This window comes from Phytohabitans maris, assembly GCF_031085175.1.
GTDB classification, from domain to species: Bacteria; Actinomycetota; Actinomycetes; order Mycobacteriales; family Micromonosporaceae; genus Phytohabitans; species Phytohabitans maris.
Genome location: NZ_JAVHUY010000008.1, coordinates 1 through 115,343, shown reverse-complemented (window position 1 = coordinate 115,343; position 115,343 = coordinate 1). Strand labels below are relative to the sequence as shown.

Annotated in this window: 93 protein-coding genes (1 of these 93 running past the window's edge); 47 read left to right on the top strand and 46 right to left on the bottom strand. The window is 73.2% G+C overall.

Annotated features, from left to right (window positions below; all coding sequences use genetic code 11):
• From RB614_RS10485 to RB614_RS10475, 3 genes are all read left to right on the top strand, one after another.
• A protein-coding gene (locus RB614_RS10485) for a LysR family transcriptional regulator (RefSeq protein ID WP_308712214.1) crosses the window boundary here: on the top strand, nt 1-846 show its 3' portion. 84 nt of this gene lie to the left of the window's left edge; only the last 846 of its 930 coding nucleotides appear in the window; the start codon falls outside the window, past its left edge; the stop codon is at nt 844-846.
• Nucleotides 847-900: 54 nt separating this feature from the next.
• Nucleotides 901-1,764 (top strand): alpha/beta fold hydrolase, encoded by an 864-nt coding sequence (locus tag RB614_RS10480; protein ID WP_308712213.1) that lies wholly within the window; start codon nt 901-903, stop codon nt 1,762-1,764.
• Nucleotides 1,765-1,917: 153 nt separating this feature from the next.
• Complete coding sequence (locus tag RB614_RS10475; RefSeq protein ID WP_308712212.1) at nt 1,918-2,760, top strand: siderophore-interacting protein; 843 nt, start codon at nt 1,918-1,920, stop codon at nt 2,758-2,760.
• On the opposite strand, the gene RB614_RS10470 is transcribed toward RB614_RS10475, so the two are convergent.
• Nucleotides 2,726-3,448 carry a DUF4386 domain-containing protein gene (locus tag RB614_RS10470; protein ID WP_308712211.1) on the bottom strand — a complete coding sequence of 241 codons (723 nt, stop codon included), beginning with the start codon at nt 3,446-3,448 and terminating at the stop codon, nt 2,726-2,728. The genes RB614_RS10475 and RB614_RS10470 overlap by 35 nt on opposite strands.
• 133 nt (nt 3,449-3,581) lie before the next feature.
• Between RB614_RS10470 and RB614_RS10465 the strand changes: the two genes are divergently transcribed.
• The 3 genes from RB614_RS10465 to mgrA all read left to right on the top strand — a co-directional run bounded on the left by RB614_RS10465 (nt 3,582) and on the right by mgrA (nt 8,040).
• Nucleotides 3,582-5,765: a TRAP transporter permease gene (locus tag RB614_RS10465; protein WP_308712210.1), complete on the top strand. Its 2,184-nt coding sequence runs from the start codon at nt 3,582-3,584 to the stop codon at nt 5,763-5,765.
• Complete coding sequence (locus RB614_RS10460; RefSeq protein WP_308712209.1) at nt 5,762-6,772, top strand: TAXI family TRAP transporter solute-binding subunit; 1,011 nt, start codon at nt 5,762-5,764, stop codon at nt 6,770-6,772. The genes RB614_RS10465 and RB614_RS10460 overlap by 4 nt, the downstream gene beginning before the upstream one ends.
• Nucleotides 6,773-6,993: 221 nt before the next feature.
• Nucleotides 6,994-8,040: an L-glyceraldehyde 3-phosphate reductase gene (gene mgrA, locus RB614_RS10455; protein WP_308712208.1), complete on the top strand. Its 1,047-nt coding sequence runs from the start codon at nt 6,994-6,996 to the stop codon at nt 8,038-8,040.
• A gap of 93 nt (nt 8,041-8,133) precedes the next feature.
• Here mgrA and RB614_RS10450 read toward each other — a convergent pair whose 3' ends face one another.
• The 4 genes from RB614_RS10450 to RB614_RS10435 all read right to left on the bottom strand — a co-directional run bounded on the left by RB614_RS10450 (nt 8,134) and on the right by RB614_RS10435 (nt 14,505).
• Nucleotides 8,134-10,905: a ThuA domain-containing protein gene (locus RB614_RS10450; protein ID WP_308712207.1), complete on the bottom strand. Its 2,772-nt coding sequence runs from the start codon at nt 10,903-10,905 to the stop codon at nt 8,134-8,136.
• A gap of 215 nt (nt 10,906-11,120) precedes the next feature.
• Entirely contained in the window at nt 11,121-11,975 is an 855-nt protein-coding gene (locus RB614_RS10445) for an aldo/keto reductase (protein WP_308712206.1), read from the bottom strand.
• A 15-nt stretch (nt 11,976-11,990) separates the two neighbouring features.
• Nucleotides 11,991-13,739 (bottom strand): pyruvate dehydrogenase, encoded by a 1,749-nt coding sequence (locus tag RB614_RS10440; protein WP_308712205.1) that lies wholly within the window; start codon nt 13,737-13,739, stop codon nt 11,991-11,993.
• Nucleotides 13,740-13,815: 76 nt separating this feature from the next.
• Nucleotides 13,816-14,505 carry a helix-turn-helix transcriptional regulator gene (locus tag RB614_RS10435; protein ID WP_308712359.1) on the bottom strand — a complete coding sequence of 230 codons (690 nt, stop codon included), beginning with the start codon at nt 14,503-14,505 and terminating at the stop codon, nt 13,816-13,818.
• Nucleotides 14,506-14,653: 148 nt separating this feature from the next.
• On the opposite strand from RB614_RS10435, the gene RB614_RS10430 reads away from it, so the two are divergent.
• Entirely contained in the window at nt 14,654-15,184 is a 531-nt protein-coding gene (locus tag RB614_RS10430; RefSeq protein WP_308712204.1) for a hypothetical protein, read from the top strand.
• A gap of 22 nt (nt 15,185-15,206) precedes the next feature.
• On the opposite strand, the gene RB614_RS10425 is transcribed toward RB614_RS10430, so the two are convergent.
• A complete protein-coding gene (locus RB614_RS10425; protein ID WP_308712203.1) occupies nt 15,207-16,250 on the bottom strand; it encodes a hypothetical protein in 1,044 nt (347 codons plus the stop codon).
• A gap of 186 nt (nt 16,251-16,436) precedes the next feature.
• Here RB614_RS10425 and RB614_RS10420 point away from each other — a divergent pair, with 186 nt between their 5' ends.
• From RB614_RS10420 to RB614_RS10410, 3 genes are read left to right on the top strand one after another with little or no spacing between them, the layout of a single operon-like run.
• The gene (locus RB614_RS10420; RefSeq protein WP_308712202.1) at nt 16,437-17,231 is read left to right on the top strand and encodes an inositol monophosphatase family protein; all 795 of its coding nucleotides are present in this window, start codon (nt 16,437-16,439) and stop codon (nt 17,229-17,231) included.
• Between the two features lies 1 nt (nt 17,232).
• A complete protein-coding gene (locus tag RB614_RS10415; protein ID WP_428982968.1) occupies nt 17,233-17,940 on the top strand; it encodes a ThuA domain-containing protein in 708 nt (235 codons plus the stop codon).
• On the top strand, nt 17,910-18,989 hold the full coding sequence (locus RB614_RS10410) for a Gfo/Idh/MocA family protein (RefSeq protein ID WP_308712201.1): 1,080 nt from the start codon (nt 17,910-17,912) through the stop codon (nt 18,987-18,989). Before RB614_RS10415 ends, RB614_RS10410 begins: the two co-directional genes overlap by 31 nt.
• A 60-nt stretch (nt 18,990-19,049) precedes the next feature.
• Here the strand turns inward: RB614_RS10410 and RB614_RS10405 are convergent, their stop codons facing one another.
• Genes RB614_RS10405 through RB614_RS10395 form a run of 3 tightly spaced genes read right to left on the bottom strand, consistent with a single transcriptional unit; the run spans nt 19,050 to nt 25,452 of the window.
• Nucleotides 19,050-23,981 carry a carbohydrate-binding protein gene (locus RB614_RS10405; RefSeq protein WP_308712200.1) on the bottom strand — a complete coding sequence of 1,644 codons (4,932 nt, stop codon included), beginning with the start codon at nt 23,979-23,981 and terminating at the stop codon, nt 19,050-19,052.
• Between the two features lie 11 nt (nt 23,982-23,992).
• A complete protein-coding gene (locus RB614_RS10400; RefSeq protein ID WP_308712199.1) occupies nt 23,993-24,748 on the bottom strand; it encodes a HoxN/HupN/NixA family nickel/cobalt transporter in 756 nt (251 codons plus the stop codon).
• Nucleotides 24,745-25,452, bottom strand: coding sequence for a hypothetical protein (locus RB614_RS10395; RefSeq protein ID WP_308712198.1), 708 nt, complete (start codon nt 25,450-25,452; stop codon nt 24,745-24,747). Before RB614_RS10395 ends, RB614_RS10400 begins: the two co-directional genes overlap by 4 nt.
• A gap of 308 nt (nt 25,453-25,760) precedes the next feature.
• On the opposite strand from RB614_RS10395, the gene RB614_RS10390 reads away from it, so the two are divergent.
• From RB614_RS10390 to RB614_RS10370, 5 genes are all read left to right on the top strand, one after another.
• The gene (locus RB614_RS10390; RefSeq protein WP_308712197.1) at nt 25,761-27,260 is read left to right on the top strand and encodes a hypothetical protein; all 1,500 of its coding nucleotides are present in this window, start codon (nt 25,761-25,763) and stop codon (nt 27,258-27,260) included.
• Nucleotides 27,260-27,727 (top strand): hypothetical protein, encoded by a 468-nt coding sequence (locus tag RB614_RS10385; protein WP_308712196.1) that lies wholly within the window; start codon nt 27,260-27,262, stop codon nt 27,725-27,727. The genes RB614_RS10390 and RB614_RS10385 overlap by 1 nt, the downstream gene beginning before the upstream one ends.
• A gap of 10 nt (nt 27,728-27,737) precedes the next feature.
• On the top strand, nt 27,738-28,589 hold the full coding sequence (locus RB614_RS10380) for a DUF72 domain-containing protein (protein WP_487379827.1): 852 nt from the start codon (nt 27,738-27,740) through the stop codon (nt 28,587-28,589).
• Nucleotides 28,590-28,775: 186 nt separating this feature from the next.
• Nucleotides 28,776-29,549, top strand: a complete 774-nt coding sequence (locus RB614_RS10375; RefSeq protein ID WP_308712194.1) for a dienelactone hydrolase family protein — start codon at nt 28,776-28,778, stop codon at nt 29,547-29,549.
• Nucleotide 29,550: 1 nt separating this feature from the next.
• Complete coding sequence (locus tag RB614_RS10370) at nt 29,551-29,817, top strand: DUF6295 family protein (protein ID WP_308712193.1); 267 nt, start codon at nt 29,551-29,553, stop codon at nt 29,815-29,817.
• Nucleotides 29,818-30,007: 190 nt separating this feature from the next.
• On the opposite strand, the gene lexA is transcribed toward RB614_RS10370, so the two are convergent.
• Nucleotides 30,008-30,649, bottom strand: a complete 642-nt coding sequence (gene lexA / locus RB614_RS10365; protein WP_308712192.1) for a transcriptional repressor LexA — start codon at nt 30,647-30,649, stop codon at nt 30,008-30,010.
• A 136-nt stretch (nt 30,650-30,785) separates the two neighbouring features.
• Here lexA and RB614_RS10360 point away from each other — a divergent pair, with 136 nt between their 5' ends.
• A complete protein-coding gene (locus tag RB614_RS10360) occupies nt 30,786-31,484 on the top strand; it encodes a glycosyltransferase family 2 protein (protein WP_308712191.1) in 699 nt (232 codons plus the stop codon).
• Between the two features lie 49 nt (nt 31,485-31,533).
• Nucleotides 31,534-33,186: a hypothetical protein gene (locus tag RB614_RS10355; RefSeq protein ID WP_308712190.1), complete on the top strand. Its 1,653-nt coding sequence runs from the start codon at nt 31,534-31,536 to the stop codon at nt 33,184-33,186.
• A 53-nt stretch (nt 33,187-33,239) separates the two neighbouring features.
• Here the strand turns inward: RB614_RS10355 and RB614_RS10350 are convergent, their stop codons facing one another.
• Both RB614_RS10350 and RB614_RS10345 read right to left on the bottom strand, forming a co-directional pair.
• Entirely contained in the window at nt 33,240-35,312 is a 2,073-nt protein-coding gene (locus tag RB614_RS10350; RefSeq protein WP_308712189.1) for a PQQ-dependent sugar dehydrogenase, read from the bottom strand.
• Between the two features lie 7 nt (nt 35,313-35,319).
• Nucleotides 35,320-36,300, bottom strand: a complete 981-nt coding sequence (locus RB614_RS10345; protein ID WP_308712188.1) for a sugar phosphate isomerase/epimerase family protein — start codon at nt 36,298-36,300, stop codon at nt 35,320-35,322.
• A 447-nt stretch (nt 36,301-36,747) separates the two neighbouring features.
• Here RB614_RS10345 and RB614_RS10340 point away from each other — a divergent pair, with 447 nt between their 5' ends.
• Nucleotides 36,748-41,145, top strand: a complete 4,398-nt coding sequence (locus RB614_RS10340; RefSeq protein WP_308712187.1) for a S8 family serine peptidase — start codon at nt 36,748-36,750, stop codon at nt 41,143-41,145.
• 102 nt (nt 41,146-41,247) lie between these two features.
• On the opposite strand, the gene RB614_RS10335 is transcribed toward RB614_RS10340, so the two are convergent.
• A complete protein-coding gene (locus RB614_RS10335) occupies nt 41,248-41,754 on the bottom strand; it encodes a winged helix-turn-helix domain-containing protein (RefSeq protein ID WP_308712186.1) in 507 nt (168 codons plus the stop codon).
• A gap of 302 nt (nt 41,755-42,056) precedes the next feature.
• Nucleotides 42,057-44,210 carry a CATRA conflict system CASPASE/TPR repeat-associated protein gene (locus RB614_RS10330; protein ID WP_308712185.1) on the bottom strand — a complete coding sequence of 718 codons (2,154 nt, stop codon included), beginning with the start codon at nt 44,208-44,210 and terminating at the stop codon, nt 42,057-42,059.
• A gap of 508 nt (nt 44,211-44,718) precedes the next feature.
• On the opposite strand from RB614_RS10330, the gene fxsT (RB614_RS10325) reads away from it, so the two are divergent.
• The 5 genes from fxsT (RB614_RS10325) (at nt 44,719) to RB614_RS10305 (ending at nt 50,799) form a co-directional block, all read left to right on the top strand.
• Nucleotides 44,719-47,559 (top strand): FxSxx-COOH system tetratricopeptide repeat protein, encoded by a 2,841-nt coding sequence (gene fxsT / locus RB614_RS10325; RefSeq protein WP_308712184.1) that lies wholly within the window; start codon nt 44,719-44,721, stop codon nt 47,557-47,559.
• A 77-nt stretch (nt 47,560-47,636) separates the two neighbouring features.
• Nucleotides 47,637-48,881 carry an FxsB family cyclophane-forming radical SAM/SPASM peptide maturase gene (locus RB614_RS10320; RefSeq protein WP_308712183.1) on the top strand — a complete coding sequence of 415 codons (1,245 nt, stop codon included), beginning with the start codon at nt 47,637-47,639 and terminating at the stop codon, nt 48,879-48,881.
• A gap of 68 nt (nt 48,882-48,949) precedes the next feature.
• Nucleotides 48,950-50,176: an HEXXH motif domain-containing protein gene (locus RB614_RS10315; RefSeq protein WP_308712182.1), complete on the top strand. Its 1,227-nt coding sequence runs from the start codon at nt 48,950-48,952 to the stop codon at nt 50,174-50,176.
• Between the two features lie 77 nt (nt 50,177-50,253).
• A complete protein-coding gene (locus RB614_RS10310) occupies nt 50,254-50,562 on the top strand; it encodes a hypothetical protein (RefSeq protein WP_308712181.1) in 309 nt (102 codons plus the stop codon).
• 42 nt (nt 50,563-50,604) lie between these two features.
• Entirely contained in the window at nt 50,605-50,799 is a 195-nt protein-coding gene (locus RB614_RS10305; RefSeq protein ID WP_308712180.1) for a hypothetical protein, read from the top strand.
• Nucleotides 50,800-50,817: 18 nt separating this feature from the next.
• Here the strand turns inward: RB614_RS10305 and fxsT (RB614_RS10300) are convergent, their stop codons facing one another.
• The 12 genes from fxsT (RB614_RS10300) to RB614_RS10245 form a co-directional block, all read right to left on the bottom strand.
• Nucleotides 50,818-53,763, bottom strand: a complete 2,946-nt coding sequence (gene fxsT / locus RB614_RS10300) for an FxSxx-COOH system tetratricopeptide repeat protein (RefSeq protein WP_308712357.1) — start codon at nt 53,761-53,763, stop codon at nt 50,818-50,820.
• Nucleotides 53,764-53,887: 124 nt separating this feature from the next.
• Nucleotides 53,888-54,916: an amidohydrolase family protein gene (locus RB614_RS10295; RefSeq protein WP_308712179.1), complete on the bottom strand. Its 1,029-nt coding sequence runs from the start codon at nt 54,914-54,916 to the stop codon at nt 53,888-53,890.
• Nucleotides 54,886-55,428, bottom strand: a complete 543-nt coding sequence (locus RB614_RS10290) for a 3-hydroxyanthranilate 3,4-dioxygenase (protein ID WP_308712178.1) — start codon at nt 55,426-55,428, stop codon at nt 54,886-54,888. Before RB614_RS10290 ends, RB614_RS10295 begins: the two co-directional genes overlap by 31 nt.
• Before the next feature lie 9 nt (nt 55,429-55,437).
• Entirely contained in the window at nt 55,438-55,821 is a 384-nt protein-coding gene (locus RB614_RS10285) for a RidA family protein (protein ID WP_308712356.1), read from the bottom strand.
• An 11-nt stretch (nt 55,822-55,832) separates the two neighbouring features.
• Nucleotides 55,833-56,546 carry a 2-keto-4-pentenoate hydratase gene (locus tag RB614_RS10280; RefSeq protein WP_308712177.1) on the bottom strand — a complete coding sequence of 238 codons (714 nt, stop codon included), beginning with the start codon at nt 56,544-56,546 and terminating at the stop codon, nt 55,833-55,835.
• Nucleotides 56,543-57,553, bottom strand: a complete 1,011-nt coding sequence (dmpG, locus tag RB614_RS10275) for a 4-hydroxy-2-oxovalerate aldolase (protein ID WP_308712176.1) — start codon at nt 57,551-57,553, stop codon at nt 56,543-56,545. The genes RB614_RS10280 and dmpG overlap by 4 nt, the downstream gene beginning before the upstream one ends.
• Nucleotides 57,550-58,449, bottom strand: a complete 900-nt coding sequence (locus RB614_RS10270) for an acetaldehyde dehydrogenase (acetylating) (protein ID WP_308712175.1) — start codon at nt 58,447-58,449, stop codon at nt 57,550-57,552. The genes dmpG and RB614_RS10270 overlap by 4 nt, the downstream gene beginning before the upstream one ends.
• Nucleotides 58,449-59,228, bottom strand: coding sequence for a 2-keto-4-pentenoate hydratase (locus RB614_RS10265; RefSeq protein WP_308712174.1), 780 nt, complete (start codon nt 59,226-59,228; stop codon nt 58,449-58,451). Before RB614_RS10265 ends, RB614_RS10270 begins: the two co-directional genes overlap by 1 nt.
• Nucleotides 59,225-60,733, bottom strand: a complete 1,509-nt coding sequence (locus RB614_RS10260) for a 2-hydroxymuconic semialdehyde dehydrogenase (RefSeq protein ID WP_308712173.1) — start codon at nt 60,731-60,733, stop codon at nt 59,225-59,227. Before RB614_RS10260 ends, RB614_RS10265 begins: the two co-directional genes overlap by 4 nt.
• A complete protein-coding gene (locus tag RB614_RS10255) occupies nt 60,730-62,046 on the bottom strand; it encodes an FAD-dependent oxidoreductase (protein WP_308712355.1) in 1,317 nt (438 codons plus the stop codon). The genes RB614_RS10260 and RB614_RS10255 overlap by 4 nt, the downstream gene beginning before the upstream one ends.
• A gap of 16 nt (nt 62,047-62,062) precedes the next feature.
• Entirely contained in the window at nt 62,063-63,292 is a 1,230-nt protein-coding gene (gene kynU, locus RB614_RS10250) for a kynureninase (RefSeq protein ID WP_308712172.1), read from the bottom strand.
• A gap of 13 nt (nt 63,293-63,305) precedes the next feature.
• The gene (locus RB614_RS10245) at nt 63,306-64,139 is read right to left on the bottom strand and encodes a tryptophan 2,3-dioxygenase (RefSeq protein WP_308712171.1); all 834 of its coding nucleotides are present in this window, start codon (nt 64,137-64,139) and stop codon (nt 63,306-63,308) included.
• Nucleotides 64,140-64,386: 247 nt separating this feature from the next.
• Between RB614_RS10245 and RB614_RS10240 the strand changes: the two genes are divergently transcribed.
• Nucleotides 64,387-65,004 carry a helix-turn-helix domain-containing protein gene (locus tag RB614_RS10240; RefSeq protein WP_308712170.1) on the top strand — a complete coding sequence of 206 codons (618 nt, stop codon included), beginning with the start codon at nt 64,387-64,389 and terminating at the stop codon, nt 65,002-65,004.
• 39 nt (nt 65,005-65,043) lie between these two features.
• Here the strand turns inward: RB614_RS10240 and RB614_RS10235 are convergent, their stop codons facing one another.
• The 14 genes from RB614_RS10235 to RB614_RS10170 form a co-directional block, all read right to left on the bottom strand.
• A complete protein-coding gene (locus tag RB614_RS10235) occupies nt 65,044-66,129 on the bottom strand; it encodes an alpha/beta hydrolase family protein (RefSeq protein WP_308712169.1) in 1,086 nt (361 codons plus the stop codon).
• A complete protein-coding gene (locus RB614_RS10230) occupies nt 66,126-67,208 on the bottom strand; it encodes an LLM class flavin-dependent oxidoreductase (protein ID WP_308712168.1) in 1,083 nt (360 codons plus the stop codon). The genes RB614_RS10235 and RB614_RS10230 overlap by 4 nt, the downstream gene beginning before the upstream one ends.
• Nucleotides 67,205-67,510 (bottom strand): TIGR04076 family protein, encoded by a 306-nt coding sequence (locus tag RB614_RS10225; protein WP_308712354.1) that lies wholly within the window; start codon nt 67,508-67,510, stop codon nt 67,205-67,207. The genes RB614_RS10230 and RB614_RS10225 overlap by 4 nt, the downstream gene beginning before the upstream one ends.
• Nucleotides 67,511-67,515: 5 nt before the next feature.
• Nucleotides 67,516-68,511, bottom strand: a complete 996-nt coding sequence (locus RB614_RS10220) for a zinc-binding dehydrogenase (protein WP_308712167.1) — start codon at nt 68,509-68,511, stop codon at nt 67,516-67,518.
• Nucleotides 68,508-69,044 carry a YybH family protein gene (locus tag RB614_RS10215; RefSeq protein WP_308712166.1) on the bottom strand — a complete coding sequence of 179 codons (537 nt, stop codon included), beginning with the start codon at nt 69,042-69,044 and terminating at the stop codon, nt 68,508-68,510. Before RB614_RS10215 ends, RB614_RS10220 begins: the two co-directional genes overlap by 4 nt.
• Nucleotides 69,041-70,303 carry an amidohydrolase family protein gene (locus RB614_RS10210; protein ID WP_308712165.1) on the bottom strand — a complete coding sequence of 421 codons (1,263 nt, stop codon included), beginning with the start codon at nt 70,301-70,303 and terminating at the stop codon, nt 69,041-69,043. The genes RB614_RS10215 and RB614_RS10210 overlap by 4 nt, the downstream gene beginning before the upstream one ends.
• Nucleotides 70,300-71,958 carry a hydantoinase B/oxoprolinase family protein gene (locus RB614_RS10205; protein ID WP_308712164.1) on the bottom strand — a complete coding sequence of 553 codons (1,659 nt, stop codon included), beginning with the start codon at nt 71,956-71,958 and terminating at the stop codon, nt 70,300-70,302. The genes RB614_RS10210 and RB614_RS10205 overlap by 4 nt, the downstream gene beginning before the upstream one ends.
• Before the next feature lie 71 nt (nt 71,959-72,029).
• Complete coding sequence (locus tag RB614_RS10200) at nt 72,030-73,760, bottom strand: hydantoinase B/oxoprolinase family protein (protein WP_308712163.1); 1,731 nt, start codon at nt 73,758-73,760, stop codon at nt 72,030-72,032.
• Complete coding sequence (locus RB614_RS10195; protein ID WP_308712162.1) at nt 73,757-75,805, bottom strand: hydantoinase/oxoprolinase family protein; 2,049 nt, start codon at nt 75,803-75,805, stop codon at nt 73,757-73,759. The genes RB614_RS10200 and RB614_RS10195 overlap by 4 nt, the downstream gene beginning before the upstream one ends.
• A complete protein-coding gene (locus tag RB614_RS10190) occupies nt 75,798-77,918 on the bottom strand; it encodes an ABC transporter ATP-binding protein (RefSeq protein ID WP_308712161.1) in 2,121 nt (706 codons plus the stop codon). Before RB614_RS10190 ends, RB614_RS10195 begins: the two co-directional genes overlap by 8 nt.
• Nucleotides 77,915-78,760 carry an ABC transporter permease gene (locus RB614_RS10185; protein WP_308712160.1) on the bottom strand — a complete coding sequence of 282 codons (846 nt, stop codon included), beginning with the start codon at nt 78,758-78,760 and terminating at the stop codon, nt 77,915-77,917. Before RB614_RS10185 ends, RB614_RS10190 begins: the two co-directional genes overlap by 4 nt.
• On the bottom strand, nt 78,760-79,770 hold the full coding sequence (locus tag RB614_RS10180; protein WP_308712159.1) for an ABC transporter permease: 1,011 nt from the start codon (nt 79,768-79,770) through the stop codon (nt 78,760-78,762). Before RB614_RS10180 ends, RB614_RS10185 begins: the two co-directional genes overlap by 1 nt.
• A gap of 7 nt (nt 79,771-79,777) precedes the next feature.
• Entirely contained in the window at nt 79,778-81,400 is a 1,623-nt protein-coding gene (locus RB614_RS10175) for an ABC transporter substrate-binding protein (RefSeq protein WP_308712158.1), read from the bottom strand.
• A gap of 301 nt (nt 81,401-81,701) precedes the next feature.
• The gene (locus tag RB614_RS10170; protein ID WP_308712157.1) at nt 81,702-83,594 is read right to left on the bottom strand and encodes a CocE/NonD family hydrolase; all 1,893 of its coding nucleotides are present in this window, start codon (nt 83,592-83,594) and stop codon (nt 81,702-81,704) included.
• A 214-nt stretch (nt 83,595-83,808) separates the two neighbouring features.
• Between RB614_RS10170 and RB614_RS10165 the strand changes: the two genes are divergently transcribed.
• Genes RB614_RS10165 through RB614_RS10150 form a run of 4 tightly spaced genes read left to right on the top strand, consistent with a single transcriptional unit; the run spans nt 83,809 to nt 89,424 of the window.
• Complete coding sequence (locus tag RB614_RS10165; RefSeq protein ID WP_308712156.1) at nt 83,809-85,866, top strand: M6 family metalloprotease domain-containing protein; 2,058 nt, start codon at nt 83,809-83,811, stop codon at nt 85,864-85,866.
• Nucleotides 85,845-86,270, top strand: a complete 426-nt coding sequence (locus RB614_RS10160) for a hypothetical protein (protein WP_308712155.1) — start codon at nt 85,845-85,847, stop codon at nt 86,268-86,270. The genes RB614_RS10165 and RB614_RS10160 overlap by 22 nt, the downstream gene beginning before the upstream one ends.
• Entirely contained in the window at nt 86,267-86,836 is a 570-nt protein-coding gene (locus tag RB614_RS10155) for a TlpA family protein disulfide reductase (protein WP_308712154.1), read from the top strand. The genes RB614_RS10160 and RB614_RS10155 overlap by 4 nt, the downstream gene beginning before the upstream one ends.
• On the top strand, nt 86,833-89,424 hold the full coding sequence (locus RB614_RS10150; protein WP_308712153.1) for a M64 family metallopeptidase: 2,592 nt from the start codon (nt 86,833-86,835) through the stop codon (nt 89,422-89,424). The genes RB614_RS10155 and RB614_RS10150 overlap by 4 nt, the downstream gene beginning before the upstream one ends.
• A 456-nt stretch (nt 89,425-89,880) precedes the next feature.
• On the opposite strand, the gene RB614_RS10145 is transcribed toward RB614_RS10150, so the two are convergent.
• A complete protein-coding gene (locus RB614_RS10145) occupies nt 89,881-91,107 on the bottom strand; it encodes a PucR family transcriptional regulator (protein ID WP_308712152.1) in 1,227 nt (408 codons plus the stop codon).
• 313 nt (nt 91,108-91,420) lie between these two features.
• On the opposite strand from RB614_RS10145, the gene RB614_RS10140 reads away from it, so the two are divergent.
• Nucleotides 91,421-92,053, top strand: coding sequence for an HNH endonuclease family protein (locus tag RB614_RS10140; protein ID WP_308712151.1), 633 nt, complete (start codon nt 91,421-91,423; stop codon nt 92,051-92,053).
• Between the two features lie 199 nt (nt 92,054-92,252).
• Here the strand turns inward: RB614_RS10140 and RB614_RS10135 are convergent, their stop codons facing one another.
• From RB614_RS10135 to RB614_RS10125, 3 genes are all read right to left on the bottom strand, one after another.
• Nucleotides 92,253-93,335: an aldo/keto reductase gene (locus tag RB614_RS10135; protein ID WP_308712150.1), complete on the bottom strand. Its 1,083-nt coding sequence runs from the start codon at nt 93,333-93,335 to the stop codon at nt 92,253-92,255.
• 177 nt (nt 93,336-93,512) lie between these two features.
• A complete protein-coding gene (locus RB614_RS10130; RefSeq protein WP_308712353.1) occupies nt 93,513-95,486 on the bottom strand; it encodes a TPM domain-containing protein in 1,974 nt (657 codons plus the stop codon).
• A 102-nt stretch (nt 95,487-95,588) separates the two neighbouring features.
• The gene (locus RB614_RS10125) at nt 95,589-95,711 is read right to left on the bottom strand and encodes a hypothetical protein (protein WP_308712149.1); all 123 of its coding nucleotides are present in this window, start codon (nt 95,709-95,711) and stop codon (nt 95,589-95,591) included.
• Between the two features lie 79 nt (nt 95,712-95,790).
• On the opposite strand from RB614_RS10125, the gene RB614_RS10120 reads away from it, so the two are divergent.
• From RB614_RS10120 to RB614_RS10110, 3 genes are read left to right on the top strand one after another with little or no spacing between them, the layout of a single operon-like run.
• On the top strand, nt 95,791-96,705 hold the full coding sequence (locus RB614_RS10120) for a methyltransferase domain-containing protein (protein WP_308712148.1): 915 nt from the start codon (nt 95,791-95,793) through the stop codon (nt 96,703-96,705).
• Entirely contained in the window at nt 96,702-97,289 is a 588-nt protein-coding gene (locus RB614_RS10115; RefSeq protein ID WP_308712147.1) for an oxidoreductase, read from the top strand. Before RB614_RS10120 ends, RB614_RS10115 begins: the two co-directional genes overlap by 4 nt.
• The gene (locus RB614_RS10110; protein ID WP_308712146.1) at nt 97,238-98,227 is read left to right on the top strand and encodes a glycerophosphodiester phosphodiesterase family protein; all 990 of its coding nucleotides are present in this window, start codon (nt 97,238-97,240) and stop codon (nt 98,225-98,227) included. Before RB614_RS10115 ends, RB614_RS10110 begins: the two co-directional genes overlap by 52 nt.
• Nucleotides 98,228-99,403: 1,176 nt before the next feature.
• On the opposite strand, the gene RB614_RS10105 is transcribed toward RB614_RS10110, so the two are convergent.
• Nucleotides 99,404-100,048, bottom strand: a complete 645-nt coding sequence (locus RB614_RS10105) for a class I SAM-dependent methyltransferase (protein ID WP_308712145.1) — start codon at nt 100,046-100,048, stop codon at nt 99,404-99,406.
• Nucleotides 100,045-100,746, bottom strand: coding sequence for a GntR family transcriptional regulator (locus RB614_RS10100; RefSeq protein ID WP_308712144.1), 702 nt, complete (start codon nt 100,744-100,746; stop codon nt 100,045-100,047). The genes RB614_RS10105 and RB614_RS10100 overlap by 4 nt, the downstream gene beginning before the upstream one ends.
• Before the next feature lie 99 nt (nt 100,747-100,845).
• Here RB614_RS10100 and RB614_RS10095 point away from each other — a divergent pair, with 99 nt between their 5' ends.
• The 15 genes from RB614_RS10095 to RB614_RS10025 all read left to right on the top strand — a co-directional run bounded on the left by RB614_RS10095 (nt 100,846) and on the right by RB614_RS10025 (nt 114,978).
• The gene (locus RB614_RS10095) at nt 100,846-101,646 is read left to right on the top strand and encodes an FAD binding domain-containing protein (protein ID WP_308712143.1); all 801 of its coding nucleotides are present in this window, start codon (nt 100,846-100,848) and stop codon (nt 101,644-101,646) included.
• 23 nt (nt 101,647-101,669) lie between these two features.
• Nucleotides 101,670-102,248, top strand: coding sequence for a (2Fe-2S)-binding protein (locus tag RB614_RS10090; protein ID WP_308712142.1), 579 nt, complete (start codon nt 101,670-101,672; stop codon nt 102,246-102,248).
• A complete protein-coding gene (locus RB614_RS10085; protein WP_308712141.1) occupies nt 102,245-103,630 on the top strand; it encodes a xanthine dehydrogenase family protein molybdopterin-binding subunit in 1,386 nt (461 codons plus the stop codon). Before RB614_RS10090 ends, RB614_RS10085 begins: the two co-directional genes overlap by 4 nt.
• Entirely contained in the window at nt 103,630-104,640 is a 1,011-nt protein-coding gene (locus RB614_RS10080) for a xanthine dehydrogenase family protein molybdopterin-binding subunit (RefSeq protein WP_308712140.1), read from the top strand. Before RB614_RS10085 ends, RB614_RS10080 begins: the two co-directional genes overlap by 1 nt.
• Nucleotides 104,641-104,654: 14 nt before the next feature.
• On the top strand, nt 104,655-104,957 hold the full coding sequence (locus RB614_RS10075) for an EthD family reductase (protein ID WP_308712139.1): 303 nt from the start codon (nt 104,655-104,657) through the stop codon (nt 104,955-104,957).
• The gene (locus RB614_RS10070; protein WP_308712138.1) at nt 104,957-105,817 is read left to right on the top strand and encodes an AAA family ATPase; all 861 of its coding nucleotides are present in this window, start codon (nt 104,957-104,959) and stop codon (nt 105,815-105,817) included. The genes RB614_RS10075 and RB614_RS10070 overlap by 1 nt, the downstream gene beginning before the upstream one ends.
• 13 nt (nt 105,818-105,830) lie before the next feature.
• Complete coding sequence (locus RB614_RS10065; protein ID WP_308712137.1) at nt 105,831-106,982, top strand: vWA domain-containing protein; 1,152 nt, start codon at nt 105,831-105,833, stop codon at nt 106,980-106,982.
• Nucleotides 106,979-107,875: an amidohydrolase family protein gene (locus tag RB614_RS10060; protein ID WP_308712136.1), complete on the top strand. Its 897-nt coding sequence runs from the start codon at nt 106,979-106,981 to the stop codon at nt 107,873-107,875. The genes RB614_RS10065 and RB614_RS10060 overlap by 4 nt, the downstream gene beginning before the upstream one ends.
• Nucleotides 107,876-107,997: 122 nt before the next feature.
• Complete coding sequence (locus RB614_RS10055) at nt 107,998-108,510, top strand: methylenetetrahydrofolate reductase C-terminal domain-containing protein (protein ID WP_308712135.1); 513 nt, start codon at nt 107,998-108,000, stop codon at nt 108,508-108,510.
• On the top strand, nt 108,507-109,433 hold the full coding sequence (locus RB614_RS10050; RefSeq protein ID WP_308712134.1) for a methylenetetrahydrofolate reductase: 927 nt from the start codon (nt 108,507-108,509) through the stop codon (nt 109,431-109,433). Before RB614_RS10055 ends, RB614_RS10050 begins: the two co-directional genes overlap by 4 nt.
• Entirely contained in the window at nt 109,433-110,812 is a 1,380-nt protein-coding gene (locus tag RB614_RS10045) for a hypothetical protein (RefSeq protein WP_308712133.1), read from the top strand. The genes RB614_RS10050 and RB614_RS10045 overlap by 1 nt, the downstream gene beginning before the upstream one ends.
• Nucleotides 110,813-110,814: 2 nt before the next feature.
• Nucleotides 110,815-111,843 (top strand): uroporphyrinogen decarboxylase/cobalamine-independent methonine synthase family protein, encoded by a 1,029-nt coding sequence (locus RB614_RS10040; protein WP_308712132.1) that lies wholly within the window; start codon nt 110,815-110,817, stop codon nt 111,841-111,843.
• Entirely contained in the window at nt 111,840-113,060 is a 1,221-nt protein-coding gene (metK, locus tag RB614_RS10035) for a methionine adenosyltransferase (protein WP_308712131.1), read from the top strand. Before RB614_RS10040 ends, metK begins: the two co-directional genes overlap by 4 nt.
• Nucleotides 113,061-113,065: 5 nt before the next feature.
• Nucleotides 113,066-113,977, top strand: a complete 912-nt coding sequence (gene purU, locus RB614_RS10030) for a formyltetrahydrofolate deformylase (RefSeq protein WP_308712130.1) — start codon at nt 113,066-113,068, stop codon at nt 113,975-113,977.
• Nucleotides 113,977-114,978 carry a carbohydrate kinase family protein gene (locus RB614_RS10025; protein ID WP_308712129.1) on the top strand — a complete coding sequence of 334 codons (1,002 nt, stop codon included), beginning with the start codon at nt 113,977-113,979 and terminating at the stop codon, nt 114,976-114,978. Before purU ends, RB614_RS10025 begins: the two co-directional genes overlap by 1 nt.
• The last annotated feature ends 365 nt before the right edge of the window (nt 114,979-115,343 follow it).

The following is a 115,343-nucleotide window of genomic DNA, read 5'->3' as shown; positions in this document are numbered from 1 at the left end:
CAGTCGGCGGTCTCCCGGCAGGTCGCCGCGCTGGAGGCGGAGGTGGGCGCCCGGCTCCTCGACCGGCTGCCGCGCGGCGTGGCGCTCACCGAGGAGGGGCGGGCGCTGCTCCCCCACGCGGAGGCGGTGCTCGACCGGCTCACCGCCGCCCGCCGCGACCTCGACGCCCTGCGCGGGCTGGGCGGCGGCCGGCTGCGGGTCGGCGCGTTCCCGACCGCCGTCGCGGCGCTCGTCCCCCGGGCGCTGGCCGCGTTCCGCGACGCCCACCCGGATGTCGCGCTGTCGCTCGTCGAGGGCACCACGCCCGTACTCCTGGAGAGGCTTACCGCCGGTGACGCGGACGTCGCGGTCGTGAGCGCGCCCCCGGCGGGCCTGGGCGATCCTGGTCGTTTCGACCTGCACCACCTCCTCGACGAGCGGCTGCTGGTGGCGGTCGCCCGCGACCACCGGCTGGCCCGGCGCCGCACGGTGCGCCTCGCCGACCTGGCCGACGACCCGTTCGTGGTCGGCTCCGCGACGGCCGAGGAGACGCTGCTGCGGGCCAGCCTGCCCAGCGGCTTCCAGCCGCGGATCGACCTGGTCGCCGCCGAGTGGACCGGCAAGCTCGGCCTGGTCGCCGCCGGCCTCGGCGTCGCGCTCGTGCCGGCCCTCGCGGTGCGCGGCACGCCCGCCGACATCGCGCTGCTGCGCCTGCGCGCCGAGGACGAGTCGGTCCGCCGGGTCTTCGCGGCCACCGCCGCCGGCCGGACCGCGCCACCCACCGCCGCCCGGTTCCTGACCCACCTGCGCGCGGCCGCCCGCGCCTTCCGCACCACCCGCGCGCCGTCGGCGGCCGGCCGCCGATGAGTTCCGGCGGGCCGGGCCGTCTTACCCGGGCAGGCACACACCGGAGGAGAGATCATGACCAACCCCCAGACGCGGACCGTCGACGCGCCCGGCGCCACCGTCACCTACGACGTGTACGCCGCGCAGAGCGCCGAGCCGGCCCTCCTGCTGATCGGGTCACCGATGGACGCCAGCGGGTTCGCCGCGCTGGCCGCGCAGTTCCCGGACCGGACCGTGGTCACCTACGACCCGCGCGGCACCGGGCGGAGCCCCCGCTCGGCGGCCGGTGAGGCCACGCCCGAGCAGCACGCCGACGACCTGCACCGGGTCGTCTCCGCGCTCGGCGGCGGGCCGGTGGACGTCTTCGGCAGCAGCGGCGGCGCCGTCAACGGGCTGGCGCTGGTCGCCCGCCACCCCGAGCGGGTGCGCACGCTGGTCGCGCACGAGCCGCCGGCCGCCGCGCTGCTGCCGGACCGCACGGCGGCGTTCGCCGCGATCCGGGACATCCGGGACACGTACCAGCGGGACGGTTTCGGGCCGGCGATGGCGAAGTTCATCGCGCTCACCATGCTCAAGGGACCGGTTCCGGCGGACCAGGCCGAGCGGCCCGGGCCGGGCGCGGCCGACTTCGGGCTCCCCGCCGAGGACGACGGCCGGCGCGACGACCCGCTGCTCGCGCAGAACATCGTCACCTGCACGCACTACGAGCCGGACTTCGCGGCGCTCGCCGCGGCGGCGACCCGGATCGTGGTCGCGGTCGGCGCGGAGTCGGAGGGCGAGCTGGCGTACCGGGGCGGCGTGGCGGTCGCGGAGCGGCTCGGCACCGCCGCCGTGACGGTGCCCGGCAACCACGGCGCCTACCTGCCCGCCGAGTACGGCATGGGCGGCGACCCGGCCGGCTTCGCGGTCGCCCTCCGCAAGATCCTCGACGCGAGCTGACTCCCCGCCGCGTGGCGGCGCACCACACCGCGCCGCCACGCCGGGGCACCCTTGCCCGGCGGATCGCTTTCCCCGGGGCGCCGGCTTCCCCGCGGCGCCCCTTCCCGGGCGTCGCCTTCCCCGGGGCGGCGGGTTAGGTTAGCCTACGCTGAGTTGACCAGCGGAGGTGTCGCGCACATGGCCCGGACCAACCTCAACGCCGTCCGGATCAAGCCGGAGGTCTCCGAGCTGCTCACCCTGCGCGTGCTGCGCAGCGAGCGGATCTCGCCGCACTTCCAGCGGGTGACGCTCGGCGAGGGCGACCTGGAACGCTTCCGGCCGATGGGCTACGACCAGTGGTTCCGCCTCTTCATCCCGGTCTCCGGCGACTCGCTGACCCGCCTCCCGGCCAAGCTCAACACCCTCTCCTACCTGCGCTTCCTCACCATCTCCAAGAGCTCGCGGCCGGTGCTGCGCAACTACAGCGTGCGGGCGTACCGGCCGGAGCCGGCGGAGATGGACGTCGACTTCGTCATCCACGGCTCGCCCGGCGACGGCACGTCCGGGCCGGCCGCCACATGGGCACAGGACTGCGGCCCGGGCGACCCGGTCGCGATCCTGGACGAGGGCATCGGCTTCCACCCGGCCGCCGCGCCGGAGCGGGTGCGGCTGGTCGCCGACGAGTCCGCCCTGCCCGCGGCGGCGGCCGTCCTGGGCTCGCTGCCGCGCCACATCACCGGCCACGCGGTGATCGAGGTACCGCACGCGGACGACGCCCAGCCGCTCGCCGCCCCGGACGGCGTCGAGGTGAGCTGGGTCAGCCGGGACGGCTCGCACGCCACGCCGGGCGTCGCCGCGCTGGCCACGGCCCGGGCGCTGCCCGCACCGGCCGAGCCGTTCTACGGCTGGGTCGCCGGCGAGCAGGCCCTCGCCTCCGGCATGCGCCGCACCTGGGTCGAGGCCGGCGTGCCGAAGGACGACATCATGTTCTGCGGCTACTGGCGGGCTCGCGGATAGCGGTCGCCGCGGCCGGGACGCCCGCCCGCGTGCCCTTCACCAGCAGCCACGCCGTGAGCGACAACTCGCCGACCAGGCAGGGCAGCAGGATCCACGGCACCAGCCGCTCGTTGAGCGTCGCGCGGTCGGCGAGCACCAGCGCCAGGCTGTTGACCAGGTAACCGGCGCCGGCCGCGACCATCAGCGCGCCGATCGGGCGCGGCACCCGCCGGTACCGCAGGATCAGCGCCCCGACCAGCACGCAGAACGCGGCGAAGAAGACCAGCGCGAACCCGAAGCCCGCCGAGAACAGCCGTACGGCGAGGTAGGTGAGCGGCGCCCGGTCCAGGTCGGGCGTGGCGGCGCGTTCGTCGAGCAGGGCGAGCGGCACGTACAGGCCGAGCAGCGCCACGCCCTCGACGGTCACGCTCACCACGCCGAACGTGCTCGCCAGCCGCGCCGGCATCGAACCCGGGGCGGCCAGCAGGCCGGGTACGAGGACGTTGACGACCAGGGCGGGGATCAGGTACAGCAGGTGCGCCGCCAGGCCCCACCGCCACAGCGACTCGTCGGCGGCGATCCGCGACGCGGTCTCGGCGGCGTCGCCGGGCACGATCAGCGAGCCGCGCACGAAGACCTCGGCGAACAGCCCGCCCGCGATCACCAGGAGGTAGCACACGCCCGCGATCCGGGCCGGATTGAGGCTCATGACGGTGAGGGTCGCACCCGGCCCGCCGTCAGGACATCAGGGAACGTCCCGTAAGGCGCGCCGGAACGACCGCTCGGCGCGGAATCGATCTAGAGAACGCCATGCCTCGATCTATCCGTAGTATGGTCCGCCTATGTCCGAAGGGCGGGACGGGGCACTCCGCTCGGCCGAGCCGGCTGTGTCCACAGTGGATCCGGAGCGCTGGGACGACGAGGAGCGCCCCGCGCGGCGGCTCGCCGGGCCGGTCGAGCGGGGCGTCGCGGTGGTCGCCTTCGCGGTGGCGCTACTCGTGCTCTGGCAGGTCTTCCGGCCGCTCGCCCAGGGCAGCCAGTACTACCTGATCGTCTTCCTGGCCGGCGTGCTGCCGCTGGTCTTCCTGAGCTACCGCGCCGGCATCCCGCTCCCCGCCCGCCTCCGCCGCGCCACGCCCGCCGAGACCCGCACCGGACCCGCCGAGACCCACGCCGCGCCCGCCGAGAGCCGCACCACGACCGCGGACGAAGGCGGCGGGACGGCGGCGCGGCAGCGCCAGCGGGACCTCCCCACGCCCGTCGACTGGGTCCTGGCCGTACTCGCGCTCGCCGTCTGCCTGTACCCCGTCCTGCCGTTCGGGATCGGCGGCGCCGGCGGCGGCTACGACGCGTTCCTGGACCGGCAGGCGCTGCTCGCCCCCGCGGACGTCGCCATGGGCGGGGTCCTGCTCCTGCTCGTGCTGGAGGCCTGCCGCCGGACCACCGGCTGGGTGCTGCCCGCGGTCTGCCTCGCCTTCCTCGGCTACGGCTACTACGGCGGCCTGCTCCCGCAGAGCTGGTCGATCGCCCACGCCGGCCTCGACTTCAGCCAGATCGTCGACGCGCTCTACAACTCCGGCAGCGGCTTCTACGGCACCCCGCTCGACGTCGCCGCCACCTACGTCGTGCTCTTCACCATCTACGGCGCGGTGCTCGACCTCTCCGGCGCCGGCCGCTTCTTCGTCAACCTCTCGGTCGCCGCGTTCCGCCGCTCCCGGGGCGCCGCCGGGCGCACGGCGGTCGCCTCCGGCTTCCTGCTCGGCACGGTCTCCGGATCTGGTACCGCCACCGCGGTCAGCGTCGGCGCGGTGACCTGGCCGATCCTGCGCCGCGCCGGCTACCCGGCCGAGCAGGCGGGCGGCATGCTCGCGGCGGCCGGGGTGGGGGCGATCCTGTCGCCGCCCACGCTCGGCGCGGCCGCGTTCATCGTGGCGGAGTACCTGGAGGTCTCGTACCTCACCGTGCTCGGCTGGGCGATGATCCCGACCGTCCTGTACTACCTGGGCATCCTGCTCGCGGTCGAGATCGACGCCCGCCGGTTCCGGGTCCGGCCGGTGCCGCTGGAGCTGGGCTCGCCGTGGCGGATGCTGGCCCGCTTCGGGTACCACTTCTCCTCGCTCGCCGCGATCGTCGTACTGCTCGCGGTCGGGGTGAGCGCGACCAGGGCCGTGGTGTACGCGACCGCCCTGGCGTTCCTGCTCTCCTTCCTGGACAGGGGCGCCTGGCTCACCCCGGCCCGGCTCTTCGCGGCGCTCTCCGCCGGCGTACGCGGCGTGCTGCCGGTCGCGGCCGTCTGCGCGGCGGCCGGCGTCATCACCGCGGTCACCACCAAGACCGGGCTCGGCGCCCAGCTCGCCTCCCTGCTGGTCCGCACGGCCGAGTCGCTGGCCGACAACCGCACCGCCGTGCTCGCGCTGACCGTGGTGTTCGCGGCGGTGGCGCTCGCGCTGCTCGGCCTGGCCGTACCGGTGACCGCCTCGTTCATCATCGGCTGGGTCATCATCGGGCCGGCGCTGCTCACGCTCGGCGTGCCCGGCCCGGCCGCCGCGATGTTCGTCTTCTACTACTCGGTGCTGTCGGAGGTGACGCCGCCGACGGCGCTGGCCGCGGTCGGCGCCTCGGCGGTGACCGGCGGACGCCCGGTGCCGACGATGTGGCAGGCGCTGAAGTACGCGCTGCCCGCGTTCCTGGTGCCGGTCACGTTCGTGCTCACCGGACCCGGCGAGTACCTGCTCGGCCGCGGCCCGCTCTGGGGCGTGGTCTGGACGGCCGTCGCGGCCTGCCTGGCGGTGGCCGCGCTCGCGGTGGCGACCGGCGGCTGGGTGCTCGGCCTCGGCCCGGCCGGCCCGACCGAGCGGATCGCCGCCGCGGCCGCCGGCCTCCTGCTGCTCTACCTGCACCCGGTCACCATCACCGCCGGCATCGCCCTGCTGGCCGCCGCGGTGGCGGCGGTCGCGCTGCGCCGGCGCCGCGCACCCGGCGGCGCCGGGCCGGGAGTCCACACCCTCGGGAAGGAGTCCACATGAGAACACGGACGGGCGCTGCCCTCGTCGTGCTGGGCCTCGCGGCCGCGGGGCTGGGCGGCTGCGGCGGGCGGCAGGACGCGGCCGGTACCGACGCGGGCGGCGACGTCACCTGCGAGGTGGCCGGCGACGTGCGGGTCGGCATCGCGACCGGCAACGCCACCGGCGTCTACTTCGCGCTCGGCAACGCGTACGCGGAGCAGATCTCGGCGGCCACCGGCGGCAAGGTGAAGGCGACCGCGGCCGAGACCGGCGCCTCGGTGCAAAACATCCAGCAGCTCGTGGCCGGCACGTACCAGGTCGCCTTCTCGCTCGCCGACAGCGCCGCCGACGCGGTGCGGGGCGCGGGGAGCTTCGACGCGCCGCAGCCGGTGCAGGCGCTGTCGCGCATCTACACCAACTACACCCAGGTCGTCGTCCGCGCGGACGCCGGCATCACCACCGTGGAACAGATGCGCGGCAAGCGGGTCTCGACGGGCTCACCCCGCTCGGGTACCGAGGTGATCGCCAACCGGCTCCTCGAAGCGGCCGGCCTCGACCCCGCCAAGGACGTCTCCGCCCAGCGCCTCGACCTCACCAAGACCGTCGACGGCATGAAGGACGGCTCGATCGACGCGATGTTCTGGTCCGGCGGCCTGCCCACGCCGGGCATCACCGACCTCTTCACGACCGCGAAGGGGCAGGTGCGGTTCGTCGACATCACGCCGCTGCTGCCGAAGATGAAGCAGGTCAACCCGGTCTACGAGGAGAGCGTGATCCCGGCCGCCACGTACGGCATGGCGCGGGACGCGAAGACCATCGTCGTACCCAACCTGCTGCTGGTGAAGCAGGACACCGACCCGAACGTGGTCTGCGCGCTCACCAGGGCCCTCTTCGACCGCAAGCCGCAACTGGAGGCGGCCAACGCGGCCGCCAAGGAGATCAGCCTCGACAAGGCCCGGCAGACCGACCCGGTGACGCTCCACCGCGGCGCGGTCAAGGCGCTGGACGACCTGGGCGCGCCCGCCTGACCGCGAAACCCGGTCGCCCGGCGGCCGATCGGCCCCTGCCGGCTGGTCAGGTCGCGGCGGTCCAGGTCGACGGCGGGCACCACATGCTCCGCACGGTCGGCCAGACGGTCAAGCAGGTGGTCGGCATCGCCACCTGACCCCGTCGATTCAGCAGCGGCGGTGCTGGATCGGATCTCGTTCTTCTGTTGGACGGCACAGCGCCCGGTGGCGATAGTGAGATCATGAGTTACGTCGCCGCATCGGACCGCTACGGCAGCGGTATGCAGTACCGCCGGACCGGCCGCTCGGGCCTCGACCTGCCAGTGCTGTCGCTGGGCTTCTGGCACAACTTCGGCGATGACAAGCCGTTCGAGGCGCAGCGGGCGATCGCCCGGCGGGCCTTCGACCTCGGCATCACGCACTTCGACCTGGCCAACAACTACGGCCCGCCGTACGGCTCGTCGGAGCTGAACTTCGGCCGGCTTGTGCGCGAGGACCTGCGGCCGTACCGGGACGAGATCGTCGTCTCGACCAAGGCCGGCTGGGACATGTGGCCGGGGCCGTACGGGCAGGGTGGCGGCGGCCGCAAGTACCTGCTGGCCAGCCTCGACCAGTCGCTGGGCCGCATGGGCCTAGAGTACGTGGACATCTTCTACTCGCACCGCTACGACCCGGACACCCCGCTGGAGGAGACCGCCTCCGCGCTGGACGCGGCGGTGCGCGCGGGCAAGGCGCTCTACGTGGGCATCTCCTCCTACGACGCCGCGCACACCCGCCAGATGGCCGCGCTGCTGCGGGACCTCGGCACGCCGCTGCTGATCCACCAGCCGTCGTACTCGATGCTCAACCGGTGGATCGAGACCGAGGGGCTGCTGGACGCGGCGGCCGAGGTGGGCGCGGGCGTCATCGGTTTCACCGCGCTGGCGCAGGGCCTGCTCACCGACAGGTACCTGAACGGGATCCCGGAAGGCTCGCGGGCCACCCAGGGCAAGTCGCTCGACCCGCAGACCATCGACGGGACCCGGCTCGCCCAGCTCAACGCCCTCGACGACGTGGCCCGCGCCCGCGGCCAGAGCCTCGCCCAGCTCGCGCTCGCCTGGGCGCTGCGCGACCCGCGGGTGACCTCGCTGGTGATCGGCGCGAGCGGCGTGCGCCAGCTGGAGCAGAACGTGGCCGCCCTGGACAACCCGACCTTCACCGACGACGAACTGTCCACGATAGACAAGATCCTGGAGGCGGGCACCGCCTCGGTCGACCTGTGGCGCGACGCCCGCGAGGGCACCCTCTGACGATCCGGTGATCGAAGCTCCCCTCACGTCGTTCTAGCGACATGAAGGGAGCTTCGATCACGGGCGGTGGGGAGCGCGCCGCCTCGGAGAGCTCTAGTCGATGAGTGCGGTCAGGGCGTCGATGTCGCGGGCCAGCACCGCCCGTACGTCCGGGTCCGGCACCAGCGTCGCGTCGGTGGCGAGCGTGCGGAGCGCGGCGAGTTGCCGCAGCGCCCGCCGGTCGTCGCCGGCCGCCTCGGAGACGCGGGCCGCCTCCAGCTTGTTCGACAGCTTGCGGTGCGCCGTGGCGGAGAGCTGGCCGGTGGCGCGGAAGCGGTCGACCAGGTTCGCCAGGTCGCGGAAGGACGTGGTGACGTAGAACCGGACCGTCGTCGTGGTGCGGTTGCCGGCCCTGTCGGTGGCGGTCACGGTCAGCTCGTGCAGCCCCAACCCGAGGTCGTACAGGGGCTGGAGCCGGCCGCTCGGATACGCCGCGCCGTCCATCGTGCCGGCCAGCGTGGCGACGCCGGAGGTCGGGTCGACCGCCTGGTAGGCGATCCGCACGTCCTGGCTGTCGCCGTAGAGCACACCGTCCGCGACACCGGAGACGATCGTGGTCGGCCGGGTGCCGTCGACCTTCACGACCGCCGACTTGAGCGCCTCCGGGTTGCCGGCCGCGTCGGTGGAGCGGTACCGCAGCTCGTGCTCGCCGTCCCCGGTGACGTCCACCGGCCCGGTGTAGGCGCTCCACGGGCCGCCGTCGAGCGACCACTCCGTGGTGGCCACGCCGGCACCGCCGTCGGTCGCGGTGAGCGTCACCGGTACCGCGCCGGCGTGCCAGCCGTCGTCGTTGCCCGGCGCGAACGTGGCGGTCGTCAGCGGCGCCGTCGCGTCGGTGCGCAGCGCCGCCGTGCGGGTCGGCTCGACGTTGCCGGCCCGGTCGGTGGAGCGGAAGCGGACCTCGTGCGTGCCGTCACCGTCCACCTCGAACGGTGCGCTGTAGACGGTCCAGGACGTGGCGCCGTCCACCTGGTACTCGATGGACTCCAGCCCGCTGCCGCCCGGCTCGTCGGAGGCGGCCAGCGTGACCGTCGCCGGACCGGTGTACCAGCCGCCGGACTCCACGCCGGCCACCGAGGCCTCCGTCGCCGGCGCGGTGGTGTCCACGCCGCCGGTGGGGGCGCCGTAGACGTTCAGCTCCCACAGCGAGTAGCCCCACTGGGTGCCCCGCTCCGCGCAGTAGACCCGCACGTAGCGCGCCTCCCCCGCGACCTCGACGTCGTCGATGCCGCCGTCGCCGGCCGTGGTGCTGTAGACCGGCGCCCAGTCGGTGCCGTTGGTCGAGGCCTGGATCTCGTACGACCGGGCGTACGCGGCCTCCCAGTTGAGGCGCACCCGGCTCAGGTCGTACGCCGCGCCGAGGTCCACGCTGATCCACTGTGGATCGCTGTGCGCGCTCCCCCACCGGGTGGTGGCGTCGCCGTCGACCGCGTTGCCGCTCGCGTGCGAGGAGCCCGGCTCGACCGAGGAGGCGTCCGTGGGGCGGCCGTGGGCCAGGTCCTCGCCCGTGGTGCCGCCGGCCCGGATCCGGATGTCGCGGTAGTTGATGTCGAGGCCGGCGCCGTCGTTCTGCACGCCGATGTAGCCGTCGGCGATGTCCCGGTCGCTGGTGTAGTCGTTGATCTTCACGCCGTTGAGGTGGACCTCGACGTGCCGGCCGCTGACCCGGACGTCGTACGAGTTCCACTCGCCGGGCGGGTTGAGGTTGGCCTCGCGCAGGGCGGTGTCCGGCGCCTTGAAGCTGTAGACGCTGCCGGTCGTGCGGGTCGGATCGGCGTCGGTGGCGTCGATCTGGATCTCGTGGCCGGTCGAGACCGGCGCCCACGGGTCGCCGCCCGGGTTGGGGAAGCCGACGAAGACGCCGCCGTTGTCGTCGCCCGGCATCATCCAGTCGACCTTCAGCGAGTAGTCGCTGAACGTGCGGACCGGGAACCAGAGCAGACCCATGCCGCCGAACGAGCTGAGCGTGCCGTTCTCCAGCGTGAAGCCGCCCGGGCCGGCCTGCCGCCACTGGTCGAGGCTGGCCTGGGTGCCGTCGAAGAGCGGCGCGTACCCGGTCTCCGGCCGGCAGTCCCCGGCCGCGTCGCCGGCGGCGAGCCGGATCCCGCCGAGCAGCATCCGCAGGTAGTTCTCGTCCGAGTAGGACTCGGCGGTGTGCCCCATGCCGGTGTACCAGGAGCGGCCGCCGTCGTACCGCTGGCACCAGGTGATCGGATGGTCGGCGCCCATGCCGCCGCCGCTGTAGCTGGACTCGTCGAGGTTGGCGAGCACCTTCACGTTCGCCCGCGGGTTGGTGCGGTAGTCGTACCACTCGTCGGTGCGGGTCCAGGTCGGCGGGAGGTGCGCGGTGGACGGGTTGGCCCGGTCCTCGAGGCGCACGGTCGCCTGCTGGATGGCCGGGTGCGACCGGAAGTAGGCGCCGACGAGCCCGCCGTACCAGGCCCAGTCGTACTCGGTGTCGGCCGCCGCGTGGATGCCGGCGTAGCCGCCGCCGGCCCGGATGTACCCCTCGAACGCCGCCTGCTGGGCCGCGTCGAGCACGTCACCGGTGGTGGAGAGGAAGACCACGGCCTGGTACCGGGCGAGGTTTTCCGGCGTGAACGCGGCCGCGTCCTCGGTCGCGTCGACGGCGAAGCCGTGCTCGTCGCCGAGCCGTTCGATCGCGGCGATGCCGGCCGGGATCGAGTCGTGCCGGAACCCGGCGGTCTTGGAGAAGACCAGGACCGGGCCGACCGACGCCGGCTCGGCGGACGCGGCCGCCGCCGGGACGGTGAGGGCGGTGAGGACGAGGGCGGCCGAGGCCAGTGGCGCCAGCAGTCGGCGCATCGCGCGCTCCTTCCCGCTGAGTGGTGGCTCAGCGGATCGAAGGGGACAGGGCGCGCCGCCGCACCTGGAAGAGTCGGGGTGACCGATGTGGACTGGCCGGCCGGGCCGCCGTGCCACCGCGCGGCCAAGAGGTCGGACGTGTACTGACGTGAATGTACCGGCGGTCGCCCCGACCCGTCAACGCGGGCCGGGCGGGTCAGCGGGCCGGCCGGTGCTCAGGACTGCCGGATGGCCGCCACCTCGTCCGGCGTCAGCTCGACGGCGGCGGCGGCCACGTTCTCCTCCAGGTGGGCCACCGAGCCGGTGCCCGGGATCGGCAGGATCGACGGCGAGCGGGCCAGCAGCCAGGCGAGCACGATCTGGCGCGGCGTCGCGCCGTGCCGCCGGGCCAGTTCGGCGATCAGCGGATCGGCCTCCGGGTCGTGGATCGGCGCCCACGGCAGGAACGTCAGCGCCTCCTGCTCGCAGAGGTCCACAAGGGACTCCGAGCGGCGGTCGTCCACGTTGTACCGGTTCTGGATCGAGACCACGGGTGTCAGCCGCTGGGCGGTGCGCAGCTGCCGCTCGTCCACGTTGGAGACGCCGATGTGCCGGATCTTGCCCTGCTCCTTGAGCGTGACGAGCGCGCCGATCGAGTCCTCGTACGGCACCGCCGGGTCGGGGCGGTGGTGCTGGTACAGCGGGATCCGCTCCAGCCCGAGCCGCCGCAGGCTCCCCTCGCACGCCGCGACGAGGTGCTCCGGCCGGCCGTCGGCGGGCCACGGCGCCTCGGATCCCCGCCGCACCAGGCCGCCCTTGGTCGCGATGACCAGATCCTCCGGGTACGGGTGGAGCGCCTCGCGGATGATCTCCTCGCTGACCTCCGGCCCGTACGAGTCGGCGGTGTCGATGAAGTTGACGCCGAGCTCGACCGCCCGGCGCAGCGTCGCCTTCGCCCGCTCGCGGTCGCGCGGCTCGCCGAGGATGTCCGGGCCGGTGATCCGCATGGCGCCGAAGCCGAGGCGGTTGACCGTCAGGTCGCCACCGATGTCGATCGTGCCGGCCATCGACGCGTGCACGGTGTCGGGCATGGGTCGGGACCCCCTCTAGCGGGTGAAGGACGGGCGCGGGACGTTGCGCAGGTTGGCGCGGGCGAGGTCGACCATCCGGCCCACCCCGCCGTCGAGGACGACCTTCGTGGCGGCCAGCCCGAAGCCCTTCACCTCGGCGGCCGTGACGTGCGGCGGGATGGCGAGCGCGTTGGGGTCGGTGACCAGCTCGACCAGCGCCGGGCCGGGGTGGGCGAGCCCTTCCGCCAGCCCGTGGCGCAGGTCGGCCGGGTCCTCGATCCGCACCGCGTGGATGCCGGCCGCCTTCGCGATGGCCGAGTAGTCGACCGGGCCCTGGTCGGTGCCGTAGTCGGGCAGCCCGTCGACCATCATCTCCAGCTTGACCATGCCGAGCGCCGAGTTGTTGAACGTCACGATCTTCACCGGGATCCGGTACATCGCCACGGTGAGCAGCTCACCCATCAGCATCCCGAGCCCGCCGTCGCCGGAGAGCGAGACGACCTGGCGGCCGGGAAAGGCGAGCTGGGCGCCGATCGCGTGCGGCAGCGCGTTGGCCATCGAGCCGTGCACGAACGAGCCGATCACCCGCCGCCGCCCGTTCGGGGTGAGGTAGCGGGCCGCCCAGACGTTGCACATGCCGGTGTCGACGGTGAAGACCGCGTCGGCGGCGGCGATCTCGTCCAGCAGCCGGGCCGCGTACTCGGGGTGGATCGGCATGGTGCGGTCGATGTCCCGGGTGTACGCCTCGACCACGTCGCCGAGCAGCTCGGCGTGCCGGTGCAGCATCCCGCGCAGGAACCGGTCGTCCTTCTGCCGGACCAGCGGCGTCACCGCCCGCAGCGTGGCCCCGACGTCGCCGTGCACGGCCAGGTCGAGCGGGGTGCGCCGGCCCAGCCGGGTGACGTCGTGGTCGACCTGCGCGGTCCGGGTGCCGGGCAGGAACGCCTCGTACGGGAAGTCGGTGCCGAGCAGCACCAGCAGGTCGGCCTGGTGCATCGCCTCGTAGCAGGCGCCGTAGCCGAGCAGCCCGGTCATCCCCACGTCGAACGGGTTGTCGAACTGGATCCACTCCTTGCCGCGCAGCGTGTGCCCGACCGGGCTGGCGAGCTTGGCGGCCAGGTCGACGACCTCGGCGTGCGCGTCGCGGGTGCCGGCGCCGCAGAAGAGGGTGACGGTGTCCGCCTCGTCCAGCCGCCGCGCCAGCTCGCGTACCTGCTCGTCGGCGGGCGTCACCCGGCCGGTCACCGCCGCGGGGGCGCTCGTGCCGGTGGGGTGTGCGGCCTCGCGGTGCATGAGGTCGCCGGGTACGACGAGCACCCCGACCCCGCCGCGGCCCAGCGCGTGGCCGATCGCGATCCGGGCCAGCCGCGGCATCTGCGCCGGCTGGCTGACCAGCTCGCAGTAGTGGCTGCACTCGCCGAACAGCCGCTCCGGGTGGGTCTCCTGGAAGAAGCCGGTGCCCAGCTCGGCGGCGGGGATCTGGGAGGCGATGGCCAGGACCGGCGCGCCGCTGCGGTGCGCGTCGTACAGGCCCTGGATCAGATGGGTGTTGCCCGGCCCGCAGCTGCCCGCGCAGACCGCCAGGCGGCCGGTCAGCTGCGCCTCGGCGGCGGCGGCGAACGCGCCCGCCTCCTCGTTGCGCACGTGTACCCAGTCGATGCCCTCGGTGCGCCGGATCGCGTCGACGACCGGGTTGAGGCTGTCGCCGACGACCCCGTAGACCCGCGCCACACCCGCCTGGCGCAGGATGTCGATCAGCTGCTCGGCCAGAGTCGGCTCGCTCACCGCACCGATGCTAGTGACAAAATCCCCCGTACACGGGCGAACCAGTAACCTGCCACGGGAACGCGGCGCGGCGCGGTCAGCCCCGGGGCGGGCGGGGGCCCCGGCGGCGCGGGGCGGGCAGCGGGCTCCGCGGGGCCTGCCGCTGGTCGGGCACGTACAGACCGGTCCGGTCGGCGCGCACCGCGGCGGCGGTGCGGGTGGGGGCGTCCAGCTTGTCCAGGATGTGCTCCACGTGGGCGGCGACGGTGCGCTCGGCGACGACGAGGGCGTGCGAGATCTGCCCGTTGGAGCGGCCGTCCACCACCAGCCCGAGCACCTCCAGCTCGCGCGGGGTGAGCCCGCGCAGGTCGCCCGGGGGTGAGAGCAGCACCAGGCCGCCCACCCGGGAGGGCGCGTCGGCGGGGCTGGCCAGGACCGTGACCCGTACGTGCCCGCGCGGCGCGTGGCGGCCGCCCAGCGGCCAGAGGAAGGTGCGGTACACCTGCCCCGCGGCCGCCTCCGCGCGGGCGACGGCCAGCAGCGGCGAGTCGGCGGCCAGCAGCTCGTGGCCCGGCAGGCCGGGCAGCGCCTCGACGCCACCGTCCACATTGAGCACGGTGCCGGCGTTCGCCCCGTCGACGAGGCCGGCCACCGCGGCCAGCGTACGCATCGGGCCGAGCATCGCGCGGCGCAGGACCGCCAGCAGCTCGCCGGCGCGCCTGGGCAGCGCCTCGCCGGAAGTGGCCACATCGGCCAGCTCCAGACCCGTCTGCGCATCCTCCGGCATGGCGTTCACCCAGGCCTACGCTAGGCCAGCGGACCGCCTCCGTCCAGTTTGGACCCCAAGCTCCAGTTTGGATTCCCGGCGGCTCCGGCGGGGTCGTCACGGCCGGGTGCGCCGCGCTCCGGCCCTGGCTGGGCTACCATCCGGTCGCGTGAGCGAAGCCGAGCCTCAGGTCGTCCGCCCCAACCAGGTCCTCGGCTGGAGCGCCGTGGTGGTGGCCGTCGCCGCGACCGGCGCGGCGGGAGCCTTCGCCGACCGGCTGTGGGCGCGGCTGCTGTGGGTGGGCGTCATGCTGCTGCTCCTGGAGGAGCTGTGGCGGTACGACCTGCGCCCGCGCCTGCTGTGGAACGACGGCGGCCTCGTACTGGTGGACGGCCGGGGCGTGCACCGCCATCCGTGGGCCGAGGTCACGGCGATCGGCGTACGGGACAACCGGGTCTCGGTCCGGACGCCCGAGGGGATGCTGGAGGCCCGCTTCGACCGGCCCTGGTGGCTGGCCCGGGTGCATCCGTCCACTCGCGACCTGCCGACCGCCATCGAGGCCCGGCTGCGCGCGGCACACGACGCCGGGCTGGGCGGCACCGGCGCGGAGCCACCGCCGGCCCCGCGGGTGCGCCGGCCGGCCGCGCTCTTCCTGCTGGCGGCGGCCGGCGTACTGGCGGTCATGCTCCCCGGGCTCTGACCGCGCCCGCCCGTGGGCCGGGTCAGGCCGCGTTCAGGTGGGCCACCTCGTCCAGCGTGGGGTCGTACGACGACTTCGCCTCGGCGCGCCCCTCCCGCCAGCCGGCGAGCCGTTCCTGGACGAGCGCCGCCGCGCCGGTCGAACCGTCCACATAGAAGTGCAGGACGCGGCTGCTCCGGGTGGTCTCGTGGGCGAGCAGGTCACCGTCGCCGGCGAGCGCCGCGGTCAGCTCGTCCTCGAACTCGCGCAGGGCGGTCAGCGAGCCGTCCAGCGGCAGGCCGCCCTCGTTCGCCTCGCGGAACGGCAGCGTCACCGCCACGTGCGTGTCGAAGCGGGGGAAGCGGACCGGCAGCAGCGGCTGCTGGGCGGTGGCGATGATCGGCCAGCCCTTCTCGTCCTGCGCGGAGAGCATCACCCAGGTGGGCTCCTTGTACTCGACGGCCTGCCGCTCCACCGCCGCCAGCAGCTCGGCCGGCGGGTGGGCGTCGTCCGGCGGCGCCTCGCCGAACTCGACCGCGCCGATCCAGCGTTCCACGCCCTCCTCGCCGAGCAGCCAGTCGAGCGAGAGGAAGCAGACCTGGCCGCGCACGTCCTCGGGCAGCCCGGGAAACATCGGGTGGTACACGGTGACGTCGATCAGCTGGCGGCCGGCCTCGACCGCGAACCCGTAGCGCAGCTTCTCCAGCTCGAGCTCGGCCCCGCCGATCCGCAGCCGCGCCTCGAAGGCGCGCGGGTCGGGCTGGCGCGAGCAGTGGTACTCCCAGGTCTCGTCCGCCGGGACCGCGGCGGCGAGCCAGCGCGCGGCCACGGCCCGCAGCGGCGCCGCGCCGGCCGGCGAGACGACCACCGCGTGGGCCGCCCGGACGCCGCGGGAGAACTCCCAGTGCAGGTCCGGGTGGATCGCCTCGACCAGGCTGTTGACCTGGCCGCTCAGCTCACCCCACTCGCCGGAGGCGACGGCCGCCTGGACCCGGTCGCGGGCGCCCGGCCACCACTGCCAGAACGCCTGGATCGCGGCGTCGTCGGGTACGGGCGAGGACTCGGCACGGCGGCGAGAGAAGATCACGAGCCGAGACTGTACGCGCCCGCGTCAAGCCCGGCGGCCCGCCGAGACCGCGTGGGGACCGGCCGTTTCGCCGGCCCCACGCCGCGATCCGGGCGCTCGACCACCCGTGGCCACCGCGGAGGCAGCGGACGAAACCCGGCCCCTCCTCGGCGGCGGTTACCGGTAAAAGACCGATATGATCAAGGAATGTCAGACGCGGACCTCGCCATTGCCGCGGCGGAGGCGGGTGCCGCCGTCGTGCGGGCCCGATTCGGCCAGCCGCTGGACCGGTACGCCAAGTCCGGCCGGGACTTCGCCACCGCCGCCGACATCGAGTCGGAGAAGGCGATCCTCGACGTGCTGCGGGCCGCCCGGCCGGGCGACGCGGTGCTGGCCGAGGAGTCCGGCGCTGACGGCGATCCCGGCGCCGACCGGGTGTGGCTGGTCGACCCGCTCTGCGGCACCCACAACTTCGCCGCCCGCACCCCGCTCGTCGCCGTCAACGTCGCCCTGCGCACCGGCGGCGAGGTGACCGCGGCGGCGTCGGCGGACCCGTTCGGCGGCGAGGTCTTCTGGACCGACGGTGCCGTGGCGCGGGTACGGGTCGACGGCGCCGACCGGCCGCTCACGCCGGACGCCGCGGTGCCGCTGGTCGACGTCAACCTGGAGCCGCCGTTCGCCAACGGGCCGGGCTTCCGGGCGGTACGCCTGCTCGGCGACGTGGCGTTCACCCAGCGGTTCGGGCCGCGGGTGTCGTCGTCGACGCTGGCCCTGCTGTGGGTGGCGGCCGGCCGGCGGGCCGGGTTCGTGAGCGACAGCGACCTGCGCGACAACGTGCACTTCGCCGCCCCGGTCGCGGTCTGCCGGGCGGCCGGCTGCGTGGTGACCGGCCTGCGCGGCCAGCCGGTGTACGAGGGGGCCGGCGGCCTGGTCGCCGCGGCCGACCGGGAGACGCACGACGCGCTGCTGGCGATGGTCGGCAAGCAGTTCCGAGGGAGTTGACGTGACGCTGAACGCGCTGGTGGTCCGCGGCGGGTGGGAGGGCCACCGGCCGGTGGAGGCCACGGACATGTTCATCCCGTTCCTGGAGCGGGCCGGCTACGAGGTACGCGTCGAGGGCTCCCCCGAGGTGTACGCCGACCCGGCCGCGATGGCCGCCACCGACCTCGTGCTGCAGTGCGTGACGATGTCGCAGATCACCGGCGAGCAGGTGGCCGGCCTGCGGACGGCGGTCGAGGCGGGCACCGGGCTCACCGGCTGGCACGGCGGGATCGTCGACTCGTACCGCGCCTGCTCGGACTACCTGCAACTGGTCGGCGGGCAGTTCGCCACCCACCCGGGCAAGGAGCCGTGCGAGCGGCAGGGCGGGCAGGAGGACAACTACCTGCCGTACACGGTGAACCTGACCGCCCTCGGCCGCGAGCACCCGGTCACCGCCGGCGTCGAGGACTTCGACCTGGCCACCGAGCAGTACTGGGTGCTCCACGACGACCTCGTCGACGTGCTCGCCACGACCACCCACCCGACCCGGCCGTGGCACCCGTGGCACCGGCCGATCACCTCGCCGGCGATCTGGACCCGGCGGTGGGGCGCCGGCCGGATCGTCGTGACCACGCCGGGGCACAGCCTCGACGTGCTGGAGCACCCGAGCGTCCGGACCGTCATCGAGAGGGGCATCCTGTGGGCGAGCCGCACCGCGTCGGAATCGTAGGGCTCGGCGTCATCTCCGGCGCGTACCTGAGCACGCTCGCCGACCACCCGGACCTGCGGATAACCGCGGTGGCCGACCTCGACCCGGCCCGGGCCGCCGCGGCCGCCGCGCGGATCCCGGGCGCCGAGGCGGTGACCGTCGACCGGCTGCTCGGCGGCGCCGACGTCGACACCGTGCTCAACCTGACCGTCCCCGCGGCCCACGCCGAGGTCGCGCTGGCCGCGATCGCCGCCGGCAAGCACGTGTACGCCGAGAAGCCGCTCGCCGTCACGTTCGCGGACGGGCGGTCCATCGTCGACGCGGCCGCCGCGGCCGGGCTGCGGCTGGGGTGCGCCCCGGACACGGTGCTCGGCACGGGTACCCAGACCGCGCGCGCCGCGATCGACGCCGGCCTGATCGGGCGCCCGGTCGCCGCGTCGGCGGTCATGGTCACACCCGGACACGAACGGTGGCACCCCAACCCCGACTTCTACTACCTGCCGGGCGGTGGTCCGCTGCTGGACATGGGGCCGTACTACGTGACGTCCCTGGTCCACCTGCTCGGCCCGGTACGCGCGGTGACCGGGGCGGCCAGCCGGCTGCGCCCCGAGCGGGTGATCGGTTCCGGACCGCGGGCCGGCGAGCGGATCCCGGTCGAGGTGGCCAGCCACGTGACCGGCGTGCTCGAACACAGCGGCGGCGCGCTCACCACGATCACCACGAGCTTCGACAGCGTGGCGACGACCGCCGCGCCGATCGAGGTGCACGGCGAGACCGGGACGCTCCGGGTGCCGGACCCCAACCAGTTCGACGGCGAGACCCGCCTCTTCGCGCTCGGCGGCACCGGCTGGCAGCCGCTCGACCCGTCGGCCGGCTACGTGGGCGCGGGTCGCGGCATCGGCCTGGTCGACCAGATCACCGCCGAGGGGCGGGCCAGCGGGGCGCTCGCCCTGCACGTACTGGAGATCATGACCGCCCTCCTCGACTCGGCCGCGCAGGGCCGCCGGATCGCGCTGACCACCACGGCCGTACGCCCCTCGCCGGTGCCGCTCACGGCACCAGCCCCGTGATCGAAGCTCCCCCCATGTCGTTCTAGCGACGTGGAGGGAGCTTCGATCACATGGGACGTGTCAGGCGACCAGCTTCCAGGGACCCTTCGGGTCGCCCGGGGGCTGGTTGCGGGTGTACCACTTGGCCTCGTAGACCTTGCCCTGGTACGTGACGCGGTCACCGGCGTTGTACACCGTGGTCGGCGTCCAGGCGGACGGGGTGCCGTCCGGCGGCGGCGGCGGGGCGATCTCCTCCCACGGGCCGTTCGCGTCGCCGGGCTTCTGGTTGCGGGTGTACCAGCGGGCCCGCCACCGCTTGCCGTCGTGCTCCGCGACGTCGCCGGTGTCGAAGACGCGCGACGGCGTCCAGATCGCCACACCCTCCTCGGTCATGGCCAGTTCCTGCCACGGGCCGTTCGGGTCACCCGGCTTGTTGTTCTTCGAGTACCAGGAGGCGAGGTAGACCTTGCCCTGGTACGTGACCCGGTCGCCGTTGTCGTACACCTTCGTGGCGCTCCACGCCGCCGGCAGGTCGACGGTCACCGTGACGGTGGCCGACGCCGGGTCGAGGTAGTCGCTGCCCGAGTAGGACGCGGTCAGCGTGTGGCTGCCGGCGGCGAGCCCCACCGGCAGCGTGAACGTCGCCTTGCCGCCGGAGAGCGCCGCCGAGCCGCGGACCGTCGTACCCTCGCGCAGCTCGACCGTGCCGGTGACCGGTGCCGGCGCGGCGTCCACCGTGACGGTCACCGTGGCCGCCGTGCCCCAGCTCACCGGGGCCGAGGTGGCGGTCACCGCCGGCACGCCCTTGGCCGTCCGGAACACCGCCGGTTGGGCCACCGCCTCGCCGCCGTCCGCGCTCCTGGCGGAGACGACCCAGGCGTACGAGGTGGCGGGCAGCAGGCCGCTCCAGGTGACCGAGGCGGTGCCGTTCGCGGTGACCTCGTCGGTGCCGATCTCGCCGCCCGGCACGTACGCCGCCAGCGACTCCGTCTTGAACGACGTCTGCCGCGTGGTCAGGTCGACCGGGAGGGTGAGGTTGTCCTCCGCGCCGTTGTACCGCGGCCGGGTCTGGCTGCCGTCCGCGCGGATGTCGTACTCGGTGGCGCCGAAGTTCTCCAGCAGCGGCGAGTACGTGTCGATGTGCATCTCCGCGCGGTCCACGTCGAACTGCAGCAGCCGCAGGAAGCTCGCCCCGAACTGGAGGCGGTCGGTGGACTTGTGGTCCACCGTGCCGTCCCCGTCGAGGTCGATGTTGCCGCTCGCGTCGACCAGGCCGGGCCAGAGCTCGCCCGCGGAGACCGTGTAGAACTGGTAGTCCGCCAGCAGCTCGACCACGTCGTGCGCGACGGTGACGCCGACCTTCGACTTCACGTTGGTGCCGACGCCGTGCTCGTGGCCGGCGAGGACCAGGAAGACGTTCGGGTTCTCCTCCACGACCAGCTTGTAGAGCGGCGAACCGTCCGGCGCGGAGAACGCCGCGCCGCGGCCGTCCGGGTTGGTCGAGGGGCGCAGGTAGTCGTGGGAGAGCAGGATCCCGTTGCGGTCCTTGTACCGCTTGAAGATCGAGTCGGCCCACTTGGCCTCGGTCGGGGTGACCCCGTAGGAGAGGCCGACCGCGACGAAGTCCAGCCCGCCGGCGGAGAAGAGGACGTAGTTGTTCTGGTTGTCCTTGCCGGGCGTGACCGTGCCGTCGGGGTTGGTCACCTCGTCCCAGGCGTGGTACTCGGCGCCCCGCGGCCAGGCGCCGGCCACCTGGTAGTACCGGTCCGCGCCGAAGACCTTGCTGAACCGCGAGTCCGGGCCGGTCTCGGCGCCGAGCTGGTTGTCGTGGTTGCCGGCGATGACCTGGTTGACCACGCCGGAGTCGTCGAGCACCCGCTGGTAGCCGGAGGCGCGCTCGAACTCGCGGTCGACCTGCTCGTTCAGGCCGGGCCGCTGCAGCGAGCCGTCCGGGTTCCTCGCGAGCGGGTCGTAGTAGTCGTTCTCGATGATGTCGCCGGTGTGCGCCGTGTACGCGATCTTCCGCCCGGCCGCGTTGTCGGCGATCCACTGGGTCTGCTCGCGGTACGCCGCCGCGAAGATGGCCTGCTCCTCGGCGACCTGGATGTCGGAGGGCTCCTGCCGGCCGTCGAAGTCGTCGTACGTGCCGCCGGCCGCACCCTCGCTCAGGTACTGGGTGTCGGTGAAGTGGGCGAGCGCGAAGTCGTACGTGGCCGGGTCCTCGAAGCGGTCCTTGTCGTTCTGCGCCGAGGAGTCCCGCGGGGACAGGTCGTCGGCGAACGGGTCCTCGCCGGTGACCAGCACGTGCACGGTGCCGCCGTCCCGGTACGCGTCGGTGACCGGTGCGGTGAGCACAGTGGACTGTCCGGCCTTGCCGCGGGAGCTGGTGAGCACGTCCCACTTGCCGCCGGCCGGGTCCCACACCCGCAGCGCCACGACGCGGGCCGGGTCGATCGTCCCCTCCCAGCGCAGGGTGGGCGCCGCCTGGGTCGCGCCGAGCGGCACGTCGTACCGCTGGAAGACCACGTCACGGCTGGACGGGGTGTCGACCGAGCGGCCGTCGAGCGGGCGCAGCGAGCCGACGTCGACGGTCCCCTCGTGCTGGACGTCCAATGTGGTCGGCACCGCGGCCGCCACACCCTGGTACCCGGTGGAGGGGGCGACCACGTCCGCCTTGGTGAAGGTGGCGGTGAGCGGCACCCCGTCCTCGCCCGGGATCTTCGCCGACAGCGTCGCCTTCGGCCCGTTGGTGCCGGTGACGTCGGTCTCCAGCCCGGTCGGCACGTCCGGGATGCTGGCGCTGGTGAAGCGGACCTCGCGGGTGGCCGTGTTGCCGAGCGTGTCGGTGGCGGTGACGGCGAGCGTGTGCGCGCCGGCCGGCAGGCCGTGACCGATCTGGTCGCCCTGCTTGACCGCCTGGCCGTCGAGCGTGATGGTCGGGGTGCCGGCGACGCCGGTCGCGTCCTCGACCCGGACGTCGAGCGCGACCGTCGCGGTGAGCCGCTGGCCCTCGGCGGGGACGCTGCTCTTCACCACCGGCGCGGTGTTGTCCACTGTGAACGTACGCGTGGCGGTCCTGTCGCCGCTCGTGGCGGTGACGCTGTGCGGGCCGTCGGCGAGCGCGGCGGTGTCCACGTCGGCCCGCAGCCCCTTGGCGGTGAGGCCGGGGTCGACCTCGAACAGGATCTCCTTGCGCAGCACGGAGTTGTACGTGCTGCCGCACGTCCCGTCCCCGATGAACGTGGTCACCTGCGTCCCGGCCGGGTACGTCGCGGAGCCGATCGTCACGTTCGTCTGCGCGACCTCCCGGGTCAGCTGGACGGCCTGCGGGCCGCCGGCCGGGAAGAGCTGGAAGTCGCGCAGGGTGAAGTCGTCGAAGTTGCCGGTCGGGCAGTCCGGCGCGACGGTGGTCGGGTTGATGCCGGCGACGAAGTCGAGGACGTTGACGCCGGGCACGAGCCACTCGTTCGGGAAGGAGAGCTCGGCGGTCTCCTTCTCCCAGATGCCGAGGTCGAGCGGGATGCCGTTGACGAGCACCTGGTTGCGGTAGCCGCCGTCGGTGCCGTTGCCGCCGACGAAGAGGCGCAGCCGCGCGTTCTCGCCGCTGCCCAGCGTGGCGACCGTCCGGGTGGTCTGCGCGCCGGAGATGGTGAAGACGAGCTCGACGTCCTTGTTGGTGCCGCAGGTGCCGTCGCCGAGCGCGAGCGTGGCGTCGGCCGTCGCGGTCCGGTTGCCGCCGCTGAGGTAGTACACGCCGTCGAGCGCGGCCGTGCCGGTGCTCGTCTGGAGCCCGACCGTGGAACGGGTGATCCGGAAGTCGTCGTGGTTGGCGCAGAGGCTGGCGCCGCTGCCGGAGTTGTAGTCGCCGGTGACCACCTGGACGCTGTTCTCGCCCGGGCGCAGGTACCGGTTCGGCAGCTCGACCGAGACCGGCTCCGCCCCGCCGGCGCCGTAGTCGCCGCCGAGGTCGACGCGGTTGCCGTTCACCATCAGGTAGTTGTGGTAACGCGCCTCGACCGAGTTGCCGGCGGCGACGGTGAAGGTGAGCGTCGAGGTGCCGGTCGCGAGTGTCTCGGCGTTCTGCGCGGGCGCGCCGTCGAGCGCGATCGCGTCGACCCCGGTGTCGCCGTCGCGCGGCGCGGCCGCGATGACCGGCTGGGTGCCGCGCACGAGCGCGCCCTCGGCCGGGGTGACCTTCGCCGAGCCGGCGGGCGGGTTGTTGACGCCGACGGTGACGCTGGTCGTTGCCCCGGACGCGGTGACCGCCTTGACGGTGTGCGTGCCGTTCGGCAGCGACCGGGTGTCGAGGTCGAGGCGGAGGCCCGAGGTGCCGCCCGGCTCGCCGGAGAGCACGAACGTCAGCGTCTGGCTCAGCCGCGGCGTCGAGGTGCCGCAGGTGCCGTCGCCGAAGCTGTAGCTGAACAGGTTCTGCTCGCCGTCGATGACCACGCCGAGCAGGCTGAGGCTGATGTTGCTCAGCGGGAAGTCGTCGTAGTTGGGGCAGCGCCCGCCCTCGCCGTTCGGCAGCTGCTCGTACCCGATGGCGGCCGTGTTGCTGCTGTCGACCCAGTTGGCGCCGGCCTTGACGGTGATGGTGTTGACGCCGGAGCGCAGCCACTCACCGGGGAAGTCGAGCACGCCCGCGTTGCCGCCCGGGACGTCCGGGAAGTAGACGCGCTCGTCCTCGGCCGTGTGGTCGTTGACGGTGATGTAGTTGTGGTAGCGCGCCTCGGTGCCGTTGCCGCCCATGTCGAACGCGAAGTGCGCGGTGCCCGCGGTCCGCGTCGCCTCGACCGCCTGGTCGTCGATCGCGATGTCCGTCACCGAGTCGTTCTCGGCGGTGGGCTCGGCGCTGACGGTCACGGTGCCGTCCAGCGCCTGCCCCTCGCGGAGGTTGAGCGTCGGTGCGCCGCCGACGACCGGCGGCGCCTCCTCCGCCCCGGCGGCGGCCGGGACGATCGCTGCGGCGGCGACGACGATCGCCACCGCCAGCGCACCTAGTGGGCGCTTCATGAAGGTCTCTCCTATGTGGTGAGTTGGATCGCGGCGACGGCCGTGAGGCCGGTGCCGAAGAGCGTGATGCCGGCCGCGGCCAGCACCGGGGCCACGCGGGTGGCGAGGCGGAGGGTGGCGTGCGTGCGCGCGCCGCGGACGACGGCGGTGCTGCCGCCGATCGCGAGCAGCCCGACGCCGAAGAGCACCACGGCCATCCCGACGCCGAACGTCAGGACCAGCAGCAGCGCGAAGCCGGCCCGCCCGACGAACAGCCCGGTGACGAGCACGAGGAACGCGGCCGGCGACGGGGTGAGCCCACCCGAGGCGCCGAGCAGCAGCAGCCCCGGCCGCTTGCCGTGGTGGTGGTCGTGGTGGTGGTGGTGGTCGTGCTGATGCTCGTGGGAGTGGTCGTGGTCGTGGCGGTGCCGCTGGCGCCGGAGCAGCCAGAGGCCGGTGCCCACCACGAGCACGCCGGCGGCGAGCTGGAGCCAGCGGGTGAGGTCCTCCATCCGGACCAGGTCCGAAAGGGACAGAAACGTCCACGCCAGACCGATCAGCAGCACGGAGAGCGTGTGCATGACGGCCACCGAGCCGCCCAGCCAGGCCGCGTCCCGCACCCGGCCGCGCGAGCCCACGAGGTACGCGGCGGCCAGGCTCTTGCCGTGCCCCGGCGTCACCGCGTGGCCGGCCCCCGCGACGAACGCGAGCGCGAACGCGGCCGGCGGCACGCCCGGCGACTGGATCGCGCTCTGCAGCTGGTCGGCGACCGCGCCGATGGTGCTCACGCCGCCACCCGCCCGGCCGCGCGGCGCCTCATCCGGCGGCCGATCGCCAGCGCGGCCACCGCGACCAGCAGCAGGCCGCCGACGACCGCGCCGATCTGGAGGGCGGCGCCGCGACCGGTTCCCGCGCCGCCGCCGGCCGCCGGCACCGCGTCACCCACGCTCCATTCATGCGTGTACGCGTCGGAGGTGTAGACCGCGCGGGCACCGCTGGGTCCGGTGGCGAGGGTCCGGTAGGCCGGGTCGAGGTCGGTGAGCGTCCGCACGGCGACGTCGACCACCCCGACCGCCGCCGGGCAGGTGTAGTCGATCGTCGCGCCGGTACGGGCCAGGTCGTCCGGGGGCGTGACCGTCCCGGCGCACTCCCGCCCGTCGCTGGCGACCGTGATCCGCTCCCGCAGGTACGCCGCGAACTGGGCCGACGGCCCGACCGCCGCCGCGTCGGAGTCCTGGTAGAACACGGCGCCGTCGAGCAGCACCCGGTCCCGCGGGAGCAGCCCGAGCGCGACGCCGAGCAGGGTGAGGTCGTCGAGCCCGCCGACCTTCCACCGCACCCGGACCACCTCGGGACGGGCCGGATCGGGCGCGATGGCCACGGTCTGCGGGTCGCCGAACGGGTGCGCGCCGGCCGGCGCCGGTGTCGCGAGGACGGCGGTGGCCGCGCACGCGAGGATCGCGAGGCCGCCGGCGAGGCCGCGGATGGGCAAGGGACAGCGCTCCTGGTCGAGAGGGGTTCGGGCCGCGCATGAGTCTGTGCCAGCGTTTTGAAACTCACGGGCTCGCCGCGGTGATCAGCAGGCGAGGTCGACGTGAACAGTTAGTTGATCATCCCTGGTCACGCGATTTCGATCACACCGCCGCGCGGCCTCGCTCACCGTCCCGCCGGCGGCCCGCCCCGTGGCCGGGGCGGCGCCACCCGGGCTTGACATCGATGACCATAGCTGCTTGTCTGTGACACACATCCTCATCGCGCCTCCGGGCGGCGCGCCGTTTCTCTCCGGAAGGGAAACCGCGAATGCCCGACCATCCCCTCTCCCGCCGCCGGCGGCGCCGCCCGCTCCCCGCCGGCGCCCTCCTCATCGCCGTCCACGTCGGACGGCGCGGCGGCGGCGCGTTCGCCGGCGCGCGCGCCGATCCGGCCCTGCCGGCCAGCGACGCCGCGACCGGCATGGTCTACAGTGGACTGGCTGCCGCCGCGGACGGCCCGTGCGCCGGCATGTTCCAGGTCAAGGGCGTCTCCCCGGCGATGTGCACGCACGGCCCCGACGCCGCGCCGGCCGGCCTCTCGGTCAAGCGCCGGATCCAGCCGCTCGCCGCCGCGGCCGCCGGCGCCAGCGCGCTCGCGGTCTGCGAGGGCGACGGCACCTCCGGCCGGCGGGTCGAGGTGCTCTACGTGCACGGCTCGACCAGCCGGTACCAGCAGTACCTGGAGACGTTCCGCTCGCTCGCCGAGGGCGTCGACGTCATCTTCAACGAGAGCGCCCGGGAGACCGGCGGCGAGCGGCACGTGCGGTACGTGACCGAGACCGTCAACGGCGCCTGCCGCCCGGTCGTCCGGGACGTGCAGATCGCCGACTCGGCGCTCAACGCGAACGACTGGGCGCCGCTGCTCAACGCGGTCAAGGCGGCCGGCTACACCCGCACCGACCGCAAGTACCTCCAGTTCGTCGACGCGAACGTCTACTGTGGAATCGGCGGGTTCGCCGGCGACACCCGCAAGAGCGACGCCAACCGCTCCAACTCCGGCCCCGAGTACGCCCGCGCCGACAACGGCTGCTGGAGCGCCGGCGTGGCCGCGCACGAGCTGGGCCACACGCTCGGCGCCGTCAACAACAACGCGCCCAACGCCTCCGGGGCGGCGCACTGCGTCGACGAGTGGGACGTCATGTGCTACAAGGACGGGCCGAACGTGGTCATCCAGACCAAGTGCACCGACCGGGCGCACGACCAGCGGCTGGACTGCAACCACGACGACTACTACCACACCAACCCGGCGGCCGGCTCGTACCTGGCGACCTACTTCAACGTCGCCGACAACCTCTTCCTCATCAAGGGCACCGGCGGCGGCGGGCCGGGACCGCAGCCCAGCCAGAACCGCGCGCTCTCGGCGACCGCGTCCGCGTCGTACACCTCGTCGTGGGAGAGCGTGGCGGCCGTCAACGACGGTGCCGAGCCGGCCACGTCGAACGACACGGCCAACCCGCGCTGGGGCACCTGGCCCGAGACGGGTGAGCAGTGGGCGCTGCTGACCTGGCCGTCGGCGCAGACGCTCACCTCGGCCGAGGTGTACCTCTTCGACGACGGCGGCGGCGTCCGGGTCCCGGCGTCGTGGAAGCTCCAGTCCTGGAACGGCAGCGCGTACGTCGACGTGCCCGGCGCCAGCGGCTACCCGGTCGCGGTCAACCAGTACAACCGGGTGACGTTCGGCAGCGTGAGCACGACCCGGCTGCGGGTGCTGCTGCAGAGCGGCGCCGGCTCGGTCGGGCTGCTGGAAGTCAAGGCGTACGGACCCTGATGAACCTCGCGCACGCCGGCGCCGTCCTGACCGTCCACTCGGACGGCGCCGGCTCGGTCTGGGTCACCGCACAGTGGACGGACGGCCACCCGGTGACCGGGCCGGCGAGCGCGATCCTCACCGCGACGGCGGCCGGCCAGCGGGTGGGGCCGGCCCCGTTGCGGGCGATCGGTGACGGCGCCGGCACGCTCACGTACTCCGGACAGCTGCCGCCCGGCCAGTGGACGGTCACCGCCGAGCTCGCCATGCCGGCGGTGGCCCGCTGCGACGCCCGCTTCGAGGTGGGCGCCGCGGCGGCACCGGCGGCGGTCGCCTGCACTCCCCCGGACTCCGCGGCCGCCCCGGCCGGTGCCGCCGTGCCGTGGCCCACGGTCGCCCTGGCGGGCGCCGTCGTCGCCGTACTCGTGGCGGGTCTTCTCCTGGCCCGCCGGCGACGGCGCCGCACGTCCGCGCGGACGCTGTGGTGAGATGGAGGCCATGCGCCTTCACGTGGGGTGTGCGATGTGGACTCTCAAGGCGTGGCAGGGGCGCTTCGTGCCGCACCCGCTGCCGCCGCACGAGCGGCTGCGGCACTACGCCGGCTGGTGCGACGCGGTCGAGGGCAACACCACCTTCTACGCCACGCCGGCGCGCGAGACGGTGGCGTCGTGGGCGCGGCAGACCGACCCCGGCTTCCGGTTCGTGGTGAAGCTGCCCAGGACCGTCACGCACGAACGGCGCCTGGCGGACGCCGACGAGCCGCTGCGCGCGTTCCTGGACGCGGTGGAGCCGCTCGGGCCGAGGGCGCACGCGCTCTGGGTCCAGCTGCCGGGGTCGTTCGGCCCGGACGACGTGCCGGTGCTCGCCCGCTTCCTGCGCCGGCTGCCGGCCGCCCACCGGTACGCGGTGGAGGTGCGCCACCCCGACTTCTTCGCCGACCCGCGCGCGGCGCGGCGGCTCGAAGCGGCGCTCGGCACGGTCGACGCCGAGTGGATCCCGTTCGACACGACGGCGTTCTTCGCCAGCCCGCCGGCCAGCGACGCCGAGCGGGAGGCCTGGGTCAAGAAGCCGCGCCTGCCGCCGCGCACCCGCGCGCTGACCGCCCGGCCGATCGTGCGGTACCTCGGCCGCGACGACACCGCCCGCACCGTCGAGGGGTGGCGGCGGTGGGTCGAGGTCACCGCCGGGTGGCTGCGCGAGGGGCGCAGCCCCACCGTCTTCGTCCACACCCCGGACAACGCCGACGCGCCGGCGCTGGCCCGCCGCTTCCACGAGGAGGTACGCGCCCGGGTGCCCGGCCTCGCCCCGCTGCCCGACCCGATCCCGGCCGAACCGCTGACCCTGTTCTAGGGCTTCGGAGTCGGCGTGCGCCGCCCCCCCCCCCCCCCCCCCCGCCTGTGATCGAAGCTCCCTTCAAGTCGTTAGAACGACTTGAAGGGAGCTTCGATCACAACCCATCACCCCGACTCCGAAAGCTCTCAGCTGGCCGGGTGGCTCGCTCGCGAGCGGGTCGTTCGCCGGGCTAAGTTGTTTCCCGTGTGGAACTCACTGCGCACCGACGCGCCCGCCGGCCTCGTCGCCGGCGTCACCGCGTACCAGGCCGGCGACGGCGACCTCGTCCACGCCTACGTGGCCCGCCCGGAAGGGCCCGGCCCGTTCCCCGGCGTGGTGCTCGCCCACCACATGCCGGGATGGGACGAGCTGTACCGGGAGTTCGCCCGCCGCTTCGCCGACCACGGGTACACGGCCATCTGCCCCGACCTCTACTGCCGTACCGGCCACGGCGAGCCCGACGACGTGGCCGCCTCGGTCCGCGCGGCCGGCGGCGTCCCCGACGACCAGGTGGTCGCCGACCTGGTCGCCGCCCGCGACTGGCTCCGCGCGCTGCCCACCGCGAACGGCCGGGTCGGCGTCATCGGCACCTGCTCCGGCGGCCGGCACGCGCTACTCGCGGCGAGCAAGGCCGGCGGCTTCGACGCGGTCGCCGACCTCTGGGGCGGGGGCGTGGTGGCCGCGCCGGACGAGCTCACCCCGGAGCGCCCGGTCTCCGTGCTCGACTACACCGCCGGCCTGGACGCGCCGCTGCTCGGCCTCTTCGGCGACCAGGACAAGTACCCGACGCCGGAGCTCGTCGACCGGCACGAGGAGGAGCTGCGCAAGCAGGGCAAGGAGTACGAGTTCCACCGGTACGCCGACGCCGGGCACGGCTTCTTCTACTACCACCGGGCCGCGTACCGCGCCGAGTCCGCCATGGACGGCTGGGCGAAGGTCTTCGACTTCTTCGGCCGCCACCTCTCGACCAGGAGCTGACATGTGCACGAACATCTCCGAGACCCTGCCGGCCGCCGGCGCCGCGAAGGGCGGCTCCGGCTGGTTCCCGGTGACCGCGGCGAACGTCGGCTTCGACCACGCGGTCGGCTCCCGCTTCGACCACGCCCTGCTGCTCGACTTCGTCGACCCGGCCCGCGGACCCTCCGCCCGGATCGCGGTCGAGCTCGACCTGGAGACCGGCCGGGCGCTGGTGGCCGCGCTCCAGTCGGTCATCGAGGCGGCCGAGCGCAGCGGCGCCCCGGTCTAGCCGGCCGGTGTTCGGCACCGCCGAGCCGCGGCTGGCCCCCTCTCCCCGGCCCGCGCGGCGGACCTGCGCGGCCGGGTCGACGTCACCCCGTGCGGGTGACCGGCCCGGGAAGCTGTCCGCGTGATCGAAGCTCCCCTCAAGTCGTTCTAGCGACGTGAAGGGAGCTTCGATCACGGGCAGTGGGCGCCGCCTAGACGCGGCGGAGGACGGAGACGACCTTGCCGAGGATGACGGCGTGGTCGCCGTCGATGGGGTCGTAGGCGGGGTTGCGGGGTTCGAGCAGGACGTGGCCGGCGCGGCGGCGGTACACCTTGACGGTGGCCTCGTCGTCGATCAGCGCGGCCACGATGTCGCCGTTGTACGCCTCGTGCTGCCGCCGGACCACGACGATGTCGCCGTCGCAGATGGCGGCCTCGACCATCGAGTCGCCCTGGATTCGCAGGCAGAAGAGGTCGCCGCGGCCGACCAGGTCGCGGGGGAGGGTGAGGGTCTCCTCGGCGGCCTCCTGCGCGAGGATCGGGCTTCCGGCCGCGATCGTGCCGACCAGCGGCACGCCCACGGTGGCCGGGTCGCGGCGCTCCGGCGCGGCGCCGAGGAAGAGGCGTACGTCGACCGGGCGGGTGGCGGTGCGGCCGCGGCGCAGGAACCCGAGGTCCTCCAGCGCGCGCAGGTGCCGGCTGACCGACGAGGTCGACGCCAGCCCGACCGCGTCCCCGATCTCGCGGGTGGAGGGCGGGTAGCCGTAGCGGACCACCCAGTCGCGGATGACGGTCAGGATGCCGCGCTGCCGGGAGGTCAGCGCGGCGGTGTCGAGATCCTCAGCCAGTACCACGCACCGATCCTGACCCACCGCGGGCCGGGACGGCGCCAGGCACGCCGGGGCTGGTCGGCGCAGGACCGGCCGGACCGCGCGGAAGCTGATAGGGTCTGCGCGGTCGTGGGGCCGCGAACACGATACTGGGGGTTCCATGAAGTTGTCGATCTTGATGCCGGTGTACAACGAGGCGCGGACGATCGAGGTCGCCGTCAAGCGGGTGCTCGACGTGGCGTACCAGGTCGACTTCGAGCTCGTCATCGTCGACGACGGCAGCACGGACGGCACCGCCGAGGCGCTGGCCGCGGTCGCCGACGGGCGGGTCCGGCTGATCTCCCACGAGCGCAACAAGGGCAAGGGCGCCGCCATCCGCACCGCCGCCGCGGCGGCCACCGGCGACTACATGATCATCTGTGACGCCGACCTGGAGTACTCGCCGGAGGAGATCCCCGGCCTGCTCGCGCCGGTGGTCGCCGGCGAGGCGGAGGTGGTCTACGGCACCCGCACGTTCGGCAGCCACTCGTCGTTCTCGTTCTGGTACGTCATGGGCAACAAGTTCGTGACGACCTTCGCCAACGTGCTCTTCAACTGCTACATCAGCGACCTGGAGACCTGCTTCAAGCTGATGCCGCTGGAGCTCTACCGGCGCCTCGACATCAAGTCGGCCGGGTTCGGCATGGAGGCCGAGGCGACGGGGAAGCTGCTGCGCATGGGCTACCGGCCGTACGAGATCCCGATCTCCTACCGCGCCCGCGGGCGGGAGCAGGGCAAGAAGATCACCGCGTGGGACGGCATCGAGGCGCTCTGGATCATCACGCGCACCCGGGTGGGCCGTCGACCCGCGGGCAAGTGACGCCCGCCCCGCGATGTCCTCCCCCTCCGCCACCCGGACCGTGGACCCCGTGCCACCGGCGGAAGAGCGCCCCGGATGGCCGGCCCGCGCCCGCGCCGCCCTCCTCCCGTACGGCTTCGACGCCGGCGCGGCGGTGCTCGCCGTCGCGCTGCTCTGCTCGCTGCACGACATCCGCGCGATAGTCCACCTGCACTACTGGCTGGACGAGGCGTGGGTCGCCCTCTCGGTGCGGCTGCCCCTGTCCGACCTGCCGGTCGCCACCTCCTCCACCCCGCTGGGCTGGACGGTCCTGCTCCGCCTCGTACCGGGCGTCGACCGCCTGCGGCTGCTTCCGCTCGCCTTCCTGGCGGCGGCGGTGCTGATCGCGTACGCGCTCGGGCGCTCGCTCGGCTGGCGCTCCCGGGCGGAGGGGATCCTCGCCGGGCTGGCCGCGGCGACCGGCGTGATCCTGCTCCCGGCCAGCCAGATGCGGCACGACCTCAAGCAGTACACGGCCGACGCCGCCGTGGCGCTCGCCCTGGTCACGCTCGTCTCGCTGACCGAGCGGCACTGGTCCCGCCGGCGCCTGGCCGCGATCGCGGCGCTCAGCGCGGCCGGCATGCTGATCAGCCACCCGACCGCGATCATGGCGGTCTGCGCGGCCGGCGGGCTCGCCGTCACCGCGCTGGCCCGCCGGCAGTGGCGCCGGCTGGTCGAGTCGCTCGTCACCGGTGCGGTCGCCGGGGCCGCGGTGCTGGCGGTGTACCTGGGCGTCACGACCCGCGGCCGCAACGAGTCCCTGCAGAGCTACTGGGCCGGCTACTTCCCCGACTTCGACAACCTCGGCGAGTACGTCGACGTGCGCATGTCCGAGCTGCAGCGGTTCCTCGGCATGCCGTGGGGGGTGCTGCTCGCCCTGGCCCTCGTCGGCGTGCTCGTGGTCGCCCAGGCCGGCCGGCCGGCGACCGCCGTCGCCGTCGGGCTGGTCCCGGTCGTGATGGTCGCGCTCGGCCTGGCCGAGGCGTACCCGCTGCTCGACCTGCGGACCTCCCACTTCTTCCTGGTGCTCGTCGCGGCGATGGCCGGGCTCGCCGTGGCGGGCGTCGCGCTGGCCGCCGCGCGTGGGCTCACCCGGGTCGCCGGGTCGGCGGGCGGCGGCGGTGAACGCGTCCGGCCACGCCCGTGGAGCGTGGCGCTCGCCGCCGTGGTGGTGGCCGCGACGTTCACGATCTTCGCGAACGCCAACCGCGACTTCCTGCGCCTCGACGACCCCGACAAGATCACACCGAACCCCTCGACGGCCTCGGGCGACGTCCGGCGCGGCGTCCGCTACCTCAAGGTCCACCGGCAGCCCGGCGACGTCATCGTGGTCAACGCGCTCGGCAGCTTCGGCTTCGCGCTCTACTGGCAGCCCGACCGCCCGATCCTGGTGCGCAACCCGCGGCTCGCGGTGGGCTGGACGCCCGAGTACCCCGAGGAGTCGAGGATCGTGGTCGCCCAGGCCCGCACCGACGAGGCGACCCTGGCCGCCCTCGCCGACGCGCGGCGGCTCGCCGCCGCCCCGGGCGCCACCGGCCGGATCTGGCTGGTGCGCACCCACATCGTGCCGGCCGAGAAGCAGATGTGGAGGAACGCGCTCACCCCGTGGGTGGTCGAGCCCTACCCGCAGGCCGGCGACCAGGGCCTGGTGGCGGTGATCCGGCCGAAGGCCCCTACGGAGTGATCGAAGCTCCTTTCAAGTCGCTAGAACGACGTGAAAGGAGCTTCGATCACGTTCTACGGGTAGAGGATGACCTGGGCGGTACCCGTCTGGGGTGGCGTGCCCGGGTCGCTCGGCGCGTCCGTGTACTCGGCCACGAACACCGCGAACAGGTTGTCCCCCTCGCCGTGCCCAGGGCTCGTGGTCGTGATGGTCCCCGAGCAGCCGGTCGCGGTGGTGATCGGGTGGCCGTGCTCGTCGTGCCCGAGGATGTACGTCACGGTGACCCGCGTGCAGTCGATCGGCTCGTCGTCCAGCACGGTGACCTCGTACGCGACCTGCTGCCCGAACTCGAACGGCTGCCCCTCGACCGGCGCCACGAACGTGACCACCGGCGCGATCGGCCCGACCACGAACGGCAGCTCGGCCGAGGCGGAGCGCCCGGTGCTGTCGGTGACCTTGAGGGTCGGCCGGTACGAGCCGTTGCGCTGGTACGTGTACGTCGGGTTCGCCGCGGTCGAGTCCACGGTGCCGTCCGCGTCGAAGTCCCAGGCGTACCGCAGCGGGTCGCCGTCCGGGTCGGTCGTACCCTCGCTGGAGAACGTGACCGTGAGCGGGGCGAGCCCGGCCAGCGGCGCGGCGCTGACCTTCGGGACGGGCGTGCGGTTGCCGCGGACGAAGTCGATCCGGGCGAGCTGCGCGTCCGGGTTCTCGGCGAAGTAGCCGTCGCCGTACTCCAGGACGTAGAGCGCGCCGTCCGGGCCGAACTCCATGTCCATCGGGTTGTCGAAGACGAACGACGGCAGCACCGGCTCGATGCCGCTCACCTCGCCGCGACGGTCCACTGTGAACGCCTTGACGTAGTCCCGGGTCCACTCGTAGAACAGCGGCTTCCCGGCGTAGAACTCCGGCCACTTGAGCCTGGACCGACTCTGCGCAGAGTAGTCGTACGCCGGACCGGCCATCGGCCCGATGCCCCCCTCGCCCAGCTCCGGGAACTGCGCCGACGGGCCGTACGAGTAGGCGACCTCGGGCTCGGCGACCGGGGGCAGGCGGGTGAGGCCGGTGTTGTGCGGCGACTCGTTGGCCGGCCGCCGGCAGTCGAACGGCGCCCGGGACCCACCGGTGGCGAAGTCGTGGTCCACATAGGGCTGATCCGGCGTGACGCAGTACGGCCACCCGTAGTTCGCCGGCCGGTCGACGACCATCCAGCGCCCGTGGCCGGCCGGTCCGCGCGCCGGATCGGGCTCGCCGGCGTCGGGCGAGTAGTCCGCCAGGTACACCTGGCCGGTCCTCGGGTCGACGTCGAAGCGGAACGGGTTGCGCAGCCCCATCGCGTAGATCTCCGGCCGGGTCTTCGGGGTGCCCGGGCGGAATAGGTTGCCCGGCGGGACGCTGTACCCGCCGCGCGGCCCGACCCGGACGCGGAGCAGCTTGCCGCGCAGGTCGTTGGTGTTGGCCGAGGTGCGCTGCGCGTCGAACGCCGGGTGGCGGCCAGCCCGCTCGTCGATCGGCGCGTACCCGTCGGACTCGAACGGGTTGGTGTCGTCCCCTGTGGACAGGTACAGGTTTCCCTTGCCGTCGAAGCCGATCTGGCCGCCGACGTGGCAGCAGATGCCGCGGTCCACGGGTACGTCGAGGATGCGCTGCTCGGTGCCGAGTCGCAGCGTGTTGCCGTCGAGCTTGAAGCGGGACAGCCGCAGCGCGCCCTTGAACGGCGCCCAGTCCGCCTCGGTCCCCTCGAACGGCGCGTCGCCCTCGTTGACGTCCGGCGTCGCGGGGTCGTCGACGGGGGTGTCGAGCGGCGGCGAGTAGTACAGGTAGACCCACTTGTTGCGGGCGAAGTCCGGGTCGATCGCGATGCCCTGCAGCCCCTCCTCGTCGTGCTCGTACACCGGCACGTCCGCGGCCAGCACGTTCAGGCCGGTCTTCGGGTCGTGGATCCGGACCTCGCCGGTCCGCGCGGTGTGCAGCACCCGGTTGTCGGGCAGGACGGCGAGGCTGACCGGCTCGCCGGGGAAGTCGTTCAGCGTCACCTTCTGGAAGCTGGAGTCCGGCGGCGGCGGTGGCGCGCCGCCGGCGGTGGCCGGTGTGGCGGTGGCGGCGCTGGCGACCAGCACCATGCCGCTCAGGATGGCGAGTTTTCGCATGGCGGCCTCAGAACCGCACGGAGGCGAGGTAGTCGTAGCCGACGTCGGCGGTGCTGATCGCGTCGGCCGGGGCGCGCGGCGGGGTGCCGGCGTCGTCGCGTTCGACGATGAACTCGTCGATGCCCGCCTCCTTGCCGTGCGCGAAGATCCGGGCGAAGTCGACGAGGCCCTCGCCGGGGTCCGCCATGCCGCCGTCGGGGTTCATGTCCTTGACGTGGAACTGGTGGATGCGGCCGCGGTTGCGCCGGATGACGTCGACCGGGTCGTGCGCGCCCCGGGTCACCCAGAACAGGTCGACCTCGAGGTACACCAGGTCGGGGTCGGTCTCGTCGGCGAGCACGTCGAAGCCGGTGCGCGAGCCGCCGTCCTGGCGGAAGAACTCGTTGTGGTGGTTGTGGTAGCCGAACTTCAGGCCGGCCCGCCTGGCCATCGCGCCGGCCTTGTTGAGGTCGCGGGCGAACGCCTTGTACACGGCGGAGCTGCGGATCGGCCCGTTCGCGTCGACGCCGAAGAACGGGTGCACGATGTACCGCTGGCCGATCGTGCGGGCGTCGTCGAGCGTGGCCTGCCAGGCCGCCGGGTCGAACGGCTGCGGGATGCCGGAGTGGCCGGAGGTGGCGCGCAGCCCGGCCCGGTCGAGCGCGGCCCTGAACTGGGCGGCGGTGCGGCCGACGAAACCGGCGTGCTCGACCCGGGTGTACCCGATGCGGCGCAGCGCGGCGAGCGTGCCGTCGAGGTCGAGCGCGAGCTGGTCGCGGAGCGTGTAGAGCTGGACGCTGATCCGGTCGAGCGGCACCCGGCGGTACCCGCCGTGGCTGCCGCCGGACGCCTCGGCGGGCGCCGCCGCGGCCAGGACCCCGGCCGCGCCGACCGTGGCGGCGGTGGCCGCCTTCAGCACGCCCCGGCGGCTGAGCGCCGGTACGTCGGGCGCGGGTCCCGCGCCGGACTTCGCGGGGTCCGCGCCGAACTGCTCGTGGGTGATGCACATGGAGAGGCCTCCTGACGGGATGGACACGCGTCACCCCGACCGGACAGCGCCAGAGGCCCGGATCGCCGACTCCAGAGCACGACGCGAAACGGCCGGTCACGGGTGACCGGGCGTTCGTCGAGCGGTGCCACACGCCGACGACCGATGACGCGCGAGGCTCCCGACCGCACCGGGGCAACCACCGGACCCTTGCCATCGGGCCCCTGCCCGCGGCGGCGAAGCCGTCGCGCACTACCTGGTACGAACATCAACTCATCTGAACGTTTGGATCATATGCACGCCACGTCCCCCTAGCAAGGCGAATCGGGCAGGTCGGCGCCGTGCTGATGTTTTGGTGACAGTTTGCTGACGCAGCGTCCTTGATCGATCTCTCAAGTGATCTTTAGTGTCCAACCGGGCCACCGGCGAGATCCGCGCGGCGGCCCCTCACTAGGGGAGGCAGCATCGATGTTGAGACCGACACGCCGACTACGCCTGGCCAGATCTCTGCTGAGCGCGGGCGCGGCACTGGTGGTCGTCGCGACCAGCCTGGCCGCTACCGGCTCGCCCGCACAGGCCGCGCCCGGCGGCTCGGTGTCCGACAAGATCCGCCCGGACCTGGCCAAGGTGCTCGAGGCCAAGGGCGAGTCTGACCTCTGGGTGCGCTTCGCGCCCAAGGCGGACCTGGGCAAGGCCAGCGCCATCAAGGACTGGAACGAGCGCGGCACCGCCGTCGCGACCGCGCTGCAGAAGACCGCGGAGGAGAGCCAGGCCAAGGTCCGGGCCGAGCTCGACGCGGCGGGCGTGAAGTACCAGGCGTTCTGGGCCACCAACGCCATCAAGGTCAGCGCCGCCGGGCAGAGCATGGCGCAGAACCTCGCCGCCCGTGGCGAGGTCGAGGGGCTGTACCCGCCGATGGCCTACGAGGTGCCGAAGGTCACCAAGGGCACCGACGAGAAGGCGGTGAACGCCGTCGAGTGGGGCATCGCCAACATCAACGCCGACGACGTGTGGACCCAGTACGGCGTCAAGGGCGCCGGCATCACGATCGCCAACATCGACACCGGCGTGCAGTTCGACCACCCCGCGCTGGTCAACTCGTACCGCGGCAACAACGGCGACGGGACGTTCGACCACAACTACAACTGGTTCAACGCGGCCGGCACCTGCGCCGCGGCGCCCTGTGACGCGGACGGCCACGGCACGCACACGATGGGCACGATGGCCGGCCTCGACGGCGCCAACCAGATCGGCGTCGCGCCCGAGGTGAAGTGGATCGCGGCGAACGGCTGCTGCCCGAGCGACGCCGCGCTGATCAACTCCGGCCAGTGGATGCTCCAGCCGCGCGACCTCAACGGCCAGAACCCGGACGCGAGCAAGCGCCCCAACGTCATCAACAACTCGTGGGGCTCGCGCCTGCCCTCCAACGACCCGTTCATGGAGGACGTGACGCTGGCCTGGGAGGCCTCCGGCATCTTCGGCTCCTGGTCCAACGGCAACAGCGGTTCCGCCTGCCAGACCAGCGGCTCCCCCGGTAGCCGGATCGCCAACTACTCCGTCGGCGCGTACGACGTGAACAACAACATCGCCAGCTTCTCCGGCCGCGGCGCCGGGCAGGACGGCGAGATCAAGCCGAACATCTCGGCGCCGGGCGTGAACGTGCGCTCGAGCCTGCCGGGCAACGCGTACGGCAGCGCCAACGGCACCTCGATGGCCTCGCCGCACCTCGCCGGTACCGTCGCCCTGCTCTGGTCGGCGGCGCCCAGCCTGGTCGGCCAGATCACCGCGACCCGCCAGCTGCTCAACGACACCGCCGTGGACAAGCTCGACGCCCAGTGCGGTGGCACCGAGGACGACAACAACGTGTGGGGCGAAGGGCGGCTGGACGCGCTCGCGCTCCTCAACGCCGCCCCGATCGGTGACAACGGCACGCTCGCCGGCACCGTGACGGACGCGGCCACCGGCGGCCCGCTCGCCGGCGTCGACGTCGCGCTGACCGGCGCGGCGGACCGCCAGCTCACCACGGGCAGCGACGGCAAGTTCTCCTCGCTGGTGCCGGCCGGCGACTACCAGGTCGCCGTCACGCTCTTCGGGTACCAGTCCAAGACCGTGCCGGCCACGGTGACCACCAACCAGACCACGACCCTCGCCGTCGCGCTCGACGCGCAGCCGAAGGTCTCGGTCAGCGGCTCGGTCACCGACGGCTCCGGGCACGGCTGGCCGCTGTACGCGAAGGTGTCGGTCGCCGGCCCCTCGGGCGCCGCCGACTACACCAACCCGGCCAACGGCCGCTACAGCCTCTCGCTGCCGGCGAACGCGACGTACACGCTGACGTACGTCCCGCAGTACCCGGGCTACCAGACCGTCACCAAGGAGGTCACGGTCGGCGCCCGGAACGTCGTCGACAACGTCGCGGTACCGGCGTCGGCCGAGTCCTGCTCGACCGCGCCGGGCTACGAGTACGGCTCGGACGGCGTCTACCAGACCTTCGACGGTACGACGGCGCCGGCCGGCTGGACGGTCGTCGACCACGCCGGCACGGGCCAGGTCTGGAAGTTCACCGACGACGGCAACCGGGGCAACCTGACCGGTGGCACCGGCGGCTTCGCCATGATCGACAGCGACGCCTACGGCAGCGGCAACTCGCAGGACACCTCGCTGGTCAGCCCGGTGGTGGACCTGACCGCGGTCACCGCGCCGGTGATCCGGTTCAACCAGGACTTCCGCTGGCTCGGCAGCGACCGGGCCGACGTCGACCTCAGCCTCGACGCCGGCGCCACCTGGACGAACGTGCTCCGGCAGGCGGCCAACGTACGCGGACCGCGGGTCACCGAGATCCCGATCCCGCAGGCCGCCGGCCAGGCCCAGGTGCAGGTGCGGTTCCACTACTACGACGCCTCGTTCGAGTGGTGGTGGGAGGTCGACAACGTCCTGATCGGCAGCCAGGTCACCTGCGTGCCGAGCAACGGCGGCCTGGTCGTCGGCCACGTCCGCGACGCCAACGACAACGGGTACGTCAACGGCGCCACGGTCACCAGCGACGACAAGCCGGCCGAGTCGGCGGTCAGCGCCGCGACGCCGGACGACCCGGGGCTGCCCGACGGCTTCTTCTGGCTGTTCTCGTCGCTGACCGGCACCCACGGCTTCACCGCCAAGGGTGGCAGCTACGTCAGCCAGGGCAAGGACGTCGACGTCGAGGCGGACTGGACCACCTCGACCAGCTTCCAGCTGGCGGCCGGCAAGCTCACGGTCAAGCCGGGCTCGCTGAGCGGCAACGCGCGGATCCCCTCCGGCAAGGTCACCAAGACGTTCACGGTGACCAACACCGGCGGCGCGCCGGTGGACGTCAAGTTCGGTGAGCAGGACGGTGGCTTCTCGCTCCTGCGCGCCGACGGCTCGCGGATGACCCGGGAGCAGATCCTCGGTGCGGCCGGCGCGCCCGAGCAGCGGCTCGACGTGCCGACCTCGTTCGCGGCGGCCGCCTCGATGGGCTCCACCGCGGTGGGTGCGGCGGCGACCGGCCCGCAGGCCGCGCCGTGGACCGACATCACCGACTACCCGTCGAACGTGATGGACAACCGGGTGGTCACGCTGGACGGCAAGGTTTACTCGATCGCCGGCGGCAGCGGTTCTGCCTCCACGGCGAAGAGCTACGTCTACGACCCGGTCGCGCAGACCTGGTCGGCGATCGCCGACCTGCCGGCGGCGCGCAACGCGCTGACCGTGGGCGTCGTCGGCGGGAAGATCATCGCCACCGGCGGCTGGGCCTCCGCGGGCCCGGACGGCACCACCTGGTCGTACGACCCGGCCGCGAACACCTGGACGGAGAAGGCCGACAACCCGGCGCCGCGCTCGGCGGCCGGACAGGCGGTCGTCGACGGCAAGCTGTACGCGGTCGGTGGCTGCACCACCTCCGGCTGCACGCCGATGTCCAACGACGTGGTCCGGTACGACCCGGCCACCGACACCTGGGAGACGCTGCCCGACTACCCGAAGTCGGTCGCGTTCGCCTCGTGTGGCGGCATCGGCGGTGTCCTCTACTGCACCGGCGGCAACGACGGCGTGGCGGCCCAGAAGGCCAGCTACGCCTTCGACCCCGGCGCGGGCAGCTGGACCCCGATCGCGGACGCGCCGGCCGACAGCTGGGCGAGCTCGTTCGCGGTGGCCAACGGCAAGCTGCTGGTCGTCGGCGGCGTGCAGGCCGGCGCGGTCACCAACGCCGGCTTCGCGTACGACCCCGCGACCAGCGCCTGGTCGGCCCTGCCGAACGCCAACACCGCCCGGTACCGCGGCGGCGCGGCGTGCGGCTTCTACAAGATCGGCGGTTCCTCGGGCAACTTCAACTCCACGGTGGACAGCGAGGCGCTGCCCGGCTTCGAGGAGTGCGCCGAGGGCGGCGCCGACGTCAGCTGGTTCTCGATCGACAAGACCGAGGCGGCGCTGGCGCCGGGTGAGGCGGTCACGGTCACCGTCACGATGACGGCGAACGTCGACCAGCCGGGCACGTACAAGGGCGGGATCGCCATCGGCGAGAACACCCCGTACACCGTGCCGCCGGTCGACCTGACCCTCGAGGTGCAGCCGCCGACGACCTGGGGCAAGCTCCTGGGCACCGTCACCGGCAAGGGCTGCGACGGCGCCACCGCGCCGATCGCGGGCGCGGTCGTACAGGTGGACTCGTGGGCGAGCTCGCTGACGTTCGCCACCGACGCCCAGGGCAAGTACGCCTACTGGCTCGACCGCCGCAACAACCCGCTCACGTTGATCGTCGCGAAGGACGGCTGGAAGCCGCAGACGCGCCAGACGAGGATCAACACCAGCACGCCGACGGTGGAAGACTTCACCCTCTCCCCCATCAAGTGCTGACCCGCTGACAGGTATCGGCCCCGCCCGGCTTCGGCCGGGCGGGGCCTCTGTCTTTTGTGGTCTGTCTTTTATGGTCTGTCTCTTGTGGTCCTTGTTCCTGGGTCAGGCCGCGGTCAGCCGGAAACCGACACCTCGGACCGAGTGGATGGTGGCGGCCGCCTCCAGCCCGGCGAGCTTGCGGCGCACCCGGCGCACCACCGAGTGGATGTCCGAGCCGCGGCCGAGGTGCTGGTTGCCCCAGACCTCCAGGTGCAGCCGCTCGTACGTGAAGACCTGTCCCGGCGCGTCGAGCAGGCGGTGCAGGAAGTCGTGCTCCAGCCGGGTCAGCTCGACCTCGCGGTCCAGCCACCGCAGCACCCGCCGGTCCGAGTCGACGCTCAGGTCCGGTGGGCGCGGCGCCTCCGGCTCGCGCTCGACCGGTGCGGCGCCGCTCGCCGGGGCCTGTGTGGTGGTGCGTGGCACGGCCGCGTCGAGGAACTCCCGTGCCTGCTCGACGCTCGCCACGATGAGGAACGCCTCGGTCCCGCCGAGGAGCTGCGCGAGCCGCCGGCGCGCGGCCGCCGACGGGGCGATCCCGATGATCAGTGGCACGGCAAGGTCTCCGCTCATCCCCAACCCCTTCCCCCGCATGTCGATCATTGGCTCCGCACCCTAGCGGCGGTTTATCACAACCGAGTTAAATATTTAGATCACACCCTTCCGAGCGGATTGATGTATTTAATTGTGGTTTTGTGGAGAGTTCGATCCGCCGGTGGGCTGAGGTAAGGATGCGGCTCGATGCGGTCACGGTAGGGTCACAACCAGTGTCTTGAATGCGCCATGGCGCATGTCCGACAGCTCCGCGACCTCTCGCGGGCCGTCCGGCAGGATCCTGCCCATGTCCCGGTCGCCCCTGGCCGCACGGCGGCCGGCTACGCCGCCGAGTCGACGTCGCCGGTGCGGCCGCCGTGCGGCGTGATCGGCGGGCAGCGGCACAGCAGCGCGCGGGTGTACGCGGCCGCGACCGCCGACGCGTACGGGCGCCACAGCCGGCCCAGCCGCCGGTCGCCGTAGTCGCTGATGCCGCGGACCACCAGCCAGTCCCGCCCACCCGCGAACGCCGACGACCCGATCCCCGAGCCCTCCATCTCGATCGCCCGCAGGTCGTACTCGCGGGCCAGCGCGTCGCGGCGGGCGCTGTTGCGCAGCGAGCGGTTGGCCGAGCCGATCCGTCCTTCGTGGACTCTCGGCATCCCGTCGCGGTGCCCGGACACGGCCGGGTCGGGATGCCACACCTCCCGGGCGCCCGGGCCGTCGTGCGTGTACAGCCGGTCGGTGACCGCCTCCGGCCGGGCGAAGCCGGGCAACTGGGCGAGCACCCGGGCCAGCTCCCCCTCCCACGGCCGCCGCCCCCGCAGCTCCGCCGCCATCAAGCCTTTCACCCGGTGGGCCAGCAGCGCGGAGGGCTGCGGAAAGCCCTGCCGCAGCGTGGCCCCGCCGGGCCGGTCGACGACGTGGTCGTAGTCGACGATCCCCCAGGTCGAGACGACGACGTCGCCGAGCCGTACGTGCCGGTGCGGGTCGCCGGGCGCCGGCACCCCGGCCGCGATGCCGACCATCAGCACCTGGTCGACCGACTCGAAGCTGCGCAGCATGTTGGCGACGGCGGTGGCCGCCCAGTTGGTACCGGTCTCGGTGAGCAGCGTCAGCACCACCGCGTGCGGCCGGCCGGGACGCGCGCTCGGGATGGTCCCGCAGACGTACTCCGCGGGGTCGCCGGCGACCGACCGCTCCTGCCCGCCGTCGACCAGCGAGGCCATCGCGGCGAACTCCTCGGGCAGCGCGGTGACCAGCCCGATCACCGGCCGCCGCGGCACCCGCGCGGTGACCGGGCGGCCGCGGTCGGCGACGTGCTGGGCCCGCCGGAGCGCGTTCTTCATGTACCGGACGTCGTCGGCCAGCCGCGACTCCACCCAGGCGGCGCAGGCCCGGTCGTCGGCGAAGAGCCCGCCGGTCGGCGAGCCGCCCCACGGGTCGATCGCGCGGAGCACGGCGTCCATGTTGGACCGGGCGATCTCGACGGTGAGGCGGGTGTCGGCGAGGCGGGTCAGCAGGACGGCCATCTCGGCCGCGGTGGCGTGGCCGGTGAGCGCCGCCCGCAGCGAGGCCTCGGCGGCCTCCCGGACCCGCAGCTGGTAGCGGACCTTGGCCGCGTCGAGCAGGTACCGGGGCAGCGGCGCCAGCTCCGCCACCCCGCGCCACCAGGTCAGCGTGCTCATCGCCCGCTCGCGGTCGGGCGTGGCCAGCGCGAGGATCCGCCGCTCCCGCCGGGCGTTGCCACCGAACGGCGGCAGCTCCCACAGCACGCACCCGTCGACCAGCACCCCGTCGTTCCACAGTGTCCTGCCCTCGGCGGCGAGGCCCGCCGCCAGCTCCGCGGCCACCTCGACCGGGGGCCGCGCCGGCGGTCCGCCGCGCCGGGCGGCCGGCTGGGTACCGACGTAGAGCCGCACCAGGCCGATCAGCTCGTCCGTGCCGCCGGCGGCCACGGCGGCCCACTGCTCCTCCCATTGCGCCCAGGTGGCCGGCGGGTCGTCCGGGTCGGCCCGCCATCCGATCGACAGGCTGAGCACGTCGTGCTCGCGGCGCAGGACCACCTGCACCCGCCGGTCCGCGCGCTGCTGGGCGGCGACCACCGGACCGGCGAGCAACGCGCACCCGTCCGGCAGGTCGGTGGGCGGGCCACCGCCGTCGATCGTCTCGGTCGCGCCCAACAGCTCGCGCGCCGCCGTCCACAATCGACGGACCTGCTGGTACGCCGGGTCGCGCCCCGGGCCGTCGAGCGGCACGAACGCGTGCACCACCAGCTCCTGGCGGACCGCGGCGTCGGTGGCGCGGGGCGGCGGCGGCTCGACGGTCCGCCCCGCGGCGCCCCGGCGGCGGGCGGACGGGGCGAGCGTGAGCCGGTGCACGAGCATGTTGGCCCGCAGCCTCGACCCGCCGGGCACCTCCTCGGCGGGCGGTTCACCCGGCGTGAGCCGGACCGGGTCGAGCGCCTGCAGGGCCGCCGTCGCGTCCTCGTTCACGGTGGGAAACCAGCGCGACATCCCGCGCGGGACGAACCGCCTATTCTTCCGTTCCCGGCGCGGATGCCGGAACCGCTTGGCATTGCCGGAGGCGGCCGGCCGGACCCACCGTTCCAGCCGATCACGGGATGGGAAACGGGTAACTGCAACTTGCAGATCCAATGCCGGAACCGCTCGGATATTCAGCGGATTCTCGAACCCGTTCTGTACGTGATATTCGCAGGCCGGAGCGGGCGGGACTAACGGATCCACGCGTGCCGGGGTCGCGTTATCGCTCGGTATCATCGTGGGTTCCCCTGCATCACGCGCTCCCCTCTGAGAAGGTCCTCTGATTTCGATGGTGGCCCATGTCCGCACGCCGAGATCAGTTTCTGCCGGTGGTGTTCAAAGGTTTACAAGGTGTTCCTGGCACCGCACCGGTATGGAATGCTGTCTCTGCCAGAAATTGACGTTAGTTGGCATCTGGCGACCGTCGTGAAGCGCGATATGTGGACCGGGAGCGTGGCGGGTGACGCGAGACCTCGTCGCCGAACTTCAGCTGCTGCACCGCGCCGCCGGCCGCCCGTCGTACCGCCGGATCAGCGGCGAGATCCGCCGGCTCAACCACATGCCCGACACCGTCAGCCACGAGACGGTCAGCGCGATCCTGCGCGGCGACGGGCTGGCCCGCTGGTCCAAAGTGGAGTGCGTGGTGCGCTGCCTGGCCGCCATGGCCGTCCACCGCCCGGACCAGGACGAGGAGGTGCGCCGGTTCCACGCGCTCTGGCTGGCCGCCTCCGACCAGCTGGCCCCGGACGGCACGCCACCGGCCGCCCCTCTTGCGCCGCCGCCGGCCGAGCCGCCGCACGCCGAGCCTCGGCCCGCCGAGCCGCCGGACCCCCAGCCGCCGGCCGGCATCACGCCGATGGGTCTGGCCCCGCACCGAAACATCGGCTTCACCGGCCGCGAAGGGCTGCTCCAGGCGATCCGCCGCGGGCTGCTCGGCGAGCCGTGGCAACCGCTGATCCTGTACGGCCTCGGCGGCGTCGGCAAGACCCAGCTCGCCGTCGAGTACGCCCACCGCCACGCCGACGCGTACGACCTGGTCTGGTGGATCGCCGCCGACGACCGCTCGCGGGCGACCGCGTCGCTGGCCGCGCTCGGCGAGCGGCAGGACTGGCCGACCAGCCTCGACATGGCGCAGACCGTGACCACCGTGCTGACCCGCCTGGAGCGCGGCGGCGTGCGGTGGCTGCTCGTCCTCGACAACGCCGGACCGCCGGAGGAGCTCGCCACCCTGGTCCCCGCCTCCGGCGGCCACGTCGTCGTCACCACCCGCGACGCCGCCTGGGTCGACGAGGGCCGCGCGGTCGAGGTGGACGTCCTCGCCCGCGAGGAGAGCATCGAGCTGCTCCGCGCGCGGGGCCACGACATCGACTTCGACGAGGCCGACCAGCTCGCCGAACGCCTCGGCGACCTGCCGCTCGCGCTGGAGCAGGTGGCCGCCGTGCAGTCCGCCACCAGGACACCGGTCCGGGAGTACCTGCGCCAGCTCGACGAGCGCGCGGTCGGCCTGCTCGCCGCCGTCCAGCCCGGCGACTACCAGGCCACCGTCGCCACCGCGTTCGCGGTCGCCGCCGACCGGGTACGGGTCGAGTCGCTGGCCGCCGGACAGCTGCTGGAGCTGCTCTCCTGCCTGGGCTCCGAGCCGATCACCCTCTCCCTGCTGCGCCGCGCCGGCACCCGCATCGCCCCGCCCCTGGGCCGCCTGCTCAACCAGCCCGACCTGCTCGACGAGGCGGTCCGGCTGCTGCGCCGGTACGGCCTGGTCAAGGTCCTCGACGGCGGCCAGGCCCTGCGGGTGCACCGCCTGGTGCAGGCGATCGTCCGCGACACGCTGCCCGCCTACGCCCGCGAACGCGCCTTCGACAACGCCCGCCGCCTGCTCGGCGCCGCCAACCCCGGCAACCCCTCCGACCCGCTGACCTGGGACATGCACGCCCAGATCGGCCCCCATCTACGCCCCGCCCGGGTCATCGAGACCGCCGCCCCGGACGCCCGCGAGGTGGTGGTGCACCAGGCGACGTACCTCTACGAGATCGGCGACTTCGACGGCAGCCGCCGCCTCAGCGACGAAGCGTGGACCACCTGGACGCGGCAGGGCGACGCGGAGGACGTACGGGTCTTCGCCTGCCTGCGCCGGCTCGTCGCCGCCCTGTACGCGCTCGGCCGCTACGGCGAATCCCGCCGGCTCGTCGACGAGGCGTGGAAGCGGCTGCTGGCCAACCCCGGGTACGGCCCCGACCACCCGGCCACCCTCGACATCGCCGACACCCTGGCCGTGCTGCACCGCGTCTTCGGCCGGTACGGCGAGGCGCTCCGGCTGGACCTGGACCGGGTCGAGCGGTACAGCCGGATCCGCGGCGCGGACCACCGCGAGACCATGCTGGCCCGCAACAATCTGGGCGCCAGCCTACGGGCCGCCGGCGACTTCCGGGCGGCGTACGACATCGACGCCGACCTCGCCGAGTCCCGCCGCCGCCGGCTCGGCCCGGACGACCAGCGCACGCTGCTGTCCCTGTCCAACCTGGCCCGCGACCTCTACGGCCTGGGCGAGTACGCGAACGCCCTGGAGCTGCAGCGCTCCGCCTGGCAGGCCCACCGCGAACGGCTCGGCGACCGGCACCCGCTCGTGCTCAGCGCCTGGCGCACGATCGTGCTCGGCCTGCGCAAGACCGGCCAGGTCACGGCGGCGCTGGAGGAGGGGCGCCGGCTGTACCTGGTGAGCCAGGGACACGTCGGCGCCGACCACGAGCTGAGCCTCGCCGCGATGATGACCTACGCCAACACCCTCTGCGCGGCGGACGAGGTGAGCCGCGCCTGGAACGTGGCCACCGACGCGATGGACCGCTACCGCCGCCACTTCGGCGAACGAAACCCGCTGACGCTCGCCGCCGCCGCCAACCAGGCCATCATCCTGCGCGCCATGGGCGAGCGCCGCCGAGCCAGGCAGGTCGGCGAGAGCAGCTTCTACTCACTGCGGCAGGTGCTCGGCCAGGACCACCCGTACACGATCGCGGCCGCGGTGGGTCTCGGCAACGACCTGGTCCTCGCCCACGACGAGGAGAGCGCGCGCCGCCTGCTCACCCGGACCCTCGACGACGCGCGGCGTGTCCGCGGCGAGCACCACCCCGAGACGCTAACGTGTGCGCTCAACCTCGGCCTGCTCTCGGCGGACGACCCGGGCTCGACCCTGCTCGGCTCGAGCCTCGCCGAGCTGCGGCGACTCCTCGGCCCCCATCACCCGTTGGTGGCGGCCGCCAACGAAGGCCGCCCCGGCGAGTGCGACATCGAGCCACCGCCTGTGTAAAACCCTCATCCCGCCGCGGCGACGACTACGATGTGGACTGTCCTATTCGGCCGTTCGCGAGGGAGGGGCCCCAACCCATGCCTCCTGAGCGGGTGCCGGGGCTGCCTGCGCCGAAAAACCCGGACGTGTGGCCGGGATCAGCGCTCGACGTCGCCGCACTGCGCGCCGGCGGCTGGCGGCCGACGCCGTTTCGGGATGTCGTCCTGAAGGTGCACCAGCGGTGCAACCTGTCCTGTGCCTACTGCTACGTCTACGAGATGGCCGACCAGTCCTGGCGCGACCGCCCCGTCCTCATGGCGCGGGAGACCTGGCTCGCCACGGCCAGCCGGATGGCCCAGCACGCCCGCACCCACGGGCTTTCCTCGATGCGGCTCATCCTGCACGGCGGCGAGCCGCTGCTCGCCGGCCCAGACCTTCTGGCCCAGCTCGTGGACGACTTCCGCGCCACGCTCGACGGCCTCTGCCGGCTCGACGTTCAGGTCCAGACGAACGGGCTGCTGCTCGACGCCCCGATGCTCGACCGGCTGAGCGCGCGTGGGGTCGCGATCGGAGTGAGCCTGGACGGCACGCGAGCCGACAACGACCGCCACCGCCGGCACGCCAACGGGCAGAGCAGCTTCGCGGCGGTGGAGCGGGCGCTCCGGTTGCTGGGCACTCCCCGGTACCGTCCGGCCTTCGCCGGGCTGCTCTGCACCGTCGACCCGGCGGCGGAGCCCGTCGCCTGCTACGAGGCCCTGCTCGGGTACGGGCCGCCGTCGATCGACTTCCTGCTGCCGCACGCCAACTGGTCGAACCCGCCACGTCGCGCCGCCGACGCCAGCAGCACCCCGCATGGCGACTGGCTGGTGGCCGTCTTCGACCGCTGGTACGACGCGCGCCCTCTGCAGACCAGGGTCCGGCTCTTCGAAGACGTCGTGAAACTCGCTCTGGGGGGTACCAGCCGTTCGGAGCAGGTCGGACTGAGCCCGGTGGCTGTCGTCGTGGTCGAGACGGACGGCGCGATCGAGCAGGTGGACTCGCTGAAATCGGCATACGCTGGCGCTTGCGCCACCGGCTTGACGGTTTTCGCCGACCCTTTGGACGGGGCGCTCGAACACCCCGGCGTGGTGGCCAGGCAGATAGGCGTCGACGCTCTTTCCGAAACCTGCCTGCACTGCTCGATCCGAGCGGTCTGCGGCGGCGGACACTACGCCCACCGCTATCGGGCCGGTGATGGGTTCCGCAATCCCACGGTCTACTGCGGCGACATGTACCGACTCATCCGGCACATCATGGGACGCGTCGCCGCCGACGTGCACGACCGCCTAGGGACCTACCAGTGATCTCATACCATCAACTGCCGCCCGACCGCTTCGCCGACCTGGCGTCGGGACTCGGCGGACCGGTCGCGGTGCGGCAGCTGGCGGCTGTCCAACATAGCAAGCACCTGATGCTGCTTCGGTTCCTCAAAGAGAGGTACTCCTCCGCCCCGGAGTGTGGCGAAGCCGTGGCGGTGTTGATGCGAGCGGAACGGCGTGACGAGCGTGCCGTCGCCGATTTGTTGAGCGATCCCATGGTCGGTGCTTGGGCGGTAAGTACAACCCGGCGGATCCGCGCCGACCACAACGGGCATGCGGTGCCGCTGACCGCCGAACTCGCGCAGTTCGGGGCGCTGGCGGCAGCCGCGGCGGTCCGAGCCGGCGAGGACGCCGAGGTGCGGACGCGAGCGCTCTTCGGCACCGTCACGCTCCCGACCCTCGGCGGCGCGGTGCTGGGGTCGAACGGCCCCGCCGTCGTGACGGTCTCCGGTGGGCGGGCCAGGGTGATCGATGCCGCGACCTCCGTGACAGTTGGCGCGGACAACCCGCGGTGGCGGATCCTGCGCAGGCTGGTCGCCCACCACGGCGGCCTGACCGGGTCGCTGGCGATCGAGGACGGCAACCCGTACCGGAGCGCCTATCACGTACCCGCCGCCGGCCGGCTGCGCGTGGAGGAGGTACGCCACTGGCAGGAGTGTTTCACCGAGGCGTGGCAACTGCTCGCCCAGTGGCATCCTGAGCGCGCCGCCGAGTTGACCGCGGGGCTGCGTTCCGTGGTCCCGCTGGTGAGCCCGGGGGACGGCGTCGCCCGCAGTGGGACCGCTCGCGACTCGTTCGGCATTCTGGGTCTCACCCCGCCCACGTCCGGCGCCGATCTGGCCGTCACCCTCGTTCACGAGTTCCAGCACTCCAAACTGAGCGCACTGCTCGACGTCGCACCCCTCTACCGGCCGGACGGGGAGGAACGGCATTTCGCCCCCTGGCGCGCCGACGCCCGGCCGACGGGCGGCCTCATCCAGGGGGTCTACGCCTTTCTGGGCGTCGCGGACACGTGGCGGGCTCTGCGGTCGGCTCCTGGGCTCAAGGAGTCGGCGACGCGCGAGTTCGCAATCGTGCGGGAGCAGGTCGCGGTCGGCCTCACCGCGCTGGAGGGTTCGGCAGAGCTAACGACGAAGGGCCGGCGGTTCACCGCAGGACTACGGCAGGCGGTGGACGCGTTGAGCGCGGAAAGAGTGCCGAGGTCGGCCACGGATGTCGCCCTGAGAATCCTCGACCGGCGGCGAAACGAATGGCGCCGCGACAATCCGAATGCCTCATGAACTGAACCACGAGGCTATAGGCTCACACAAGCCGGGTGGGCGCGTGACGCCACAGGACGGACACCACCTAGGATCCTATGTCGTCGCTGCGGCTGAAAGGCATGAGCATGCATGAAGAAGAGCACTCCGCCGCAGCGGACGAGGCGTCCGCGTACCTCCTCCCTGACCTCAGCAAACAGGCGCTCGGTGAACTCTTCGCCACAGACGATTCGGCCCTCGCAGCCTGCGTCCAGCGTCTGCTGCGGGACATGAGTCGACCCGCCGAAAACTACGCCGCCCATGGCAGCACCCCAGACCCTGTCGAATTTTTGTCGGACGACTCGGCCGAGTCCGGCGTGGCGAAGACGGCTTCTCCCGACCGGCCCGATATCTTGTCCATGGAGTGATCCTCCGCCCTGGGAGACAAGACCCTGGGAAGGGGAAATGAGATGCCCTACGACAGTGGCTCGTGGGACACGTCGAGAATCCTGGACCTGCGCACAATTCGTCTCGATGTCGTTCTCAACAGCACGGACTCGGCGCTGAATTCGTGTCTGGAGCAACTGCTGACCGACATGTCTCGACCTGACGAGGTTTACGCGGCCCACAACACCACCGCGAGCAACACCACGGCGCGCAAATAGCGTTCTGGCGTGGGTCACCTAGGTCGGACTCGGCTCGATGTCGGACTCGGCGCGGTGGCCCTCGCGGGCCGCGAGGGTTTCGGGATGGTCGGCGCCCAGCACGCCGGCGAGCGCCGCCACCGCGTCGTCCAGTGATGCCTGGCCCTCGCCGCGCCTGCCGATCGCGATGGTGTCGATCGCCGCGTTCACCGCACAGGCCAGCGTGTACGGATGCGGCTGCCCCCGCGCGCGCCGCGAGATCCGCAGGGTCTGCGCGGACAGCCGCCACGCCGCCTCGGTCTCGCCGGCCAGCGCGAGGTCGTTCGCGAGGCCGCTCGCGGCGCAGAGCGTGTAGCCGTGCTCGGGGCCGAGCACCTCGCGCATCCGGGCGTAGGTGCGTTCGTCCAGGTCCCGGGCCCGCGCCCGCTCACGCACCCCGCGTAGCACGATCGCGTGGTTGACCGCCGCGGCCAGGGTCAGCGGGTGGCCCTCGCCGAAGACGAGCAGGTACCGGTCCATCGCCTCGTCCGTACGGCGGTGCGCCTCGGCCAGGTCGCCGGCCACCCGGAGCGTATTGGCATGGGTCATCGCGGCGGCGAGCGCGCGCTCGTGCTGGGGCCCGTAGCGCCGCTCGCTGTCGCGGTCGTGCTCGGCGGCGACGACCAGCGCCTCGTCGTACCGGCCGACCTTCCGCAGCGCGATCGCGAGAGTGCGGTCGGCCAGCATCACGTACGGATGCCGCGTGCCCAACTGCTGGCGAAACGGCGGCAGGATGCCCCGCAGGAGCCTCAGCGCCTCGGCGTAGCGCCCCAGGCCGTACAGGTCGCGGGCGAGATTGGCCTGGACGAAGAGCAGCCGGTTGTCGTTGTCGCCCACCACCTGCTGCCAGATCCGCGCCGCCTCGCTGTCGATCGCGTGGGCGCCGGCGAAGTCGCCGAGCAGCCGCAGGTTGACCGCGAGGTTGCTCCGGGCGTTCACCGTCTCCTCGTCCTCGTCTCCGAAGACCGCCCGGTGCCGCGCCACGTTCTCCTCGTCCAACGCCAGCGCCTCGCGGAAGAGGCCGGCGACCCGCAGGTTCGGCGCGAGCACCGACGCGGCGTACAGCGTGTGCTCGTGATCCGGACCGAACTCGGAGTTCGCCCGGAACCGTTCGAGCGCGTTCTCGGTGAGGCTCCGGGCCCGCTCGTTGAAACCCAGATGGCGCAACGTGATCGAAAGGTACAGGGAGGCGCGGAGGGTCATCTCGCCGTCCGGTCCGAGCCCCCGCACCCCCTCGACCTTCGACCACGCGTCCACCACCATCTCGCCCAGGCGCCGGCAACCCTCCAGGTCGCCGATGACGTTGAGGTAGCGGACCTGGTCGAGCACGACACGGCGGGCGTCGAGCAGCTCGGAGTCGACCAGGCCGGCCGGGCCGATGTGCGGGCCGATCTCGGCGTGGACCGGCCAGGTCGCCTCGTCCAGCGGGTACCCCGGGTTGGCCGACGCGAGCAGGTGCTGCACGTTGGCCCGGCCGCGGCGGGCGACGTCCGGCTTGAGCTCGTCCCGCAGCACCCCCTGGAAGAGCCGGTGCATCTGGATCCGCTGGTCCGGGTCGACCTTGGCCAGGCCGTAGCGGCGCAGGTCGCGGATCGCCCGGTCCCAGGCGATCTGCTCGCGAAGCGCGCGACCCAGCGCCGGCGAGACACGCGCCTCCCGGCCCCGGCGTAGCAGGCCGCCCGAGATCGGCTCCGCGCCGAGGAACGCGAACAGCTCCAGCAGCTCGGCGACCGCCGGCGCGTGCACCCGCAGCCGCCGTATCGTCAGCCGCACGACCGCGACGAGCGTGGTGCGCGGCGAGCCGGCCGCCGCCAGCTCCCGCGCGTGCTCCTCCAGCTCGGCGAGGTAGTCGCCGACCGACATGCCGGTCGCCACCTGGCAGGACACCGCCTGGTCCAGCGCGAGCGGCAGATCGCCGAGCCGGGCCGCGAGCCGGTCGGCGTCGGCCGGCGAGACGTTCTCCCGCCGCCGCCGCACCAGCTCGACGCTCTCCGGCCGGCTGAAGACGCCGACCTGGACCGGGTCCCAGACCTCCGACCACGTCTGGTTGCGGGAGGTCAGGATGACGTGGCCGCCGCGCACCGGCATCAGCCGCGCGACGTCCTCCGGCTCGTTGGCGTTGTCGTAGACCAGTAGCCAGCGCAGGGGGCTGCTGGCCAGCTCCTCCAGCACCAGGCTCGCGGTCTGCTGGAGGTCCGCGGTCTGCGGTGTGCCGAGGTGGCGCCCCAGCTCGTGCAGCGACTGCACGACCATCGACTGCTGCTCGGCGGGAATCCACCAGACGATGTCGTAGCGGTCGGCGTACCGATACGCGAACTCCGCCGCGAGCTGCGTCTTTCCGACACCGCCCGTGCCGTGCAGCGCACGCGGCAGCACCGAGGCCTTGGACCGCCGCTCCAGCGCCCGGTGCAGCGCGAGCAGGAGCGTCTCGCGACCGGTGAACGTCGGGTTGCGCGCCGGCACGCCCGCCCAGATCCGCAACCGCCCGCCGCTCCCCTGGGGCACGCCGGTCGGCTCGACAAGTGTCGACGCGTTCCGGCCAGTCACCGCGGCGGCTCCCGAATCCTCGCCCGACAAGATCCGCTCAGCCCCATTGTTCGAGACGGTTTCGGGCTCCGTCAGGCTTTGCCGCAAATCGGCCAGGACGGCGGCCCGGTCGACCCCGATGCCCTCCGCGACGGCGTCGACCCAGAGATTGATCTTCACCGCCAGGTGGCCGGAAAGCTCGGCCCCGACCCGGGCCGCGAAAGTCAACAGCGGGGGAACACCGTCCGCGCTCACCGGCATCGCGGCGATGCGGTCGACGACCGCGACGGTGTCCCGCCAGGAGAAGTCCGCCGAAAACTGCCCAGACTCGAACATGTCTCCGGCCACAGCGGTAAGGTGAGTCGGCGGCGCCGCGGCGAGCAGGCGAGCGAGAGCGTCACGAGCGGGGCTCGCGATCACAGGGTGTTGCTCGCCCGTCACCCCTCGAATTATCCCGATCGATCTTGTCTGGTTCTAGGGCCCCAGCGGGGGAATCGCTACGAGCCAAAAGGTGTAGGCATCCGCCAAGAAACGTCAGTTCTTGTCAGGCGCCGAGGAACCGCTCGGCGTTTGCGCTCAGCAGCTTGCCGCGCTGCTCGTCGGTCAGGAAGTCGGCCTTTCGGACGACCTGGCCGGCGGGGCGCTCGCCCAGCGGATAGGGATAGTCGCTGCCCACCAGCACCCGATCTTCCCCCACCACCGACACCAGCAGCCGCAGGGCGGGCTCCTCGAAGACCACACTGTCCACGTAGAACCGTCCGATGTAGTCACTCGGGGGGCGCGTGGAGCGGCCGCGCACCAGGTCGCCGCGACGGTACCAGGCGTTGTCGGCGCGCCCCAGCCAGTACGGGAAGCTGCCACCGCCGTGGGCGAAGCAGATCCGCAGGCTCTCCGGCACCTGGTCGAAGACGCCGCCGAGGATCATCGCCAGCAGCGACAGGTGGGTCTCGGCGGGCATGCCGGTCAGCCAGCGAGCCATCCACCGGTCCAGCCTCGGCCCGTCGGGCATGTCCCACGGGTGCACGAAGACCGGGGCGCCCACCTCCGCGCAGTGCCGCAGGAACTCCACCACACCCGGGTCGTCGAGGTCGCGGTCGCCGACGTGGTTGCCGATCTCGACGCCGGCGTGCCCGGCGGCCAGGCAGCGGTCGAGCTCCGCGCAGGCGGCGTCCGGGTCCTGGAGCGGCACCTGGCAGAACGGCACGAGCCGGTCGCCGCCCGCGGCCGCGCATTCCAGGACCAGGTCGTTGAAGATGCGGGCGACCTTCACCGCCTGCGCGGCCGGGCGGTCGTACGAGAAGAAGACCGGCGTCGGCGACACCACCTGCACGTCGATCCCGTCGGCGTCCATGTCGGACAGTCGGGTCGGCGCGTCCCAGCAGGACGACTGGATCGGGCGCCACTCCCGCTCGCCGACCATCAGCATGGCCGCGCGCTCGGAGTCGACGCGCAGCCAGGGCCAGCCGGTGCCACCGCACTCGGCGGCGAGGTCCGGCCAGCCCTTCGGCACGACGTGCGTGTGCACGTCGTAGACCCGCGCGTTCACCCCTTGCCCGGGTGGACGGTGCCGCACTTGCCGCAGGTGCGGGCGGCCTCGTCGGCGTAGAACGCCTGGAACACCGGCGGCAGGTCGACCACGATGTCGCGCACCTGCAGCTCGACCTCGTGGACCAGGTTGCCGCACTCGGGGCAGTACCACTGGAACTTCTCCAGCGTCCCCTCCTCGCGCACCCGCTCCACGACCAGCCCGATCGAGCCCTCCTCCGGGCGCTGCGGCGAGTGCGGCGTGTTGCCCGGCAGCACCCACATGTCGCCCTCCCTGATGTGGACGACGTCCTGCTTCAGGTCGCCGGAGGGACCGTCGGGCACCATCACGTTCAGGTGCATGTTGCCCTTGATCTGGTAGAAGAACTCCTCGTACGGGTCGACGTGGAAGTCGGTGCGCTGGTTGGGGCCACCGACCACCATCACGATGAAGTCCGCCCCCGTCGGAAACATCTGCTTGTTGCCCACGGGCGGCTTGAGCAGGTGCTGGTTTTCGGCGAGCCAGCTCGGGAAGCTCACCGGGCGCGCGACCTCGGACATGGCAACTCCCTACGGTAGAAGGGCGACGGCCTGCATCTCGATCAGCAGGTGCGGGTGCGGCAGCTGGTGCACGGCGACGGTGGTACGGGCCGGCCCGTTCTCGTCGAAGAACTCGGCGTAGACCTCGTTGTAGCCGCCGAAGTCGTTCATGTTGACCAGGTACGTGGTGACCTGGACGACGTCCGCCAGGTCGGCGCCGATGGAGCGGAGGATCTCCCGCACGTTCTCGATGACGGCGCGGGTCTGCACCCGGATGTCCACTGTGGTCGTGCCCAGCTCGTCCACTGTGGCGCCGGCGATGCTGTTGTCCGGCCGGCGGCTGGACGTGCCGGAGACGAACGCGAAGCCGCCCGCGACCTTCACGTGCGGGAAGCGGCCGCGCGGGCGGGCCATGCCGTCGACGATCACGACGCCCGCACCCCCACCGCGCCGAGCCCTTCGACGACCGCCCGGACGTAGGCGCCCTTGGCCAGCGGGACGGCGGCGGTGGCCGCGCCGGCGAGGAGCACCCAGCCGGCCTCCACCCGGCCGGCGAGGCGGAGCCCCTGGGAGACAGCCCGTCGCGGGTCGCCCAGGATCGCCGCCGTCGAGCCGATCTGGACCACCCGGCCGTCGACCTCCAGCAGCACGCCGAGGTTGTCGACGCCGTCGGGCACCGGCCGCCAGGAGCCGATCGCGTACGCGGCCGCGGAGGAGTTGTCGACGATGACGTCGGCGAGCGCGAACCGGAAGTCGGCGTACCGCGAGTCGATGACCTCCAGCGCCGGCGCGACCGCCGTGGCGTTGCCCGCCGCGTCGAGCAGGAACGCCACCTCCGGCTCGATCCGGGGGTGGATGAGGCGGGAGGTGTCCACCGTGGAGCCGTCGGCGACCGTCATGCCGTCGGTGAGGCGGCCCCAGATCACCTCGTCGACGCCGACCTGCGCCATCTTCGCGCGGCTGGTGAGGCCGAGCTTGATGCCGACGAGCCGTTCGCCGCGGGCCAGCCGCCGCGCGACGAGCTGCTCCTGCACCGTGTACGCCGCGGCCGCGTCGAGCCCCGCGCGCGAGGCGATCTGCGGGATCGGGGTCGCCGTCAGCGCCGCCGTGTCGAGCCGCTCGGCGAGTTCCGCGGTCATCGCGCGCCCTCCTTCACCAGGTCGAGCGCGACGTCCACGATCATGTCCTCCTGCCCGCCGACCATGCGGCGGCGGCCGAGCTCGACCAGGATCGCGCGGACGTCGACGCCGTACCGGTCGGCGGCCGCCTCGGCGTGGCGCAGGAAGCTGGAGTACACGCCGGCGTACCCGAGCGAGAGGGTCTCCCGGTCGACCCGCACCGGCCGGTCCTGCAGCGGCCGGACGAGGTCGTCGGCGGCGTCCATCAGCGCGAAGACGTCGCAGCCGTGCGGCCAGCCCATCAGGTCGGCGGTCGCGGTGAAGACCTCCAGCGGCGCGTTGCCGGCGCCGGCGCCGTGCCCGGCCAGCGCGGCGTCCACCCGTTCCGCGCCGTGCTCGACGGCGACGACCGAGTTGGCAACGCCGAGCGAGAGGTTGTGGTGGGCGTGGATGCCGACCCGCGTGTCGGCGTCGAGCACCTGCCGGTACGCGTCCACGCGCTCGGCCACGTCGCGCATCAGCAGCCGGCCGCCGGAGTCGGTCACGTAGACGCAGTGGGCGCCGTACGACTCCATCAGCTTGGCCTGCGCGGCGAGGCCGGACGGGTCGTTCATGTGCGACATCATCAGGAACCCGGCGACGTCCATGCCGTTCTCCCGGGCCCAGCCGATGTGCTGGGCGGCGATGTCCGCCTCGGTGCAGTGGGTGGCGATGCGCACGCTGGCCACCCCGAGGTCGCGAGCGGCGCGCAGGTCGTCGATCGTGCCGATGCCGGGCAGCAGCAGGGTGGTGAGCGTGGCCCGCTGGACCACCTCGGCGGCCGCGGCGATCCACTCGGCGTCGGTGTGCGCGCCGCGCCCGTAGTTGATGCTCGACCCGGCGAGCCCGTCGCCGTGCGCCACCTCGATCGCGGCGACACCGGCGGCGTCGAGCGCGGCCGCGATCCGGCGCACCTGGTCCACGGTGAACCTGTGCCGCGACGCGTGCATGCCGTCCCGCAGCGTCACGTCCTGCACGTACAGCCTCATGCCGGCACCTCCGCGCGGAGGGCCACCATGCGCTCGGCGGTACGCAGGGCCGCCGACGTCATGATGTCCAGGTTTCCGGCGTACGCGGGCAGGTAGTGGCCGGCCCCCGACACCTCCAGGAAGACCGTCACCTGTAGACCGTCCACGGTGGAAGCGAACTGCACGTCCTGCTTGAGCCGGTAGCCGGGCACGTACTGCTGGACGCCCGCCACCATCTCCCCCACCGACGCGGCGATCCGCTCCCGGTCGGCGCCGGTGTCCGGGCAGAGGCAGTAGACGGTGTCCCGCATCAGCATCGGCGGCTCGGCCGGGTTGAGCACGATGATGGCCTTGCCGCGGCCGGCCCCGCCGACCACCTCCAGGGCCCGCGCGGTGGTGACGGTGAACTCGTCGATGTTCGCCCGGGTGCCGGGGCCGGCCGAGCGGGACGAGATGGCCGCGACGATCTCCGCGTATGCCACCGGCGTCACGGCGGCGACCGCGGCGACGATCGGCACCGTGGCCTGGCCGCCGCAGGTGACCATGTTGACGTTCGGCTCGTGGAGGTGCTGGTCGAGGTTGACCGGCGGCACCACGTACGGGCCGACGGCGGCCGGCGTGAGGTCGACGACGAGCCGACCGTGCTCGCCCAGCACCTCGGCGTGGCGGTGGTGCGCGCCGGCCGAGGTGGCGTCGAGCACGATGCCGACGTCGGCGAACTCGGGCATCGCGACCAGCCCGTCGACGCCGCCGGCCGTGGTGGCGACGCCGAGCCGCCCGGCCCGCGCGAGGCCGTCCGACGCCGGGTCGATGCCGGCCATCGCGACCATCCGCAGCGACGACGAGAGCCGCAGCACCTTGATCATCAGGTCGGTGCCGATGTTGCCCGACCCGATCACCGCCACACCCGTTGCCATCACACCGCCTCCTTGCCGAAGCACACCCGCACCGAGCCCAGTCCCGAGATCCGCGCCTCGTACGCGGCGCCGGGCGTGACCGAGACCATCGGGCCGAGCGCGCCGGAGAGCACCACGTCGCCGGCGCGCAGCGGCTGCCCGGCCGTGGCGAGGGTGGCCGCGAGCCAGGCCACCGCGTGCAGCGGATTGCCGAGGCAGGCGGCGCCGGCGCCGACCGACACCGGTTCCCCGGCGTGCTCCACGACCGCGCCGCAGAGCCGCAGGTCCACGTCGGACAGCCGGACCGGGCGGGTGCCGAGCACGAAGAGCCCGCTGGAGGCGTTGTCGGCGACGGTGTCCACGATGGAGATGTCCCAGCCGGCGACCCGGGAGTCGACCACCTCGATGGCGGGCAGCAGGTGGTCGGTCGCCCGGATCACGTCCACAGTGGTCACCTGGGGCTCGGGCAGGTCGGCGCCGAGCACGAACGCCACCTCCGCCTCCACCCGCGGCTGCAGCAGCCGGTCGAGGGCGATCTCGGCGCCGTCCGGCACGGCGGCGTCGGCCATCAGCACGCCGAAGTCGGGCTGGAAGACGCCGAACGCCTCCTGCACCGCCCGCGCGGTCAGGCCGATCTTCGCGCCGACCTGGCGGCGGCCGGCCGCGAGCCAGGCGTCGACCTGCTCGCGCTGCACGGCGTACGCGGCGTCGACGTCGCCCTCGGGGATGTGCGTCCCGCGCAGCGGCGGGCACGGCACCCCGGTCCGGTAGGCCTCGGTGAGCAGCGCCGCGGCGTTCACGACAGGTCCACGCAGACGTTGGTGAGCTCGGAGTAGAAGGCGAGCGAGTGGACGCCGCCCTCGCGCCCGACGCCGGACGCCTTCACGCCGCCGAACGGGGTGCGCAGGTCGCGCAGGAACCACGTGTTGACCCAGACGATCCCCGCGTCGAGGCCGGCGCCGGCGCGGTGCGCCCGCCCGACGTCCCGGGTCCAGACGGTGGCCGCCAGGCCGTAGTCGCTCTCGTTGGCCAGCGCGAACGCCTCCTCCTCGGTGTCGAACGGGGCCACGTGGCAGACCGGCCCGAAGATCTCCTCGCGGTTGGTGCGGTCGGCGTTGGAGAGTCCGGTGAGGACGGTCGGCTGGACGTACGCGCCGCCGTCGCGGGCGTCGCCGAGCACCGGCACCCCGCCACCGGCCACGACCGAGGCGCCCTCGGCGCGGGCCAGGTCGTAGTAGCCGAGCACCTTCTCCCGGTGCTGGCGGGAGATGAGCGGCATCGTGCCGGTGTCCTCGTCGGACGGCCAGCCGAACGGCAGGGCGGCGGCCCGCTTGCCGAGCCGCTCCACGAACTCGTCGTACACCGGCCGCTGCACGTACAGCCGCTCGGTGCACAGGCACACCTGGCCGCCGTTGGTGAAGCTGGAGCGGACCGAGCCGTCGACGGCCGCGTCGAGGTCGGCGTCGGCGAAGACGAGCCCGGCGTTCTTGCCGCCCAGCTCGAACGAGACCGCCTTCACCCCGTCGGCCGCGGCCCGCATGATGGCACTGCCGGTGGCCGACTCCCCGGTGAACGTGATCGCGTCCACCCCTGAGTGGCGGGTCAGGAACTCGCCGGCCGAGTCCGGGCCGAAGCCGTGTACCAGGTTGAAGACGCCGTCGGGGACGCCGGCCACGGCCATCACCTCGGCCAGCAGTGTCGCGGAGGCCGGGGTCTCCTCGGAGGGCTTGACCACGACCGCGTTGCCGCAGGCGAGCGCCGGCGCCACCTTCCAGGTGAGCAGCAGCAGCGGCAGGTTCCACGGGACGATGACGGCGACGACGCCGGCCGGCTTGCGCACGGCGTAGTTGAGCGCCCGGCCGCCGCCGGGCGTGACGGTGGTGAACGACTCGGTGGGCGCCGCGGAGACGATGTCGGCGAAGGCCCGGAAGTTCGCGGCGCCGCGCGGCACGTCGAGCGTGCGGGCCTGGCTCATCGGCTTGCCGGTGTCGGCGACCTCGGCGGTGACCAGGTCGTCGAAGCGCCGGTCGAGCTCGTCGGCGATCCGGCGCAGCACCGCCGCCCGCTCCCGCTCGCCGAGCCGGCCCCACGGCCCGCGCAGCGCGGCCCGGGCGGCGGTGACCGCGGCGTCCACCGTGGACCGGTCGGCCTCGGCCACCTCGAAGACCTGCTCGCCGGTGACCGGGGAGAGCTTGGCGAACCTGCGCCCGGCCGGCTCGAACCGCCCGCCCACGAAGTTGCGCAGCAGCCCCGGCTCGCCCACCGGAGCACCGGTCGTCGCCAGCCGCGGGTCCCACAGCGTCACGCGCTCCACCTCCTCAGGCCCGCGGCGACCAGACCGGCGCCGACCACCGCCACGGCCGCCGCGACGGCGCGGTGCTGCCACTGGACCCGGCGGCGCACCCGCGCGTACGGGGTGCTGGAGAACGAGACCAGCTCGTACCGGGAGACGTAGCGGCCGGGCAGCGCGCGTTCCAGGGCGTGCTCGACCCGCTTGCCGAGGCGGAACACCGGGGAGGCGACCTTGTCGCGCATCTCCACGAAGTTCGCCAGGGCCATCTCCGCGATCGCGGCGGTGTCGTCGCGCCGCCGCTCGTGGAAGAGGGGCAGCGCGGCGCCCCATTCGTCGCCGGTTTCCTCCAGGCAGCGGTCCAGCTCGACCACGTCCTCGAACGCGCAGTTGGCGCCCTGCCCGTAGAACGGGACGATCGCGTGCGCGGCGTCGCCGATCAGCCCGACCCGGCCGTGCGCGTGCCACGGGTCGCAGCGGACGGTGCCGAGCAGCCCGACCGGGTTGTGCTGGTAGTCGTCGACGAGGTCGGGCGCGAGCGGCACCAGGTCGGGGTAGTGGGTGGCGAAGTGCCGCCCGATCGCCGCCGGGCTGCTCAGCGACGCGAAGCTGCGGGTGCCGCCGTGGGGCCAGAAGAGCGTGCAGGTGAACGAGTGGTCCGGGTTGGGCAGCGCGATCATCATCGAGGTGCCGCGCGGCCAGATGTGCAGCGCACCCGGGTCGAGGGCGAAGTCGCCGCCGGCCGGCGGGACGGTCAGCTCCTTGTACCCGTAGTCGAGGAAGTCGAGCGACTCGGTGAGCAGGTCGTGGGCGAGCAGCTGGCCGCGGACCGCGGAGCCGGCCCCGTCCGCGCCGAGCACCACGTCCGCCGCCGCCCGCACCTCGCCGGAGGCGGTCTCGAACGCCATCTCGCCGGTCGCCGGATCCAGCCCGACGAGCTTGTGGCCGAAGACGATCCGTACGCCGGGTGCCTTTTCGGCGGCGTCGAGCAGCGCGTTGTTGAGGGCGCCGCGGCTGATCGAGTTGATCGCCCGCTGGCCGTCCACACTGTACGGCTGGAAGTCCAGCTCCCCCTCGACCGGGTGGATCATCCGGCCGCGCATCGGGAGCGCGTCGACCATCACCTGGTCGGCGAGGCCGATCCGGCGCAGCGCGTTGAGCCCGCGCTCGGAGAGCGCCAGGTTGATGGAGCGGCCCCGCTCGGGCTGGCTCGCGCGCGGGTCGGGGCGCCGCTCGTAGACGGTGACCTCGTATCCGCGGCGGGCCAGGAAGCACGCCAGCAGGCAGCCGCACAGGCCGGCACCGACGACCGCCACCTCGGCGTCCATGGTGGACTCGGTCACGTCACACCTCCTTGACCGTCGCGGCCAGCGCCCGCGCCGCGCGCCAGCAGTCGTGGTACGTGGAATAGAGCGGCACCGGCGCGAACCGCACGACGTCCGGCTCCCGCGCGTCCGCGATGACGCCGTGCTCGTGCCGCAGGCGGCGGGTGACGTCGCCGGCGTCGCCGGAGCCGATCCGCACCGAGAGCTGGCTGCCGTGCCGCTCCGGCTCGCGCGGCGTGACCACCTCCAGGGGGCGGCCGGGCGTCACCTCGTCGAGCAGCTCGCGCAGGTACCCGGTCAGCCGCAGGCTGCGGGCGCGCAGCGCGTCCATGCCGATCCGGTCGAACATCTCCAGCGACGTACGCACCGGGCCCATCGAGAAGATCGGCGGGTTGGAGACCTGCCAGGCGTCCACTGTGGCCGGTGGCCGGGCGACCGGGGCCATCTCGAAGCGGGTGGCCGGCTCGGTGCTCCACCAGCCCTCGAAGCGCGGCAGCGACCGGTCGGCCAGGTGCCGCTCGTGCACGAACGCGCCGGCGAGCGCGCCCGGCCCGCCGTTGAGGTACTTGTACGAGCACCAGGCGGCGAAGTCGACGCCCCAGTCGTGCAGGCGCAGCGGCACGTTCCCGGCGGCGTGCGCGAGGTCCCAGCCGACGACGGCACCGGCGGCCTGCCCGGCCCGGGTGATCGCGGGGATGTCCAGCAGCTCGCCGGTCAGGTAGTTGACGCCGCCGAGCAGCACCAGCGCCACCCGTCCGCCGTGCTCCCGCAGGTACTCGAAGACCTCCTGGCTACCCGCGAGGCGTACCACTGTCGTGTTTGGATCGAGGCCGTGGAAACGGGCCTGGCTCCGCACCGCGTAGCTGTCGGAGGGGAAGGCTGTGTCTTCGATCAGGATCTGGGTCCTACCGCCCGCCGGGCGGTAGAAGGAGACCATCAGCAGGTGGAGGTTGACGGTCAGCGAGTTCATCACGACCGCCTCGCTGGGCAGCGCGCCGACGAGCCGGGCGGCCCGCTCGGTCAGCAGCTCGTGGTACGGCAGCCACGGCCGGCCGGCCTCCAGGTGCCCCTCCACGCCCAGCCGGGCCCAGTCGTCGAGGTCCGCCAGCAGCTCGGGCACGGTCGCCCTGGGTTGCAGGCCCAGCGAGTTGCCCGCGAAGTAGGCCACCCCCGGCGGGATGTGGAACAGCTCGCGGTGCCCGGGATCGGCCTCGTCACGCCGCCGGGCGTCGTCCTCGGTGAGGGTCACGGGAAGCATCACCTCACATGTGGGTCCGGGCGGACCACAGCTCGGGGAAGACCGATCGGCCCATGCTACGGCGCAGCCAGTTGGCCCCGGAGGAGCCGGCGGTGCCGGGCTTGTCGCCGAGCGTCCGCAGCACGGCCTTGAGGTGCAGGTACCGCCAATCGCTGAACTGCTCGCCGATCTCGGTGAGCGCCTCGGCGAGCAGCCACAGGTCGTTGCCGGGGTTGGGCTCGGCGTAGACGCGGACCCAGGCGTCCTCGACCGCCGGGTGCGGCTCGTGGTCGCGGGTGCGGTCGCGGTGCAGCGCCTCGGCCGGGATGTCGTTGCCGCGCCGGGCGAGCAGCGCGATCACCTCGTCCCAGAGGCTCGGCTCGCGGATGTCGCGGGTCAGGTCCGCGTAGACCGCCTTCTGCCGGCGGAACGGGCGGATCAGCGGCTCGCTCTTGAGGCCGAGCGCGAACTCCATGTGCCGGTACATCGCGGACTGGAAGCCGGAGGCCTCGCCGAGCTGGCCGCGGAAGCGGTTGAAGTCGGCCGGGGACATCCAGCGCAGCGTCCGCCAGGAGCCGTTGAGCCCTTCGAGGTGCAGGCCGGCCCGGCGCAGCGGCTCCAGCGCACCCCACACGTCGTCGTCGCGGACCAGCCGCTGCGCCTCGCGCAGCTCGAACCGGATCAGCCCGAAGTACAGCTCCATGATCTGGCTGACGACCAGGAACGACATCTCGCCCGGATCGTCGCTGATGGTCCGCTGGAGCGTGTGCAGGGTGCTGGCGTGCACGTACTCGTCGTACGGCGCGCTCTCCGCGAACTGGATCTCACCGTCCTCCTGGACGGCGACGGGTGCCGCCACGCAAGATCACCTCCAACCAACAGGATCGTCTCTTGACGGCCCGCGGTGAAGGGCGGATCGACGGGTCCGCGGCGGCGGTACCCGCAGAGCCAGCGGTTGACCGGCACCGCGACTTAACGTTCGGAAAGTGCGCCGGTTTTGGGGTTGGACGTCCCATTCCGGCGGTGTCCTGATCACGCCAAGTTCGATAGGATCGAACAGACTCGCGCGGGTCGGACCCCTCCCGCGCAGCACCCCGGGAGGATCGTTGCGCACCTCGGCAGCCCGCGAGCGGAAGACAGAGCAGAGCCACGACCAGGTCGGCGCGCGGATGCGCCAGTTCCGCACCGAGCGCGGCCTGACGCTGCGCGGGCTGGCCGCCCGCGCCGGGCTCTCGATCGGCTTCCTGTCCCAGGTGGAGCGGGGGGTCTCGTCGATCGGGCTGACCGCGCTCAACAGCGTGGCCGCGGCCCTCGACCGGCCGGTCGCGGAGTTCTTCGCCGACGGCGACGCGACCACCTCCGACGGCGCCGCGGCCGTGCTGCCCAGCCACTTCACGCTGACCCGGGCGGAGAGCGGCGCGACGGAGTACGTGTCGGGCCAGGTGACCTACCGGATGCTCTCCGACCGCGGTCCCAACCTGGTGCTGGAGCCGATGGTGGTGCACATCGCGCCGGGCGGGCGCCGCGAGGAGGCGTACGCGCACGCCGGCGAGGAGTTCGCGTACGTGGTGACCGGCGAGCTGCTCTACGAGGTCGACGGCGTGGAGCACCGGCTGCGCCCGGGCGACAGCGTGCACCTGCGCTCCACCGTCCCGCACAACATGTACAACGACACCGACCAGGTGACCACGGTCGTCTCGGTGGTCACCCCGCGGCTGTTCTGAGGCGGCCTCATCGCCGTGGTCAAAAAGCGATGTTCACTGTCACGTAATTTTTAGCGCGGTGGCGAGCGCGTCAGCCGTCGTATGCCAGAGCGGGGCCGCCGGATCGATCACCGAGAAGTGGTCGCCGGGCTCCTCGACGTACCGCACGTCGTCGCCGGCGGCCCGGGCCGCGGCCACGTACCGGCGGTTGAAGTCGATCAGGTCGAGGTCGTCGTCGGCGCCCTGCACCACGAGCTGGGGCACGCCGATCGGCACCCGGGCCATCGGGTCGGAGGCCGCGTACACCTCGGGCACCTCGTAGCGGGGGCCGCCGAGCGCGGCGGTGACCGCGCCGGTGCCGATCCCCCGCCCGTCGCCGCCGGCGAGGTCGAGCACGCCGGCCAGGGGCACCGCGAGCGCCACCCGCCCGTGGTCCGCGGCGACCCGGAGCGCGAGCTGGCCGCCGGCCGAGTGCCCGAGCACCGCCACCCGGTCCAGGTCCACCGGAGCGTCCACGTCGGACAGTGCGGAGAGCCCCGCCGCCACGTCGCTGACCGTGGCCGCCCAGCCGGAGCGGTCCGGCCGGCGGTACTCCAGGTTCCAGGCGGCGAAGCCGCGCGCGGCCAGGTCGACGGCGAGCGCGTCCATCAGGTCGGCGGCCCAGACCGAGCGCCAGAAACCGCCGTGCAGCAGCACCGCCACCGGTACCGGCTGGTCGGCCGCGGGCGGCAGGCGCAGCTCGCCGTACTGCTCGGGTCCCGGCCCGTATCCGATGCGGGTGGCCGGGTGGCGCAGCCGCAGCACCGCGTGCCGGATCGCCCAGACCAGCCCCCAGACGCCCCGCCCGTACAGGTGGGCGGCGCCGGGCGCGACCGGTGCCGGGCCGGTGACCTCGATGTCGTACCAGACGGTGGCGGCCGCGTGCGGCCCGTCGAGCGCCATCAGCGCCCGCGTATCGGGATCGCGGCCGGGCACGACGACGGTCGGGGTGCCGGCGGCGAGCCGTTCCCGCACCGCGGCGGCACCGTCCACAATGGTCACCGTGCCGGTCACGCCGAGCCGGTCCAGCTCTCCCCGCGCCACGGTGGCGAGCAGGTCGTGGTCCGCCCGCACGCCGGTGGCGACGATCACTTGCGCGGCGCTCATCCTGCCTCCACCTCTCGTGGGCCGGTCCGGCCCGTGGTCGCGGTCTTCGCGGCGGCCGGCGGGCCTCCCGCGACGGTGGGCGGCCGCCGCAGCAGCGGCAGTACGGCGGTGCCGAGCAGGTCGACGCCGCCCTCGTCGGTCAGGCCGTGCGGGGTGCCGAACTCCACCCGCCGCACGCCCGCGTCGATCAGCGCCTGCGCCCGCTCGGCCACCCGCTCCGGGGTGCCGGCGAAGGCGAACAGGTCGAGCACGTCGTCCGGGATCAGCCGCCCGGCCGCCGCGTGCTCGCCGGCGCCGACCAGGTCGGTCACCCGGGCGACCAGGTCGGCCGGCACGCCAGCGGTGGGGTCCAGGTCGGCGACGACCGCCAGGTACATCGCGACCTCGGTGCGGGCGCGGCTCCGGGCCGCCTCCCCGTCCCGGTCCACGACGGTGACCGCGCCGAGCACGATGCCGACGTCGTCGACCCGGCGGCCGTCGCGGGCCGCGCCGGCCCGCAGCCGTTCCCGGATCACCGGGACCATCGCGGGGTTGGCGCTGCCGCCCACCTTGATCTCGGCGGCGATCCGGCCGGCCAGCGCCGCGCCGCGCGCGCCCCAGGCGCCGAGCAGCAGCGGCGGGTCGGGGCGCCACACCCGGTAGCGGAGCGCGGTGCCGGGCGCGAGCGTGAAGACCTCGCCGGTGTAGCCGGCTGAGTCGCCGCTCAGCAGCCGGTACACGACCTCGGCGCACTCGCGCAGCGCGGCGATCGGCCGCGGCTGGGCGATGCCGACCGCGCCGAGCCAGGTGCCGCGGGCGAGCCCGAGGTAGGCCCGCCCGCGCGAGGCGAGGTCGAGGGCGGCGACCTGCCCGGCGATCTCGTAGGGAGCCATCGAGTACGGGTTGAGGCAGGCCGGTCCCAGCCGCACCCGCTCGGTCGCGGCGGCCATCTCCAGCAGCGGGAAGATCGGCGGCTGGTACATCAGGTCGCCGAAGACCGTCAGCACGTCGAAGCCGCACTCCTCGGCGCGGCGGGCCAGCCGGGCGTACGCGCCGGCCGGCTTGTCGCTCTGCAGCCCGAGTCCGATCTCGACGGTCATGTCAGGTCCGCGGAGTTCATCTGCCGCCTGCCGGTGCGCTCGACCCGCATCACGAGCCGCTCCTCCGGGTCGGGGCAGGCGAAGAGCGTGTCCCGCTCCAGCCAGTCGCCGGGCGGCATGTCGCGCTGCTTGGCGGCGAGGAAGGGGAGCACGGCGGCGAGCGCGTACACGCAGAAGTGCTTCCCCTCCGGGATTTTGAGGTGGGCGCTGTGGGTGAGGTCGAAGTGGTCGCCGACGTTCATGCCGCAGACCGACCGCCCCTCGATGCGGTCCACGCAGACCCGCAGGTCGTAGATCTCCATGTCAGTCACGGCGTTTCCCTCCCGAGGCGGACGACGATCTTGCCGGTGGTGCGGCGGGCGGCCAGGTCCGCGAGGGCCGCCGGCGCTTCGTCCAAAGTGGGCGTCCGGCCGACCGGCGGGCGCACGGCCCCGGCGGCGCAGAGCGCGAACAGCTCGGCGTAGACCTCCCGCACCCGTTCGGCGCGGCGCCACGGGTAGGCGGAGCCCCAGGAGAGGCCGACGAGCGTGACGTTGGCGGCGGTGAGCGCCATCGGGTCGACCGGCGGTGGCGGGCCGCCGGCCGCGCCGATAGCCACGATCCGCCCCTCGAAGTCCAGACAGGACAGTGACCGGGTGAAGACGTCGCCGCCCACCGGGTCGAGGACCACGTCGACGGTGCCGGTGGTGTCCCGCACCGCCGCCACGAAGTCCTCCGCCCGGTAGTCCACCGCGAGGAAGGCGCCGTTGTCGCGGCAGACCGCGAGCTTTTCCGGACCGCCGGCGGTGCAGATCACCCGGGCGCCGCGGGCCACCGCCAGCTGCGTGGCGGCGATGCCCACGCCGCCGGCTCCGGCGTGCACCAGCACCGTCTGCCCGGCGCCGACACCGGCCCGCTCCAAAGCCCACCAAGCCGTCTGGTACGTCACCGGGAGCGCCGCCGCGACCACCGGGTCGAAGCCGGCCGGCAGCGGGGTGGCGAGCGTCGCGTCCAGCGTGACGGTGTCGCCGAGGGCGCCGTGCGGCAGCGCCGGGCAGGCCAGCACCTCCACATCGGACAGTCGCTCGGCGCCGGGACCGGCCGCGACCACCCGGCCGGCGACCTCGACGCCCGGCGTCATCGGTGGCTCCGGGCGCACCGGGTACGTGCCGCGGCAGAGCATCACGTCGAGGAAGTTGAGGCCGACCGCGCGCACCGCCAGGGTGACCTGGCCGGGCCCGGGCGGCGGGTCGTCGGGGAGCTCGGCGACCGCGAGCACGTCGGCCGGCTCGCCGTGCTCGTACGCCTGGAGGCGGCGGATCATCGCGACTCCGGGGGCCCGCCGGGCCTGGTGCGAGGCCCGGCGGGGGTCCCAGCGGTGCTCGGCCGTCCGGCGCTCGCCGCGCTCGTGCTCCGGTCCGTGCTCCGGACCGGTCCAGGCTCCGGGCCGCCGGGTGCGTCGACCGGCACCCGCTCGGCGTGGTGGTGCACGATGAGCCACCGGCCGCCGTCGCGGCGCAGCACGTCGGTGACCCGGCTCCGCTCGGCGTCGGCGGTACCGGCCGGCACGGCGACCAGCACGTAGCGGGCGGCGGCGGTGTCGTTCCACACGTCGACCCGCAGGTCGGTGGCGTCGAGCCGGTCCAGCGCCGGCCGCCGCCCGGCGGAGTCCCGCCCGTCCCGGTAGGCGTCCAGCTCGGCGCGGCTGCGCAGCGGGCCGGGCAGGTGGGTCTCCCAGGTGGTGACGTCGGGGTGCAGGTGGCTGTCGAAGCGTTTCCGGTCGCCGGCGAGGAACGCGTCGTACATGTCCGCGATACCCGCCGCGATCGTCGCCGCGTCACCGGTGCGCTCGCTCATGAAACGCTCCATCCCGCCCGGTCGTCCCGGACCACCCGGCCGCCGGCCATCACCCAGCGCACCCCGCGGAACGCCGAGGTGTGCGCGGCCGGGTCGGCGTCCATCGCGATCAGGTCGGCGTACCGTCCAGGCTGGACGGTGCCGAGCTCCTCCTCCGCCCCGAGCCAGCGCACCGGGCCGAGCGTGCCCGCGTACAGGGCGCGGGCCGGTCCGATGCCCGCCTCGGACATGTACTCCAGCTCGCGCACCGACGCGTTGGTGCCCTCGAAGTGCCAGAACGGCGGCATGTCGCTGCCCAGCAGCACCTCCACGCCGGCGGCCAGGGCGGTCGCGTAGCTCTCCAGGTGACGCGGGCCGGCGCCGAGCGAGCGGGCCTGCATCCACTCCGGTACGCCCAGCTCGTCGAAGAACTCCTTGCAGCGGGTGACCAGCAGCGTCGGGACGAGGGCGGTGCCCCGCTCGGCCATCAGCGCGGCCACCTCGCCGGTCAGCTCGTACCCGTGCTCGACGCAGTCCAGCCCCAGCGCCACCGCCTCGCCGATCACCTCGGCCGGGCCGGCGTGCGCGGTGACCCGCCGCCCCCACGCGTGCGCGGTCTCGATGACCGCGGCGAGCTCGTCCGGGAAGAGCTGGCGGGTGGTGATGTGCTCGTGCTCGCCGGCAATGCCGCCGGAGATCATCACCTTGATCAGGTCGGCGCCGGCCTTGACCTGGCTGCGCACTCCGCGGCGGAACCCGTCCGCGCCGTCGCACTCCAGGGTGTCCGGGCTCTCGTGGCCGTGCCCGCCGGTGCAGACGAGCGCGCGGCCGGCGGTGAAGACGCGCGGCCCGGGCACCCGGCCGGCGCGGATCGCCCGGCGCAGTGCGAAGTCGGCGTGGTCCTTCTCGGCGACACATCGGACGGTGGTCACGCCGGCGAGCAGGGTGCGCCGGGCGCCGTCGGCCATGTAGAGGGCGAGCTCGTGCGGGTTCATCGTCTTGACGCCGTCGCCGCCGGTGCCGGGCAGCGACAGGGACAGGTGGGTGTGCATGTTGACCAGGCCGGGCGTCAGGTATGCGCCGTCGAGGTCGACGGTCGCGTGCTCGCCGGCCTCGCGCGCCTGTGCGAGCACCCGCTCGCGCGGGCCGGCGGCGGCGATGCGGTCACCGCGGACCCAGACGGCGGCGTCGGGGAGGGCCGGCACGCCTTCGACGATCCGTCCATCCAGGACGGTGCAGCCGACCAGCACCGTCGACCTTTTGACTGGTTCTTGGCTCATGCCACCACTCCGTACAGATCGCGGGCGGCCTCGCGGGAGACGTAGCCCTCCAGCATGTCCTCCCGCACCGCGGCCGGATCCCGCAGCCGTGGCTCCCCGTGCCCGCCACCACCCGCGGTCAGGAGCGTCACCCGGTCACCCACCTCGACCCGCGTGCGCTTCGTGCTGACCGACGACTCACGTGCGGTGCCCGGAAAGACCACCACCTTGTTGGGCTCCGGCTCCCGACCACCGTCCAAAGCCCACGGACGGCTACGGGTCTTCTTGATGACCGACAAGAACTCCCCCGCCGTCACGAACCGGATGTCCCGCCGCAACCCCACACCACCCCGGAACCGACCCGCACCACCCGAGTCGGTCCGCATCTCCACCCGCTCGAAGAACATGCCGGTCTTCGCTTCGAGGACCTCGACCGGGGTGTTGCGCGCCTGCGTCTGGCACAGGTGGTTGGCCGGGCCGATGCCGTCGTGGTCCGGCGCCGCGCCCCAGCCGACCGCGTCGTTGTTGCTGACCGCGAATAGCTGCCCGGTATCCGGATGCCTACCGACCATCATGAACCCCGGCACGTCCCCACCGGACGAGGCGGGCAGCCGCTCCGGCATCCCCTGGGCGAGCGCCTTGTAGATGAGCTCCAGCGCGACCGTGCCGGTCCACTGGGTGAACGTGGCGGCCGGGTACACGGCGTGGAAGAGCGTGCCCGGTTCGGCGCGCACGTCGAGCGGGGCGAAGTGGCCGGCGTTGGTCTGCTCCCCCGGTGTGGTGATCGCCTTGAACGCGACCCGGGCGGTGGCGATGGTCGCGCCGAACGGGAGGTTGACCGGTCCGGGCACCGCCGCCGAGGAGCCGGCGAAGTCCACGGTGAACCGTCCATCCGCGACGGTCACGGTGCAGCGCATGCGGATCGGGTCGTCGGTGACGCCGTCGTCGTCGAGCCAGTCCTCGGCGGTCCAGGTGCCCTGGGGCAGCGCCTTGACGGCGGCGCGGGCGCGTGCCGCGCCGTCCTCGACCATCCGCCGGACCGCCGCCGCGACGGTCTCCCGGCCGAACTTGGCGAAGATCTCCAGCAGCCGCCGCTCGCCCGTACGGATCGCGGCCACCTGGGCGTGCAGGTCGCCGAGGACCAGGTCCGGCATCCGCGAGTTGAACCGGATCAGCTCGATGATCTCGGGCGCCGGCTCGCCTTCCCGGAAGACCCGGGTGCCGGGGAAGATGACGCCTTCCTGGTGCATGTCGGTGGAGTCGAGCACGTAGCCGGGGTCCTTGGCGCCCAGGTCCATCCAATGTGCCCGGATGCACAGGTAGCCGACGGCCGTGTCGCCGAGGAAGACCGGCGCGAAGAGGGTGGCGTCGTACGCGTGGGCGGCGTTCCAGTATGGATAGTTCATGAGGACGACGTCGCCGCGCCGCAGGGTCTGCACGCCGACGTACTCGACGCCCTTGCGGATGGAGTAGTCGTTGGCGCCGAGGAAGCGGCTCAGCCCGGTGGACTCGGCGACCAGGCGCAGGTCGGCGTCGTAGACCGAGATGCCGAAGTCGTGCACCTCGTAGATGACCGGGTTGAACGCGGTGCGGATCAGCGTGGCCCGCATCTCCTCCGCGGCGGCGACGAGGTAGCTGCGCACCACCTCGACCGTGGCACCGTCCACCTCAGACATTGCCTACCACGCTCCGTCGCTCGGCGCTCGTCCGCCGTCGTGCTCAAGCGCCGTAGCCTCGCGACTCCCGCTCACGCCAACCACGCTCCGTCGCTCGGCGCTCGTCCGCCGTCGTGCTCAAGCGCCGTAGCCTCGCGACTCCCGCTCACGGCGACCCCGTACAGGTCCCGGGCGGCCTCGGGCGACACGAAGCCCTCGGCGACGTCCTCGCGTACCGCCGCGGGATCGCGCCGGCCCGGATCCCCGTGCCCACCACCACCGGCCGTCAGCAGGGTGACCCGATCCCCCACCTCGACCCGCGTACGCTTCGTGCTCACCCGCGCCTCCCGCTCGGTACCCGGAAAGACGACGACCTGGTTGGGCTCCGGCTCCCGACCACCGTCCAAAGCCCACGGACGGCTACGGGTCTTCTTGATGACCGACAGGAACTCCCCCGCCGTCACGAACCGGATGTCCCGCCGCAACCCCACACCACCCCGGAACCGACCCGCACCACCCGAGTCGGTCCGCATCTCCACCCGCTCGAAGAACATGCCGGTCTTGGCTTCGAGGACCTCGATGGGGGTGATGCGGCCGGTGCTGCCGGAGACGTGGGTGGCCGCGTTCATGCCGTCGTGGGTGGCGGTGGCGCCCCAGCCGACCGGGTCGTTGTTGCTGACCGCGAAGAGCTGCCCGGTATCCGGATGCCTACCGACCATCATGAACCCCGGCACGTCCCCGCCGGACGACGCGGGCAGCCGCGCCGGCATCCCCTGGGCGAGCGCCTTGAGGATCAGCTCGACGGCGACGATGCCGGTCCAGAGCGTGTACGTGGGCTGCGGGTAGACGGCGTGGAAGAGCGTGCCCGGCTCGGCCTTGACCCGCAGCGGCGCCACGGTCCCCGCGTTGGAGGGCTGGTCCGGCGAGGTGAGCGACTTGAGGACCACCTTGCAGATCGCCTCGGTGGCGCCGAATGGCATGTTGATCGGCCCGGCCGTGGCCGGCGAGGAGCCGGCGAAGTCCACGGTGAACTCGCCGTCCGCGATCGTGACCGTGACCTGCATGCGGACGGGTTCGGTCCCGATTCCGTCGTCGTCGAGCCAGTCGACCGCGGTCCACGAGCCCTGCGGCAGCGCGTCGAGCGCGGCGCGGCTGCGGGCGGCGCCGTCCTCGATCATCCGCTGCACGGCCGCCGCCACGGTGTCGCGGCCGAACTTCTCCAGGATCTCCAGCATCCGCCGCTCCCCGGTGCGCAGGGCGGCGATCTGGGCGTGCAGGTCGCCGAGGACCTCGGCCGGCATCCGGGAGTTGAAGCGGATCAGCTCGTGGATCTCGTGTACCGGCTCGCCGCGGGACACCACCTTGGTACCGGGGAAGATGAGCCCTTCCTGGTGCATGTCGGTGGAGTCGAGCACGTAGCCGGGGTCCTTGGCGCCCAGGTCCATCCAATGTGCCCGGACGCAGAGGAACCCGACGAGCGTGCCGTCCGCCGGCCAGAAGACCGGTGCGAAGAGCGTGGCGTCGGCGGCGTGCGCGGCGTTCCAGTACGGGTAGTTGAGCAGCACCACGTCGCCGGGGTGCAGGTTGTCCCGGCCGACGTACTCGACGCCCTTGCGCAGCGAGAAGTCGTTGGCGCCGAGGAAGAAGGTGAGGCCGGTGGCCTCGGCGACCAGCCGCAGGTCGGCGTCGTACATGGACATGCCGAAGTCGTGCACCTCGTAGATGACCGGGTTGAACGAGGTACGGATCAGCGTGGCCCGCATCTCCTCGGCCGCGGAGATGAGGTAGCTTCGTACGACCTCGACGGTGGCGCCGTCAATCATGAGTCCCCCAAAGTGACGAGCAGGTACCCATGGGGATCGACCTCGACCCGCTGTCCACTGGGGACGACGGTGGTGGAGGTGCCCTCGTCCACGAGCGCCGGGCCGGTGAAGCGGTCGCCGGGGGCGAGGGCGTCCCGGTCGTACACGGCGAACGGCACCATCGCGCGGACCGCCACGTCGTACGCGGTGCGGTGCCCGCGCAGCGCCCGCCCCGGGTCGCCGTCGCCGGGTGCCGGCGTGGCGAGCGCCGGGCGGCGGGTCCGGCCGATGCCGCGCACGCGCAGGTTGAGGATCTGCAGGCGGTTGCCCATCGTGTGCCCGTACCGCGCGTGGTGCAGCTCCTCGAACGCGGTGCGGATCGCGTCCGGGCGCAGCTCCCGCCCGACGGTGACCATCAGCGAGTGCTCCTGGCCGAGGTAGCGCAGCTCCAGCTGGCGTTCCAGCACCGTGTCGGCGGCGCCGACCCCCTGGTCGGTGAGGGAGGCGAGGGCGTCCGCCTCGACGCCCTTGTAGAGCGCCTCCAGCTCGTCCAGGTCGGCGTCGTCCAATGTGGTCATGACGGTGCGGGCGAAGTCGTCCACGATGTCGGCCGAGAGCATGCCCCAGGCGGAGAAGCCGGACGGGGCGAACGGGACGACCACCTCGCGGATACCCATCTCGCGGGCGAGCAGCGGGGCCAGCAGCGGCCCGGCGCCGCCGAACGCGAGCAGGGAGAAGACCCGGGGGTCGTGTCCACGCTCGACGGTGATCTGGCGGACCGCGCCGACGGTGCGGGCCAGCAGGACGTCGACGACGCCGGCGGCGGCCGCCTCGGCGGTGAGGCCGAGCGGCTCGGCGACCGTCGCGGTGAGCGCCGCGCGGGCCGCCTCCGCCTGAAGGCCCATGTTGCCGCCGAGGAACCGGTCCGGGTCGATGTAGCCGAGCACGACGGCGGCGTCGGTGACGGTCGGCTCGGTGCCGCCCCGGCCGTAGCAGACCGGGCCCGGGTCGGCGCCGGCGCTGCGCGGGCCGACCTTGAGCAGCCCCCGGTCGAGCCAGGCGATCGAGCCGCCGCCGGCGCCGATGGTGCGGATGTCGTACGCGGGGATGAGCAGCGGGAAGTGCTCCAGCTGGGACTCGTACGCGGCGACCGCGCCGCCCCGCTCGATGACGCAGGCGTCCAGCGAGGTGCCGCCGATGTCGAAGGTGAGCATGTTGTCGCGGCCCAGCGCGCCGGCGAGGTACGCGGCGCCGACGATGCCCCCGGCCGGCCCGGAGAGCACGGTGTGCGTCGGCGAGGTCTTGGCCACCGTGGACGTCATCGAGCCGCCGCCGGAGCGCATGATGAGGAACCGGCCGGCGAACCCGCGCTCGGCCAGGCCCGACTCCAGCTCGTCCACGTACCGCTCGAAGATGGGGCGGATGTACGCCTCCAGCACGGTGGTGCTGGTCCGCTCGTACTCCCGGTACTCGCGGACGATGTCGGTGGAGAGCGACAGGCTCACCTCCGGGTACGCCTCCCGGATGATCCGGGCCGCCTCCCGCTCGTGCGTCGGGTCGAGGAACGAGTGCAGGAAGCAGATCGCGATCGACCGTACGCCCTGCTCCTCCACGAGCGTGCGGGCCGCGGCGCGGACGCTCTCCGGGTCGAGCTCCTCCACCACCCGGCCCTTGTAGTCCAGCCGCCCCACCACGCCGGCCGTGTAGCGGCGCTTCACCAGGCTCTCCGGCCGCTGGTACGTGAAGTCGTACATGTGGTCGGCGGGGACGTTGCCGCGGCCGAGCAGGAAGATGTCCCGGAAGCCCTCGTTGGTGACGATGCCGGTGGCTCCGCCGCGCCGCTCCAGCACCGCGTTGAGGCCGAGCGTCGTACCGTGGATGAACAGCTCCACATCGGACAGGTCGGTGCCCAGCCCGGCGATCGCGTTCAGCACCCCGTCGGCCGGGCGGGCCGGTGTCGTGGACGCCTTGCGAAAGCGGACCCGGTTGGTGCGGGTGTCCAGCTCCATCGCGTCGACGAAGGTGCCGCCGATGTCGACGGCGAGCCGGATGTGCGGTTCAGGCACGGGTGTGGGCTCCTTCCCGGATCAGGGCGGGGATCTGCGGTACGCGCCAGCAGGCCGCCTCCGCCGCCCCGTACGGCGTCAGGTGCTGCGGCTCGGCGCGGCACTCGTCGGTCGCGAATGGACACCGGGCGGCGAGCGGGCAGCCGGTGGCGGCGTCCGCCTCCTCCAGGTCCTTGGCCAGCTCCACGCGGGCGCCGGTGTAGCCGCCGTCGAGGCTCGGCGCGCTGGAGAGCAGCGCCCGGGTGTACGGGTGCCGCGGGTTGCCGAACACCTCCTCCACCGGGCCCTGCTCGACGATCCGGCCGAGGTAGAGCACGACGACCCGGTCGCAGAAGCCGCGCACGGTGGCCAGGTCGTGGGAGATGAAAACCGAGCCGCGGGAGGCGTCGCCGGCCAGTTCGGCGATGACGTCGAGGATCTGCGCCTGGACGGTGACGTCGAGGGCGGAGGTGGGCTCGTCGAAGACGATGAGGTCGGGGTCGCCGACCAGCGCCCGGGCGATGCCGACCCGCTGCGCCTGCCCGCCGGAGAGCTCGTGCGGGTGGCGGCGGAGCATGGCCGGGTCGAGGTTCATCCGGGCGAGGACCTGGGCGACGCGCTCGGCCCGCTCGGCGGCCGGCACGCCGAGGGCGCGCAGCGGTTCGCCGATCGCGTCGGCCACGGTGCGGCGCGGGCTGAGCGAGCCGACCGGGTCCTGGAAGACCAGGCGGGCCCGGGTACGCAGCCGGCGCAGCTTCCTGCCCCGCTGGGCGTGCAGGTCGATGCCGTCGAGGCGTACGGTGCCGCTGCTCGGGGCGGTCAGGCCGAGCATCAGCCGGGCGAGGGTGCTCTTGCCGCAGCCGCTCTCGCCGACCACGCCGACGGTCTCGCCGGCGCGGATCTCGAGGCTGACGCCGCGCAGGGCGTGGTGGCCGCCGCTGCCGAACCGGCTGCCGTACACGACGTGCGCGTCCTCGATCTCCATCACGACGCGGCCGGCGGCCGTCCTCTGTGGAGGTGGTGCGGTCACCGGGGCCGCGGGGGCCGCCCCGGGGGGGGGGGGGGGGCAGGCGGGCGCCCCCCCGGGGCGGGGGAGGGCGTCCGCGCCCACCCCCCCCACCCCCCCCCGGCCGGCCCCCCCCCGGGGGGGGGGGGGGGGGGCCCCGGGGGCCGCGGCCCCCCCACCGGTCTGGGGGTGGAAGCAGGCGTACGCCCAGCCGTCGCCGGTCAGGGGCGGCCGCTGCGCCGTGCAGCGCTCCGTCGCGTGGGCGCAGCGGGGTGCGAAGGGGCAGGCGGCGGGCGGCGACGGCAGCAGCGGCATCGCACCGCCGATCGCGCGGGCCGGGCGGCCGGAGACGTCGGGTACGGAGGCGAGCAGCGCCCGGGTGTACGGGTGGGCCGGCTCGCGCAGCACCTTGGCGACGGGGCCGCTCTCCACGACCGTGCCGGCGTAGAGCACGACAACCCGGTCGCAGACCGACGCGATCGAGGCGAGGTCGTGCGAGATGAGCAGCACGCCGCGGCCGTCGGTGTCGGCGGCGTGCCGGAACTGCCGCAGGATCTCCCGGGTCAGCGTGACGTCGAGCCCGGTGGTCGGCTCGTCGGCGATGAGCAGCCCGGGCGCGCAGCCGGTGGCCAGGGAGATCATCACCCGCTGGGCCATGCCGCCGGAGAGCTCGTGCGGGTACGCGTCGAGCCGCCGGGCCGGGTTGCGGATGCCGACCGCCTCGAAGAGCTGCCGCGCGGTCTCCCGCGCCGCCGCCTTGTCCATCCGCTGGTGCGTGGTGAGCCGGTCGGTGAGCTGCCGGCCGACGGTGCGGGTGGGGCTGAGCGCGCCGCGCGGGTTCTGGAAGCAGAGCGCGGCGCCGTGGCCGCGGTGGGTGGCGAGCGCGGCCTCGTCCATCGCGAGCACGTCGGCGCCCTCGAACCGGACCGCGCCGCGGGTCCGCGCGCCGCCGGGCAGCAGCGCGACGATCGCCCGGGCCACCATGCTCTTGCCGCCGCCGCTCTCGCCGACCAGCCCGACCACCTCGCCGGCGTCGACGTGCAGGTCGACCCCGCTCAGCGCGGCGACGTCCCGCCCCGGCCGGCGGATCAGCACCGAGAGGTCCTCAATGGACAGCAGATGGGTCATGACCGCCGCCTCGCGTCCGCGCGTTCCTGGAGTCCTTCGCCGAGGAGGCTGAAGCCGAGCACGCAGACCAGCAGCGCCAGGCCGGGCGGCACGGAGGTCCACCAGCGGCCGGCGACCACGTCCGGGCTGCCGAGGCTGATCATCGCGCCCCACTCGGCGCCCGGCACGGTCACGCCGAGGCCGAGGAAGGAGAGGCCGGCGAGGGTGAGCATCGCCCAGCCGCAGTTGAGCGGCGCGATGACCCGTACCGGCGTGAGGCTGTTGGGCAGCACGTGCCGCCAGAGCACGCCGACCGTGGAGGCGCCGGAGGTGATGGAGGCGTCCACGAAGGGCAGTTCGCGGATGGAGCGGACCTCGGCGCGGACCAGCCGGGCGTACGCCGGGGCGTTGACGGCGGCGATCGTGATGACGAGGTTGACGGTGCCGTTGCCGAGCAGTGCGGCGACGGCGAGCGCGAGGATGAACGTGGGGAACGCCTGGAAGATGTCGACGATCCGCATCAGCACGTCGTCGAGCCAGCCGCCGAGGTAGCCGGCGAGCAGGCCGAGCGCGGTGCCGACGACGACGGCGAGCGCGACCGCGCTGACCGCGACGCCGAGGTCGAGGCGGGCGGCGTAGAGCAGGCGGCTCCAGACGTCCATGCCGTTGGTGTCGGTGCCGAGCAGGTGCGCGCCGCCCGGGCCGGCGAGGGTCGCGTTCGCGTCGATCTCCTCCGGGCCCCAGCTGCTCAGCAGCGGCGCGGCCAGCGCGGCGAGGGCCACCACGACGAGGATCGCCGCGCCGGTCAGGATCAGGACCCGGGAGAACGACCGGGCGCCGGCTTCGACGCGCACTTCGGCCATCAGATCCTCACTCTCGGGTCGAGGACCGCGTGTACGACGTCGGCGATCAGGAACACGATGACGTAGCCGAGCGCGATGAGCAGCACCGACGCCTGCACGACCGGGTAGTCGCGGTAGAGCAGGCCGCGCAGCGCCCACTGGCCGAAGCCCTGCCAGGAGTAGACGTACTCGATGAGCACGGTGGAGCCGATCGCGGTGCCGAAGACCAGCGCGGCGAGGGCGGGCAGGCGTACCAGGGTGGGGCGGAGCAGGTACCCGCGAAGGAGCGTGCGTGGCCGCAGACCGTGCGTGGTCGCGGCGAGGTAGGCCTCGGAGCGCAGCACTTCCAGGGCGGAGGCGCGGACGCTGCGCAGCAGCGGCGCGACGACGACGATCGCGAGCGTCGCGACCGGCAGCGCCAGATGGCTGAGGGCGGAGGTGAACGCCGGGCCGTTGCCGGTGAGGATCGCGTCGAGCAGGTCGGCGCCGGTCAGCGGCGTCAGGTTGGTGTCCGGGTCGACCCGGCCGCTGGGCGCGGGAAACCAGCCGAGCGCGCTGTAGCCGACGAGGATGAGCACGAGGCCGAGCCAGAACTCGGGCATCGAGTTGCCGACCAGCGCGAGGATCCGCACGCTGTGGTCGCCGAAGCGGTCGGCGCGGCGGGCCGACCAGACGCCGAGCACGACCGCGATCAGCAGCGCGAGGCTGACCGAGAGCACGACGAGCTCCAGCGTCGGCCCGACCCGGAGGGCGAGCTCGGAGCCGACCGACGTTCCACTCTGGATGGAGGTGCCGAAGTCGCCGGTCGCCAGCCCTTTCAGGTAGTCGAGGAACTGTTGCCACATCGGTTTGTCGAGCCCGAAGCGGGCGCGGGCCGCCGCCGCGTCGGCGTCGGTCGCGTTCGGGCCCAGGATGGTCCGGATCGGGTCGCCGGGCAGCACGCGCACCAGCACGAACGTCACCACGACGACACCGAGCAGGACCGGGACGACCTGTAACAGCCGCCGGGCGACGAAGCGAAGAAGCCGCATCCGCGGGTCAGGCCGACGTGCTCAGGTACCGCAGCCGGGCCAGCCCGTCCATCGGCTGGACCCAGCCGGCGACCGTGGAGCGGACCGGCAGGTTGAAGTTGGGCTGGCAGATGATGACCCAGGGCACCTCGGCCGCGAAGACCTGCTGCACCCGCTTCCAGAGCGCGAGCCGGGCGGTTTCGTCCACTGTGGTGTGTGACTGCTCGTAGATCTGCTCGATCTCGGCGTTGGTGAAGTTGGAGTAGTTGAGGGCGGCGCCCTTCACGAAGCTGGTCGCCAGCATGTACTCGACGTCGTTGACCCAGAGCTGGCCGGAGGTGAGCTGCAGCGGGATGTTCTTCTGCTGGCGGCGGCCGGCCAGGGTGGCGGGGTCGAGCGGGGTCAGCTTGAGCTCGATGCCGGCCTTGCGCGCCTCGCTCTGCACCAGCACCGCGATCTGCTGCTGGGTGGCGTTGTCGGTCTCGAAGACGAGCTCCGAGTTGACCGTCCTGCCGCCGAGCGCGGCCTTGGCCATCTCGACGTCGTAGGTGTACGGGTAGCCGCCCGCGTCGTAGCCGGGCATGTCCAGCGGCACGAGGCTCTTGGTGGGGCGGGCGTCGCCGCCGTACACGTTCGCGATGATCTGGTCGTACGGCACCGCGTACGCGAGGGCCTTGCGGACGTCGACGTCGTCGAAGGGGGCGGTCGTCACCGACATCTGGATGGCGACCTGCTCGTTGCTGGCGGCCGAGACCACGGTGATGCCGTCGGCCTTCTTGAGGTCGGCGATGTCCCGCTGGCCGATGCCGAGCGCGACGTCGATGTCGCCGTTCTGCAGCTGGAGGCGCTGGTTGGAGCCGTCCGGCACGACGCTGATCCGGATGGTGGCGGCCTTGGCCGGGTCCGGTCCCGGGTACCCCTTGTTGGCCTCCAGGACGATCTCCTGCCCCTGGGTGGCCTTGGTGACGTTGAAGTACCCGCCGGTCGGGGCGTTCTTGGCGAGCCAGTCCTTGGCCCACGGGTCGTCGGCGGTGGCGTGCTTCTTCGCCTCGACGGAGTCGAAGACGTAGAGCGAGATGGCCTGGATCTGCCGGGTCAGCGCGCTCGGGAACGCCTGGGTGAACGTGACCGTGTAGTCGTCGACGACCGCGACCTGGCTGGCCTCGGTGAGGCCGATGGTGCGGTAGACGCCGGCGACGTTGGCCTGGGCGGCGAACGCGCGGTCCTTGGACCACTTGACGTCGGCGGCCTTGAGCTCGTTGCCGCTGGCGAACTTGACGCCCTTGCGCAGCTTGAGCGTCCAGACCTTCTGGTCCGCGCTCGGCTCGAACGACTCGGCGAACGTGGGCGTGATGTTCTGCGTGTCGAGGATCTTGGATCCGCCGGCGTCGGTCACGCCGTAGTCGATCAGGTATGGGAACACGTTCTTGTACAGCATCAGGGCGGTCAGGTCGAAGCCGACGAAGTCCTGGTCCCAGCTGCTGAGGTAGCTGGAGACCGCGATGCGCAGGGTGCCGGCGGCCGGCCCGGCCGACTTGGCGCCGGAGCCGCTGTCCTTCGACCCGGCGGCGCACGCGCCGGTCGCGAACAGCAGCGCGACGCTGCCGCCGAGCTGGAGCACGGAACGGCGGGAGAGTCCCGAGTCAGCCATGAGATGTCCTTCCAGAACCGCGACCGGAGGTGGACCGCTCCGTGTGTTCTATCAGGCTTAAAGTTTGTGAACAAGAGGCCGCGCCTTGTTCACACCCGAACCGTGTCCTACCTGTTGGGCGCCCTCCTCCAGTCCCACTGGGCAGGGGAGCACCGTTGTTCATCACCGTTCACGCGAGCGTTACAGGAGCCGCCCCCGACTTGGCCCGAACGGCCACGCCTCCCCCACCGAACAGCTACGGATCGTGGTACCTGGCTGCTGTCATGGCGACAGTCAGGTACCACGATCTCGTCTCGGAGGGTCAGAGGCCGGCGGCGTGGGCGGCGGCGGTGCCGCCGACCACGGGGAGCACGATGTTGCTGGTCTTGAGGGCCACGCTCAGGTTGGCCCGGGTCTGGTCGGCCTGGCTGGAGTACTGCGGGTAGCTGCCCACGACGATGACGCCGATCCGGTGGCCGGGCTGGAAGACGTAGTCCTCGGGGAGCAGCGGGAAGCTGTAGTTGTACGCCTGGCCGGGCACGAGGGGCACGGCCGTGCGGATGGACTGGCGGTTCTGGGCGTCCTGGATGCCCTTCGTCACCAGCTCCACGTCGGAGGTCGCCACCCGCTTCTCGGTCTGCCGGTAGCAGGGGTCGTCGGTCGGGCTGGTCTCGCCCCAGCAGTCCTGCGTGTCGAGGGTGATGATGCCTTCGCCCGAGGCGCGGTGGTTGACCCGCTCGGCGGCGCCGTAGTCGACCAGGATCGCGCCGAGGTTGGTGTCGGTCTGGTCGGCGGTGACCCGCAGTTGCACCACCGGGGTACCGGAGATGTGCAGCGGGGCGGTGAGCGGCGCGGAGAGGTAGGCGAGCCGGTTCGGCTGTACGACGTCGGGGTTGAGGATCATCGTGTTCTGGCTCTGCGTCGGGCTGTCCACGAAGGACTGTGTCGCGGGCGACGCGGCCGGCACCAGCTTGAGCCCGCCGGCGCCGCCGGCGCCGGGCTGCAGGAAGACCTCGGTGTCGGCCTTGCCCGGCACCGGCCAGTCGGCGTACGTCTCCCACACGTCGGCGGAACGCTCGATGTCGACGCGCGGCTCGTCCATGATGCCGTTCTGCACGCCGTGCAGCCAGAAGTCGAACCAGCGGTGCAATGTGGACACCCAGACCGCGCGGCGCGAGTCGAACGGGTCGACATGCCCCTCCTGGGAGAGCCAGAGCTTGCGCGGTACGTCGTTCTCGGCGAGGGCGTACCAGAACTTGCTGAAGTGGTCGGGGCGGACGTTGTCGTCGTTGAGGCCGTGGTAGAGCAGCACGCTGGCGGTCATGTTGGGCACCTTCTTGACGTAGCTGCGCTCGTTCCAGAAGGCGGTGTAGTCACCGTGCTCGTCGCCGTCGGCGGCGGCGATGCGGTCCCGGGTCGGCTTGCAGTACTCGCGCCGCTCCGGGTTGGTGACCGTGTTGGCCAGCGACGCGACGTAGCTGTTGCCGCGGGTGATGACGCCGTTGCTGCGCACGTAGTCGTAGTACTCGGTCGGGCCGCTGATCGGCACCACCGTGGTCAGCCCCTTCACGCCGGTCACGGCCGTCGCCATGGCCAGCGAGCCGTCGTACGACTTGCCGATCATCGCGCTCTTGCCGTTGTACCAGTCGGCCTTGACGACCTGGCCGGCGGCGTTGCGGGCGGTGGCCCGGCCGCCCAGCCAGTTGATGGCCTGCTTGGCGCTGAGGTTGTCCTCGTTGGCGTTGGTGGTCGGGCAGCCGGTGGAGTTGTTGGTGCCGACCATGTCGAGCAGGATCATCGCGTAGCCGCGGGGCACGAAGTAGTTGTCGTAGAACAGCGGCCACTTGTCGAGCAGGCCGTCGCCGTCGAGGTCGGCCTTGCACTCGGAGTCGTTGCCGCGGCACAGGGTCGAGTAGTACGGGCTGGCGTCCATGACGACCGGGACCTTGAGCCCGTCGAGGGTCGCCTTCGGCCGCATCACGTCGAACGCGATGATGTCGCGCAGCCCGTCCTGGTCACTGTCGAATGTGGAATCAATGAACAGCCGCTCGCGGATCGCGTCCGCGTAGCCGAAGACCGGCTGGGTGACGCCGTCCGCGACGACGATACCCGGGGCGGCCGCCGCGGACGCGGGGGTCGTCCCGCCCACGACGGCGACCGCCGCCACCGGAAGCAGGGCAGCGGCCACCCGGAGCAGCCTGCCGATGCGCCTCATGCACCCTCCAAAAGACCTTGAGGGTGCGTAGGTTATGGCGCCGGACCCGGATCCCGCCATACGCGGGCGTCGAAATTTACCGACCTCAGTCAGATGTCGAAACCGGCACCATGATCTACCGGCAGATGTACAGTGACGCGCTACTATGCGTGCCCATACATTCACGATCACCTCAGTGGCGGTTCGCGCCGATCCCCCGACGAAGGACGACGTGATGCACCTTCCGACAACCCGGCGAACGGCATGGCGGGCCGCGCTGGCCGCCGCGTTCGCGACCGTACTCGTGGCCGCCGGCACCGCCGGTCCGGCGGCGGCGGCGCCCGGCAATCCCGCGGGCGGGACCGGCCCGTTCGACGTGCTCGACCCGCAGGTCTGGCAGAACCCGGACACCATGACCTGGGACGACTTCACGCCGGTGCCGGGGAGGAACTGGTCGGACCCGGCCGTGACCGGCTCGGTGCGCAACTTCAAGATCGCACTGGTCACGCTGGACTACCCGGACCAGCCGTTCGTGGTCACCCAGCGGGCCCGCTCGACGGTCTTCGGCAACCCCCAGGCGACCGCGCAGAACATCCCGCGCGACCAGGTCTCCACCTTCTACCAGGACTTCCTCAACACGCCGAACACGCTGAACAAGGGGCACACCCTCCACGAGTACTGGATGCAGGACTCCAACGGCCGATACGGCGTCGACCTGACCGGCTTCGGGCCCTACCAGATGCCCGCCAAGTCCTACCAGTACGGCATCGACAACGGGTTCAACCCCGGCGCGTGCCCGGCCGGCGAGCAGTGCGCCCGCAACATCCGTACCGACGGGCTCGGCGCCTGGCGCGCGGCCGTCGGTGACGAGGTCGCCAACTCGTACGAGCTGGTCTTCATCCTCTCCGCCGGCCAGGACGAGTCGTCGACCTGGCAGGAGTTCGGGCAGATGATGTTTCAGACCAAGGAGGACGTGCCGGAGGCGTGGGGCCCGCCGGACCCGGCCCTGCCCAACTACGCGCGCACCCGGTACGTCGAGTGGACCTCGTGGAAGGCCGCCTCGACCATCTGGCCGAACGCGGGCGGCGGCTCCTCCACCCAGGCGGAGAGCTCCGGCATGGGCGTGTACGCGCACGAGCTGAGCCACCTGCTGAGCATCGGCGACAACTACAACAACCCGTACGGCGTCCCGCTGCGCCGCGCGTACACGGGCATCTGGAGCATGATGTCGCGCGGCTCGTTCAACGGACCCGGCGGCCCGCACACCCGGTGGCAGATCCCCCCGGTGAACGGCGGCTCGATGGGCTCGCTGCACACCGTGCGCGACAAGGTGAAGATCGGGCTGCTCGGCGAGGAGCACCTGCTGCGGCTCTCCCGCGAGGCGCTCGCCTCGTCCGGTCTGGTCGTCGCCGAGGTCACCGCCCGCGCGGTGGACGCCGGCACGAAGGGGCTGACCGGCGTCAACATCGCGATGAACCGGGACAACTCGCCGGCCTGCACGGTCAGCGAGGACCCGCTCTGCGACGGCGGCGGCTACAACAACTACACCGTCGAGGTGGTCGACCGGATGGGTGCCGACTCGTTCACGCCGGACAGCGGCGTGCTGATCAGCAAGACGAAGAACGCGGACAACGCGCCCTTCGTCTGGGTGGTCGACGCCAACCCGCAGGACATCGACATGATCGACTTCTACCAGCCGGACGGCACGCCGCAGAAGATCACCATGGGTGACTACCGGCAGCTGTCGGACGCGCTCTTCCACGCCGGCACCCGGTCGGGCAGCGAGTACGAGTACGTCGACGAGGCCAACCGCCTGCACTTCTACATCCTGGACCTCAAGCGGGACGCGAACGGCGTCCTGAAGTACACGGTCGCCATCCAGTCGCTGGACGGCACCGGCGGCCCGAGCACGCACGGCGTGGCCCTCGGCGACGGCTTCCCCAGCCGGAACACCAAGCCGACCAACCGGGGCGTCCACTGCACCTTCGAGCTGACCAACACCGGCACCTGGTCGGCCGGCGGCCAGCAGCACCCGGAGAACATCACGCCGTACCTCAAGTCGGACGTCTACCGCCTCAGCGCGGACGTCAACGGAAATGTCGCCGGTACCGGCTGGCGGGTCGAGGTGCCGAACGCCCTCGTCGCGGTCCCGTTCGGCAAGGAGGCCACGGTGAAGGTCTCGGTCGGTGCCACCGCCGACGCGACCGAGACCGGCTACGTCAAGCTGACCGCCACGTCGGTGAGCGACCCGACCAAGACGATCACCCGCCCGTGCCACGTCGACAAGGGCTGATCTCGCGTTTCGGCGCGGCCTTGCTGCTCGCGACCGCCGTGGGCGGCTGCGGCGGCGAGGCCGCGTCGCCGACGACGGTCCGGGTCCTGGTTCGCGACATCAACATCCGCGAGGAGGGCGTCGACTGCGCCGGCACCGGGGCGTACACGTTCTTCCACAACCGGGCGCCGTTCCGGGTCCTGGACGGCGCCGGGGAGACGCTGACCGACGGCCGCCTGCCGCCCGGCAAGGCGGTCCGCACCTTCGAGGAGGACCTCGAGGTGGAGCGCATCCCCACCTACTGCGAGTTCGCCGTGCCGGTCTCGGTGCCGGCGCGGTCGGGGTACCAGCTGGTGGTCGACGACCAGCCGGCGATCCCGCTCACGGCCGACTCCGGCGCCCTGGTCGCGGTGGTGCCGTCGTGAGGCTCCTGGCGCTCCTGCTGGTCGCGGTGCTCGGCCTCGCCGCCTGCGGCGGCGCGGACCCGGAGGCGCCGGCCGGTGGGGCGGCCACGCTGCCCGGGCCGGTGCCGGCCGATCTCGCCCTGCGCCCGGTCCCACCGGGTACGCCGAGCGCGCCGGTCTTCACCGGCACGCTCACCGACGGCACCGCCCTGGCCGCCGCCGACCTCTGGGCCGAGCGCCCGGTGGTGCTGCTCTTCTTCGCCTCCTGGTGCACGACCTGCGCCGACCGGCAGGACGCGCTGAGCGACCTCGCCCGCGACTACCGCGACCGGGTCGTCTTCGTCGGCGTGGTCACCGGGGACGAGCCGGCCGAGTTGGAGGCGTACCTGCGCGCGCACGAGGCCGAGTTTCCGGTCGTGGTCGACGCGGACGGGACGATCTCCCGGTCGTACGCGGTCCGCGAGCCCGGGGCCGTGGCGGTGGTCGCCAAGGGTGGGGCGCTGCTGCGCGGCTGGCCCGGCGGCCTCGACGCGTCCACTTTGGACAACCGTATCCGCGAGCTTCTCCTGGATGAGGTGAGCCGATGAGAAACCGAGCGTTCCTGACGCTGGCGGCCCTGGCGGCCGGGCTGCTGGTCGCCGGCCCCGCGCCGGCCCGCGCCGCCGAGATGGTCGCCGGCCTGGCGCCGGCCCCCGCCGCCGACGCCGCGCCGCTGCCCGAGCCGAAGGTGCACCCGATCCAGGTCACCGGACCGGCCGCCGAGCGGCTCAACCTGGTCATCCTCGGCGACGGCTACCAGGCCGACCAGCAGAGCCTCTTCTTCGCCGACGTCGACCGCAACCTCGCGGTCATGTGGGCGACCGAGCCGTTCCGCACCTACCGCGACTACGTCAACGTGTACGCGGTCGAGATCGCCTCCATCGACTACGGCGTCCGCTGCGACCCCGACGGCCGGGTACGCCACCCGGACGGGACGATCCGGGACACCGGCGAGCGCGAGGGGCCGATCGACGGCAAGCGCACCGCGCTCCGCATGATCTTCCAGAACGGCTGCGCCGACCCGCTCTCCCGCGGCACCGTCTACGGTGGAGCGCCGGTCGGCTGCGCGGACGACGCCGCGTACTACCCGCCGGGCGTCAACCCGTGCGAGACCGGCTCGCAGGCGCACAACCGCATCCTCGACTCGTACGTGGTGCCGGCGCTCGGCATCCCGCGCACGTCGCAGAACCTCCAGACGCTCGCCATCTTCAACACGTTCACGTACGGCGGGATCGGCGGCACCAGCGCCACCACCTCCGGCGGCTCGCCGCAGGGGCCGCTGATCTCGCTGCACGAGCTCGGCCACTCGCTGGGCACGATGGCGGACGAGTACCCGTACTCCTCCCGCGACGTGGTGCGCCCCTGCTACACCGGCGCCGAGCCGAGCAGCTTCCACCACACGGCGTACACGAGCGCCGAGCAGCTGGTCGCCGACCAGCGCAAGTGGTGGCGGTGGGTGGGTGAGGAGAGCCTCTCCGGCGGCACGATCGGGCTGCACGAGGGGGGCGGCATGTTCCCCTGTGGACAGCGCCGGCCGAGCGAGCACTCCATCATGCGGTGGATCGGCTTCGACTGGGACCAGATCGGGCGCGAGCACATGGTCGCCCGGATCACCGGGCGGCGCAACGCCGGCCAGATGTCGGTCCAGCACACTCCACCGGGGACGGTGCCGGCCGACGGCGTGCTCTGGGTGGAGACCGGGCATCCGCGCTACCACGAGCTCCAGGTGACCTGGCGGGCCGGCGGCACGGTCCTCGACACGCACGGCAGCCGCAGCCTCGACCTCGAACCGCTGGACCTGCCGGCCGGCACGGTGGTGCGGGTGGAGGTGCGTGACCCGGTCGGGCCGGACGGGATCGACTGGGTGCGCAACCCCTCCGCCGGCAACAGCGCCACCGACTCCGGGTACCAGGGGCCGCGGTTCGTGCAGACTCGCGAGTGGACGATCGGCCCGGCGGGTGTCACGCCGTCGCCGCCGGCCGCCGAGGTCACCGGCTCGACGCCGACCACCCAGCCGGTCGCCGGTGACGAGGTGGTCTTCGTGGAGACCAACCACCCGGCCGACCGGGTCCTCGACGTGGCCTGGACGCTGGACGGCCGGGCGGTGCCCAACCCGCACAACAGCCGCCGCCTCGACCTGGGCGCGCTCGGCCTCGCGCCGGGTACCCACAAGCTGGTCGCGACGGTGACCGACCCGGCCGGCGCCACCGACTCGGTCGAGTGGAGCGTCGACAACGCGCTGCCGACTGCCCCGCGGCGGCTCTCCACGCCGCTGACCACGCTGCCCGGCGCGGTGGAGCACCCGGTGTACTTCGACGGGTGGGACATGTGGCTGGACCCGCGCGACGACCAGGCCGGGCGGTACGTGGTGGGGCAGTTCCGGCTGGACGAGGACGGCTGGTTCAACTACTTCGGCTTCCCGGAGCAGCCGATGCCGCAGTCGCCGTTCCAGTTCCGCCACTCCGGTACGAGCGTGAAGGCGCTGACGTACGGCAACCTCGGCACCGGCGGGCTCTCCCGGGCCACGTTCGAGCAGACGCTGCCGGACGACCACCCGAGCGGCGGCTTCGTACCCGGCTTCGGCACCCACCTCGTCGAGCACCGGGCGATCGACCCGGCCGGCAACATCGGCCCGGCCGGCAGCTACCGGGCGACCGTGCTGCCCGGCTCCTCCCCCGCCTGCACGACGACGCTGACCGGCCGCCAGACCCGGGTGACCGTGACGCGGGGCGTGACCTGCCTGACGAACGCGCAGGTGGCGGGGCAGGTGACGGTACGCTCCGGCGCCTCGCTGGTGGTCCGCTCCAGCACGATCACCGGCACGCTGGTCGCGACCGGCGCCCAGGCGGTGCAGGTGTTCGGCTCCACCGTCAACGGCGCGGTCCAGGTCGTCGGGACCACCCGGGACCTGACGGTCGCCGGCAGCACGTTCAACGGCGCGGTGATGCTGGCCGACAACACCCAGGTCAGCGCGAACGAGCGGTACAGCCGGCTGGCCGGCGCGTACGGCCCGGTGCTGGTCGGCAACCGGGTCAACGGCGCGCTGAGCTGCTCCGGCGGCAACGCCCCGCCGCGCGACTTCGGCGCCCCGAACACCATCCGCGGCGCGAAGGCCGGCGACTGCGCCCGCCTCTAGATAGCCACGGCTGTGATCGAAGCTCCCCTCAGGTCGCTAGAACGACTTGAGGGAGCTTCGATCACAGACCTTCACCCCACTCCGAGAGCGTTCAAGAGATCCTTCCCGCGGCGTGACCCGCCGCGGCTGGTCGCGGTCACCGCGGCCCGCGCGGGCAGCCAGCGGCCCGCCGCCGGGCGGACGGATGTGTGGGTGCGGGAAGCTATCGAGCTGCCCCGTCTGTGCGTGCGCTCCGGCGCCGGCCGGCGAGCGCCGTGGGGGCGTGTCGCGCGGAGCCGGCAGCGGAGGCCGGGGATCCCGGCGAGCGCCAGCTCGCCGGCGGCCTCCGCGGTGCCCGCGGGAAAGCACCCCAGGAAAACGCTCACCCGACGGCTCTCTCGCGGCGGGCGACGCGGGCGGAAGAGATCGTGGTACCCGGGTGCCCCCGGAGGGGCACTGAAATACCACGATCTCCCGTCATGATCGGCGGTCGCCGCTGAGGCGGGCCAGCTTCAGCGCCAGGTGGAGGCAGAGCCGCTCGTTGCCGTCCTTCAGGTCGGTCTCGGCCAGCTGCTCCACGCGGTGCAGGCGGTAGTAGAGGGTGGTGCGGTGCAGCCGCAGCCGTTCGGCGGTGGCGTGGGCGTTGCCGGCCAGGTCCAGGTAGACCTCCAGGGTCTCCAGCAGGGCCTGGCTGGCCTCGTCGCCGAGCAGCCGGTGCAGGCCGGGATGGACGGTGGCGACGTCGAGGTGGCGGCCGTCCATCTGCGACAGCATGCGGTAGATGCCCAGGTCGGCCCAGGAGATGACCGGGCCGAGCGCGGGCAGCCGCACGCCCACGCGGGCCGACTGCACCGCCTCGTCGTACGAGTGGATGGCGTCCGCGAGCCGCGGCCGGGGCGCGCCGATGCCGACCACCACCCGGGCCACCTCGCGCAGGTCGCCGACGGCGGTGCGCAGGGTCTCCCGCAGGTATCCGGCGGCGGCCTCCACGGACGGGCGGCCGCCGACCTGGCCGCCCCGGACCAGCAGCACACCCTGGTCGTGGCGGAGCAGGTGCAGCGCGTCGCGCACCCCGATCCACCGGCGCGCCGCGACCAGCGCCTGCTCCAGGGCGATGCCGGCGTCCTCGTCGAGCACCTGCCCGCGGGCCGGGACGAGCTGGGCGACGATCGCGGTGGCCGGCCCGTCCGCGGTCACCACCCCGTCGGCGAGCAGGGAGCGGACCATCTCCTCGCGGGTGCCCGGGTTGTCCGAGAGCAGGGTGCGGGCCGCCTCCGCCTCGCGCTGGGAGGCGAGCTCGCCGAGCAGGTTCTCCCGGTACAGGGCGACGGACAGGTCACCGGTCGCCCGGGTGACGACGTCGAGGTCGGCGTCGGTCATGCCGCCGTCGGCCTCGATGAACCACACGTACCCGAGCAGCCGGTCCTGGTGCACGATCGGCACGCAGAGGCGGGGCAGCAGGTCGAGCTCGGGGCAGGCCGGGATGCGCACCGGCGTACGGGCCTTCATGATCCCGAAGCCGCGGAACCAGGAGATGACCTCGGGCGTGGTGTGCCGGCGCAGGATGGAGCTGCGGCGCACGTCGTCCATGGTGCCGGTGTGCTCGCTGTACACGACCACCCGGTGCCGCCGGTCCTCGATCAGCGCCGGCCGACCCACCCGCGCCGCCATCGTGTCGACGATGCCTTGCAGCTCCAGGTTCATGCGCTCCCCGACCGTCCGTGACCCGTCGACGGCCCGGCCATCCGGCGTACCGCCGGTCCTTACCCTCCGACGGCATCCGCCACCCGCGCAAGGGTCACCCCGGGATGATCATTACCACTGTCCGCGGGGCTGACCCGCCGGCGCCGCGGGCACGGGCCAGGCGGGGCCGGTGATTTCACACGACGTTCACGCCGCTGTTTCGGTACGGGTGGGGTCCATGCTAATAAATCTGACATTGATCTATGTATCCGCTGCCGCGTCCCAGCCGGAACGACCCCCATCCGGCCGTGGCGGCGGGTAGTCAGGAGTCCACATGCCCCGCCTGCTCAGGGCCGGCGCCGCCACCGCGGTCGCCGTCGTCGCGCTCCTCGCCTTCGTCGCGACCCCGGCCCAGGCCACACCGCCCAACATCCCGTCGTACAGCACCGCCGTCAGCCGGCTCGCCGCGCTCACCGTGGCGGCCGAGTCGCACCAGTCCAGCTACGACCGCGACCTCTTCCCGCACTGGATCACGATCACCGGCTCGTGCAACACCCGCGAGCAGGTGCTCAAGCGGGACGGTACCGGGGTCAGCGTCGACAGCAGCTGCTACCCGACGTCGGGCTCGTGGCGCAGCCCGTTCGACGGCGCGACCTGGACCAACCCGGCCGACGTCGACATCGACCACATGGTGCCGCTCTCCGAGGCCTGGGCGTCCGGGGCGTGGGCGTGGAGCACGTCGCAGCGGCAGACGTACGCCAACGACCTCGGTGGGCCCGAGCTGTGGGCGGTCACCGACAACGTCAACCAGGCCAAGGGCGACCAGGACCCGGCCACCTGGCAGCCGCCGCTGACCTCGTTCCGCTGCACGTACGCGCGGGCGTGGATCCAGGTGAAGTGGTACTACAGCCTCAGCGTCGACAGCGCGGAGAAGACGGCGCTCAACGGCATGCTCGGCACCTGCTGACCAGGCGCGGACCGGGGTGGGCCCGGCCACACGGCCCGGCCCACCCGCCCGCGATCCGGAGAGCTTTGGGCTACCGCGACGTCCGCGGTGGTCCGGACCGTCGCGCTCCACGTTTCCCCGCGGACCCCGCGCATACGGTCCACAGCTGAGGCGGACCGGGGCAACCCTGTCCGAGGAAACGCCCCGGGACGCCGACTCTCTAGTAGCGGACCGTGCTCCCCAGGAGCGGTGGGTACACAGTGGAGGGCTCGCCGTCCACTGTGGTCCCGGCGAACTGGAGCATCGCCCGCTGGGCGCCGTGCATCGGGGCCGGGTAGTTCAGGGTGGGTGTGGAGACCTCGTCGAGGCGCCGCAGGTGCGCGGCGGTGAGCGTCACGTCCAGGGCGGCCAGGTTGGCCTCCAGGTGCTCGACGCGTCGGGCGCCGACGATCGGGACCACCGTGCCCGCGCGGCCGCGCAGCCAGGCCAGGGCCACCGCCGCCGGCGTCGTGCCGAGGTCGCCGGCGACCTCCGCGACCGCGTCGATGACCCGGTACTCGGCCTCGGTGGGGCCGCCGACGTAGGCGCTCCGCGCCGAGTCCGTCACCTCGGCGCCGCGGCGGTACTTGCCGGAGAGGAAGCCGTTTCGCAGCGGGCTCCACGGCACGAGCGCCATCCCCTGGTCGCGGGCGAGCGGGGCGATCTCGCCCTCGACCGTGCGGGCCAGCAGCGAGTACTCGACCTGGAGCGCGACCAGCGGGGTCCAGCCGCGCAGCAGCGCCATCGTCTGCGCCTGCGCGGTGACCCAGGCCGGCGTGTTGGAGAAGCCGAGGTAGCGGACCTTGCCGGCGCGCACGATGTCGTCGAGGGTGCGCATCGTCTCCTCGACGGGGGTGTTGCGGTCCCAGTTGTGCAGCCAGTACAGGTCGAGGTAGTCGGTCCGCATGCGGCGCAGGGTCTCGTGGAGCTGGGCGACGATGGCACCGCGGCCCGCGCCGCCGCCGTTGGGGTCGCCTGGCCACATGTTTCCGAAGAACTTGGAGGCGAGCACCACGTGCTCGCGGCGGCCGGGGTGGGCGGCGAAGAAGTCACCGAGGATCTTCTCGGAGTGGCCGTTGGTGTAGAAGTTGGCGGTGTCGACGAGGTTTCCGCCGCGGTCCAGGTACGTCGCCAGGATCTTCTCCGACTCCTGCACGCTGGACCCGGCGGCTCCGGGGTCCTCGCCGAAGGTCATCGCGCCGAGCGCGAACGGGCTGACCCGCAGTCCCGAGCGGCCGAGCGTGACGTAGTGGTCGAGTGGCATGACGTACCCCCTGGGTGTCGGATCTGTCATTGCCATCGAAGCGCGGGCGGTGGTTCGGCGGGTAGACCGATCCCCGCGAGGTCTTGCACGATCCTCCCGCCGGTGAGACCTGGAGGCCGCCGCGCGGAGCGGCCGTCGCCAGAGCCGGCCGCGTCGGGCAACAGGAGCGGTGCGGGTTCAGAAGCGGCCGCCGCCGGTGCGGCGGGAGCGGCTGCCGCTGCCGCCGAAGCCACCGCCCCGGAAGCCGCCGCCACCCCAGCCGCGCGATCGGTGGCCGCCACCGCCGCCGGAGAGGATGCCGCCAAGGAGCACGCCGAGCAGGACGTCGCTGCCGCCGCCCCCGCCGATGCCCGGCGGCGTCCACTGGTCCACGTTGGACTGTGCCGACCGGCCGGCCTCCGCGGCGAGCTGGCCGGCCCGCTGGGCCTCGGGCAGCGCGGCCGCCGGGTCGGACACGGCGAGGGCCTCGGCGCGGGCGAGGTGCTGCTGGGCCTGCGCGAGCCACGCGCGGGGCTGGCTGGCGACGGCGCCCCGGCGGGTGGCGATGTAGTCGCCGGCGGCGGCCACCTCGGCGCGGGCGGCGACCAGGGCCTGGTCGAGCATGGTCCGGGCCCGCGCGGCCCGCTCGGCGGCGTCGCGGACCTCGGCCAGGGCGCGGTCCAGCGCGGCGTCCGCCGTCTCCAGCCGGGCGGTCGCGGCGAGCGGGTCGGTCGTGGGGGCGGCGACCGCGGTACGGGCCGCGGCGAGGGCCTGCTCGGCACCGGTGACCGCGGCGGCCAGGGCCGGGTTCGCTGGCTGGGCGGCCCGGGCGGCGGCGAGGTCGGACTCCACCTCGGCGACCAGCGTGTCGATCGCGGCCCGGGCGGCGTCCAGGTCGGCGCGCCCGCGTACGACGGCGTCGAGCAGGGTCTCGGCCTGGGCGAGCGCCTCCTCCGCGGCGCGTACCGCGAGCGCGGCCCGGGGGCGGTCACCGGCGGCGACGGCCTCGCCGGCCTGCCCGGCCACCGAGCCGGCGAACTCCAGCCGCTGCCGGGCCTGCTCCACGTTGCCGGCGATCCCGGTGGCCAGCGGGCCGACGTACCGGCCGCGCACCGCGTCGAGGGCCGCGCTCGCCGCCGGGATCCGCGCCTGCGCCGCCGACCGCCGCTCGGCCAGCTCGGCGACCTCCGCCTCGACCCGGGACTCCAGGTCGCGCAGCGCGTCGAACGCCTCCGACTCCGCGTCCAGCCGCCCGTCCGCCGCCGTACACCGCCGGATGATCTCCTCCAGCGTGCCGCGCCGGGTCGCCTCGTCCGGCCCCGGCGCCTCGTCGAGCGTCATCCGCAGCCGGAACGCCTCGGCGACGTCCTGCCGGGCGGTCTCCAGCGCCGCCGTGTACGCCGCGGTCGCCTCGGCGCCGTACCGCCCGGTGGCCAGGGCCAGCTCCCGCTCGCTGGCGCGCAGGTCGTTGTCGAGCTCGACCAGCAGGTCGTTGGCCCGGGTGGTCAGCTCGGCGGTGCTCGGCCCGGCCGGTGCCGGCGGGGGCCGGCGGCGGCGCCGCAGCAGCCACAGCACCAGCACCACGCCGCCGGCGACGACCAGCAGGCAGAGCGCGCCGGCGATCCAGGTGCCGGCGCCCCGCCCGCCGCCACCGGGGTCGGGCTCGCCCGGCTGGATCCGCGGGCTGGGGATCGCCTGGCCGGCCAGGACCGCCCGGTAGCCGTCCGCGGCGGCGATCGCCGCGCCGGCCCAGTCGTTCGCCGACAGCGCCGGCTCGATGGCGACGGTGGCCACGACGTCGAGCTGGGCGTCGGTGAGCGGGAAGTCAGTGTCGAACGCGTACGCGTACGACCGGTCGTGGGTGGCGACCGCGAGCACCGCGTCGCGCCGGCCGAAGTCGCTGCGGGTCGCGGTCCGGTCGGCCCACTCCTGCGCCGGCGTACCGTCGAACGAGCGCACGTAGACCACGAAGAGCTGCAGCCCCCCGTCGGCGCGCAGCCGGTCGAGGGCGGCGGTCACCTCGCCCTCCCGCCCGTCCAGCGCGCCGACCTCGTCGGTGACCTGGCCGTCCAGGCGCATCGGACCATCCGCCCAGGCCGGGCCGGAAAGGGCGAACCCGCCGGTCAGCACGGCCAGGAGCGCGGCGGCGACCGCCCGGGCCGGGCGCGACATCAACGACACCGGGACAGGCTATACACCCCGGTCCGCGATCGTCGGCGCGCGGCCCCGTGGCGCGCGCCGGTGGTGCGTGGCGCGGGTCAGGGCCGGTGTGGGTCAGTACCCACCACCGCCACCCCCACCGCCGCCACCGCCGCCCGCGGTCAGCGCGACGATGACGATCACGATCACGATCACCGCGATGGCGATCCCCAGCCACAGCTTGGCTCTACCGGACATGCCTGGGTGATACCCCCGCCGGCCGCCCAATCACGGCCCCGCCGCCGGCGGCTGGACGGCGGGCGGCAGGATGCGGGGTGTGCCGCGAGTCCTGGCCAGGGGTACCGGCAACCCGCCGCCGGTCGAGATCACCGACCTGCTCGGCGGATGGGACACGTCCGGGGTACGCCGGCCCGTCCCGGTCGAGGCCACGGCCGCGCGGCTGGCGGCGTCCGGGCAGCACCGGGCCGCACGGCTGGTCCGCCGGATGCCGGCCCGGGACGGCCTGCTCGACCCCGCCGCGGTCGACGCGCTGCTGCTGCGGGTGCACTACGAGCTGCAGCGGTTCGAGGAGGAGCTGCAGCTGGCCCGGCGGATCGCGCAGACCGTGGCGCCGTGGGTGGCGGCGCTGCGCGGCGAGCGCCCGGTACGGGTGGTGGACGTCGGCTGCGGCCTCGGCTACGTCCTGCGCTGGCTGGCCGCCCACGACGCGCTCGGCCCGGACGTCGAGCTCGTCGGCGTCGACCTCGACCGGCGGCTGGTGGCGCACGCCGCGGAGCTGGCCGCCGCCGAGGAGCTGCCCTGCCGGTTCGTCGCCGGCGACGCCTTCGCGCCGGGGGTCGCGGCCGGCGACGGTACCCGGTGCGTGATGGTCTCGTCCGGGCTGCTGCACCACCTTCCGGCCGGCGAGCTGCCGGCGTTCTTCGCGGCGCAGCGGGAGCTGGGCGTCGCCGCATTCGCCCACTGGGACATCCGTCCCGGCCCGTGGTCGACGCTCGGCGCGTGGGTGCTGCACGCGGCCCGGATGCGCGAACCGGTGTCCCGCCACGACGGCGTGCTGTCGGCGCGGCGGGCGCACCCGGCGGCCACGCTCCTCGACGCCGCCCGGGCCGGCGCCCCCGGCTACCAGGTGTCCTGCGCCGACGGGCCCGCCTGGCTCCCCCGCCCGCTCGACGTGCTCCGCCCCGTCACCGGCGTGCGGGAACCGGCCGGCACGGTACGGGTCCGGCCGTGAGGGAGGCCGCCGCGCTGACCGCGATCGCGGTGCTGGACAGCATGTTCGCCGGCTTCCGGTCGTCGCTCGGGCGCACCGGCCTCATCCGCCACCGCCACCGCGACGTCCTGGCCCACCTGCGCGGCCTGGCGCTCAGCGCGCTCCTGCTGGCGCCGGTCGCGGCCGTCGCGCTGGTCGACGTGGCGCTGCGCGGGCCACGCCTGGCCATCTACCTGGCCGCCGGGCGGGCGATGCTGCTCGTGTACCTCCCGTTCGCCGCGGTCGTCCTCCTCGCGCTCGCCGCCTACCTCGTACCGCACTGGCAGCACCGCTTCCTCGCCGCCGTGGTCGTCCTCGGGCCGGGTACGCTGGCGCGGCCGCTCGTCGCGCTGGCCGGGGTGGCGGCGGCCGGCTGGGCCTCGCGTGACGCCCTCGCCACGACCCTCGCGCTCGGCGCGGTCTGCGCGGCGCTGGCGGTCGAGCCGTGGGCGGAGCGCCGCTGGTACGGCCGCACGGGGCCGCCCGGCGGCGCGGTCCGGCGCATACTGGGTCGGTGCGCGCTACCCGACTCCCCCGGCGTGTCGCCGCCGCGATCGCGTCGCTGACCCTGCTCGCCCTGGGCGCCGCCGCCCCGGCCCAGGCCGCCGGCCCGCGTAACCCGTGCCCCGACGGGCGCTTCCTCCACATCGCACACCAGGGCGGCGAGAGCGAGGCCCCGTCCAACACCGGGTACGCGTTCCGCCGCGCCCTGCGCATCGGCGCCGACATGCTGGAGATGGACGTCCACTCGACCCGCGACGGCGTGCTGGTCGCCAGCCACGACGCCTCGGTCGACCGCACCACGGACGGCACCGGCCTGATCCGCGACAAGACCTTCCGCGAGCTGCGCCGGCTGGACGCGGCCTACAACTTCGTGCCCGGGCGCAACGCCGTGCCGGGGCTCCCGCCCGAGTCGTACCCGCTGCGCGGCGTCCGCACCCACGACAAGCGGCCACCCCGCGGCTACCAGGCCGACGACTTCGCGATCCCGGCGCTGCGCGACGTGCTCCGCGACTTCCGGCAGGTGCCGATCAGCATCGAGATCAAGGGCACCACCGACGCGGACACCGAGTCGTTCCTGCGCAACGCGCGGCTCCTCGCCGACCTGCTCCGGCAGACCCACCGCACCCGCGACGTCATCGTGACCTCGTTCAACGACGCCGCGGTCGCCGAGTTCCACCGGCTGGCGCCGAGGGTCGCGCTCGCCCCCGGGCTGCGGGGCCTGACCGACTACTTCTTCGCCGGCACGCCGCCGATCGAGGGCACGGTCGCGCTCCAGATACCGGTCACCTACCAGGGCCTGCCGATCGCCACCCCGGAGTTCATCGCCCGCGCGCACGCCGACGGGTTCGCGGTCCACGTCTGGTTCAGCGGCACCGCCCCGGAGGACGAAGCCACCTACAACACGCTGATCGACGCCGGCGCCGACGGCCTGATGTCGTCCTGGCCGACCCTGCTGGAACGGATCCTCGACGAGCGCGGCCCGCGGATCCATCCACAGTAGAGACTCCCGTCTCGCTCCGGCCCTCCGCCGCCACGTGCGTTCGCCGAGACCCGGCGGCGGGGTGGCTGCGGCCGCCGGCGCTCGCGAACGGGTTCCAAACCCCCGAAACAGAATGCGGGCAACCGCGACGTCCGCCGTGGTCCGGCCCGGGTGGTCGAGATCGTGGTACGCAGGTGCCCTCGGGCGGGCGGATCCGTACCACGATCTGCTGGGACGGTCCGCTGTTGAGCCGAGCGTCGCTTGACCGGCGTTGGGGGTGGGCTGGCTCGCGCGGATCGGGCTGATCCCGCACTGCCGATCGTGGCCAGGGCGGTCGGCTCGGGATCGACGGCCAGAATTCGGGGTCGTACGGTGCGCAGAGCGCCCATATGCTTCCGGGAGCCGGGGAAAGCCGCGGCGGGGTCGGCGCTGTGGGTGTCTGGAGCTGTCGATCGAGCAGGCCTCCGTCCCGGCGAGCACCGGGCGATCGTTGAGATCGTGGTATCCAGGTGCCCTCGGAGGGGCACTGGAATACCACGATCGCCGTGCGTCCACCGGTTTGGCCCCGCGATCGACTTTGGCTGAGCGGCGTCGGTCCGGACCGTTGCTCCCGCGGTCTCGCCCTCCGCGGTTCGCGGTCGTATCCCGAGCCCTGCGGGGAGCCGGCGGTCGTGCGTCCACGGCACCTCTCCACCGCGCCGCCGCCGTGGCGTGCGCGGGAGGCTCTGGAGCTGCGTGCGACCGCACGGCTCCCCGCACCCGCCGCGCGCTTCGGCGCGAGCCTCGCCCCGGGACGGGCCTGCCCCGCGCGGCCGGCAGCGGAGGCCGGGGACCTCGGCGAGCCCCGGGAGCCGCCGGCCGCAGCGGTGCCCGCGGGAAAACACCGCGCATGCGCTCCACAGCTGAGGCGGACCGGAGCAAATCCGGTCTGAAGAAACGTTAGGGGCGCGCCGCACCCCGCACCGTGATCGAAGGCCTCCGGTCCGATCGTGGGCGAAAGGCGGCTGCGGAGGCGCGGCCGGGGTGGCGGTGATCGTTCGCCCGATTTCCGCGTGAAACACCGGGAAAGACGCGGGTTTCGGGTGAACGATCATCAGGTTCGGGGGACGCCGCGGGAGCGACGGTCCGGACCACGGCGGGCATCGCGGTAGCTCGCGTCCGGGTCTTGGATTCGACGCCGTCGATCGCGGCGGGTCGCTAGGTGGGGCGGGCCTCGGCGTAGATCCAGTCGTGGCCGTCGCGGCGGATCTCGCAGTGCCAGCCCAGCCGGCGCAGCCGGGGTGCCAGGAGCTCCGGGTCGACGAAGTTCTTGACGACGTGGAAGGTGGTGCCGTCCCGGAGGCGGCGTTCGACCACCTCGCCGCGGCCGGGGAGGTAGGCCTCCTTGTCGCGTTCGTCGACGTGCTCGTCGACGAACAGCACGCGTCCCTCGTCGGCCAGCAGGCCGCGCAGCCATCGCCAGAACGGCTCGAACCGGCTCGCCGGCACGTGCGACAGCCATGCCGAGAAGAAGACCGTGTCGAAGCGGGCCTCGGGGTCCCAGGAGAAGACGTCCGCGACCTCGAAGCGGAGGTTCGGCGACCGCACCCGTTCGCGGGCGATGGCCACTGCCTCGGGGGCCGAGTCGACCGCCGTGACCGTGCCGGCCAGGTCCGCCAGCGCCGCCGTCCAGAGGCCGGTGCCGCAGGCGATCTCCAGCACGTGCCCGGCCGGTCGCATCCGCGCGACGAGCCGGGCGATGCGGGCGCGGGCCGCCGTGACGTCGCCGTAGGCCGTCGTGTCGTACTCGCCGGCGCGGCGGCGGTAGTAGTCGACCTGGCCGGCCAGGACCTCGTCGGTCATCCGGACATCATCGCCCGGCGGCGGGCGCGGCCGTGGGCGTCGTGGGGGAGGTCGGCGTAGTGCCACTGGTGGTCGCGGGCGTGCTTGCACGCGGTCTCCAGGTCACCGTCCTCGATGGACCTCAGCAGCTCGGCGTGGTCCCGCGCGATGTCCTTCAGCTTCACCTCGGCGGCCACCATCGTCACCGACGTGCGGGCCTCGATCTGCAGCGCCTCCCACGACAGCTTCAGCAGCTCGTTGTGGGCGGCGTCGACGATGTGCCGGTGGAACGCGACGCTGGCCCGGGCGGCGGCCGAGGCGTCGTCGGCACGGGCGGCCGCGCGCATCGCCTTCACCTCGGCGCGCAAGGCCTCCACGGGTACGGTGCCGGCCAGCATCGCCAGGCGGGTCGCGGTCTCCTCCAGGGCGGCGCGGACGACGTAGCTCTCCCGGAGCGTCTGCTGCACGAAGTGCCGGACGAACGTGCCCCGCCGCGGCCGGGTCTCGACCATCCGCATCGCCTCCAGCTCGCGGAGCGCCTCGCGGACCGGGGCCTGGCTCGTGCCGTACATCGCGGCGAGCTTGGTCTCGACGAGCCGCTCGCCGGGCTGGATCTCGCCGGAGACGATGCGGACCACGAGCGACTCGCGGATCTGCTGCGCCAGCGTCATGCGGGTCACCAGCGGGGTGACCGCCGCCGCGGGCTCGTCAGGCGTCATGGCGCCCATCGTAACCACGCCACCGACCTTGACGCGGCGCGGCACACGGCCTTAACGTCCACGTAACCGATTATCGATAGTCGGTGAAGGATGGCGCTGATGATCACAGCAGTGCGTACTCCGGAGTCCGTGGCCGACGCGGTCGGTCACGCCGCCGCCGGCGGCCGGCTGATGGGCGGCGGCACGGTGGTGATGGCCCAGGTCAACAGCGGATCGCTCGGCTCCCCCGAGATCGTCAGCCTGCGCCGCGCCGGCCTCGGCGGGATCGGCGTCGACGGCGCGCTGGCCCGGGTCGGCGCGACCGCGACGCTCACCGAGGTCGAGGAGAGCCCGGAGCTGGCGTTCCTGCGCGACGCGGTGCGCAGCGTCGCCTCGCCGACGATCCGCAACCAGGCCACGGTCGGCGGCAACCTCTTCGTGCCGCAGCCCTACGGCGACCTCGCGGTGTGCCTGCTCGCGCTGGACGCCACGGTCGAGGTCGCCGGCCCGGACGGGAGCCGCGGGGCACCCGTCGACGTGGTACTCGCCAACGGGGTCGCGCCGGGCGAGGTGGTCACGGCGGTACGGCTGGCCGTGCCCGCGCCCGGCACGTGGTTCTACCGCAAGGCGATGCGCCGCAAGCTCAACTCGGCCGCCATCGTCGCGGTGGCCGCGGTCGTGGAGACGGGGGGCGGCGTCGTGACGTCCGCGCGGATCGCGCTGGGTGGCGTGGCGCCCCGGCCGGTCCGCGCCGCCTCCGCCGAGCGGGTCCTCATCGGACGTCCACTGGAGACGGACGTGCTCGACGAAGCGGGGCGGGCGGCCCGCGCCGACATCGCCCCGTTCGACGACGCGTACGCCAGCGCCTGGTACCGCACCCGCGTCCTTCCGGTCCACCTCCGCCGAGCTTTCCTCGGCTAGGTCCTTACCTCAGAGAGGCCGACATGGCGTCCCAGGTGGTCAACCTCCGCGTCAACGAACGGTCCAGGGAGTTCCTCGCCGCACCGGGCACCCCGCTGCTGTCCAGTCTCCGCGACGCGCTCGGCCTCATGGCCGCCAAGCGCGGTTGCGCGCAGGGCAGTTGCGGCACCTGCACCGTACTGCTCGACGGGCGGCCGGTGATGTCGTGCCTCGTGGCCGTCGAGACGGTCGACGGCGCCTCGGTGCGCACCCTGGAGGGTGTGGCCCGGGGCGGCGACCTCGACGAGGTGCAGAGCGCGTTCCTGGAGGGGTTCGCCACCCAGTGCGGCTTCTGCACCGCCGGCATGATCATGACGGCCGAGGCGCTGCTGGACCGCAACCCCGACCCGACCCGCGCCGAGGTGGTCGAGGCGATCAGCGGCAACGTCTGCCGCTGCACCGGGTACGGCCCGATCGTCGACGCGATCCTCGACGCCGCGGCGAGGCGGCGAAAGGAAGACGCCGCGGCGAGGCGCAAGGAAGACATCGCGGCGAGGTGGGGAACGGCGGACATCGCGGCAACGCCGGGAACGGCGGACGCCGCGGCGAGGCGGCGGTCATGAGGTACAAGACCAACCCGATCGACCGGACGTACTTTCCGGACGAGCCGGCCCCGGACTTCAACGTGATCGGCTCGGTGGTGCAGCGGTCGGACGCGCTCGGCCACGTCACCGGCCGCTCCAGCTTCTTCGAGGACCTCTCCCCGCCCGGCCTGCTGCACCTGAAGGCGCACCGCTCGACGCGGCACCACGCCCGGCTGGCCACAGTGGACACGTCGGAGGCGCTCGCGGTACCCGGTGTGGTGCGGGTGCTGACCCACGCCGACATCCCCAACAACGTCTTCACCCCGCTCAAGCTGATCGGCGTCCAGCCGGACGACGAGCCGGTGCTGGCCGAGGGAAAGGTGCGCTACCTCGGCGAGCCGATCTGCGCGGTGGTCGCCGAGACCGAGGCGGCCGCGCAGGAGGGCGCCGCCCGCGTCCGGGTCGGGTACGAGGAGCTGCCCGCGGTCTTCGACGTCGAGGAGGCGCTCGCCGAGGGGGCGCCGATCGTCAACGAGTACCACGGCCACAACTACTTCACCTACGAGGGGCACCACTGCCGGCGGATCCGCTTCGGTGACGTGGAGGCGGCGTTCGCGGCGGCGGACCACGTCTTCGAGTGGCGCTACCAGTCCGCGCCGATCGAGCACGCGCCGACCGAGACCACCGGCTGTGTCGTGGTGCCGCAGCCCGACGGCCGGCTGCGCATCCACTCCGACACGCAGGCCTGCTTCTTCACGCTCGACAACACCGCGCTGATCCTCGGCACACCCTTCAACAGGCTGCGGATCGTCGGCGGTACGGTCGGCGGCGGCTTCGGCGGCAAGGTGGACGTGGCGGTCGAGCCGGTCGCCTGCGTCGCCGCGATGCTCACCGGCCAGCCGGTCAAGTACGTCTACAGCCGGTACGAGGAGATGCAGGTCTCCTCCCCGCGCGCGGCCGAGCGCATCTACATCAAGGACGCGGTGACGGCCGACGGCAGGATTATCGGCCGCAAGATCACATTGTACGTGGACGCCGGCGCGTACTCCCGGCACAGCCCGTACGGCACGACGAAGGCGGCGGCGCACCTGCCCGGGCCGTACAGCATCCCGAACGTGTGGGCCGACTGCCACTGCGTCTTCACCAACCGCACGCCGTCCAGCGCGATGCGCGGGTTCGGCGTGACGATCGGCGACTTCGCGCTGGAGTCGCAGATGGACCGGATCGCCCGCGCGCTCGGCATGGACCCGCTGCGGCTGCGGCTGCGCAACGCGTACCGGGACGGCGACCTGAAGGCGCACCGGAAGGTCGCCGAGGGCACCGCGCTGGTCGAGGTCATCCAGAAGGCCGCCGAGATGGTCGGCCACGAGCTGCCCGAGGAGTACCGGCGGATGTCCTCGATGGACGGAGGAGGGCGCTGATGGCCAGGCTGCGCGGCCGCGGGTACGCCTCGGTCAACTATCCCACCGGCATGAACCTCGGCGGCGACCCCTCGCAGGCGCTGATCCACGCCACGACGACGGGCACGTTCGTGGTGTCGCTCTCCTCCGTGGACCTGGGCCAGGGGCTGAAGACGGTCGTGGCGCAGTGCGCGGCGGAGACGCTCGGCCTGCCGATGGAGAACATCCTCGTCGACACCGCCGACACCGACACCGGGCCGCACTGCATGGGCACGTTCGCCAGCCGCGGCACGCACCGGGTCGGCAACGCGGTCATCATGGCCGCGGCCGAGGCGCGCGAGGTGATGCTGGCGGTGGCGGCCGAGGAGCTGGAGGTCGACGCCGGCGACCTGGAGACCGACGGCACCGGGTACATCCAGGTCAAGGGCGCCCAGGAGAGGCGGATCCACATCACCGACCTGGCGCTGGCCGCGCACTTCACGCACGGGCGCACCATCTCCGGCCGGGGCATGTTCCTGAAGGAGAAGAACGACCCGGTGCCGGAGACCGGCGAGATGGACCCCGACTCCTGCCAGGCGCATGCCTGCACGGTCGCGGTGGTCGAGGTGGACGACGAGACCGGCGTCGTCGAAGTGCTGGAGATGCACAACGCGTACGAGATCGGGCGGGCGCTCAACCCGGCGATGGTCGCCCAGCAGGTCGAGGGGGGCGCGTGGATGGGCATGTCGCACGCGCTCTTCGAGGCGACCGAGCCCTACTACCCGGCCCGCGACCACGGCCCCCGCGACTTCACCGAGTACCTGATGCCGGGCGCGGCGGACATCCCCGCCTACCACAACGCGATCCTGGAACGCCCCGCCGGCAACGGGCCGTTCGGCGCGAAGGGGATCGGCGAGATGACCGCGAACGCGCCGATCCCGGCCATCGCCAACGCCATCTTCGACGCGTGCGGCGTACGGCTGGACACCATGCCGTTCACGCCGGAACGGGTGCTGCGCGGGCTCGACGAGCTACGCGGATACCACGACTAGGAAGGAAAGTGTCGATGCTCAAGGTCGTCTCGCTGCTCAAGCGCGCGGAGGGCTTGTCCAAAGAGGAGTTCGCGAAGTGGGCCGTGGAGGACCACCTGGAGTTCGCGAAGAAGCTCCCCGGACTGCGCCGTTACACAGTGAACGTGGCGGTGGCGGAGGACTCGCCGTACGACGCGGTCAACGAGCTCTGGTTCGACGACGAGGAGGCGCGCGCGGCGGCGTTCGCGTCCGAGGACGGCAAGGCGGCGGCGGGTGACGCGGGCGCGCACACCTCCAGCCGGGTGCACGTGCTGACCACGGCGCACGAGCTGTTCTGATGCCGCTCGGCGAGGAGCAGCTCGCGGCGGCGCTGGCGCGGGAGGGCTACTTCGCCGACGAGGGGCTGCTCACCGCCGTACACCTGGCGCTGCGCCTCGGGCGGCCGCTGCTGCTCGAAGGCGAGCCGGGCGTGGGCAAGACCGAGGTCGCCTCGGTGCTCTCCCGCGTGCTCGGCCGGGAGCTGATCCGCCTGCAGTGCTTCGAAGGGCTCGACTCCGGTCAGGCCCTCTACGAGTGGGACTATCCCAAGCAGCTGCTGCGGGTCCGCACGGCCGAGTCGCGCGGGCAGGAGATCGGCGACCTGTACGCCGAGGAGTTCCTGCTGCAACGCCCGCTGCTGCGCGCGGTCCGCTCCGCGCGCGGCGCGGTGCTGCTCATCGACGAGATCGACCGGGCCGACAGCGAGTTCGAGGCGTTCCTGCTGGAGTTCCTGAGCGACTTCCAGATCACCGTCCCGGAGCTCGCCACCCTGCGCGCCGCGCACGTCCCGGTCGTCGTGCTCACCTCCAACCGCACCCGCGAGCTGCACGACGCGCTGCGCCGCCGCTGCCTGTACCACTGGATCGCCTTTCCGGACGCGGAGCGCGAGCGGGCGATCCTGCACGCGCACGTGCCGGGCCTGACCGGCGACGCGGCGGCCGAGCTGGTCCGGGCGGTGCAGCGGATCCGCGAGCTGCCGCTGCTGAAGCGGCCGGGCATCGCCGAGTCGGTCGACTGGGCGCGCGGCGCCGCAGCGCTCGTCGACGGCGCAAACGGCTGGCCGCGGGCGCTGCGGCGGGCGCTGGGCCTGCTCATCAAGGACGAGGAGGACACCCGGATCCTGGAACGCCACGCGGAGGAGGTGTTCGGCCATCGGTGACGACCGCGGCCAGGTGCTCGCCGCCGACCACCTATGGGGCTTCCTGGGCGCGCTGCGCCGCGCCGGCGTCGGGGCCGCACCGGCCAAGCAGGCGGACTTCCTGCGGGCGATCGCCGGTGCCGCGCCGCGCGACGTCAGGACCCTCTACTGGTACGCCCGGGTGACGCTCCTCGGCGACGTCGCCGGCCTGGCCGCGTTCGACCGGGTCTTCGACGCCTGGTTCGTCAGCGGCGTACCGGTCGAGGCGCTCGGGCCACCACCCTCTGATGTGGAGGGCGAGGTGGCGGCGGCCGGCGACGGCGGCACGGTGTCCACGATGGAGGCCCGGCCCGGCGGCGGGATCGAGGCGAGCGCGGCACCGACCACCGGCGGGCGCACGTTCGGCCGCTCGGACACCCGGCAGCGCGACCTGATGCGGCTGCTGCGGGAGGCCTGGCCGGCCCGCCTCCCGGTGGTCCCGTCCCGGCGCCGCCGCCCGGCCCGCGCCGGCCGCCGGCTGGACATGCGGCGGGTCTGGCGGCAGGCCCGCCGGGACGGCGGCGAGCTCACCCGGCTCCGCTGGACCACCCGCCCGCCACGCGCCCGCCGGCTGCTGCTCCTGCTCGACGTCTCCGGCTCGCTCAAGCGGCACACGCCGGAGCTGATCCGCCTGGCGCACACCGCGCCGGCCCGCACCGAGGTCTTCACCTTCGGCACCCACCTCACCCGGGTCACGAAGGCGCTCGCCGACGCCCGCGTCGACGCCGCGCTGGCCGCCGTCTCCCGCACGGTCACCGACGCCGACGGCGGCACCGCGATCGGCGAGGCGCTGGGCCGGTTCCTGGCCAACCCCCGCTTCCTCGCCCTCGCCCGCGGCGCGCTGGTCGTCGTGATCTCCGACGGCCTGGAACGCGGCGACTGCACCGCCATGGTCCGCGCCGTCGAGCGCCTCTCCCGCCTCGGCCACCGCCTCCTCTGGTGGTCCCCGCTGGCCTGCTCCCCCACCTACCGCCCGGTGACCCGGGGCATGGCCGCCCTCCTGCCCCACCTGGACCGCCTCGGCGGCGTACGCGACCTGGCGACCGGGCTGTCCGAAGTGGAGCGCATCCCGCACGTCGTGGCCGGCCCGCGCCGCGCCGCCTGGCGCCACTACTTATCCGGCACTGCCTCGGGAGCGAGAGCATGACCGACATCGTCGACGCGCACCACCACCTCTGGCGGCGGGACGACCTGCCCTGGCTGAACGGCGAGATGGTGCCCCGCATCTTCGGGCCGTACGAGCCGATCCGGCGGGACTACCTGGCCGCCGAGTACATCGCCGAGGCGACCGCGTGCGGCATCACCGCGTCGGTGTACATCCAGACGAACTGGCCCCTCGAACGCGCGGTCGACGAGATCCGGTGGCTCCGGGACGTACACGGGGAGACCGGATGGCCCACGGCCGTCGTCGGCTCCGCGGACCTCTTCGCCGCGGACGCCGCCGACGTGATGCGCCGGCAGGCGGCCGTGACGCCGCTGGTGCGTGGCGTGCGGCTCCAGCTGCACTGGCACGAACGCCCGGAGTTCCGCTTCGCCACCGCGCCCGACCGGATGAACGACCCCACGTTCCGCCGCAACATCGCCGCCCTCGCCGACCTGGGCTGGCTCTTCGAGCTCCAGGTCTTCGCCGGCCAGATGGCCGACGCGGCCGCGTTCGTGGCGGCGTTCCCGCGGACCACGTTCGTGCTGGTGCACGCCGGCATGCTGGACGGCCCGGAGCCGTCCAGAGTGGACGAATGGACGCGCGGGATGCGCCGCCTGGCCGAGCAGCCCAACGTGGTGGTCAAGCTGACCGGCCAGGGCACGTTCACGCACCGCGTCGACCAGGCGCTGATCGACCAGGTGACCGCCGTGTGCCTGGAGCTGTTCGGCGCGGAGCGCTGCATGTGGGGCAGCAACTTCCCGGTCGAGAAGATCTGGACCGAGCTGCCGCCGCTCGTCTCCGCCTGGAAGCGGGCGCTGCGCCCGTACCCGGCCGCCGCCCGCGAGCAGGTTTTCGGCCGGACCGCGAGGAGGGTGTACGGACTGCCGGCCGCGTGAGGGCTTTGTGTCCGGGCACAAACGACGGCGGGGGAAGCTTGCGGCGCCGCCCGAAGACACCTCCGCCCCCTCCCTGCGACCTTGGGACGGCCAGCAGATGACCGCCGGGGTGAGGAGGGGCGATGGGCGTCGAGCGGATCCGTCCCGTCCGGCCGCGGGTACCGGCCACCCTCGCGTACGCCCTGCACCGGCTCCTCGCCCGCAACGGCGCCTACCGCCGGCTGGCCGCGTACGTCGAGCGGCACCCGGTGCTCTACCGGGCGTTCACGGCGGGTGAGCGGGTCACCAAGGAACGGCTCTTCGGCTGCCGGATGTGCGGGCAGTGCGCGCTGCCCACCACCGGGTACGCGTGCCCGATGACCTGCCCCAAGCAGCTGCGCAACGGGCCCTGCGGCGGTGTCTCGCCGGACGGCTCGTGCGAGGTCGACCGTACCCGGACGTGTGTCTGGGTCACGGCCTGGACCCGCGCGGAGGGCGCGGCCCGGGGCGCGGACCTCGACCTGCTGCAGCGGCCGGTGGACAACCGGCAGTGGACCCGCAGCTCGTGGGTCAACTACTGGCAGGGGCGGGACGAGGGCCTGTCGGTCGCGCACGACGCCGAGGACCCACGCCCGGTCATGGTGGATCGAACGTGACCGGGCTGCGCGAGGCGCTCGACAGTGGACGGTTCGTCGTGACGGCCGAGCTGGCCCCGCCGCGCGACGCGGACCCGGGCGCGGTCGAGCGCAAGGCGGCCGCGCTGCGCGGGTGGGTGGACGCGGCGAACGTCACCGACAGCCAGGGCGCCAACGTACGCATGTCGAGCCTGGCCGGCAGCGTCCTGGTGCGGCGGGCCGGGCTCGACCCGGTGATGCAGCTGACCTGCCGGGACCGAAACCGGATCGCGCTCCAGTCCGACCTGCTCGGCGCGGCGGCGCTCGGCGTCCGCAACGTGCTGCTGCTCACCGGCGACCACCCGACGCTCGGCGACCACCCGGACGCCAAGCCGGTCTTCGACCTCGACGGGGTGCAGCTGGTCTGGACCGCGCGGACGCTGCGCGACGACGGCACGCTGCTCTCCGGCAAGCCGCTGGCGACCCGGCCGTCGTGGCTGATCGGCACGGTGGAGAACCCGTTCGCGCCGCCGGCCGCGCTGCGCGCCCGGCGGCTGGCGAAGAAGGTGGCGGCCGGGGCGGAGTTCGTCCAGACGCAGTACGTCTTCGACGTCGACGCGTTCGCCGGCTGGCTCGGCCTCCTGCGCGACGAAGGGGTCAACGAGCGGTGCGCGGTGATCGCCGGTGTGGGGCCGATCCGGTCGCGGCGGATGCTGTCGTTCCTGACCGGCCGCGTACCCGGCGTCCACGTGCCGGACGGGCTGCGGCGGCGGCTGGCGGGCGTGCCGGAACACCGGGTCGAGGAGGAGGGCATGCGCGCCTGCGTCGAGACGGTCCAGGCGCTGGCCGCGCTCGACGGCGTACGCGGCGTGCACCTCATGGTCTTCGGCCACGAGGACGAGGTACCCGACATCGTGCGCCGGGCCGGCGTCCGGCACGCCGCCGCGCGGGAAGGGGGAGGGTGATGCTCATCGACTTCAGGCCGCACGCACGGCTCCGCTCCGACAAGCCGGTCGACCTCGCGGCCTCGGTCGCACCGGTCGTCTCGGCGCTGGCCGGCTCCGAGTGGGACCTCGGCCGGGTACGGGTCGTCTGCGACTGGGTGCAGTACAAGGAGAACTTCCGCGACGCCGTGGACCTGCGGCCGATCCTGTCCACACCGGAGGGTCTGGAGGTCGCCGTCGACGTACGCCGGGCCGGCCCGCCACCCCGGCTGAGCGGCGACTCAGCGGACCGGGTCTACCTGGAGGACTGGGGGCCCGGCTCCGCGAGCTGCGTCTGGGCCTTCAACGCCCTCTACTGGAACGCGCTCGAACAGTGGGAGAAGGCCTCCGGCCGCGGCTACGAGCAGGCGCTGCCCGGCGGCGAGAGCGACGCCCGCAACCGCGACGCCGCCCGCGAGGTCATCGAGGGGCTCTTCGACGTCTGGGAGACGCTGGAGCTGCGCGCGGCGCTCCCCGAGGAGCTGGTCGTCGTCGAGCTCGGCGTCGGCAACGGCGGCCAGGCCAAGGTCTTCCTCGACGAGTTCCGCCGCGCCGACCGCGCCCGCGGCACCGACTACTACCGGCGGCTGCACTACCTGATGTGCGACTACTCCCAGCACGTGCTCGACCTCGCCGGGGAGGCTGTCGCCGAGCACGCCGGGCGGGTCAGCTCGGTCGCCCTGGACGCCACCCGGCCGCTGACGTCGCTGGGCTTCCTGAAGTACAAGGTGTTCCTCGTCTACGTGTCCAATGTGTACGACAACCTGCCGACCGACGAGGTGGCCCAGATCGGGGGCCGCACGTACGCGGTGCAGACCCGCGCCTACCTGCCGGCGCAGGGCGCGCGGGCGGACCTCGTACACAGGCTGCTCCGCCTCGGTCCGCTGCTGCTGACCGAGGTGGCGCCCGACCGGTTCCCCGACCTCGACACGGCGGTGGGATTCTGGCGGGAGGCGTGGTCGGCGCTCCGCCTGGAGGAGCGGTACGTGCCGCTGCCCGCCCTGGACGAGTACCCGGTGACCCCGAGGTTCAGCGGGGAGGCGCTCCGGCCGCTGCTGGAGTCGGGCGCCGACATACGGATGCACGTGAGCAACGGCGCGGTGGCCAGCTTCGCCGACAGCCTCCAGCTGCTGCACCCGTACGGGCGGCTGATCTGCCACGACATCTTCGTCACCGGCGTCGAGGGCTACCGCGGCCCGTTCCGCGGCCCGGGCAAGTACGACGGCTCGGTCGTCAACTGGGTCAACGGCCCGCTGATCGCCCACGTCGGGCGGCGCTGCGGCTTCGACGTCCACTTCGAACCGTTCCGGCACCGGTCGGCCGGCAACATCGTCACGATGACCGCACAGGTGAGGGAGTGAGGATGGAGCTGCCCCCGCTGCCCACCACGGTCGTCGGCTCGTACCCCGTTCCAGAGTGGATGGAGCGGCTCAAGACCGACTACTGCCGGGGCCGGATGAGCTACGGCCAGCTCCAGGACGTGCACGACATGGCCGTCAAGGCGGCCCTGCGCGACCAGGAGCTCGCCGGCATCGACATCGTCTCCGACGGCGAGCTACGCCGGGACAACGACATCGACTACACGCTCGCCCGGATGCCCGGCATCGAGATCCCCGACCCGGTCAAGGACTTCTACTACGACTACCACGAGGCGCGGCTCGCCACGCTCCCCGCGGTGACCGGGCCGTCGCCGCTGGGGCTCGCCGCCGACTACGCGTTCACGTCGGCCCAGACGAGCGCTCCCGTCAAGTTCTCGTTCACCGGCCCGTTCTCGCTCTCCTGCCGGGTCCACGACCGGGGCCGCACGAGCCAGCGCGACCTGGTGATGGCGATGGCCGGAGTGCTCAACGCCGAGGCGCGGGCGCTGGCCGAGCTCGGCGCGACCCTGCTGCAGATCGACGAGCCGTTCCTGGCCGGGCACACCGACCAGGTCGGCCTCGCCGTCGACGCCGTCAACGCGGTGACCGACAGCGTCGAGGCCACCTGGGCGCTGCACGTCTGCTACGGCAACCGGTACGCCCGCCCGTCCTGGGAAGGGCACTACGACTTCCTCTTCCCCGACGTTCTCAAGGCCAATGTGGACCAGCTCGTGCTGGAGTTCGCCCGCAAGGGCGACGACGACCTCACGATCATCGACAAGTTCGGCTGGCCCGGCGCCCTCGGGCTCGGCGTCATCGACGTCAAGAGCGACGAGGTCGAGACACCCGAGCTCGTCGCCAACCGCATCCGCCGCGCCCTGCGGCACGTCGGGGCCGAGCGGCTCTTCGTCAACCCGGACTGCGGGCTGCGCAACCTCACCGCCGCGACCGCCCGGGCGAAGCTGGCCGCGATGGCCCGCGGCGCCCGGCTGGTCCGCGACGAGCTGCCGATCAAGCAAGGAGCCACGGTATGAGCAAAGTGGACTTTCTCTTCACCTCGGAGTCGGTCACCGAAGGGCATCCGGACAAGGTCGCCGACGCCATCTCCGACGCGGTGCTCGACGCCGCGCTGGCCGCCGACCCTCGGTCGCGGGTCGCCTGCGAGACCCTGGTAACCACCGGGATGGCCGTGCTCGCCGGCGAGATCACCACGCCGGTCCAGCTCGACTACACCCGCATCGTCCGCGACACCATCAACCGCATCGGGTACGACGACGGGGCGTACGGCTTCGACGGCGACCACTGCGCCGTGCTCGTCGCGCTGGACAAGCAGTCCCCGGACATCGCGCGCGGCGTCGACCGGGCGCACGAGCACCGTGAGGGGCTCTCCGACGACCCGTACGACCGCGTGGGCGCCGGCGACCAGGGCATGATGTTCGGCTACGCCTGCGACGAGACGCCCGAGCTGATGCCGGCGCCGATCACGCTCGCCCACCGCCTGGCCCGCCGGCTGGCCGAGGTGCGCCGCGCGGGGGTCGTCGACTACCTGCGGCCGGACGGCAAGACCCAGGTGACGGTCCGGTACCGCGACGGGGTGCCGGTCGGGATCGAGCGGGTGCTCGTCTCCACCCAGCACGCCGCGCACGCCACCGCCGACCGGATCCGCGCCGACGTCTGGGAGCACGTGGTCGCCCCGGTCCTGCCGCCCGACCTCTACGACGCCGCCGAGCTGCGCCGGGGGTTGCTGGTCAACCCGACCGGGCGCTTCGTCGTGGGCGGGCCGGTCGGCGACGCCGGGCTCACCGGCCGCAAGATCATCATCGACACGTACGGCGGGTTCGCCCGGCACGGCGGCGGCGCGTTCTCCGGCAAGGATCCGTCCAAGGTGGACCGCTCCGCGGCGTACGCGGCCCGGTACGTGGCGAAGAACGTCGTCGCGGCCGGCCTGGCGAGCCGGGCCGAGGTCCAGGTGGCGTACGCGATCGGGGTGGCCCGGCCGGTCTCGCTGCTGGTCGACACGTTCGGCACCGAGCGGATCGACCCCGCCCTGGTCGACAAGCTCGTCGCGGACTGCTTCGACCTGCGCCCGGCCGCGTTCCGCGACTACCTCGACCTGCACCGCCCGATCTACGCGGACACCTCGGCGTACGGCCACTTCGGACGCTCCGACGTGGACCTGCCGTGGGAGCGCACCGACCGCGCCGACGAGCTGCGGGCGGCCGCCGGCCTCACCGCCGCCCCGGCGGCGTGAGTCCGATGTCGACGATCGTCTCCGAGCGGCCCGCCCCGCTGACCCCGACCGGGCCCGACTTCACCCGCGACATCGGCCGCCTCGTCGTCTCCTGCCCGGACGGGCCGGGGATCGTCGCGCTGATCAGCGCGTTCCTGCACCGCCACGGCGCCAACATCCTGCAGTCCGACCAGTTCTCCACCGGCGCCACCGGCGGGCGGTTCATGCTCCGCACCGAGTTTCACCTGACCCGGCTCCGCGAGCGGCTGCACCTGCTGGAACGGCAGTTCGACGTGGAGGTGGCGCGGCGGCTGGGCGCGGAGTTCCGGGTCCGGCCGGCGGCCACCCCCACCCGCGTGGCGATCTTCGTGTCCCGGTACGACCACTGCCTGCTCGACCTGCTGTGGCGGGCCCGCCGCGGCGAGCTGCCGATCGAGGTGGTCGCGGTCCTCTCCAACCACCCCGACCTGGAGCCGGACGTGGCCGCGTTCGGCACCCCGTACATGCACGTCCCGGTCACCCGGGCCACCAAGCCGGCCGCCGAGCGGGTCCAGCTCGACCTGCTCCGCGGCGAGGTCGACCTGGTGGTGCTCGCCCGGTACATGCAGATCCTCTCGGCCGACTTCCTCGACCGGGTCGGGGTACCGGTGATCAACATCCACCACTCGTTCCTGCCCGCGTTCGCCGGCGCCAGCCCGTACGAGCGGGCCAAGCAGCGCGGCGTCAAGCTCATCGGCGCCACCGCCCACTACGCGACCGAGGAGCTGGACGAGGGGCCGATCATCGAGCAGGACGTGGTCCGCGTATCGCACCGCGCCGGCGTCGCCGACCTGGCCCGCAGCGGCGCCGACATCGAGCGGACCGTGCTCTCCCGCGCGGTCGCCTGGCACTGCGCCGACCGGGTCTTCGTCCACGACGCGACGACGGTCGTGTTCTGATGCGGGCCGGCCCGGTCGCGGTCACCGGCTCGATCGCGACCGATCACCTCATGCACTTCCCCGGCCGCTTCCGCGACCAGCTCGTCGCCGAGCGCCTCGACCGGCTCTCGCTGAGCTTCCTCGTCGAAGACCTGGAGATCCGGCGCGGCGGCGTGGCCGCGAACATCGCGTTCTCCCTCGGTGTCCTCGGCCGCCGCCCGGTGCTGGTCGGCGCCGTCGGCCCGGACTTCGCCGACTACCGCTCCTGGCTGGAGCGGCACGGCGTCGACTGCGGTGGTGTGCTGACCGTCGCCGGCGCGCACACCCCGCGGTTCACCTGCACCACGGACGACGACCAGTGCCAGATCGCCTCGTTCTACCCGGGCGCGATGTCCGCGTCGGCCCGCATCGACCTGGCGCCGGTCGTCGCCTCCCGCGGGGTGTCGCTCGTCCTGGTCGGGGCGAGCGCGCCGGAGGCGATGCTCGCCCACACCGCCCAGGCCCACCGGCTCGGCGTGCCGGTCGCCGCCGACCCGTCGCAGCAGCTGCCCCGCCTCGACCGCGACGAGTGCCGGGCGCTGGTCGACGGCGCCACCTACCTGTTCACCAACGAGTACGAGTGGGAGCTGCTGCTGCGCCGCACCGGCTGGACCGAACGCGGCATCACCGACCGCGTCGGCATGCGGATCACCACGCTGGGCGACAAGGGGGCGCGGATCGCCGCGCGGGGCGAGGCCGAAATCCAGGTGAACGCGGTGCCGGCCCGCCACATCCTCGACCCCACCGGCGTCGGCGACGCGTTCCGCGCCGGCTTCCTCGCCGGCCTCGACAGCGGACTGCCGGTCACCCACGCGGCACAGCTCGCCTCGCTGGTCGCCACCGCCGTGCTGGAGAGCGTCGGCAGCCAGGAGTGGACCCTGACCGTCGCCGACGCCGCGGAGCGCCTCGCCGACGCCTACGGCCCCGACGCCGCCACCGCCATCCGCCCCCACCTCCGCTTCCACCCCCCGAACCCCGCCTGAAGCCCGCCGCCCAGCTTCCACGCCGTCCGCGGGGCGGGGGTTGCCTCGGCGAGAAGCTCTGGAGCTGCCCGCACAGACGGGGCACCTGACTATCGTCCGGCCGCCTGGGGTCGAGCCCTGACGGGCCGGTGATCGAAGCTCCCCTCAAGTCGTTCTAGGAAGGCGCTGAATATCGGCGTTCTTGAGGTTGGCGGTGGGGTGGGTGCCTGGGTTTGGCTGCCGGTGGGTTGGTTGGGTCGGGGGGGGTGGTGGTGCGGGTGTGGGCGCTGCGGGGGTCGCTTGGTGGGCTCTGTGGTGGTGTCTTCGGGCCCGGTGGTGGCTGGTCAGCTGGTGGCGAGGGTCCATCCGTTGGTCCAGTGCAGGCC

Coding starts and splice junctions, on each gene's coding strand:
- RB614_RS10480 (WP_308712213.1), top strand. CDS start 901: ATGACCAACCCCCAGACGCGGACCGTCGACGCGCCCGGCGCCACCGTC.
- RB614_RS10470 (WP_308712211.1), bottom strand. CDS start 3,448: ATGAGCCTCAATCCGGCCCGGATCGCGGGCGTGTGCTACCTCCTGGTG.
- RB614_RS10465 (WP_308712210.1), top strand. CDS start 3,582: ATGTCCGAAGGGCGGGACGGGGCACTCCGCTCGGCCGAGCCGGCTGTG.
- RB614_RS10460 (WP_308712209.1), top strand. CDS start 5,762: ATGAGAACACGGACGGGCGCTGCCCTCGTCGTGCTGGGCCTCGCGGCC.
- mgrA (WP_308712208.1), top strand. CDS start 6,994: ATGAGTTACGTCGCCGCATCGGACCGCTACGGCAGCGGTATGCAGTAC.
- RB614_RS10450 (WP_308712207.1), bottom strand. CDS start 10,905: ATGCGCCGACTGCTGGCGCCACTGGCCTCGGCCGCCCTCGTCCTCACC.
- RB614_RS10445 (WP_308712206.1), bottom strand. CDS start 11,975: ATGCCCGACACCGTGCACGCGTCGATGGCCGGCACGATCGACATCGGT.
- RB614_RS10435 (WP_308712359.1), bottom strand. CDS start 14,505: ATGCCGGAGGATGCGCAGACGGGTCTGGAGCTGGCCGATGTGGCCACT.
- RB614_RS10420 (WP_308712202.1), top strand. CDS start 16,437: ATGTCAGACGCGGACCTCGCCATTGCCGCGGCGGAGGCGGGTGCCGCC.
- RB614_RS10405 (WP_308712200.1), bottom strand. CDS start 23,981: ATGAAGCGCCCACTAGGTGCGCTGGCGGTGGCGATCGTCGTCGCCGCC.
- RB614_RS10390 (WP_308712197.1), top strand. CDS start 25,761: ATGCCCGACCATCCCCTCTCCCGCCGCCGGCGGCGCCGCCCGCTCCCC.
- RB614_RS10385 (WP_308712196.1), top strand. CDS start 27,260: ATGAACCTCGCGCACGCCGGCGCCGTCCTGACCGTCCACTCGGACGGC.
- RB614_RS10380 (WP_487379827.1), top strand. CDS start 27,738: ATGCGCCTTCACGTGGGGTGTGCGATGTGGACTCTCAAGGCGTGGCAG.
- RB614_RS10370 (WP_308712193.1), top strand. CDS start 29,551: ATGTGCACGAACATCTCCGAGACCCTGCCGGCCGCCGGCGCCGCGAAG.
- RB614_RS10360 (WP_308712191.1), top strand. CDS start 30,786: ATGAAGTTGTCGATCTTGATGCCGGTGTACAACGAGGCGCGGACGATC.
- RB614_RS10350 (WP_308712189.1), bottom strand. CDS start 35,312: ATGCGAAAACTCGCCATCCTGAGCGGCATGGTGCTGGTCGCCAGCGCC.
- RB614_RS10345 (WP_308712188.1), bottom strand. CDS start 36,300: ATGTGCATCACCCACGAGCAGTTCGGCGCGGACCCCGCGAAGTCCGGC.
- RB614_RS10340 (WP_308712187.1), top strand. CDS start 36,748: ATGTTGAGACCGACACGCCGACTACGCCTGGCCAGATCTCTGCTGAGC.
- RB614_RS10335 (WP_308712186.1), bottom strand. CDS start 41,754: ATGAGCGGAGACCTTGCCGTGCCACTGATCATCGGGATCGCCCCGTCG.
- RB614_RS10320 (WP_308712183.1), top strand. CDS start 47,637: ATGCCTCCTGAGCGGGTGCCGGGGCTGCCTGCGCCGAAAAACCCGGAC.
- RB614_RS10310 (WP_308712181.1), top strand. CDS start 50,254: ATGTCGTCGCTGCGGCTGAAAGGCATGAGCATGCATGAAGAAGAGCAC.
- RB614_RS10305 (WP_308712180.1), top strand. CDS start 50,605: ATGCCCTACGACAGTGGCTCGTGGGACACGTCGAGAATCCTGGACCTG.
- RB614_RS10290 (WP_308712178.1), bottom strand. CDS start 55,428: ATGTCCGAGGTCGCGCGCCCGGTGAGCTTCCCGAGCTGGCTCGCCGAA.
- RB614_RS10285 (WP_308712356.1), bottom strand. CDS start 55,821: ATGGCCCGCCCGCGCGGCCGCTTCCCGCACGTGAAGGTCGCGGGCGGC.
- RB614_RS10280 (WP_308712177.1), bottom strand. CDS start 56,546: ATGACCGCGGAACTCGCCGAGCGGCTCGACACGGCGGCGCTGACGGCG.
- dmpG (WP_308712176.1), bottom strand. CDS start 57,553: ATGAGGCTGTACGTGCAGGACGTGACGCTGCGGGACGGCATGCACGCG.
- RB614_RS10270 (WP_308712175.1), bottom strand. CDS start 58,449: ATGGCAACGGGTGTGGCGGTGATCGGGTCGGGCAACATCGGCACCGAC.
- RB614_RS10255 (WP_308712355.1), bottom strand. CDS start 62,046: ATGGACGCCGAGGTGGCGGTCGTCGGTGCCGGCCTGTGCGGCTGCCTG.
- RB614_RS10235 (WP_308712169.1), bottom strand. CDS start 66,129: ATGAGCGCCGCGCAAGTGATCGTCGCCACCGGCGTGCGGGCGGACCAC.
- RB614_RS10230 (WP_308712168.1), bottom strand. CDS start 67,208: ATGACCGTCGAGATCGGACTCGGGCTGCAGAGCGACAAGCCGGCCGGC.
- RB614_RS10225 (WP_308712354.1), bottom strand. CDS start 67,510: ATGGAGATCTACGACCTGCGGGTCTGCGTGGACCGCATCGAGGGGCGG.
- RB614_RS10220 (WP_308712167.1), bottom strand. CDS start 68,511: ATGATCCGCCGCCTCCAGGCGTACGAGCACGGCGAGCCGGCCGACGTG.
- RB614_RS10215 (WP_308712166.1), bottom strand. CDS start 69,044: ATGAGCGAGCGCACCGGTGACGCGGCGACGATCGCGGCGGGTATCGCG.
- RB614_RS10210 (WP_308712165.1), bottom strand. CDS start 70,303: ATGAGCCAAGAACCAGTCAAAAGGTCGACGGTGCTGGTCGGCTGCACC.
- RB614_RS10205 (WP_308712164.1), bottom strand. CDS start 71,958: ATGTCTGAGGTGGACGGTGCCACGGTCGAGGTGGTGCGCAGCTACCTC.
- RB614_RS10200 (WP_308712163.1), bottom strand. CDS start 73,760: ATGATTGACGGCGCCACCGTCGAGGTCGTACGAAGCTACCTCATCTCC.
- RB614_RS10190 (WP_308712161.1), bottom strand. CDS start 77,918: ATGACCCATCTGCTGTCCATTGAGGACCTCTCGGTGCTGATCCGCCGG.
- RB614_RS10185 (WP_308712160.1), bottom strand. CDS start 78,760: ATGGCCGAAGTGCGCGTCGAAGCCGGCGCCCGGTCGTTCTCCCGGGTC.
- RB614_RS10180 (WP_308712159.1), bottom strand. CDS start 79,770: ATGCGGCTTCTTCGCTTCGTCGCCCGGCGGCTGTTACAGGTCGTCCCG.
- RB614_RS10175 (WP_308712158.1), bottom strand. CDS start 81,400: ATGGCTGACTCGGGACTCTCCCGCCGTTCCGTGCTCCAGCTCGGCGGC.
- RB614_RS10170 (WP_308712157.1), bottom strand. CDS start 83,594: ATGAGGCGCATCGGCAGGCTGCTCCGGGTGGCCGCTGCCCTGCTTCCG.
- RB614_RS10165 (WP_308712156.1), top strand. CDS start 83,809: ATGCACCTTCCGACAACCCGGCGAACGGCATGGCGGGCCGCGCTGGCC.
- RB614_RS10150 (WP_308712153.1), top strand. CDS start 86,833: ATGAGAAACCGAGCGTTCCTGACGCTGGCGGCCCTGGCGGCCGGGCTG.
- RB614_RS10145 (WP_308712152.1), bottom strand. CDS start 91,107: ATGAACCTGGAGCTGCAAGGCATCGTCGACACGATGGCGGCGCGGGTG.
- RB614_RS10140 (WP_308712151.1), top strand. CDS start 91,421: ATGCCCCGCCTGCTCAGGGCCGGCGCCGCCACCGCGGTCGCCGTCGTC.
- RB614_RS10135 (WP_308712150.1), bottom strand. CDS start 93,335: ATGCCACTCGACCACTACGTCACGCTCGGCCGCTCGGGACTGCGGGTC.
- RB614_RS10130 (WP_308712353.1), bottom strand. CDS start 95,486: ATGTCGCGCCCGGCCCGGGCGGTCGCCGCCGCGCTCCTGGCCGTGCTG.
- RB614_RS10125 (WP_308712149.1), bottom strand. CDS start 95,711: ATGTCCGGTAGAGCCAAGCTGTGGCTGGGGATCGCCATCGCGGTGATC.
- RB614_RS10105 (WP_308712145.1), bottom strand. CDS start 100,048: ATGACCGACGAGGTCCTGGCCGGCCAGGTCGACTACTACCGCCGCCGC.
- RB614_RS10100 (WP_308712144.1), bottom strand. CDS start 100,746: ATGACGCCTGACGAGCCCGCGGCGGCGGTCACCCCGCTGGTGACCCGC.
- RB614_RS10095 (WP_308712143.1), top strand. CDS start 100,846: ATGATCACAGCAGTGCGTACTCCGGAGTCCGTGGCCGACGCGGTCGGT.
- RB614_RS10090 (WP_308712142.1), top strand. CDS start 101,670: ATGGCGTCCCAGGTGGTCAACCTCCGCGTCAACGAACGGTCCAGGGAG.
- RB614_RS10085 (WP_308712141.1), top strand. CDS start 102,245: ATGAGGTACAAGACCAACCCGATCGACCGGACGTACTTTCCGGACGAG.
- RB614_RS10080 (WP_308712140.1), top strand. CDS start 103,630: ATGGCCAGGCTGCGCGGCCGCGGGTACGCCTCGGTCAACTATCCCACC.
- RB614_RS10075 (WP_308712139.1), top strand. CDS start 104,655: ATGCTCAAGGTCGTCTCGCTGCTCAAGCGCGCGGAGGGCTTGTCCAAA.
- RB614_RS10070 (WP_308712138.1), top strand. CDS start 104,957: ATGCCGCTCGGCGAGGAGCAGCTCGCGGCGGCGCTGGCGCGGGAGGGC.
- RB614_RS10060 (WP_308712136.1), top strand. CDS start 106,979: ATGACCGACATCGTCGACGCGCACCACCACCTCTGGCGGCGGGACGAC.
- RB614_RS10055 (WP_308712135.1), top strand. CDS start 107,998: ATGGGCGTCGAGCGGATCCGTCCCGTCCGGCCGCGGGTACCGGCCACC.
- RB614_RS10045 (WP_308712133.1), top strand. CDS start 109,433: ATGCTCATCGACTTCAGGCCGCACGCACGGCTCCGCTCCGACAAGCCG.
- RB614_RS10040 (WP_308712132.1), top strand. CDS start 110,815: ATGGAGCTGCCCCCGCTGCCCACCACGGTCGTCGGCTCGTACCCCGTT.
- metK (WP_308712131.1), top strand. CDS start 111,840: ATGAGCAAAGTGGACTTTCTCTTCACCTCGGAGTCGGTCACCGAAGGG.
- purU (WP_308712130.1), top strand. CDS start 113,066: ATGTCGACGATCGTCTCCGAGCGGCCCGCCCCGCTGACCCCGACCGGG.
- RB614_RS10025 (WP_308712129.1), top strand. CDS start 113,977: ATGCGGGCCGGCCCGGTCGCGGTCACCGGCTCGATCGCGACCGATCAC.